The organism is Nocardia sp. NPDC055029, from assembly GCF_053608525.1.
Map to the genome: position 1 here is coordinate 1 of NZ_JBSGVQ010000030.1, position 94667 is coordinate 94667.

General features: G+C 69.5%; 80 protein-coding genes and 1 pseudogene. 49 read left to right on the forward strand and 32 right to left on the reverse strand.

Going from position 1 to position 94667, the window contains the following annotated elements:
* Positions 1-120 precede the first annotated feature (120 nt).
* Positions 121-924: a VOC family protein gene (locus tag ACWF9G_RS23595; RefSeq protein WP_452517936.1), complete on the reverse strand. Its 804-nt coding sequence runs from the start codon at positions 922-924 to the stop codon at positions 121-123.
* Between the two features lie 326 nt (positions 925-1250).
* Here ACWF9G_RS23595 and ctaD point away from each other — a divergent pair, with 326 nt between their 5' ends.
* The 11 genes from ctaD (at position 1251) to ACWF9G_RS23650 (ending at position 11580) form a co-directional block, all read left to right on the forward strand.
* The gene (gene ctaD / locus ACWF9G_RS23600) at positions 1251-2993 is read left to right on the forward strand and encodes an aa3-type cytochrome oxidase subunit I (RefSeq protein ID WP_189027200.1); all 1743 of its coding nucleotides are present in this window, start codon (positions 1251-1253) and stop codon (positions 2991-2993) included.
* Positions 2994-3102: 109 nt separating this feature from the next.
* Positions 3103-4341: a phosphoserine phosphatase SerB gene (gene serB / locus ACWF9G_RS23605; protein ID WP_379305294.1), complete on the forward strand. Its 1239-nt coding sequence runs from the start codon at positions 3103-3105 to the stop codon at positions 4339-4341.
* An 81-nt stretch (positions 4342-4422) separates the two neighbouring features.
* Positions 4423-4890 (forward strand): hypothetical protein, encoded by a 468-nt coding sequence (locus ACWF9G_RS23610; RefSeq protein ID WP_452517938.1) that lies wholly within the window; start codon positions 4423-4425, stop codon positions 4888-4890.
* Between the two features lie 75 nt (positions 4891-4965).
* A complete protein-coding gene (locus ACWF9G_RS23615) occupies positions 4966-5748 on the forward strand; it encodes a peptidyl-tRNA hydrolase (protein ID WP_452517940.1) in 783 nt (260 codons plus the stop codon).
* 137 nt (positions 5749-5885) lie between these two features.
* Positions 5886-6044, forward strand: coding sequence for a hypothetical protein (locus ACWF9G_RS23620; RefSeq protein WP_452517942.1), 159 nt, complete (start codon positions 5886-5888; stop codon positions 6042-6044).
* An 18-nt stretch (positions 6045-6062) separates the two neighbouring features.
* Positions 6063-6896: an ABC transporter ATP-binding protein gene (locus ACWF9G_RS23625; protein WP_189027208.1), complete on the forward strand. Its 834-nt coding sequence runs from the start codon at positions 6063-6065 to the stop codon at positions 6894-6896.
* A 204-nt stretch (positions 6897-7100) separates the two neighbouring features.
* Positions 7101-7907 carry an NUDIX hydrolase gene (locus ACWF9G_RS23630; protein ID WP_452517944.1) on the forward strand — a complete coding sequence of 269 codons (807 nt, stop codon included), beginning with the start codon at positions 7101-7103 and terminating at the stop codon, positions 7905-7907.
* 9 nt (positions 7908-7916) lie between these two features.
* Positions 7917-8693, forward strand: coding sequence for an enoyl-CoA hydratase-related protein (locus ACWF9G_RS23635; RefSeq protein WP_452517946.1), 777 nt, complete (start codon positions 7917-7919; stop codon positions 8691-8693).
* Positions 8694-8780: 87 nt separating this feature from the next.
* Entirely contained in the window at positions 8781-9758 is a 978-nt protein-coding gene (locus ACWF9G_RS23640; protein ID WP_452517947.1) for a class I SAM-dependent methyltransferase, read from the forward strand.
* Positions 9759-11117 (forward strand): THUMP-like domain-containing protein, encoded by a 1359-nt coding sequence (locus ACWF9G_RS23645; RefSeq protein ID WP_452517949.1) that lies wholly within the window; start codon positions 9759-9761, stop codon positions 11115-11117.
* A 61-nt stretch (positions 11118-11178) separates the two neighbouring features.
* The gene (locus ACWF9G_RS23650; protein WP_452517951.1) at positions 11179-11580 is read left to right on the forward strand and encodes a nuclear transport factor 2 family protein; all 402 of its coding nucleotides are present in this window, start codon (positions 11179-11181) and stop codon (positions 11578-11580) included.
* Positions 11581-11582: 2 nt separating this feature from the next.
* Here the strand turns inward: ACWF9G_RS23650 and ACWF9G_RS23655 are convergent, their stop codons facing one another.
* The 3 genes from ACWF9G_RS23655 to ACWF9G_RS23665 all read right to left on the reverse strand — a co-directional run bounded on the left by ACWF9G_RS23655 (position 11583) and on the right by ACWF9G_RS23665 (position 13937).
* Complete coding sequence (locus ACWF9G_RS23655; protein ID WP_452517952.1) at positions 11583-12122, reverse strand: DUF1697 domain-containing protein; 540 nt, start codon at positions 12120-12122, stop codon at positions 11583-11585.
* Between the two features lie 214 nt (positions 12123-12336).
* A complete protein-coding gene (locus ACWF9G_RS23660) occupies positions 12337-12540 on the reverse strand; it encodes a hypothetical protein (RefSeq protein ID WP_452517954.1) in 204 nt (67 codons plus the stop codon).
* Positions 12541-13199: 659 nt separating this feature from the next.
* Complete coding sequence (locus ACWF9G_RS23665; RefSeq protein ID WP_189027579.1) at positions 13200-13937, reverse strand: acyltransferase; 738 nt, start codon at positions 13935-13937, stop codon at positions 13200-13202.
* Positions 13938-14080: 143 nt separating this feature from the next.
* Between ACWF9G_RS23665 and ACWF9G_RS23670 the strand changes: the two genes are divergently transcribed.
* A complete protein-coding gene (locus tag ACWF9G_RS23670; RefSeq protein ID WP_452517956.1) occupies positions 14081-15373 on the forward strand; it encodes an outer membrane protein assembly factor BamB family protein in 1293 nt (430 codons plus the stop codon).
* 7 nt (positions 15374-15380) lie between these two features.
* Here ACWF9G_RS23670 and ACWF9G_RS23675 read toward each other — a convergent pair whose 3' ends face one another.
* Positions 15381-16391 (reverse strand): polysaccharide deacetylase family protein, encoded by a 1011-nt coding sequence (locus ACWF9G_RS23675; RefSeq protein ID WP_452517958.1) that lies wholly within the window; start codon positions 16389-16391, stop codon positions 15381-15383.
* 157 nt (positions 16392-16548) lie between these two features.
* On the opposite strand from ACWF9G_RS23675, the gene ACWF9G_RS23680 reads away from it, so the two are divergent.
* The gene (locus tag ACWF9G_RS23680) at positions 16549-17841 is read left to right on the forward strand and encodes a putative glycoside hydrolase (protein ID WP_452517960.1); all 1293 of its coding nucleotides are present in this window, start codon (positions 16549-16551) and stop codon (positions 17839-17841) included.
* A gap of 498 nt (positions 17842-18339) precedes the next feature.
* On the opposite strand, the gene ACWF9G_RS23685 is transcribed toward ACWF9G_RS23680, so the two are convergent.
* From ACWF9G_RS23685 to ACWF9G_RS23700, 4 genes are all read right to left on the reverse strand, one after another.
* Positions 18340-18702, reverse strand: coding sequence for a SpoIIAA family protein (locus ACWF9G_RS23685; RefSeq protein ID WP_379305270.1), 363 nt, complete (start codon positions 18700-18702; stop codon positions 18340-18342).
* 102 nt (positions 18703-18804) lie between these two features.
* Positions 18805-20058 carry a glycosyltransferase family 4 protein gene (locus ACWF9G_RS23690; RefSeq protein ID WP_379305268.1) on the reverse strand — a complete coding sequence of 418 codons (1254 nt, stop codon included), beginning with the start codon at positions 20056-20058 and terminating at the stop codon, positions 18805-18807.
* Positions 20055-21611 carry a 1,4-alpha-glucan branching protein domain-containing protein gene (locus tag ACWF9G_RS23695; RefSeq protein ID WP_379305264.1) on the reverse strand — a complete coding sequence of 519 codons (1557 nt, stop codon included), beginning with the start codon at positions 21609-21611 and terminating at the stop codon, positions 20055-20057. Before ACWF9G_RS23695 ends, ACWF9G_RS23690 begins: the two co-directional genes overlap by 4 nt.
* The gene (locus ACWF9G_RS23700; RefSeq protein ID WP_379305262.1) at positions 21608-22396 is read right to left on the reverse strand and encodes a class I SAM-dependent methyltransferase; all 789 of its coding nucleotides are present in this window, start codon (positions 22394-22396) and stop codon (positions 21608-21610) included. Before ACWF9G_RS23700 ends, ACWF9G_RS23695 begins: the two co-directional genes overlap by 4 nt.
* A 191-nt stretch (positions 22397-22587) precedes the next feature.
* On the opposite strand from ACWF9G_RS23700, the gene ACWF9G_RS23705 reads away from it, so the two are divergent.
* From ACWF9G_RS23705 to ACWF9G_RS23715, 3 genes are all read left to right on the forward strand, one after another.
* Positions 22588-23373 carry an electron transfer flavoprotein subunit beta/FixA family protein gene (locus ACWF9G_RS23705; protein ID WP_189027240.1) on the forward strand — a complete coding sequence of 262 codons (786 nt, stop codon included), beginning with the start codon at positions 22588-22590 and terminating at the stop codon, positions 23371-23373.
* 36 nt (positions 23374-23409) lie between these two features.
* Positions 23410-24366 (forward strand): electron transfer flavoprotein subunit alpha/FixB family protein, encoded by a 957-nt coding sequence (locus tag ACWF9G_RS23710; RefSeq protein ID WP_379305260.1) that lies wholly within the window; start codon positions 23410-23412, stop codon positions 24364-24366.
* Positions 24367-24464: 98 nt separating this feature from the next.
* Positions 24465-25118, forward strand: coding sequence for a Uma2 family endonuclease (locus ACWF9G_RS23715; protein WP_452517963.1), 654 nt, complete (start codon positions 24465-24467; stop codon positions 25116-25118).
* Between the two features lie 151 nt (positions 25119-25269).
* On the opposite strand, the gene ACWF9G_RS23720 is transcribed toward ACWF9G_RS23715, so the two are convergent.
* Positions 25270-25734: a GNAT family N-acetyltransferase gene (locus ACWF9G_RS23720; protein ID WP_452517965.1), complete on the reverse strand. Its 465-nt coding sequence runs from the start codon at positions 25732-25734 to the stop codon at positions 25270-25272.
* Positions 25735-25892: 158 nt separating this feature from the next.
* On the opposite strand from ACWF9G_RS23720, the gene ACWF9G_RS23725 reads away from it, so the two are divergent.
* Positions 25893-26858 (forward strand): aminoglycoside phosphotransferase family protein, encoded by a 966-nt coding sequence (locus ACWF9G_RS23725; protein ID WP_452517966.1) that lies wholly within the window; start codon positions 25893-25895, stop codon positions 26856-26858.
* Between the two features lie 204 nt (positions 26859-27062).
* On the opposite strand, the gene ACWF9G_RS23730 is transcribed toward ACWF9G_RS23725, so the two are convergent.
* Positions 27063-27917 (reverse strand): LysR family transcriptional regulator, encoded by an 855-nt coding sequence (locus ACWF9G_RS23730; protein WP_189027249.1) that lies wholly within the window; start codon positions 27915-27917, stop codon positions 27063-27065.
* Between the two features lie 133 nt (positions 27918-28050).
* Between ACWF9G_RS23730 and ACWF9G_RS23735 the strand changes: the two genes are divergently transcribed.
* From ACWF9G_RS23735 to ACWF9G_RS23755, 5 genes are all read left to right on the forward strand, one after another.
* Positions 28051-29319 carry an NAD(P)/FAD-dependent oxidoreductase gene (locus ACWF9G_RS23735; RefSeq protein WP_452517968.1) on the forward strand — a complete coding sequence of 423 codons (1269 nt, stop codon included), beginning with the start codon at positions 28051-28053 and terminating at the stop codon, positions 29317-29319.
* A 259-nt stretch (positions 29320-29578) separates the two neighbouring features.
* Positions 29579-30397, forward strand: a complete 819-nt coding sequence (locus ACWF9G_RS23740; protein WP_379305242.1) for a GNAT family N-acetyltransferase — start codon at positions 29579-29581, stop codon at positions 30395-30397.
* A 5-nt stretch (positions 30398-30402) separates the two neighbouring features.
* Positions 30403-31353, forward strand: a complete 951-nt coding sequence (locus ACWF9G_RS23745; RefSeq protein ID WP_452517970.1) for a lysophospholipid acyltransferase family protein — start codon at positions 30403-30405, stop codon at positions 31351-31353.
* 441 nt (positions 31354-31794) lie between these two features.
* Positions 31795-37905: an amino acid adenylation domain-containing protein gene (locus tag ACWF9G_RS23750; protein ID WP_452517972.1), complete on the forward strand. Its 6111-nt coding sequence runs from the start codon at positions 31795-31797 to the stop codon at positions 37903-37905.
* A 126-nt stretch (positions 37906-38031) separates the two neighbouring features.
* Complete coding sequence (locus ACWF9G_RS23755) at positions 38032-38715, forward strand: hypothetical protein (protein ID WP_452517974.1); 684 nt, start codon at positions 38032-38034, stop codon at positions 38713-38715.
* 45 nt (positions 38716-38760) lie between these two features.
* Here ACWF9G_RS23755 and ACWF9G_RS23760 read toward each other — a convergent pair whose 3' ends face one another.
* The 5 genes from ACWF9G_RS23760 to ACWF9G_RS23780 all read right to left on the reverse strand — a co-directional run bounded on the left by ACWF9G_RS23760 (position 38761) and on the right by ACWF9G_RS23780 (position 46707).
* Positions 38761-39612 carry a 3-hydroxybutyryl-CoA dehydrogenase gene (locus tag ACWF9G_RS23760; RefSeq protein WP_452517976.1) on the reverse strand — a complete coding sequence of 284 codons (852 nt, stop codon included), beginning with the start codon at positions 39610-39612 and terminating at the stop codon, positions 38761-38763.
* Between the two features lie 165 nt (positions 39613-39777).
* Positions 39778-41271, reverse strand: coding sequence for an APC family permease (locus ACWF9G_RS23765; RefSeq protein ID WP_452517978.1), 1494 nt, complete (start codon positions 41269-41271; stop codon positions 39778-39780).
* A gap of 30 nt (positions 41272-41301) precedes the next feature.
* On the reverse strand, positions 41302-42381 hold the full coding sequence (locus ACWF9G_RS23770) for a Glu/Leu/Phe/Val dehydrogenase dimerization domain-containing protein (RefSeq protein WP_452517980.1): 1080 nt from the start codon (positions 42379-42381) through the stop codon (positions 41302-41304).
* 162 nt (positions 42382-42543) lie between these two features.
* Positions 42544-46023 (reverse strand): indolepyruvate ferredoxin oxidoreductase family protein, encoded by a 3480-nt coding sequence (locus ACWF9G_RS23775; protein WP_452517982.1) that lies wholly within the window; start codon positions 46021-46023, stop codon positions 42544-42546.
* A gap of 198 nt (positions 46024-46221) precedes the next feature.
* Positions 46222-46707, reverse strand: coding sequence for an Lrp/AsnC family transcriptional regulator (locus ACWF9G_RS23780; protein WP_379305226.1), 486 nt, complete (start codon positions 46705-46707; stop codon positions 46222-46224).
* A 121-nt stretch (positions 46708-46828) separates the two neighbouring features.
* Here ACWF9G_RS23780 and ACWF9G_RS23785 point away from each other — a divergent pair, with 121 nt between their 5' ends.
* Positions 46829-47887 (forward strand): alpha/beta hydrolase, encoded by a 1059-nt coding sequence (locus tag ACWF9G_RS23785; RefSeq protein WP_452517984.1) that lies wholly within the window; start codon positions 46829-46831, stop codon positions 47885-47887.
* Between the two features lie 103 nt (positions 47888-47990).
* On the opposite strand, the gene ACWF9G_RS23790 is transcribed toward ACWF9G_RS23785, so the two are convergent.
* From ACWF9G_RS23790 to ACWF9G_RS23805, 4 genes are all read right to left on the reverse strand, one after another.
* Positions 47991-48326, reverse strand: coding sequence for a BP74-related protein (locus ACWF9G_RS23790; protein WP_379305222.1), 336 nt, complete (start codon positions 48324-48326; stop codon positions 47991-47993).
* A 164-nt stretch (positions 48327-48490) separates the two neighbouring features.
* Entirely contained in the window at positions 48491-49522 is a 1032-nt protein-coding gene (locus ACWF9G_RS23795; protein ID WP_452517987.1) for a TlpA family protein disulfide reductase, read from the reverse strand.
* Positions 49523-49660: 138 nt separating this feature from the next.
* Positions 49661-50428 carry an MspA family porin gene (locus tag ACWF9G_RS23800; RefSeq protein ID WP_452517989.1) on the reverse strand — a complete coding sequence of 256 codons (768 nt, stop codon included), beginning with the start codon at positions 50426-50428 and terminating at the stop codon, positions 49661-49663.
* A gap of 144 nt (positions 50429-50572) precedes the next feature.
* Positions 50573-50731, reverse strand: coding sequence for a hypothetical protein (locus ACWF9G_RS23805; protein ID WP_452517991.1), 159 nt, complete (start codon positions 50729-50731; stop codon positions 50573-50575).
* On the opposite strand from ACWF9G_RS23805, the gene ACWF9G_RS23810 reads away from it, so the two are divergent.
* From ACWF9G_RS23810 to ligA, 4 genes are all read left to right on the forward strand, one after another.
* Positions 50730-51956, forward strand: coding sequence for a cysteine desulfurase family protein (locus ACWF9G_RS23810; RefSeq protein ID WP_452517992.1), 1227 nt, complete (start codon positions 50730-50732; stop codon positions 51954-51956). The genes ACWF9G_RS23805 and ACWF9G_RS23810 overlap by 2 nt on opposite strands.
* Positions 51956-53059 carry a tRNA 2-thiouridine(34) synthase MnmA gene (mnmA, locus tag ACWF9G_RS23815; protein ID WP_452517994.1) on the forward strand — a complete coding sequence of 368 codons (1104 nt, stop codon included), beginning with the start codon at positions 51956-51958 and terminating at the stop codon, positions 53057-53059. The genes ACWF9G_RS23810 and mnmA overlap by 1 nt, the downstream gene beginning before the upstream one ends.
* Positions 53060-53175: 116 nt before the next feature.
* Positions 53176-54252, forward strand: a complete 1077-nt coding sequence (locus ACWF9G_RS23820; protein ID WP_452517996.1) for a methionine synthase — start codon at positions 53176-53178, stop codon at positions 54250-54252.
* An 84-nt stretch (positions 54253-54336) separates the two neighbouring features.
* Complete coding sequence (gene ligA / locus ACWF9G_RS23825; protein ID WP_452518028.1) at positions 54337-56439, forward strand: NAD-dependent DNA ligase LigA; 2103 nt, start codon at positions 54337-54339, stop codon at positions 56437-56439.
* 56 nt (positions 56440-56495) lie between these two features.
* Here the strand turns inward: ligA and ACWF9G_RS23830 are convergent, their stop codons facing one another.
* Both ACWF9G_RS23830 and ACWF9G_RS23835 read right to left on the reverse strand, forming a co-directional pair.
* Positions 56496-56846, reverse strand: a complete 351-nt coding sequence (locus ACWF9G_RS23830; RefSeq protein ID WP_379305204.1) for a hypothetical protein — start codon at positions 56844-56846, stop codon at positions 56496-56498.
* 154 nt (positions 56847-57000) lie between these two features.
* Entirely contained in the window at positions 57001-57639 is a 639-nt protein-coding gene (locus tag ACWF9G_RS23835) for a PadR family transcriptional regulator (protein ID WP_452517997.1), read from the reverse strand.
* A gap of 120 nt (positions 57640-57759) precedes the next feature.
* On the opposite strand from ACWF9G_RS23835, the gene ACWF9G_RS23840 reads away from it, so the two are divergent.
* From ACWF9G_RS23840 to ACWF9G_RS23860, 5 genes are all read left to right on the forward strand, one after another.
* Entirely contained in the window at positions 57760-58698 is a 939-nt protein-coding gene (locus ACWF9G_RS23840; RefSeq protein ID WP_452517999.1) for an ATP-binding cassette domain-containing protein, read from the forward strand.
* Positions 58695-59501: an ABC transporter permease gene (locus ACWF9G_RS23845; protein ID WP_452518001.1), complete on the forward strand. Its 807-nt coding sequence runs from the start codon at positions 58695-58697 to the stop codon at positions 59499-59501. The genes ACWF9G_RS23840 and ACWF9G_RS23845 overlap by 4 nt, the downstream gene beginning before the upstream one ends.
* 117 nt (positions 59502-59618) lie before the next feature.
* Positions 59619-60803 carry an AAA family ATPase gene (locus ACWF9G_RS23850; protein ID WP_379305196.1) on the forward strand — a complete coding sequence of 395 codons (1185 nt, stop codon included), beginning with the start codon at positions 59619-59621 and terminating at the stop codon, positions 60801-60803.
* A gap of 108 nt (positions 60804-60911) precedes the next feature.
* Positions 60912-61259 (forward strand): hypothetical protein, encoded by a 348-nt coding sequence (locus tag ACWF9G_RS23855; RefSeq protein ID WP_379305194.1) that lies wholly within the window; start codon positions 60912-60914, stop codon positions 61257-61259.
* 74 nt (positions 61260-61333) lie between these two features.
* A complete protein-coding gene (locus tag ACWF9G_RS23860) occupies positions 61334-61855 on the forward strand; it encodes a GNAT family N-acetyltransferase (protein ID WP_379305192.1) in 522 nt (173 codons plus the stop codon).
* A gap of 10 nt (positions 61856-61865) precedes the next feature.
* Here ACWF9G_RS23860 and ACWF9G_RS23865 read toward each other — a convergent pair whose 3' ends face one another.
* Complete coding sequence (locus ACWF9G_RS23865; RefSeq protein WP_379305190.1) at positions 61866-62516, reverse strand: ACT domain-containing protein; 651 nt, start codon at positions 62514-62516, stop codon at positions 61866-61868.
* Between the two features lie 222 nt (positions 62517-62738).
* Between ACWF9G_RS23865 and gatC the strand changes: the two genes are divergently transcribed.
* Positions 62739-63035: an Asp-tRNA(Asn)/Glu-tRNA(Gln) amidotransferase subunit GatC gene (gatC, locus tag ACWF9G_RS23870; RefSeq protein WP_067493225.1), complete on the forward strand. Its 297-nt coding sequence runs from the start codon at positions 62739-62741 to the stop codon at positions 63033-63035.
* Complete coding sequence (gene gatA / locus ACWF9G_RS23875) at positions 63032-64519, forward strand: Asp-tRNA(Asn)/Glu-tRNA(Gln) amidotransferase subunit GatA (protein ID WP_379305187.1); 1488 nt, start codon at positions 63032-63034, stop codon at positions 64517-64519. Before gatC ends, gatA begins: the two co-directional genes overlap by 4 nt.
* A 54-nt stretch (positions 64520-64573) precedes the next feature.
* Here gatA and ACWF9G_RS23880 read toward each other — a convergent pair whose 3' ends face one another.
* Both ACWF9G_RS23880 and ACWF9G_RS23885 read right to left on the reverse strand, forming a co-directional pair.
* On the reverse strand, positions 64574-65008 hold the full coding sequence (locus tag ACWF9G_RS23880) for an SRPBCC family protein (RefSeq protein ID WP_452518005.1): 435 nt from the start codon (positions 65006-65008) through the stop codon (positions 64574-64576).
* 39 nt (positions 65009-65047) lie between these two features.
* The gene (locus ACWF9G_RS23885) at positions 65048-65818 is read right to left on the reverse strand and encodes a hypothetical protein (protein WP_452518006.1); all 771 of its coding nucleotides are present in this window, start codon (positions 65816-65818) and stop codon (positions 65048-65050) included.
* A 165-nt stretch (positions 65819-65983) separates the two neighbouring features.
* On the opposite strand from ACWF9G_RS23885, the gene ACWF9G_RS23890 reads away from it, so the two are divergent.
* Both ACWF9G_RS23890 and ACWF9G_RS23895 read left to right on the forward strand, forming a co-directional pair.
* Positions 65984-67147 (forward strand): sensor histidine kinase, encoded by a 1164-nt coding sequence (locus ACWF9G_RS23890; protein WP_452518007.1) that lies wholly within the window; start codon positions 65984-65986, stop codon positions 67145-67147.
* Between the two features lie 63 nt (positions 67148-67210).
* Complete coding sequence (locus ACWF9G_RS23895) at positions 67211-67876, forward strand: response regulator (protein WP_379081180.1); 666 nt, start codon at positions 67211-67213, stop codon at positions 67874-67876.
* A gap of 10 nt (positions 67877-67886) precedes the next feature.
* Here the strand turns inward: ACWF9G_RS23895 and ACWF9G_RS23900 are convergent, their stop codons facing one another.
* Positions 67887-68789, reverse strand: coding sequence for a serine hydrolase (locus ACWF9G_RS23900; protein WP_379305179.1), 903 nt, complete (start codon positions 68787-68789; stop codon positions 67887-67889).
* Between the two features lie 196 nt (positions 68790-68985).
* On the opposite strand from ACWF9G_RS23900, the gene ACWF9G_RS23905 reads away from it, so the two are divergent.
* The gene (locus tag ACWF9G_RS23905; RefSeq protein ID WP_452518010.1) at positions 68986-71946 is read left to right on the forward strand and encodes a protein kinase domain-containing protein; all 2961 of its coding nucleotides are present in this window, start codon (positions 68986-68988) and stop codon (positions 71944-71946) included.
* Positions 71947-71997: 51 nt separating this feature from the next.
* On the opposite strand, the gene ACWF9G_RS23910 is transcribed toward ACWF9G_RS23905, so the two are convergent.
* Genes ACWF9G_RS23910 through ACWF9G_RS23920 form a run of 3 tightly spaced genes read right to left on the reverse strand, consistent with a single transcriptional unit; the run spans position 71998 to position 75560 of the window.
* Positions 71998-74490 carry an FtsX-like permease family protein gene (locus ACWF9G_RS23910; RefSeq protein ID WP_452518012.1) on the reverse strand — a complete coding sequence of 831 codons (2493 nt, stop codon included), beginning with the start codon at positions 74488-74490 and terminating at the stop codon, positions 71998-72000.
* Positions 74487-75200 (reverse strand): ABC transporter ATP-binding protein, encoded by a 714-nt coding sequence (locus ACWF9G_RS23915; protein WP_379310362.1) that lies wholly within the window; start codon positions 75198-75200, stop codon positions 74487-74489. Before ACWF9G_RS23915 ends, ACWF9G_RS23910 begins: the two co-directional genes overlap by 4 nt.
* A 36-nt stretch (positions 75201-75236) precedes the next feature.
* Positions 75237-75560, reverse strand: coding sequence for a hypothetical protein (locus ACWF9G_RS23920; protein WP_452496519.1), 324 nt, complete (start codon positions 75558-75560; stop codon positions 75237-75239).
* A gap of 156 nt (positions 75561-75716) precedes the next feature.
* Between ACWF9G_RS23920 and ACWF9G_RS23925 the strand changes: the two genes are divergently transcribed.
* The 3 genes from ACWF9G_RS23925 to ACWF9G_RS23935 all read left to right on the forward strand — a co-directional run bounded on the left by ACWF9G_RS23925 (position 75717) and on the right by ACWF9G_RS23935 (position 81005).
* Positions 75717-77042 carry a sensor histidine kinase gene (locus ACWF9G_RS23925; protein ID WP_452518014.1) on the forward strand — a complete coding sequence of 442 codons (1326 nt, stop codon included), beginning with the start codon at positions 75717-75719 and terminating at the stop codon, positions 77040-77042.
* A complete protein-coding gene (locus tag ACWF9G_RS23930) occupies positions 77039-77728 on the forward strand; it encodes a response regulator (RefSeq protein WP_189024594.1) in 690 nt (229 codons plus the stop codon). Before ACWF9G_RS23925 ends, ACWF9G_RS23930 begins: the two co-directional genes overlap by 4 nt.
* A gap of 100 nt (positions 77729-77828) precedes the next feature.
* Positions 77829-81005 carry a protein kinase domain-containing protein gene (locus ACWF9G_RS23935; RefSeq protein WP_452518016.1) on the forward strand — a complete coding sequence of 1059 codons (3177 nt, stop codon included), beginning with the start codon at positions 77829-77831 and terminating at the stop codon, positions 81003-81005.
* 48 nt (positions 81006-81053) lie between these two features.
* Here the strand turns inward: ACWF9G_RS23935 and ACWF9G_RS23940 are convergent, their stop codons facing one another.
* Both ACWF9G_RS23940 and ACWF9G_RS23945 read right to left on the reverse strand, forming a co-directional pair.
* On the reverse strand, positions 81054-81560 hold the full coding sequence (locus tag ACWF9G_RS23940; protein ID WP_379310366.1) for an NADPH-dependent FMN reductase: 507 nt from the start codon (positions 81558-81560) through the stop codon (positions 81054-81056).
* Between the two features lie 56 nt (positions 81561-81616).
* Complete coding sequence (locus ACWF9G_RS23945) at positions 81617-83938, reverse strand: FdhF/YdeP family oxidoreductase (protein ID WP_452518018.1); 2322 nt, start codon at positions 83936-83938, stop codon at positions 81617-81619.
* 338 nt (positions 83939-84276) lie between these two features.
* Here ACWF9G_RS23945 and ACWF9G_RS23950 point away from each other — a divergent pair, with 338 nt between their 5' ends.
* The 8 genes and pseudogenes from ACWF9G_RS23950 (at position 84277) to gatB (ending at position 92425) form a co-directional block, all read left to right on the forward strand.
* Positions 84277-85512, forward strand: a complete 1236-nt coding sequence (locus ACWF9G_RS23950) for an FUSC family protein (protein WP_452518019.1) — start codon at positions 84277-84279, stop codon at positions 85510-85512.
* Positions 85513-85524: 12 nt separating this feature from the next.
* Positions 85525-86436 carry a LysR family transcriptional regulator gene (locus ACWF9G_RS23955; RefSeq protein ID WP_452518021.1) on the forward strand — a complete coding sequence of 304 codons (912 nt, stop codon included), beginning with the start codon at positions 85525-85527 and terminating at the stop codon, positions 86434-86436.
* A 20-nt stretch (positions 86437-86456) separates the two neighbouring features.
* A pseudogene (locus ACWF9G_RS23960) lies at positions 86457-86558 on the forward strand (DUF1345 domain-containing protein); the annotation flags it as partial.
* 41 nt (positions 86559-86599) lie between these two features.
* Complete coding sequence (fdhD, locus tag ACWF9G_RS23965; protein WP_379310370.1) at positions 86600-87409, forward strand: formate dehydrogenase accessory sulfurtransferase FdhD; 810 nt, start codon at positions 86600-86602, stop codon at positions 87407-87409.
* Positions 87410-87516: 107 nt separating this feature from the next.
* A complete protein-coding gene (locus ACWF9G_RS23970) occupies positions 87517-88404 on the forward strand; it encodes a serine hydrolase (RefSeq protein WP_379310371.1) in 888 nt (295 codons plus the stop codon).
* Between the two features lie 28 nt (positions 88405-88432).
* Positions 88433-89467, forward strand: a complete 1035-nt coding sequence (locus ACWF9G_RS23975) for an ATP-dependent 6-phosphofructokinase (protein ID WP_379310372.1) — start codon at positions 88433-88435, stop codon at positions 89465-89467.
* A 45-nt stretch (positions 89468-89512) separates the two neighbouring features.
* Complete coding sequence (locus tag ACWF9G_RS23980; RefSeq protein ID WP_452518024.1) at positions 89513-90886, forward strand: alpha/beta hydrolase family protein; 1374 nt, start codon at positions 89513-89515, stop codon at positions 90884-90886.
* Positions 90887-90907: 21 nt separating this feature from the next.
* Positions 90908-92425: an Asp-tRNA(Asn)/Glu-tRNA(Gln) amidotransferase subunit GatB gene (gene gatB / locus ACWF9G_RS23985; protein WP_452518025.1), complete on the forward strand. Its 1518-nt coding sequence runs from the start codon at positions 90908-90910 to the stop codon at positions 92423-92425.
* A 105-nt stretch (positions 92426-92530) separates the two neighbouring features.
* Here gatB and ACWF9G_RS23990 read toward each other — a convergent pair whose 3' ends face one another.
* Complete coding sequence (locus ACWF9G_RS23990) at positions 92531-93655, reverse strand: PQQ-dependent sugar dehydrogenase (protein ID WP_452518026.1); 1125 nt, start codon at positions 93653-93655, stop codon at positions 92531-92533.
* Between the two features lie 91 nt (positions 93656-93746).
* Here ACWF9G_RS23990 and ACWF9G_RS23995 point away from each other — a divergent pair, with 91 nt between their 5' ends.
* Positions 93747-94598, forward strand: a complete 852-nt coding sequence (locus tag ACWF9G_RS23995; RefSeq protein WP_379310377.1) for a DoxX family protein — start codon at positions 93747-93749, stop codon at positions 94596-94598.
* Positions 94599-94667: the final 69 nt, after the last annotated feature.

A 94667-nucleotide genomic window follows, 5' to 3' on the forward strand; every position in this document is an offset into this window, starting at 1 on the left:
GCGGGGGGGGTACCCCTCCCGCGCCCCCTGGGTGGGGGTCAACCCCCCGGGGGGGTGGTTTCCCCCCCCTATGTTGTTTCCCCCGGTGGTGCCCAGGCGGACGACGCGTCGCCACCACGCTCAGCGCGCGTTGCCGCCGATGCTGAAGTGGGCGCCGGTCGGGTCGGTGAGACCGGCCAGGCGGCCGTAGGGGGTGTCCATGGGGTCGAACACCACGGCGCCGCCGAGGGCGACGGCCGTGGCGGCGGTCTTGTCGACGTCGTCGGCGCCGAAGTAGGTCGTCCACGCGCCGGGGATGCCCTCGGGGAGGTGGCCGGTGGCGTCCATGACGCCGCCGCGCATCGGGGAGGTCGCGTGGAGGGTGGTGTAGCGGAACTCGGGGGAGTCGGCCACGGTGAACGGGTCACGCCAGCCGAAGACCTCGCGGTAGAAGGTCAGCGACGGCTCGTAGGCGCGGGTCATCAGCTCGAACCAGGACGGCACACCGTCGTGGTTGCTCCAGACACCGTCGGCGACGTCGCCGATCGCCTCGAAGCCGGGGAACTCGCCCGCCTGCCACACGCCGACACCGACGCCGCCGACATCGGCAAGCACGGCCATGGTGCCCAGCTTGCCCACCGCCATCGGCTCGACGAACACGTTGGCGCCTGCGGCGCTCGCCTTCGCCGTGGTCGCCGCGGCGTCGTCGGCGGCCAGGTAGACGGTCCAGCGGTCGGGGAACGGATCGCCGTCGTCGGGGACGCGGTTCATCGCACCCGCGACGGCCTTGCCGTCCTTGCGCAGGGTGGTGTAGCCACCGAACTCCTCGCCGCCGCGTTCGGCGGTCCAGCCGAACAGTTCGCCGTAGAAGGCGATGGCGCGGTCGAGATCGGCGGTGTAGAGATCGACCCAGGTGGGATCGCCGGGCTGGATGCTGACGGACATGACGACTCCTCGGCTGCGGGGGAATAGCTCGACAGAGACGGTGGCGGAACGTGCCCACCGTCATAGATCATGACGTCGCGGCACCCGAAAAGTCATCGCAGGCAACCGTTGCACCCGCGCGACCTGCGGAGGAAGATCGAGAACGGTGTCGGTCGGATACGCCGTCGTTCGTCTACGGCGCGCTGAATACGACACAGAGTAGGACCCGCTCGTGATGCTGCGGCAGCACGGTTTACGATTCACTCCAACGCATGCTGACCGTCGTCTGCCTCTGACCGGAGGACGGAGGGCCTGCGAGTGACGTACAGGCATCTTCAGGAGGATCAGTGACTGCGGTAGAGCCCAGGCCAGTCCCTCAGTTGGAAGCGACTCGACCGTATCCCGCTCGGACCGGGCCCAAGGGCTCGTTCCTGTACAAGGCGGTCACCACCACCGACCCCAAGGTGCTCGGCACCATGTACCTGGTGACGGCGATCAGCTTCTTCCTGGTCGGCGGTCTCATGGCGCTGCTCATGCGCGCCGAGCTGGCCCGCCCGGGTCTGCAGTTCCTCTCGCCCGAGCAGTTCAACCAGCTGTTCACCATGCACGGCACGATCATGCTGCTGTTCTACGCGACGGCGATCGTGTTCGGCTTCGCCAACATCATCCTGCCGCTGCAGATCGGCGCCCCCGACGTCGCCTTCCCGCGACTGAACGCGTTCAGCTACTGGCTGTACCTGTTCGGTGGCTCCATGGCGACCGCGGGCTTCGTGACCCCCGGTGGCGCCGCGGACTTCGGCTGGACGGCGTACGTGCCGCTGACCGACATCCTGCACTCGCCCGGTGTCGGCACCGACCTGTGGATCCTGGGTCTGGCCGTGTCCGGTCTCGGCACCATCCTCGGTGGCGTCAACATGCTCACCACCGTGGTCTGCCTGCGCGCGCCCGGTATGACCATGTTCCGCATGCCGATCTTCACCTGGAACATCGCGGTGACCTCGGTCCTGGTGCTGCTCGCGTTCCCGCTGCTGACCGCGGCGCTGTTCGGCCTGGCCTACGACCGCCACCTGGGCGGCCACATCTACGACCCGGCCACCGGCGGCATCCTGCTCTACCAGCACCTGTTCTGGTTCTTCGGCCACCCCGAGGTCTACATCATCGCGCTGCCGTTCTTCGGCATCGTGTCCGAGATCTTCCCGGTCTTCAGCCGTAAGCCGATCTTCGGTTACACCACGCTGGTCTACGCGACGCTCGGTATCGCGGCGCTGTCGATCGCGGTGTGGGCGCACCACATGTACGCCACCGGCGCCGTGCTGCTGCCGTACTTCTCCTTCATGACCTTCCTCATCGCGGTCCCGACCGGTGTGAAGTTCTTCAACTGGATCGGCACGATGTGGCGCGGTCAGCTGACGTTCGAATCACCGATGCTGTGGTCGATCGGCTTCCTGGTGACCTTCCTCTTCGGTGGTCTGTCGGGCGTCATCCTGGCCTCGCCGCCGCTGGACTTCCACGTCACCGACTCGTACTTCGTCGTCGCGCACTTCCACTACGTGCTCTTCGGCACCATCGTGTTCGCCACCTTCGCGGGTATCTATTTCTGGTTCCCGAAGATCACCGGCCGCATGATGGACGAGCGCCTGGCGAAGTGGCACTTCTGGACCACCTTCGTCGGCTTCCACACCACCTTCCTGGTGCAGCACTGGCTGGGCGCCGAGGGCATGCCGCGTCGCTACGCCGACTACCTGCCCAGCGACGGCTTCACCACGCTGAACACGATCTCCACCATCGGTGCCTTCATCCTCGGCTCGTCGATGCTGCCGTTCGTGTGGAACACCTTCAAGAGCTACCGCTACGGCGAGGTCGTCACGGTGGACGACCCGTGGGGCTACGGCAACTCCCTGGAGTGGGCCACCACCTGCCCGCCGCCGCGGCACAACTTCTACGAGCTGCCGCGCATCCGCTCCGAGCGTCCGGCGTTCGAGCTGCACTACCCGCACATGGTCGAGCGCATGAAGGCCGAGGCGCACGTCGGCTGGGGCTCGGCCAAGCACGCCACGCACGTTGCCGAAGGCACGCTGGCGAAGAAGTAGAAAACACCGGAAGACCGAGGGTGTGCACCTGCTGGGTGACCAGCAGGTGCACGCGCTATTTCTAGACTAAGTTGCGCATTTACGGCTCACCCCAGGGAAGGGCCCGGATATGGAGCAGATCGACTTGGCAGACACCACAGTTCTCGTGACCGTCACCGGCCCCGACCGACCTGGCGTCACTTCTGTGCTGCTGACAGCGCTATCGCGGCATCAGGTGAGCCTGCTCGACGTGGAGCAGGTCGTCATCAGGGGCAGGCTCACCCTCGGTGTGCTGGTGTCGTGCCCCAACGACCCCGAGGCGCTGCAGGACGAGCTCGAAGAGGCGATGAACACCGTCGGCATGCAGGTCGACGTGTCCGTCGACGCGCAGATCGGCAAGCCGCCGATGTCGACGCATGCCGTGGTGGTGCTCGGCGCCCCCGTCACCGCGCACGCGTTCAGCGCGATCTCGCGGATGCTCGCCGCCCTCGGCGCCAATATCGACACCATTCGCGGCATCGCCGACTATCCGGTGACCGGCATGGAACTGATGGTCACCGCGACCGACACCGGCGCCGACACCGATTCCCGGCTGCGCACCGCGCTGGCCGACGTCGCCGTCGCCGAGCAGGTCGACATCGCCGTGGAACGGGCCGGGCTGGCCCGTCGCGCCAAGCGGCTCATCGTCTTCGACGTGGACTCCACCCTGATCCAGGGTGAGGTCATCGAGATGCTGGCCGCGCACGCCGGTGTCGAGGAGCAGGTCCGCGAGGTCACCGAGGCCGCGATGCGTGGCGAACTCGACTTCGCCGAATCGCTGCGCCAGCGGGTCGCGACCCTGGAAGGTCTCGACGAGTCGGTGATCGAGGAGGTCGCCGACCGGATCGAGCTCACCCCCGGCGCCCGCACCACCATCCGCACGCTGCGTCGGCTCGGGTTCCGCTGCGGCGTGGTCTCCGGTGGGTTCCGGCAGGTCATCGAGCCGCTCGCGCATGAGCTGGAACTCGACTTCGTGCAGGCCAACACCCTCGAGATCGTCGACGGGAAGCTCACCGGCCGGGTGATCGGCGAGATCGTCGACCGGGCCTTCAAGGCGACCGCGCTGCGCAAGTTCGCCGCCGACGCGGGCGTGCCGATGGAGCAGACCGTGGCGGTCGGCGACGGCGCCAACGACATCGACATGCTCAACGCGGCCGGGCTCGGCGTGGCGTTCAACGCCAAGCCCGCGCTGCGCGAGGTGGCCGACACGGCGCTGTCGCATCCGTATCTGGACGCGGTGCTGTTCATCCTCGGCGTCACCCGCGACGAGGTCGAGGCGGCCGACGCCCGCGACGGCGGGGTGCGCCGGGTTCCGCTGCTCGGGCGGTAGTCACTGGCGCGTCGTGGTCGGCTGGGTCCGGCACGGCGTTAGCCTCCAGCGCAGGGTGTCCTTCGGCGTTGGGAGAGTTCCGTGCGGAAAGTCCTGCTCGCGGCTCGAGTGGACGCTACGGGCGCTGGTCGCTCGGTTCCGCGAGGCTTGCTCGTCCTGGCCACCCTCGCGGGCCTGCTCGCCGGATGTGGCGACGACTCGTCCGGCACCTCGACGACAATCGAGCTGCCGACCACCGCACCGGCGGCCGCGGTGAGCCCGGTCGAGGTCGACCAGACCTTCAACGGCGGGACGGTCGGCGTGGAGCTCGGTCAGCTCCTGCTGGTCCGGCTACCGCAGAAGCCGGACGACACCGAGCAGTGGATACCGGTGAACATCGAGGAGGGTGTCCTGTCCGCGGAGCCACCCCAGTCGGAGGGCGACAGCACGGTGTGGCCGTTCCGTGGTATCGGGCCCGGCATGGCGACCATCCAATTCGTCTTCGGCCCGGCCAGCCAGCCACCGATCGAGCCGGGGCCGCAGTTCATCCTGTCCGTGCAGGTCGCGTAGTGGCGACGGAGACCGTCCGGTCGGCTCGCTAGGCTGGGCCGGACTGGTGGCGTCGATCGAATCGGGTGTTGTGGCATGGGCAGCGCGGAACTGAGCAGCGTGGAGACCGAGGCGGAGGTCAGGGACACCGCGGCCGAATTCGCTGTGCGGCACGCCGAATTGGCGCGGGGCTACGGCGGCAACGGCGACCCGGACGACCCGGCCATGGTCCAGGCGATGCAGATGGTGCTGCACATCCCGAAGACCCATCCGCCCGCCCGCAGCGCGCTCCTGGAAGCCGCGGCGGCCGCTGCCGTCGCCGTCTGTCTCGACCCGCGCTCCGGGCCGGGCGGAGAGTGGGAGCCGCGGTATCTGGCGTGGAAGCGGTCCAGGATCAGGAAGGTGGCCCGACGGGCTCGCGGCTCGCAGTGGGTGTCCGCGGGTGCGGTCGACGGTGTCACGATCGATGTCGACGGCGCGCAGGCGCGTGCGTTCGTTCCCGGCCCGGTGGGCGCCATCGACCAGCGGATCCGCAAGCTGCAGATCGGCGGCACCGATCTCGAGCACGACGAGCCGGGCCCGCCGGACCCGCGGCTGCCGGTGCTGTGGGTCAACGCGGCGCTCGAGATGTCGGTCGGCAAGGCGGCCGCCCAGGTCGGGCACGCGAGCATGCTGCTGGCGGGGGCCATGCCGGTGACGGCCGCGGCGGCCTGGGCCGAGCACGACTTCCGGTGCGCGGTCCGCGATGCCGACGACCAGCGGTGGGCTGGATTGGTGGCCGAGGTGGCCGCCGGTCGCGCTGTCGCCGTGCGCGACGCGGGCTTCACCGAGGTGGCGCCCGGCTCGATGACGGTGATCGCGGTGCCCGCCCAGGCCTGACCCACCGGCACGCGCGGCCGAATCCTGCCGGTTGGTGCCGGTTTTCGCGACTCGCCGTCACGGCGGGGTGTATCTGGGGGATCGTGGGGGTATATGAAACCGACGGTCCAGGCAGCCAGGCGTAGGGAGGTTCCGCGATGGTGACGACGATTGTGGTGATCCTGATCGTGTGGGTGGTGCTCTCGGTGCCGATCTCGTTTCTCGCCGCCAGGATGCTGCGCGGCGAGCAGGGCGGGCACCGCGATTCCGCGCCGACCAGCAACGACGAATCCCACCCGGGCCGGTCGTTCCGCTGAGGGCCCGCGTGGTCCAAGATGGAGCGCGTGTCGCAACCCGATCCCGATCTGCTCATCGACTTCTCCGACGTGACCATCCGCCGCTCGGGCCGAACGCTCGTCGGCCCGGTCAGCTGGCAGGTCGAGCTCGACGAACGCTGGGTGGTGTTAGGCCCCAACGGGGCAGGCAAGACCTCGCTGCTGAGAATGGCCGCCGCCGAGGTCCATCCGACCTCCGGTGACGCGAACCTGTTGGGGGAGACCCTCGGTCGCGTCGACGTCACCGAGCTGCGCCCGCGCATCGGGTTGTCCTCGGCGGCGGTGGCCAGCCGCATCCCCGTCGACGAGAAGGTCAGCGATCTGGTGGTGTCGGCAGGCTACGCGGTGCTCGGCCGGTGGCGCGAACGCTACGACGACATCGACACCGAACGCGCCGTCGACATGCTGGAAACCCTGGGCGCCGAACACCTTTCCGACCGCACCTACGGCACCCTGTCCGAGGGCGAACGCAAGCGGGTGCTGATCGCACGCGCCCTGATGACCGACCCGGAACTGCTGCTGCTCGACGAACCCGCCGCCGGCCTCGACCTGGGTGGGCGCGAGGAACTCGTGGAGCGGCTCGGCTATCTCGCCGCCGACCCCGACGCGCCCGCGATGGTCCTGGTGACCCACCACGTGGAGGAGATCCCGCCGGGCTTCACCCACGCCATGCTGCTCAGGGAGGGCGAGGTCGTCGGGCAGGGTCTGCTCGAGGACGTGCTCACCGCCGAGAACCTCAGCGCCGCGTTCAGCCAGTCCATCGCGCTGGACCGGGTCGACGGGCGCTGGTTCGCCCGCAGGGCGCGCCGGGCGGGGCAGCACCGTCGCGCCTGACGTCCACTCAGTGGGAACCGGGAGGGCGGGACAGCACCCGCCCGGCTGAACTGTTTCCACCGCTAACCAAGCAGGCGTTAGGGTGCAGTGGAGGCCGGAGTCGCGGCCGCGCGTCACACGCGCGGCCTGCCCGGTGCTCCGGCAGGCGATGGGGCCGGTCGGAGTCGGTCGCCGGGCCGCGCCCGGCGGTGGAGAGGAACGGGTATGAGTGAGTCCGGGGTAGCCGCGCGCGACGCGTCGACGGTGATGCTGGTGCGCGACGGTGGGTCGGGCATCGAGGTGTTCCTGCAGCGGCGCGTCAGCGGAATGGCGTTCGCGGGCGGGATGACCGTCTTCCCCGGCGGTGGCGTCGACGCCGCCGACGGCACCGCCGACATCGCCTGGGCAGGACCCGCACCGGCGTGGTGGGCCGAGCGTTTCGCGACGACCGAGCAGGCGGCCCAGGCGCTGGTCGCGGCCGCGGTCCGGGAGACCTTCGAGGAATGCGGCGTGCTGCTGGCCGGGCCTACCGCCGATACCGTCGTCGACGACTCCGCGGTCTACCGCGAGGCCCGCGGCAAGCTCGAGCGCCGTGAGCTGTCGCTCGCGGCCTTCCTCGCGGCCGAGGGTCTGGTGCTGCGTGCCGATCTGCTGCGTCCGTGGTCGAACTGGATCACTCCCGAAGCTGAACCGCGCCGCTACAACACCCGGTTCTTCGTCGCCGTGCTGCCGCAGGGCCAGATCGCCGACGGCGCGACCTCCGAGGCCGCCCAGGTCCTCTGGGCGACTCCGCAGGACGCCCTGGCGAGCTGGCGGGCGGGCGAGCACGTCCTGCTGCCGCCGACGTGGTCGCAGCTCGACGGCCTGTGCGGTTTCGCCGATACCGCGGCCGTGCTGGCCGCCGACCGGGCGATCACCCCGATCATGCCGCACTACACGCCCAACGCCGAGGGCCCGCCGCTGACCGACTTCCCGGACAACGGCCGGTATTTCGCGGAGCTGCCGCAGCTGGGTGCACTGGGCGGCCGGTAGGTTGGCCGCATGGCCGAATTCGTCACCCTCGAGCTGCCCGCCGAGCCGACCGCTCGCGGCGTCGCGCTGCTGCGCATCGATCGTCCGCCGCTGAACCTCGTCGACGCCCAGCTTGCCCGTGAGGTCGCCGCGGCGGCCGAGACCGTGGGCAGGCACCCCGGGGTGGCCGCGCTCATCGTCTACGGCGACGAGCGGGTGTTCAGCGCGGGCGACGAGATGACCGAGCTCGCCGAGCTCGACGCCGAGCAGGCGGCCGCCATGGCCGCCGACCTGCAAGCCGCCCTCGGCTGCCTCACCCGGGTGCCGCAGCCGACGGTCGCCGCGATCACCGGCTACTGCCTCGGCGCCGGTCTGGAGCTGGCACTCGGCGCCGACCACCGGATCATCGGCGACAACGTCAAACTCGGGCTGCCGCAGATCAAGGCGGGCCTGATCCCGCTGTCGGGGATCCGCAGGCTGTCGCTGCTGATCGGCGCGAGCCGCGCCAAGGACCTTGTCTACACCGGTCGATTCGTCGACGCCGAGGAAGCCGCGAAGCTCGGTCTGGTCGACGAGGTCGTCGCCCCCGACGACGTCCTCACCGCCGCCCGCCGCTGGGCCGAGCAGTTCGTGACGGCCGCGCCGCGCGCCCTGGCGGCCGCCAAGGCGGTCTTCGAAGCGGGCCCGCACGGTCACTCCACCGCCGTCACCGAATGGTCGGCGCTGTTCGACACCGACGACGCCCGCACCGGCACCCGCACCTTCGCCGCCGAGGGTCCGAACAGCGCGGTTTTCACCGGCCGGTGAGCTGCGACCGGTCGAACGACCAAGTGGAACCGCCGGAAACAAGACCGCCCATTGCGTGCCAAGGGTCTCCTATTACTCTTGGCGGTTATGACGGTCCACCCCGATGACCCGGCGCCGAACCCGCACGCCACCGAGGCCGAGGTCGAAGCAGCGCTGAAGGACACCAAGCTCGCCCAGGTCCTGTATCACGACTGGGAAGCGGAGACATACGACGACAAGTGGTCGATCTCCTATGACGAACGCTGTATCGCGTATGCCCGCGGCCGGTTCGACCTCGCGGTCGGCCCCGCCCCGCTCCCCTACGAACGGGCGCTCGAGCTCGGCTGCGGCACGGGGTTCTTCCTGCTGAACCTGATGCAGGGCGGCATCGCGAAGAAGGGCTCGGTCACCGACCTCTCGCCCGGCATGGTCAAGGTCGCGCTGCGCAACGCCGAGCACCTGGGCCTGGACGTCGACGGCCGCGTCGCCGACGCCGAGACCATCCCGTACGACGACGACACCTTCGACCTCGTGTGCGGCCACGCCGTGCTGCACCACATCCCGGACGTGGAGCTGGCGCTCAAGGAGTGCCTGCGGGTGCTCAAGCCGGGCGGACGTTTCGTCTTCGCCGGTGAGCCGACCACCATCGGCAACCTCTACGCCCGCAAGCTCGGTCAGGCCACCTGGAAGGTGACCACCGAGATCACCAAGCTGCCGTTCCTGTCCGGCTGGCGCCGCCCGCAGACCGAGCTGGACGAGTCCTCCCGCGCCGCCGCGCTCGAGGCCGTCGTCGACCTGCACACCTTCGACCCGAGCGATCTCGAGAAGATGGCCAAGTCGGCCGGTGCCGTCGACGTGAAGGCCACCACCGAGGAGTTCGCCGCCGCCCTGTGGGGCTGGCCGGTGCGCACGTTCGAGGCCGCCGTCCCCGAAGAGAAGCTGACCATCGGCTACCGCATGGCGCAGTACCGCGCCTGGCTGGGCCTGAGCTGGCTCGACGAGAACGTCCTGCGCAAGGTCGTCCCGCGCGAGTTCTTCTACAACGCGATGATCACCGGCGTGAAGCCGGGCGCGGCGCAGAAGTAGGTGGGGTACCGCTTCGGCCGCGACGACGTCGCCTATCTGGGCAGCGCGGCGGGATCCGCCGCGCTCGCCGAGGTCGACCGGCTGGAGCTCACCCCGGCGACGCACCTGCGCGATATCGAGCAGGTGCGTCGTTCGCACGACGCGCACGCCGCCGCGCTGATCGAGACGGTGCGGTTGCGGCGTAAGGCCGCGGTGAAGCTGCCCGCGGCGGCCGAATGGTTGTTCACCGACGACGCCCTGCAGCAGGCAACGCCCGCGCTCGTCGCCCGGCACCGGGCCGCGCGGCTGGCCGGCCGGGCGGTGCACGATGTCACCTGCTCGATCGGGGCGGAGCTGGCAGAGCTGGCCGAGGTGTGCCCGGCAGTCATCGGCAGCGATCTCGACGACGTGCGGCTGGCAATGGCCGCACACAACCTCGGCGTAGTGCCACTGTCGGCGAAGCCCGAGTCGGCAGGGGGTGCATCTGCCAGTTCGGATGAACACGCGGACCCTCGACGAAGTCGCCGGGACGACAGCGATGGTCGCGTCGGCCCCGCCGCCGCGGTCGACCACGCGCCCAGCTTGCTTCGCCGCGGTGTGAGTGAGCCGCGTCCGGGGCGTGTCGTGGGCGGACGAAACATAGTGCTGGCCAAGGCCGATGCCCTCACCCCGACCTCCCGGGACACCGTGATCATCGCCGATCCCGCGCGCCGAGCCGACGGTCGCCGCACCTATGACCCCGCCAAACTGCAACCCCCTCTGCCAGACCTGCTGGCCGCCTACGCGGGCCGCGACATCGCCGTGAAGTCCGCTCCCGGACTGGATTTCGACCGCCTCGGCTGGAACGGCGAGATCGAGGTGGTCTCCCTCGACGGCGCGGTCCGCGAAGCCTGCCTGTGGTCGCCCGGGCTGACCGAATCCGGCGTCACCCGCCGCGCCACCGTCCTCGATTCCCGCGGGGGCACAACCACTCTCACCGACGCCGATCCCGACGACATCCCCGAGCGCGCGCCCGGCGAGTGGATCGTCGACCCCGACGGCGCGATCGTGCGCGCGGGCCTGGTGCGCCACTACGCCGCGAAACACGGTCTCTGGCAACTGGACCCGCACATCGCCTATCTCACCGGCGACACCGTCCCCTCAGGCATGCGCGGCTTCCGCATCGAGGATCGCTTCGAACTGCGCGAGAAGACGCTGCGCCAGGAGCTGTCCCGCCGCGACTGCGGTGCGCTGGAGATCCTCGTCCGAGGCGTCGATATCGACCCGGACGCCCTGCGCAAGAAGCTCAAGCAGCGCGGCACCCGGCCCTATACCTTGGTGATCACCCGAATCGGCCGCAACGCAACGGTTTTCCTGTGCACGGCCCACGCGGCCCGGTAGGACGCGTCCGGGCAGGTACGACGAAGCGACTGTCGAACATATATTCGACTAAGCTGTGCCGGTGACCAACGAGAACCCCACCGAGGCCGCCATCCATCGCTACTTCGCCGCACTCCAGTCCGGGACCCCGGCGCTGTTGAAGGAGTGCTTCACCGATGACGCGCGATGGATCGCACCAGGCCGGCTGCCCAACTCCGGAACCTGGCACGGGCCGGACGCCATCGTCGACGAGTTCTTCCCGATCGCGATGTCCCGGATGCAGCCGGGCTCGTTCACCACGGACCTGCTCAGCCTGACCATCGGCGATTCGAACGTCGTCGTCGAATGGCGATCGAGGGCGACCACGACCTCGGGCCACGAGTACGACAACGCCTACATCGCGAACTTCGTCGTCACCGACGGCAAGATCTCCGAGGTGCGCGAATACTTCGACACCCAGCGCGGCGAGACGCTGTACGAGTAGGCCTAACTTTCCATCTTCTTCACCACCCGCTGGACCGTGAGCCAGGTGCGGGTGGTGATGTCCTTGCCGTAGGTCTTCTCCAGGCGGGCCATGAAGTCGGGGGTTCTGTTGGTGCTGTTGTCGACCACGGTGAGGAAGGCGCGGGCCTTGCGGTCGTAGCCGATGACACGGGTGAGGGGGTCGTCGTCGAAGGCTTTCGTATCGGCTTCGCGCATCGTGTTCTTGAAGAAGGTGACGGTGAGGTAGGAACCGCGTTCGTGGGGGAGGCCCTCGAAGGGGTCGCGGTCGAGGAGTTCACGCAGTTCGGAGTGACTGCGGATGATGGTCCCGCCGGGGATGCCCAGCTCGGTGGCCAGGGCCTGCTGGATGCGCTCTTCCAGGTCGGCCCGGTCGTCGGCGGTGCGGAAGACGACATTGCCGCTGGTCAGTACCGAGGCGACCTTGTCGAAGCCCAGCCCCTCGAACACCCCGCGCAACTTCTCGTTGCGCATATTCGGATTGGTCGGCATGATCCCCCGCAGCAGCGCCGCATAACTGTCCACCGTGCGACCGTACCCACCGCCCCCGACAGGTTGCCATGGTGGGCGCGGTCGTCAGCCCCCGGCATCGTGGATCCGAGCGCGCATACTGAGTGATGCGGATGGGGACAGGGCGGGCTCGGCTACCTCGTGGGAGGTCAACCAGGCGCTGGAGCCCCGTCCAAGGAGGTTGATCCGGAAATCTGCCGGGAATTGCGAGGGGGCGAACGGGAAATGACTACGCCAGGCATAGGCCAAAAATTATCCAACCGCCAACATCGATGACGAAGGCCGGGGGAACGCAACCACCGCCGCCGCCTACGTCGTGGAGTTGCTCCACAGAAGGTCCGGGCACAGCGTCTGCTGTGGCTACGCCCGAACCGAGAGCGATGAAGGGGGCAACCGCGAATGCCGTTGCCGCCGCGCGCAACTTGATGTTCATGATGGGTTCCTATCGGTGAGGGGAGTGCGGGAAGCCTCGCGAAGCGACGGCCCCCGCAAGATCGACACCAATAAGTGTTCTCGCGGCACCAGCGGAAAACCATCATCCCTGGGGCTGAAATCCATCAGACCCCGTCAGCAGAAAGCCGCGATCTACCCGCCGGTCCGGCATGGCGACCCTGCCGGGGCAGGGCATAACGCCGCTGGCCTTCGCCGGGCCGGCGCATTGCGTCGCGGTACTTGTTCAGCGGGTCATACAACGAAGACGCAGGGGGCTGTAAGCAAGGGCAGGACCGGCGGCACAAAGCAGATCGGCAACGCGAGCAGGCTGAGCCCGAGTGTAAATGGCACCAGTAGCACGGCAGGCTCGACTTGAACGGGGGCCAGCTCGGAGACCGCGACAGGGGTAGGGGATTCGGAGGGGGCCGCAGTAGCAATACCTGACCCGAGGGCGATCATCGGTGTGAGCGCCACAGCTGCTGCGGCTGCGCGAATTCTATTCTTGGTCATGATGGTTCCTTCGGTGAGGAATACGGGAAACCCACGCGAACGAAGGATCCCGCAAGATCGACACCAATAATTGTTCTCGTGGTACGAGTGGAAAACCATCATCCCCGGGGTTGAAATCCCTCAGCCCTCGACCGCGCAGCCGCCAGCTGGTTACGCCTGGGCCGCGGCGTTCTTCTTCCGCTCGATATCGGCCAGCGCGGCCATATAAGCGGCCCGCTCCTCGGCGGTGGCGTCCCAGGCGACCTTGCGGTTCTTGACGACCTTGGCCGGCGCGCCGACGGCGATGCTGTAGTCGGGGATGTCCCCACGCACCACCGCGTGCGCGCCCAGCACGCACCCACGGCCGACGCGGGTATCACGCAGCACGGTCACCTTGGCGGCGATCCAGGTGTCGGGGCCGATCCGGACGGGGCTCTTCACGATGCCCTGGTCCTTGATGGGCAGGGTGATGTCGTCCATCTTGTGGTCGAAGTCGCAGATGTAGCACCAGTCGGCGACCAGCGTGGATTCGCCGATCTCGATGTCGAGGTAGGTGTTGACGACGTTGTCCTTGCCGAAGACCACCTTGTCGCCGATGCGCAGCGAGCCCTCGTGGCAGCGGATGGCGTTGCCGTCACCGATGTGCACCCAGCGGCCGATCTCCATACGGGCGAATTCCGGGGTCGCGTGGATCTCCACATTGCGGCCGAGGAACACCATCCCGCGCAGCACGATGTGCGGGTTGGCCAGCCGGAACTTGGCCAGCCGGTAGTACCGCACCAGGTACCAGGGGGTGTAGGCGCGGTTGGCGAGCACCCAGCGCAGCGAGTCCCTGGTCAGAAACCGCGCCTGCTGCGGATCGCGGCGGCGTGAACCACGCCAGCGCGCGCTCAGCGGCGCGCCCCACATGCTCGTCACGAACTACTCTCCCGTCGTGATCGCACCGGGCCAGCCCCGGGGATTCGGTCATCGATAACACAGAGTACTTTCGGAGCGCACGTATACCGTGCGGTACCCCGATCATCGGCTCGATAAAACAGGGAGATCAGCAGGTGCGAACTCGGACTCGCGTCGCGGCCTCGCTCGCTGCTGCCGGTGTGGTGGCGTTGGCAGGCTGCGGCACCGACGTGGACGACATCACGGTCGGCAGCGGAAAGGGTTGGCCCGCAGCCCATCACGACGGCCGCAACGGCGGCGCGAGCCCGGTGACCGGCGCGGAGTCGATGTCGCTGAGCTGGTCGCGCCCGGTGGGCGGCCCGATCGCCCAGCCGTTGACGATCGGCTCCGAGGGCCAGATGTTCGTGACGACGAGCACGGGCAACTGCGCGATCTTCTCCTACCAGATGCGCACCGGACGCAAGCGCTTCTGCAACCCGCTCGGCCCGTCGACGATCGAGTCGCCGACCGTGGTCGACAGCGTCAGCAACGTCTACGTCGGTGACGACGGCGCGGTGAACTCCTTCAACTACCTCGGTCAGCCGCGCTGGCGCACGCCGGTGGCGGGCGTGCCGGTGGCGATCCAGTTCACCGCTGACGGCAAACTGCTCACGGTGACCCAGTCCGGCCAGGTCGACGTCCTGAGTCGGCAGACCGGCGGTCGCGAGGTGCCGACGCTGCAGCTGCTCGGCGAGCCCGACTTCCTGAAACTGCCCGGCCTGACCCGCCCGGCCTCCGGCGACGGTCTCGACGACTGCCGGATCGGCGGCCCGCGCTGCGCGGTCGCCAACACCGCCGCCGTCGACCCCGAATCGGGCCGGTTCTTCGTCACCGTGTGGGAGCCCGGCAAGTCCGTCGCCTCGTTGCGCGGGATGCGCTACGCCGACGGCAAGGTCGCCCAGGAGTGGAGCGCCGACATGCTGACCGGCGGCAGCGCCACCAGCCCGACCCTGTCCGGCGACGGCGCCACCGTGTACGTCGGCGACAACAGCGGCCGCCTGATCGCCGTGAACACCGAGGACGGCAGCACCCGCTGGACCCACGCCCTCGGCTGGACCCCCAGCCGCGGCATCTCCCTGGTCGACGACCTGATCATCCCCGCGGGCGACGACGGCTACCTGATGGCCCTGCACGACCGTGGCGACCGCGCCGAGCTCGCCTGGGAACGCAAAGACCTCGCCCTGCGCGGCACCCCAGCCCAGACCTCGGGCGGCATCGGCTACACCGTCGCCGCCATCGGCGCCGGCCTGAGCCTGATCACCTTCGACACCACCACGGGCAATACCGTCGACTCCGACGTCCTGCCCGCCGCCACCGGTACCACCACCGGCACCTCCGTCGGGCCTGAGGGCGAAGTCGTCGTCGCCACCCGCCTCGGCGAGATCTTCGCCTTCACCCCCGACGCCTGACCGGGCGTCAGTACGGGTTGGCCCGGTCCGCCCAGCGCGCGTCGACCTCCGCGGCGCGTTGCCGGGGGAAGGAGATGCGCGCCGGGTCGCCGTCGGCGGTGTAGCGCTGGTCCGGGTGGGCGGCCAGCCAGTCCAGCCAGTAGCCGGAGTCGAACGGGACCGCGCCCCGGCCGGACCTGATGCGCGGCACGCCGCCGGGGTCGATCGCGCCGTACGGTGCGGGGGCGGGATTCGAGCCAACCAGCATCACAGCGTCGAAGCGGTAGGTGGTGCCGTCCCAGCTGCCCGCCGTGGCCAGGCCGCGATCGCGGGGATAGACGCCCAGCGGCAATGCCATGGTGCGCACGGTGACTCCGGGCGCTGCCGTGGTCACCGCACGCACGTTCTGCACCAGTTCGCGTTGCACGCCGTCGGCGTCCAGGCTCGCGAGATTCGCGTGATCGGCGGTGTGCGCACCGACCTCGTGGCCGTTGGCCGCCAGCCAGGGCAGCGCGCGAGGGTCGTTCCCGAAGGGCTCGTTGTTGACGTAGAAGGTGGCCACCGGCCGGAAATCCGGGTAGCGGGCGCCGAACTCGGCGAGGATGCCCGCTGCGCTGTCCGGGGCCACGGCGCCGGCGTCGGTGAAGGCGAGCTGGCTCCCGGTGGAGTCGTCGAAGGTGAGTACCACCGGATGGGTGCCCGCCGGCAGATTGAGGTCGCCGGCGATGTACTGCGCGGCGGTCACCGGGCGGTAGCCCTCGCGGTACAGCCGTTCGAGTTCGTCGCGGAACTCCGCCGGGGTCTGGTCGTACTCACCGGCCGGGTTCGGTGTGATCTGGTGATACATCAGGACCGGGACGAATCCCAGTTCGTTGGCGGTGATCTCGGCCGGATTCGGCGGTGACGATTCCGCTGTCGTCGCGGGCCCGGCTGGTTCTCCGGCCGGAGCCGGTGCGCCCTCTGCCGTGCAGGCGGTGAGCGCCGCGGCCAGCAAGAGCGTGGACACGCGGTGGAATACCGGGTTCGATCTGCCTCCCATCGCGATAATGTAACGCGGCGGCAAAGCTTTTCCCGTGTTCTTTCGATACCCCGGCAGTTTGCATCGGACCTGCGAAATAGTGGGCCTGACACGGTAGCGGAAGGTGGTGTGGGCGTTGGGATTGTGGATCCAGTCGGTTGATCGGCGGCGTTTGGCGATGATCGCCGCAGTTGCTGTCCTCGCGTTGGTGGTAGTCGCGCTGCTGGCCGGATTCGCGTTGAGCAGATCCGCGGTCTCGGCCGCGGACACCGTCGCGCCGACCCTGCAGGTGACACCACCTGATCCGGTGCGCTCCTATCGCGCCCCGGTCGTGCTGCGCGGCAAGGCCATCGACGCCGTGCGCGTGTCCATCGGCGAGGAATCGGTGACTCCCGGTCCGGACGGGGCCTTCGAGATCTCCGTGCCGTGGGCTCCCGCCGTCGAGGTCGTGGCGGCGGACGCCGCGGGCAATCAGAGCAGCAGCACCGTCGTCACGGCGCGCACGCTGCCGCGGATGCGGGCGGTGCACGTCACCGCGCACGCCTGGTCGCACGAGGGCCTGCGCGAAGCCGTGCTCGATCTCGCTCGCGAAGGCCGCATCGATACCGTGCAGCTCGACATCAAGGACGAGGACGGCGTCGTCGGCTACGACTCCCAGGTTGCCCTCGCCCGCGAATCCGGTGCTGTCGCTTCGATTTACGATGCGCCCGCCGCCCTGCGGCAATTGCACGACCTCGGCCTGCAGGTGGTCGGCCGCATTGTCGCGTTCCGCGATCCGACCGTGGCCGCCTGGGCCTGGCACAACGGCCGACCCGATTGGGTTGTCCAGAATCCGTCCGGGCAGCCCTATTCCAGTCACTACGGCCCGATCGCCTTCACCAATGTCGCCCATCCCGACGTGCGCCGATACAACATCGACCTCGCGGTGGAGGCCGCACAGCTCGGCTTCGACGGCATCATGTACGACTACGTCCGCCGCCCCGACGGCAGCCTGACCAGCATGCATTTCGCCGGACTTACCGGCACCCCCACCGACGCGGTCGCCGGATTCCTCGCCGAGAGCCGCTACCCGGTCCACCTCGCCGGCGCCCACCTGAGCGCCGCCGTCTACGGCATCGCCTCCACTCGCCCGGACGAGATCGCCCAGGACATCCCCCGCATGGCCCGCAACGTCGACTTCGTCGCCCCCATGCTCTACCCCTCCCACTGGAACTCCGGCGAGTACGGCGTCGCCAACCCCAACGCCCAGCCCTACGACATCATCCTTCGCTCGCTGCAGGACTTCCAGAAGAGCACGACGGGCACCGGCGCCACAGTGATCCCGTGGCTCCAGGACTTCAGCCTCGGTGTGACCTACGGCGACGCCGAGTTGCGCGCCCAGATCGACGCCACCCGAGACGCGGGCATCGACAGCTTCTTCCTCTGGAACGCCGCGACCCGCTATCACGGCGGCGGCATCCACCCCGCCTGAAGAACCCCACCACCTGACGCGGGCTCAGCGTACCCACGCGATGGTGTCACCGGTGCTGCCACGACCTCACCCGTCGCTGCCGGGTCAGGAACCGATCACACGGCGCAAACGAACGCGGCGAACCCCCCGATGCCCGGGAGAGTGCCTAGAAATATGCACAGGGGGTCGCCCAGACGATTCAGGGCTGTGGGCTCGACTTGATCGGGCTCGGGTGCGACCGGGATGACCGAGTCGGCGGGAGTCGCGGCGGCGAAGCCGGTACCAAGGACGAAAATCGGTGTGAGCGCCGCAGCCGCTGCGGCTGCGCGAATTCTGTTCTTGTTCATGGCAGCAGTTCCTTCGGTGCACAGGGCCGGGAACCCGCTCGAGTCGATGGTTCCCGCAGGATCGACACCCAAAATTCTGCTCGCAGCATCCGTAGCTATCCATCGTCCCTAGGGTTGAAATCCCTCAGCCCCTCGACAAGTGCTCTACCCGCGGCGCCGGCGCCAGGTGCTATCACGCCACCCAGGCGATGGCGTCGCTCTCGTTCGCGACGGGGAAGACGCGCACCTCCGCGGGGATGAGGAAGCCGAACAGGTGGACCGCTTCGCCCAGTGCCTTGTGGTCGGTGACCAGGGCGAAGCGGCCCCAGGCGCTGCGGGGGACGCGGACGAGTTTCAGGTCCTGCCACATCGCGTCGAGGGAATAGCGGTCGAAGTCGGGGCCGAGGACGTAGACGAGGTTGACCGGCTGCTGGTGTTCGAGGGCCGCGTCGATCGCCGGGTCGAGGACCGTGGTGTAGTCCTCGGCGGTGACGGTTCCGGAGGCGCGCAGGCCGATGGTCGCGGCGGGCAGGTGGGGGATCTGCTGCAAAGGCATGGGGCGACAGTAGAGCCGGGTGGTCGCCTCGGCGTCATGCGTTGTGGGTGAAGTCGAGCTCGGCGCGCGACCTGTCGGAGGTCGCGCGTCGAGAGGCGTCCACTACTTCGGATCGCGCTCCGGCAGCGGCCGTTCCACGATGTCGGGGCGGCCGAGCGAGGTGCGCACGCGACGTTTGGCGGCCGAGTAGACCTGGGCGGTCTCCGCGGCGACCACGTCCCAGGCGAAGTCGGCGGTGAGGCGTTCGCGGGCGTTGTAGGCGCGGTCCTGGGCGGTCGCCGGGTCGTCGAGGACGGCACGGGCCGCGTCGACGATGCCGTCCACGTCGGCCGGCTCGAAGGAGGCGCCGGTGACACCGTCGATGACGGCCTCGCCGAGCCCGCCCGCGGTGGAGGCGATCAGCGGGACACCGGCGGCGGCGGCTTCCAGCGCCACGATGCCGAACGGCTCGTACCGGCTCGGCAGCACGATCGCGTCCGCGCCGTGCAGCCAGCCGAGCAGTTCCTCGTGTCCGAGGCTGCCGACGAAATGCACGGCCCGCGCGACGCGATGCACGCGGGCGCGTTCACGCAGCCAGTCGAACTGGGTGCCGACACCGGCGACGGTCAAGGTGGTGCCGGGGTGCGCGCGGCGGATGCGGGGGAGCGCCGCGATCGCGTCCTGCACGCCCTTCTCGTATTCGAGCCTGCCCACATACAGCAGCTTCGGCGGGCCGGAGCGCGGTGCGCGCGGACGGAAGGTCCACGCGCCGACGTCGATGCCGTTGCGGATCACCGAGATCGGCGAGAGCTCGGGCCCGTAGAGCCGCTCCACCTCGTCCTGCATGGACGTCGAGCAGGTGATGAGCTGATCGGCCTCGTTGGTCAGCCACCACTCGACCGAGTGCACCTGCTTGTTGACCCGCCCCGATACCCAGCCGCTGTGGCGGCCGGCCTCGGTGGCGTGGATGGTGGCGACGAGCGGCACGTCGTAGTACTCGGCCAGAGCGATCGACGGGTGCGCGACGAGCCAGTCGTGCGCGTGCACCACATCCGGTGTCCAGCCCTCGCCGACGCCGGGCTTGCCGAGCGCCACACCGGCGCGGACCATCGCGTGCCCCATCGCCAGGGTCCAGGCGAGCATGTCCTCGCCGAAGTCGAAACACGGCGGGTCCTCGGCCACCGCGACGACGAGCACGCCGTCGGCGATGTAGGAGTGCGTGGGGTGGGTGATCGAGTCGGTACCCGTCGGCCTGCGCGCCAGCACTACGACCTCGTGACCGGCCGCGGCCAGCTCGACGGCCAGGTGATGGACGTGCCGGCCGAGCCCACCGACCACGACCGGCGGGTACTCCCACGACACCATCAAAATCTTCATACGAATCCTTCAGCGGCGGCCGACGGGACAGCGGTCGGCAACCGCCGCGCGTCCAGACCTGGGAAGAATCCGTCGGCCGCGTTCCATCCTGCCGCGAGACGGGTCGCTTTGGCGAACTGGCCTGCCCCGATGGCCTCGGCGAGTTCGCGCACGGCGTGCGCGTGCTCGTGTGCCCGGTCGCGGGCGTACCCGGCGGCGGAGTCCTTGCTGACCATGAACGCCCAGTCGCTGGAGACGGTCAGAATGGCCTCGCGCAGCAACTGGTCGGCGACCGGATCGCGCAGCGAGCCGTCCCGGCGGACCTTGTCGAGGGTGTCCAGCGCCAGCCGGACGACGTCGGCATTGAGCGCGACGAGATCGGCGACCTGGTCGCCCGCCCACACCCGCCAGTCCTTGCCCGAACCCCACGACGAGTCGTTGAGCTGCACAGGTTCGCCGACATACCCGTTGTCGCGCGCGTCGGCGAGGGTGCCGACGTTCACGCCTGCTTCGGGCAGCGCGCGCAGCACCTGCTCGAGCCATTCGGGGCCCTCGTGCCACCAGTGACCGAACAGTTCGGTGTCGAACGCGGCCACCACGAGGGCCGGTCGGCCGATCCGCTCGGACTCCTCGATCAGCCTGCTGCGCACGGTCTCGACGAAGTCGGCGACGTCGCGGGTGATGGCGCCCGCGGCGAGTTCGGGATCGTAAGGGGCCTTGTCAGGTCCGGCGACGGTTTTGCCGGTCACCCGGGACGGTTTGAGACCCGTCGCGTGGTCGTAGTGATGGAAATCGCGGTACGCGCTCTGCCCCGGATAGCCCTGTTTCGGCGACCAGACCCGGTAGCTCACCTGAAGATCGCGCCCGAACGCGAGCACATCGGCGTCGCGGACGGGCCTGCCGAGGGTGGTATCGCCCCGCAACGAGGGCCCGTCGACCATGAAATGCGTCACACCGGCGGCGTCGTAGTTCCGCTCCATACCGGGGGTGTAGCCGCACTCGGGCGCCCAGATGCCGGTCGGGGTGGTGCCCCAGCGCAGTCGCGCGTCGGCCAGACCCTCGGTGAGCTGGAACTGGCGCAGTCGCTCGTCGAGCAGCGGCTGGAACGGATGGGCCAGCGGACCGCCGAGCAGCTCGATCGCGTCCGCGTCGATGAGCGAACGCCACACCGGCGCGCTGCCGTGCCGCCAATCCCGTTCGAATTCGGCCAAAGCCGTTGCGGCGAGCCGATGTTCGTGACGGCCCAGCGCCACATTGCCCGACATCGAGGCCTCGTCGGCGCGCAACTGCCAGTTGCCCAGCCAGTGGTGCATGCCAGCCAGGCAGTGCGGATCGTCGAGCTGGGCGGCGAGCACCGGGGTGATGCCCAGGCTCAGCAGACGCGTACGTCCTTCGGCCGCAAGGTTCTTCAGTACCCGCACCACGGGCAGGTAAGACGCGGCCCAGGACTGGTAGAGCCATTCCTCGCCGACCGGCCAGCGTCCGTGATGGGCCAGCCAGGGTAGGTGGGAATGCAGGACGAGCGTGAACTGGCCCGGCACGGAGCCGGACCGGGCGGAGCGAGAATCGGTCAACGCCTTGCCTTTTCGGCGATCGCCACCAGGTCCAGGCTCGCGTCGATATCGCCGGCGCGCAGGTCGAAATCGTCGATGGTGACGGCGGCGACGTCGGCGGTGAGATCGGCGGGCCACGGCTCACCGGCCAGCGCGCGCTCGATCTGGGCGTCGATGAACGACCCACCGTGCTTGGCGTCCAACGCTTTCAGGCTCGCGCCGTGGTGCACGCCGAGCATCTCGGTGACCGTGAAACCGGCCTCGACCAGCAGTTCGGTGAGCTCGGCGGCGTTGAGTTCGCGGGTGTGGAACGGGTTGAGCGGGGTGTCGCGGCCGGGGGAGAAGGTGATCCGGTTCGGCGTGCTGATCAGCAGCTGCCCGCCCGGACGCAGCACGCGCAGGCACTCGCGCAGGAACTGCGCCTGGTCCCACAGATGCTCGATGACCTGGAAATTCACGACGATATCGACGGATTCGTCCTCCAGCGGCAGCTCGGCGAGATTGCCCTGGATCATCTCGACGCGCGGGTAGCGCGCGCGCACGTGCGCGACGGCGCCCTCGTCGTAGTCGACGCCGACGACACGCGCGGCCACGCCGGCGATCATGTCGGCGCCGTAGCCCTCGCCCGAACCCGCCTCGAGCACGGTCTTACCGGTGCAACGGTCGAGCAGCCGGGCGTAGGCGATCTCGTGCCGACGGAACCAGTAGTTCTCCTCGGCGATGCCGGGCACGGTCCGCTCACCGGTCAACGGCAGTGGTTCATGTGTGGCGGCCACGGGTGCGGCAGGGATCACAGCCTCGCTCATTCGTCCGACGTTACTGGTACCGCCGGTCCTTGCCGGAGTCAGGGACCGGATGAGAACCCCTTGTGCATGTAGGTTACCCACGAGTAACTTAGCGTAGGGTAGTGTTCCGCTCTGAGCTACTCACGGACGTACGGCCCCCCGCTCGTGCGGCCACCACACACGTGTACCCAGAAGGAGGTCGACGAAGACCGATGCCGAACATCGTCGTACTCATCAAGCAGGTTCCTGACACCTGGTCCGAGCGCAAGCTGACCGATGGTGACTACACCCTCGACCGCGAGGCCGCCGACGCCGTCCTCGACGAGATCAACGAGCGCGCCGTCGAGGAAGCGCTGCTGATCAAGGAGGCCCAGGGCGGCGAGGTCACCGTGCTGGCCGCCGGTCCGGATCGCGCCACCGAGGCCATCCGCAAGGCGCTGTCCATGGGTGCCGACAAGGCCATCCACATCAACGACCCGGCGATCCACGGTTCCGACGCCGTGCAGACCGCGTGGGTGCTGGCCGGCGCGCTGGGCCAGGTCGAGGGCGTCGAGCTGGTCATCGCCGGCAACGAGGCCACCGACGGTCGCGCTGGCGCCGTTCCCGCGATCATCGCCGAGTACCTGGGCATCCCGCAGCTGACGCACCTGCGCAAGCTGACCGTCGACGGCGACAAGATCACCGGCGAGCGCGAGACCGACGAGGGCGTGTTCAAGCTCGAGGCGTCCCTGCCCGCCATCGTCTCGGTCACCGAGAAGATCAACGAGCCGCGCTTCCCGTCCTTCAAGGGCATCATGGCCGCGAAGAAGAAGGAAGTTCAGGTCTTCACCCTGGCCGATCTGGGCATCGACCCGTCGACCGTGGGCGTCGCCAACGCAGGCACCCAGGTCACCGGCTCCACCCCGAAGCCCGCCCGCACCGCGGGCGAGAAGATCGCGGACGAGGGCGAGGGCGGCAACCAGATCGCCACCTACCTCATCGGTCAGAAGATCATCTGATCCGGCCCCGTCCGAGACTTCGAAGGAGAAAGAACAATGGCTGAAGTACTTGTGCTCATCGAGCACGCCGACGGTGCCGTGAAGAAGATCAGCACCGAACTGCTCACCGCCGCCCGCACCCTGGGCGAGCCCGCCGCCGTCGTCACCGGCCCGGCCGGTACCGCCGACAAGCTGGCCGCCGCGCTGGCCGCCGCGGGCGCCGAGAAGATCTACGTCGCCGAGTCCGACGACATCGAGGGCTTCCTGGTCACCCCGAAGGTCGACGTGCTGGCCGGCCTGGTCGAGTCCGCCTCGCCCGCCGCCGTGCTGGTCGCCGCCACCGCCGAGGGCAAGGAGGTGTCGGGCCGCCTCGCCGCGCGCATCGGCTCCGGCCTGCTCGTCGACGTCATCGGCGTCAACGCCGACGGCTCGGCCGTGCACTCCATCTTCGGTGGCGCGTTCACCGTCGACGCCAAGGCCACCGGCGATGTGCCGGTGATCTCGATCCGTCCTGGCGCCATCGAGGCGGCCCCGCAGGCCGGCGCCGGCGAGCAGGTCGTCGTCGAGGTTCCGGCCCAGGAAGACGGCGTCGTCAAGATCGTCTCGCGTGAGCCGATCGTGGGCGGCGACCGTCCGGAGCTGACCGAGGCGAGCATCGTCGTCTCCGGCGGCCGTGGTGTCGGTTCCGCCGACAACTTCGCGGTCGTCGAGGCGCTGGCCGACTCGCTCGGTGCCGCCGTCGGCGCCTCGCGTGCCGCCGTCGACTCGGGCTACTACCCGGGCCAGTTCCAGGTGGGTCAGACCGGTAAGACGGTCTCCCCGCAGCTCTACATCGCCCTCGGCATCTCCGGCGCCATCCAGCACCGCGCCGGCATGCAGACCTCGAAGACCATCGTCGCGGTCAACAAGGACGAAGAGGCTCCCATCTTCGAGATCGCCGACTACGGCATCGTGGGCGACCTGTTCAACGTCACCCCGCAGCTGACCGAGGCCGTGAAGTCCCACAAGGGCTAAGGTCTCAGCGCTGAGCGCAGTGCGGCCCCGCCCGGGTTTCCGGTCGGGGCCGCTTGCGTCTCGTGAGAGACGGCATAGCCGCTGCGTAGGATGTGTGAATGGCCATGCCGAGCGTCGCCGACCGCCCTGACCTGCCCGAGTCGATGACTTGGGCAGAGCTGGAGAAGCTACCCGAGGAGATCGCCGCCCAGATCGAGTTGTGGGATGGGCGAGTCGTGTGGATGCGCCGGGGGCCGGGTGAACACCAGACAGCGATGCGCCGTCTGACCAATGAAATCGAACGTTGTGCACGACAGGTGATGTCCACGGATCCGCAGCGCTGCTGGCGGACAAACCTCGAGACGAATGTCTTCTTCGGCAATACCGGTAAGTCCGACTTCGTCACCCCGGACTTCCTCGTGCACCGCTGCCTGCCGCCGGGGGCCGACGTCCGCGCCGCCGACACCGTACTGGTGGGCGAAGTCCTGTCGCCGTCGAATACCCCGTCCGAGATGGAAGCGAAGAAGGCTCGGTACGCGGGGGCCAGCGTTCCGTCGTACTGGGAAGTCGAACTGACACAGGATCTCACCGGCATCGCAGCGCTCCGCGTCTACATCCTCGAGATCGGTCATGCCGAGCTCCCGCCGGGCGTGCGTCCTCTGCACCACGCCAACTACCTCCTGGCAGGCCAGTGGGCACCTGACTCCGCGACCGGCATCTCGTTCCCATACCCGTTCGCCATCGAGATCGACTGGGTCGCACTGGCATTCTGATCGGCAACCGACTTGAACTGGGAGCTTGGCGCACCCTGCGGACTGTCGACGGCGACTCGTCGAGAAGGGGTTCGTGTAGGCGAGCGCTGGTGCCCGGCGTGGCAGTGGCCCGGAGACAGCTGTGCCGATCGAGGTGCCGCCGCCGGATCGGCTAGAGGCTGTCGGGGGTGTTCACCGGACGGCCTAGGACCATCCACTTCTCGGGGTCGGCGAGGGGTTCGAAGCCGAACTTCTCGTACAGGGGGTGGGCATCGTGGGTGGCGAGCATGACGCGGCGCAGGCCGTACGGGGCCAGGTGGTCGCGGACCGCGGCGATCAAGGCGACGCCGACGCCTTTGCCGCGCACCGCGCGATCCACGTACACATCGCACAGCCAGGCGAAGGTGGCCCGGTCGGTAACCACCCGGGCGTAGGCGACCTGCTCGCCCGAAACGCTGTCGTAGACACCGAAATTGAGCGATTCCGCGATCGCGCGGTCCTGCAGCTCGCGGGTTCTGCCCATGGCCCAGTACGAGTCGGTGGACAACCAGGTGTGCACGCGGGCGGCATCGATGCGGGCGGTCGCGGCGGAGGTTTCGTAACCGGCGGGGAGTTCGGGCGGAGGCGTGTCGGTCATCTGGGCAGAATTGCAGGCCGACCATCGCCTGTCGAGCGGGTTTCGAGCCGGCCGGGAAGGGTTCGTCCCCCGAGGTGTCCGGGACTTCATCGCGCCGTGTCGCCGCCCCGGTCAGGTGGTAATGCGCTGACGCGGGTGGGCGTGGCAGGGTGAGGTGGGTGACGACATTGCCGATCGAGGTGCCGCCGGAGGTCGAGGAGACGGTGCGGGAGGTGTTCGGGGCCGACGGGGAGCGGTGGCTCGATGGCCTGCCCGGGCTGGTGGAAAAGCTGTGTGGGGCTTGGGAGTTGACGGTGATCGGCCCCGCGTTCGAGGGTGGCACGCACGCGTTCGTCGCGCCGGTGCGGCGGGGCGACGGGTCGGTGGCGGTGCTCAAGGTGCCCGTGGTCGACGAGGAGAACGTCGCGGAGGCGACCGGGTTGTACTGCTACGGCGGGGACGGCGCCGTCGCGTTGTACCGGTTCGATGCCGACAGTGGCGCGATGCTGATGGAGTGGGCGCGGCCGGGAGCGCCGTTGCTCGAGCAGCCGGGGTTTCCGAGTCTGGAGGGCAGGCCGGAGAACGCGGACCGGGTTCGCTTGGCGTGCACGGTGCTTCGTCGGCTGCGGCGCGAGCCGGTCGGCGTTCCCGAGGGCTATCCGATACTGCCGAGAGCGACCGACATGGTCGTGCGGTGGACGTCACGGCTCCAGCAGCCGGAACCCGAACTCGCCGAGGTCCTTCCGGAGGATCTGCGCGAGCAGGCACTGGCTTGGTGCGCGCGCCTCGCTGTCCCGGCGGGCGCACTGCTCGTCGTGAATCGCGACACGCATCTCGGCAATATCGTTGCCGCCGAACGGGAGCCGTGGCTGCTGATCGACCCGAAGCCCTACCTCGGTGAGGCCGCCTTCGACGCGGGCTTCCTGATCATGATCCAGGTGCAGTCGGCGCCGACCCCCGAGCATGCGCGTGCCGTAGTCGCCGCGACGGCACGGGACCTCGACATCCCGGCCGACCGTGCCCGCGGCTGGGCCTTCCTGCGCGCGATCGAGGAGATCATCTGGTCGGTCGAGGACGAAGACGAAGAGGCCGTGCCCCTGCACCTGGCCGTCGCCCGCGCATTGGCCGTCGCACCGATCGGCTAGCCGTGCCGCGCTGCCGCCTGTGTCGACGACTGGCCAGCCGTTGCGCAGCGGTCGCCGGTGTCGACAACTGACCAGCGTCGCGCAGGAACGGACTCATCGACTACCTGGTGCCTCGCCTCCGGGGTGTCTCGGCGGTGCTTCAGCATCTTGCCCACCTTCGCGGCGCCGCCCCGCCGACCGGCACCGGCGTGCGACACCCCGCGTTCACCGCCGATGCAACGCATCCAGCAGGGTGTTCACGATCGGATTCTGGCGTGCGTCCTCGCGCAGCACCGCCGACACCGGGATCCGGAGCCGGTGGTCGGTGAGATCCAGGGTGAGCAGGCCCTTGGTCGGACCCTCGTAGAGCACAGTCCAGGACTCGGGCCGGTTGAGCAGTTCCATCGTCGCGGTGTGGTCGGGCGGGATCGGCGGCCCGAAAGTGGGGCCGACGGGGAGGTCGGCGAAGGCCGAGCGAATCAGGGTGTGTAGCAGGACCTGTTCCTGCTCGGGCGGCAGGAGCAGGGGATACGGGCTGAGGTCGGCGAGGGTGACGACCCCCTTGCCCGCCAGCGGATGACTGCTCGAGATCGCGATCACCAGATCCTCGACCCACAGCTGTTCCACCGCCAGCCCCGGCTGATCCACACTGCCGCGGATCAGCGCCAGATCGCAGTCACCGTCGGCCACGGCCGTGATCCGCTGCCGGAACGGCTTGATGACGTACTCGATCTCGGCGTCGGGGTGGGCGGCGCGGGCGGCGGCGATCGCGGACAGGGAACGGGCCGCGAAGGACATGTTGGCCGCCAGCCGGATCCGCGGCCCGGTGGTGCGCACGGCGGCGCGGATCGCCGATTCCAGGCTCAGCATCTGCTTGGCCAGCGGCAGCAGGCGCAGGGTCGCGTCGGTGGGGACGACGGCGCGGGTCGTGCGCTCGAACAGCTGCGCGCCCAGGTCACGTTCGAGTCTCGCGATCTGGTGGCTGATCGCGGATTGGGAGATGAAGCAGCGGCTCGCGGCGCGGCTGAAACTGAGCTCCTCGCACACCGCCACGAAGTACGCCAACTGGCGAAGTTCCACCAGGTACCTCCTATTTATTAGTTATGCAGATAAGAGTCATCTTCAGTATGCGCCCAAACACCGGAAACATCTGCGTTCCGCATCGCGTTTACTCATATGAAAGGACTCATTACCGATCTTGGAGCGCGCGATCATGGAACACACGGATGTCGTCATCGTCGGTTCGGGCTTCGGCGGACTCGCCGCTGCCAAGCAACTGAGCAAGTCACGAATCAACTACGTCCTGATCTCGAGCACGCCCGAGCACCTGTTCCAGCCGCTGCTCTACCAGGTGGCGACCGGCGTGCTCGCGCCGGAGGAGATCGCCCCGCCGATCAAGAACGTACTGCGCCGCCACCCCGAAGCCGATGTCCGGCTCGGCAAGGTGACCGGTATCGATGCCGACGCCGCCGTCCTCACCTACGAGACCGCCGAGGGTACCCGTCAGATCAGCTACGGCTCGCTGATCGCCGCCACCGGCGCCAGCCAGAGCTACTTCGGCCGCGACGACTTCGCCGACAAGACCTTCTCGCTCAAGACCATCGACGACGCCCAGCGCCTGCGCGACCAGATCGCCTCGGTGTTCGCCGCGGCCGAGAACGCCGACGAGGCGACCCGGCGCAGGCTGCTCAGCTTCGTCGTCGTCGGCGCGGGCGCGACCGGCGTCGAGGTGGCGGGCCAGATCAAGGAGCTCGCCAAGCGGCACTTCCACCAGGAGGTCTCGGTGACCCTGGTGGAGGGCGCGAACGCGGTGCTGCCCCCGTTCGGCGGCGGACTCTCGGAGTACGCGAAGCGCTCGCTCACCGACAGCGGCGTCGAGGTGCTGCTCGGCACCTTCGTCACCGATATCGACGAGGGCAAGGTGACGGTCAAGGATGCCGAGGGCATCGAGCGCGGCATCGCCGCCGAGACCGTGGTGTGGTCGGCCGGTGTGCAGGCGGGCGGATTCGCGGCGCTGCTGGCCGAGGCCACCGGCGCCGAGACCGACCGCGCTGGCAGGCTGCTGATCAACCCCGACCTGACCGTCGGCGGCCACGCCGACATCTACGCCATCGGCGACATGACCTCGCTCAACGGCTACCCCGGCCAGTCGCCGGTCGCCATGCAGGAGGGCCGCCACGCCGCCGACATCATCCGGCGCAAGAAGGACGCCGGCACGCCGTTCGTCTACTGGGACAAGGGCAGCATGGCGGTGATCAGCCGCTTCAGCGCCGTCGTGAAGCTCAACGACCGGATCACCTTCCGGGGCACCATCGCCTGGGGGATGTGGCTGGCCGTGCACCTGATGTATCTGGTCGGCTTCCGCAACCGCTTCGCCGCGGTCGCGTCGTGGCTGGTCGCCTTCATCGGCACCGCGCGCCCCGGCTTCGACGAGGCCGAGCGGACCGGCGAGCGCACCGAACCCGCGCGATCGGCCGCCTGAGGAACACCGTGATCGGCCCGCCGTGCGACGGCGGGCCGATCGCCGTTCCGGGCCATCGGAATGCGGGCCGCCAGGTCGGATCTCGCAGCCCGATCCAGCCCCGGAACCGGACTCTTCGGCTAGAAACCCGCAGGTGGGCGAACGATAAGCAGCGCATCGGTGAACGCGCGGTGTGATGGGAGTCTCGTTCACCGAACGGGCATCGACACGACACCGATGCGTCGCCCCGATGCCAGCTCGGACTGGCTTCATCAGCGGTATGACAATTTCGTCCGTGTTGACCGCGCCGGCGCCGGACTCCGGGGTGGGGAAGTCTCGGTACTCTCTGGTCGTCGCGTCCGATGCCGAGCACAGGGAAGCCGCCCAGCGACTCCGATTCCAGGTCTTCGCCTCCGAACCCGGGTTCCAGATGCCCGACAACGGGACCGGCCTCGACGCCGACCGATTCGACGAGCACTGCGACCACCTGCTGGTCCGTGACGAGTTCACCGAGCAGTTCGTCGGCTGCTACCGGATGTTGCCGCCGGACAAGGTGACCGCCGCGGGCGGGTACTACACGGCGACCGAATTCGATCTCACCCAGCTCGACCCGACCGGCTACCGGATCGTCGAGATGGGCAGGGCCTGCGTGGTGCCCGATCACCGCAACGGCTCGGTGCTCACCCTGATGTGGGCGGGCATCCTGCATTACATCCAGCTCACCGGCTACGACTGGGTGATGGGCTGCGTCTCGGTGCCGATGCAGGACAGCCCCCAAGACCCGGCCGGTGTGAACGTGCGCGGCGTGCGCGACATGCTGCTCGGCCGCCACGCGTGCGACCCCGAGCGCCGCGTGCACCCGTACCGCCCGGTCGTCGTCGACGGCCTGTCCCTCGACGAGCTGACCCCGCCGAGCCGGCCCAAGCTGCCACCGCTGTTACGCGGGTACCTGCGCCTGGGCGCCGAGATCTGCGGCGAACCGGCGCACGACCCCGACTTCGCGGTCGCCGACTTCGTTGCCCTGCTCGGCATGGAAACCATCAACACCCGGTATCTGGAGCGGCTGCAGAGCGCGGCCGCCAATTTCGACGGGAAGTAACCGCCATGGTGTTCGACGCGCCGCCCGCCACCGCATCGCACTCGTGGATGCCGTCGAGCCCCTGTGGGTCTCGCTGCATCGAACCGATCGACGAGGTCGGTACCGCCAGAGTCCTCGCCCGGCTGGCCGGCGTGATCGGACTCGTGCTCACCTTCCCGGTGCTGACCGCCGCGACCCCGAAGTCGCGGCGCGAGAACCTGCAGCGCCGCTACGCCCGTGCCGCGCTCGGTTGCCTGGGGATGCGGCTGCGCATCGTCGACAACCGCGCGGACGGGCAGGGCGCGTCGAACGCCGGTTTCGCCGACCCCGGCACCGCGGTCATGGTCGTGACCGGCCACATCGGCTGGGTCGACGTGGTCTCGCTGGCCGCGGTGCAGCCGGTCAGCTTCGTCGCCAGGGCCGACATGGTCGACTGGCCGGTGCTGGGCAAGCTCGCGCAGCTCACCCGGGTGATCCCGATCGAGCGGGCGCGGCTGCGTGAACTGCCGGGTGTGGTCGGCCAGGTCGCGCAACGGCTCGCCGAGGGTAACCGGATCGCCGTCTTCCCGGAGGGCACCACCTGGTGCGGCCGGGCCTACGGTTCGATGCGGCCCGCCATGTTCCAGGCCGCGATCGATACGACGACCCCGGTCCAGCCGGTCCGGCTGCGCTATCTGGACCGGCACGGAGTGCCATGCACCGTCCCGGGTTTCGTCGGTGACGACACCTTCGCCGACTCGGCCAAGCGTGTGCTGCGCAGCAAGGGCATGACCGCCGAGATCGTGCTCGAGCCGCTCGAGTATCCCGGCGTGGATCGGCGCGATCTGGCTCGCCGGTGCGAGGCCGCGGTGCGCGGCGCCGACCGCTCGCGCCACGGCGTGCTCGACACCGAATGGATCGAAGCGGGGAACACGCGCGTGCAAGATCCGTCGGCCGATCGGCGGGTACCGGAAACAGCGTCCGCTACTGCCTGGTAACTCCGCTCGAATCTGCTCGTCCGCTACCGGGGATCGCGTTCGCGGTCTCCGGTAAAGGCGTTTCCCGATGGCGGGTAGCGGAAGATTCGCAGGTCCAGCCCGGCGCGGGATTCGACGCAAAATGTGAAAAGGTCACGTCCGCCGCGAGGTCGTTCGCGCTGCGTATTTCCTGCGTATGACCTGGGTTACATACCGGACGGTTGCCCTATACCCAGTCGGCCCGAACTGAAACCCCTAAATTGCCGCTGCCCCGAAATTGATGAGATATTTGCGGTACCGTCACGCAGGAATTTCCCGATACCCCGGTGTAGCCGAGAGTCCAGGCGACGTTCGAGTAGTGCGATCGCTGGGGTGATCGATGGTGAAGGGAAACACATACCGGTGACTGAGCAAGCTTCTGGCGTCCGCTCTTCCGCCGCACGGCGGGGCCGTCGAGCGCCCGTGTCCACGTTGCCGCGCCTGCTGATGGCCGCCGTGGAGCGCGCCCCCGAGGCGCCCGCGGTGAGCTTCGCCGGGCAGACCATCACCTACGCCGAACTCGACCAGCAGTCCTCCCAGCTGGCCAGGGTGCTGATCGGTCGCGGCGTCGGCCCCGATGACCGGGTCGTCCTGGCGCTGACCCGATCGATCGAGGCGATCGTGGCGCTGTGGGCCGTCGCCAAGACCGGTGCCGCGTTCGTGCCCGTCGACCCGCGCTACCCGGCCGAACGCGTCGCGCACATGCTCGCCGACTCCGGCGCCGGATTCGGCCTGGCCCTGGCCGCCGACGCGGCGCGGCTCGACGCGGGACTGCGGTGGCTGGCACTGGATTCCGCCGAGTGCCGCGAGGAACTGGCCTCGGCCTCGGACGCGCCGGTGTCGGCCGCCGACCGCACCCGCAGGATGTTCGGCGCCGACATCGCCTACATCATCTACACCTCCGGATCGACCGGCGTCCCCAAAGGCGTCGCCGTCACCCACGCCGGTCTGGCCGGGCTGTGCGCCGAGCAGATCCGCCGCTTCGGCATCACCGGCGCGGCCCGCACCCTGCACTTCGCCTCGCCCAGCTTCGACGCCAGCATCCTCGAACTGCTCCTCGCCATCGGCGCCAGCTCGACCATGGTGATCGCCCCGCCCGACATCTACGGCGGCGACGAGCTGACCGAACTGCTGCGTGCCGAGCGGGTGACCCATGCCTTCATCACCCCCGCCGCGCTCGCCGGTGTCGACGGGTCGGGCCTGCCGGAGCTGGCCGCCATCGTCGTCGGTGGCGAGGCCTGCCCGCCGGAACTGATCGCGCGCTGGTCGCCCGGCCGCAACTTCTACAACCTCTACGGCCCGACCGAGACCACCGTCGCGGCCTCGATCAGCGATCCGCTGACCCCCGGCGACCTGATCACCATCGGCGGGCCGATTCCCGGCATGTCGGCGCTGGTCCTCGATGCGCGCTTGAAGCCGGTGCCGGATCGGGTCCCCGGCGAGTTGTACCTGGCCGGGCCTGGCCTTGCCCGCGGCTACCACGAGCGCGCCGGGCTGACCGCGGCTCGTTTCGTCGCCGACCCGATCACCGGCGGCAGGCTCTACCGCACCGGTGACCTGGTGAAATGGGAGCTCACCGCCGACGGTGAACCCCAGCTGACCTTCCTCGGCCGCACCGACGCCCAGGTCAAGCTGCGCGGTTTCCGCATCGAACTGGGCGAGATCGACGCCGTTCTCACCTCCGACGACTCCGTCCGCTTCGCGACCACACTCGTGCGCACCCTGCCCAGCGGCGTCGACGCGCTCGTCGCGTATGTGGTGCCCGCGGCGGGTGCCACGGTCGACCGGGCCGCGCTGACCCGCCTGGCCGAGCAGCGGCTGCCGCAGCACGCCGTCCCGGCCGCCATCGTGCCGATCGAGCGCCTGCCACTGACTCCGGTCGGCAAGCTCGACTACAAGGCGCTGCCCGAACCGGAGCTCACCGCCCGCGCCTTCGAAGCGCCGCGCACCGGCACCGAGCACGCCGTGGCGGCGGTCTTCGCCGAGCTGCTCGGCGCCGACCCGATCGGCCGCGACGACGACTTCTTCGCCCTCGGCGGCAACTCCCTGCTCGCGACCCAGCTGGCCGGCCGCCTCGGCGCGGTCACCGGGGTGCGCGTGCCCGCCAGGACGGTCTTCGAACACGGCACGGTCGCCGACCTGGCCGCCGCGCTCGACGCGCTGGTCGGTGACGCGGCCGTGCGGGTGCCGCTGACCCGGCGCGAGCGCGGTGAGCGGGTGCCGCTCTCGCTCGCGCAGCAGCGCATGTGGTTCATGGCGCGCCTCGACCCAGGTTCCAGCGCGTACAACATCCCGGTCGCGCTGCGCCTGTCCGGCCCGCTCGACGGCGCCGCGCTCACCGCCGCCCTCGACGACGTGCTCGAACGGCACGAGGTCCTGCGCACGGTCTACCCCGAGCACGACGGCCAGGGCCACCAGTGCGTGCTGCCGGTGGCCGAGGCCGGACTCGACGTGGCCGTCGCCGCGATCGCCGAGGCCGACCTGCGGATGGAGCTGGCCCGGCTGACCTTCGGCGGCTTCGACGTCTGCGCGCGAGTTCCCGTGCGCGCCGCGCTGTTCCAGCTCTCCGAGTCCGAGCATGTGCTGGCCGTGGTGGTGCACCACATCGCCACCGACGGTTTCTCCCTCGGCCCGCTCACCCGCGACCTGATGACCGCCTACGTCGCCAGGACCGAGGGCGCGGCGCCGGACTGGACACCGCTGCCGGTGCAATACGCCGACTACACCCTGTGGCAGCAGGAAATGCTCGGCGCCGCAGAGGATTCCGGCTCGCTGCTGGCCAGGCAACTCGGCTACTGGCGCGGCGAGCTCGCCGGCACCCCGACCCTGCTGGAGTTGCCGACGGACCGCCCGCGTCCGCCGGTCGCGGGCAGTCGCGGCGCCGCGCACCACTTCGCGCTCGAACCCGCCGTGCATCAGGCGCTGGAAGTCCTCGCGCGCGAACACAATGCCTCGCTGTTCATGGTGGTGCGGGCGGCGCTGTCGGTGCTGCTGGCGCGCGTCGCCGGTACCGACGACGTCACCGTGGGCGCCCCCGTCGCCGGACGCGGTGAGCCCGAACTCGACGACCTGGTCGGCATGTTCGTCAACACCGTGGTGCTGCGCACCCGCGTCGACGCCGCCGAATCCTTTGCCGCCCTGCTGGATCGGGTCCGCGAGACCGACCTGGCCGCCTTCGCCAACGCCGACGTGCCGTTCGAACGTCTTGTCGCCGAACTGGATCCGCCGCGCACCCAGGCGCACCACCCGCTCTACCAGGTGGCGCTGTCGTTCCAGAACTTCGGCGGCGCCCGGCTGGAACTGCCCGACCTGGTGGTGTCGGCGGTCGATCTCGGTGACGAGGTCGCACCGGTCGACCTGCAGCTGACCGTCGTTCCGCACGAGGACGACAACGGTCCGGCAGGCTTGCGCTGCTCCTGGCGCTACGCCACCGACCTGTTCGACGAGTCGACGATGGCCACCCTTGGCCTGCGCCTGGCCGGGCTGCTGAGCGCGGCCGTCGCCGCACCGCACCGGCCCGTCGGCGACCTGCCGCTGCTGACCGAGGCCGAGCGCAGCGAGCCGTCCGGCGACGTGCGGTTGGTCCCCGACCCGACCCTGCTCGACGAATTCCGCGCGCAGGCACTGCGGCGTCCCAACGCGCCCGCGGTCACCTTCGCCGAGTCGACCCTCACCTATAGCGAGCTCGCGAGCCGGATCAACCGGCTGGCCCGGCTGCTCGTGGCCACCGGCGTCGGCCCCGGCGCCACCGTCGGCGTCGCGATCCGGCCGTCGATCGACCTGGTCGTCGCCATGTACGCGGTCTTCGCCGCGGGCGGCGCCTACGTGCCGATCGACCCGGACTCACCCGTCGAACGCCGCGCCGACATCCTGTCCGCCGCGCGCCCGGCTTGCGTGCTGACCACCGCGGCCGATGCCGTCGAGGTCGACGGCCTGCCGGTCGTCTCGGTGGATCTGGTCGCTAATTCCGGTGCGCTGTCGGCCTTCCCGGATGCCTGGCTGACCGACGCCGACCGGCTGCGGCCGTTGCGCACGCTGGATCTGGCGTATGTCATCTTCACCTCCGGCTCGACCGGCAAGCCCAAGGGCGTCGGTGTGCCGCACTCGGCCATCGTCAACCAGGCGGCGTTCATGGTCGGGGAATACGGGGTGGGGGACGACGACACTGTCCTGCAGTCGATTCCGTGGACCTTCGACGCCTCGATGATCGGCTTCGCCACCCCGCTGCGCGCGGGCGCGCACATGATCGTGGCCGCCGCGCACGGGCTCACCGATCCGGCGTACCTGGCCGATCTCATTGCCCGGCACCGGGTTACCGGCACCACCATCGTCCCGTCGGTGCTGCAGATGCTGCTCGAGGCCGCACCGGCGGGCGCCCTGCGGTCGGTGCGTGCGGTGTGGGTCGGCGGTGAGGCATTGCCCACCGCGACGATCGCCCGCTTCACCACCGCCACCGCGGGCAGGCTGCACAACCTGTACGGACCCACCGAGGCCACGGTGTCCATCACCGCCGCGGATGTGACCGAGATCGGCGACGGGATCGTCCCGATCGGCAAGCCGCACTGGAACTCTCGCGCGTATGTCCTCGACGCCAGGCTGCAACCGGTACCTGTCGGCACGCCCGGCGAGCTGTACCTGGCCGGCGCGCAGCTGGCCCGCGGCTACCTCGGCAGCCCGGACAAGACGACCGAACGCTTCGTCGCCGACCCGTACGGTCCCGTCGGCGAGCGTATGTACCGCACCGGCGACCTGGTCCGCAGGCTGCCCTCGGGTGACCTGACCTACCTGGGCCGCACCGACGTTCAGCTCAAACTGCACGGCCTGCGCATCGAACCCGGCGAGATCGAGGCCGCGCTGCGCACGCACCCGGCCGTCGCGGGCGCGGCGGTGGCGGTGCACCACGAACAGCTCGTCGGCTACGTCACCCCGGCGGCCGACCGGACGGTCGATGTCGCCGATGTGCAGGCGGCCATCCGAACCCTGTTGCCGCCGTACATGATTCCGCACCGGCTGCTGGTACTCGACGAGTTCCCGCTCGGTGCGACCGGCAAGCTCGACCGCAAGGCGCTGCCCGCGCCCGCCGTGGAGATCCGCGAATACCAGGCCCCCGTCACCGCGGACGAGGAGATCGTGGCCGAGGTGTTCGCGCAGGTCCTCGACCTCGACCGGGTCGGCCGCGACGACGACTTCTTCGTCCTCGGCGGTACCTCGCTGTCGGCGATCCGGGTCCGCGCGGCACTCGCCGAACGCCTCGGCATCGAGGTGCCGCTGCGCCTGCTGTTCAGCTATCCGCTGGTCAGCGACCTGGCGCTGGCCGTGCGCGACGAGTCCGCTGCCTCGGCCGCCGGTCCCGACCCGGCCGTCGACGCGATGCTGGATCCCGCGATCGACCTCTCCGGCTGCGCACCCCAGCGCGTCGGCGATCCCGCCACGATCCTGCTCACCGGCGCCACCGGCTTCCTCGGCAGCTTCCTGCTGCGTGAACTGCTCGAGCAGACCGGAGCCACCATCCACTGCCTGGTCCGGGCCAGCGACGACGCGAGCGCGGTGGACCGGGTCGTCGCGACCGCCGCGAAGTACAGCATCGACGTGACCCCGTACCTCGACCGGATCGTCGGCGTGCCAGGCGATCTCGCGCGCCCGAACCTCGGCATCGACCCGTTGCGCTTCGCCGAGCTGGCGGCCCGGATCGACGCGATCTATCACAACGGCGCGCTGGTCAACCATCTCGAGCCGTATGGCCGGATGCGGGACGCCAATGTCGGCGGCACCACCGAGGTGCTGCGCCTGGCCACCACCACCCGGGTCAAGCCGATCCACTACGTGTCGACGCTGTCCGTGCTGGCCGGTATCCCGCAGGACAGTGGTGTCCCTGGCGGTCTGCCCGGTTACGCGATGACCAAGTGGGTGGCCGAACAGCTGGTGCACACCGCGATCGAGCGCGGAATCCCCATCGCCGTCTACCGTCCCGGCCTGATCACCGGCGACTCCCGCACCGGCGTCGCACCGGCCGAGGACGCCTGGTGGACCATGCTGCGCGCGATGCTGGTGCTCGGCGTCGCCGTCGACGTGCGGGCGATCGGTGTCGAGATGGCGCCGGTCGATCATGTCGCGGCGGGCATCGTCCGCCGGTCCCGCGATGCCGCCGCGATCGGCAACATCTACCGGGCGGCGGGCGCGCAGGTGCCGTTGCAGGTGGTTTACGAGGAAATCCTGCGGCGCGAGTACCAGTTCGACTTCATCGACCCGATGGAATTCGGCCTGGTTCTGACCAGGGCCGCCGAACGCGTGGACGCCGACCCGATCCTGGCCCGCGCTTCCGCGTTGAGCGGCAACTACGCCGCAGCCATCGCCCAGGCGACCCCGGCGACGGTCCTGAGCGCGGTGGAGTCGGCCGCACCCGCGGAGCCCTACCGCGGTCTGCCGATCGAATTCCCGGCGGTCGACGCGGCTGTCATCAGCCGCTACTTCGATCACTACATCGAGGTCGGTTTCTTCCCTGCCCCTGGCGCCGGCCAGCTCGCCCCGGCCTGACGTGTACCGCGGGAGCCGTGCTCCCGCGAACATGCGGCGAACCATTTCACATCCATCCACCCGGTGGTTCCGAATCAGATGCGAAGGAGTCTCTCTTCCACAGCATTTGATAGGAAGGTTCGACATATGAGCACACAATGGTCACTGCGCACGACGTTCGTCGCGGGCATTCTGGGCGCCGCGGTGTTCGCCGCGAGCGCCCCAGCACTGGCTGAGACTCCGCCAGGCGCTGAGCCAGCGGGTTCGAATGCCGTCGCCACGACGCAGGGCCTGGTCCTGGACCTGAATCATGTCGGGCTCGATCCCATTCCCATGGCCAGCCTGCCGGTCCCGGTGGGCGAACCCGGCGGCACGGCGGATCCGATCGCGGTGCCCGTTCCCGCGCCGACCGACGTGCTGCGGATCGGCAATGTCCAGGTCGCCAGACCGGACTTCATCCCGCCGGAGCAGGTCGCCCAGTTCAACGACACACTCGGCGGCGCGGAGACCGCGCTGGCGCGGATGCTGGACGGGCAGGGGTTCGCACCCGCCCGGTCGGATCAGATAGCCGCCAACGTGTTCGGCAGGGCCGCGCAGGGTGCGGCGGTCGGTGCGATCGTGGCCAGTCCGATCGCCGCGGCCGCCGCGATCATCGGCGTGGCCGTCGGCCTCGTGGTCGCACTCCCCTTCGCGCCCGCCGGGCTCATCTTCATGCCCATCATCGCCGCCAGCCTCGCCGTAGGCATGGTGGTGGCGCCGTTCGCCGCGGTCGGCGCGGGCGTCGGGGCTGTCGTCGGCGGCGTCGAAGCGGCGCAGGCACCCGCACCCTGAGTCTCGGCAGACCCGCAGGAGCGGTGCTCCTGCGGGTCATGGCGATCAGCTCGCGTAGTCGTAGAACCCGCGACCGGACTTGCGGCCCAGGCGACCCGCGTCCACCATCCGGCGCAGCAGCGCGGGCGGGGCGAGGTGCGGCTCGGCGAACTCGGCGTACAGCGACTCCGAGGCGGCCAGCGCGATGTCGAGGCCGACGGTGTCGAGGAGGGTCAGCGGGCCCATCGGGTAGCCGCAGCCGCCCTTCATGGCCGCGTCGATGTCCTCGGCGGTGGCGTAGCCCGACTCGAGCATCCGGATCGCGGAGCACAGGTACGGGATGAGCAGCGCGTTGACGATGAAGCCGGAGCGGTCACCGGCCTGCACGGTCATCTTGCCCAGGGTGTTCTTGGCGTAGTCGGTGACGGCCGCGGCCGCCTCCGGCGCGGTCACCAGGGTCGAGATGATCTCGACCAGCGGCATCACCGGCACCGGGTTGAAGAAGTGCACGCCGACGACCCGCTCGGGACGCTCGGTGGCACCGGCCACCTTGATCACCGGGATCGAGGAGGTGTTGGTGGCGAGGATGCCCTCGGGCTTCACGATCTTGTCGAGCTTGCCGAAGATCTCGTACTTCAGCGATTCGATCTCCGGCGCGGCCTCGATGACCAGGTCGCGGTCGGCGAACTCGTCGATGTCCAGGGTGACCCGCACGCGCGCGATCGCCGCGTCGGCCTCCTCCTGGGTGATCTTGCCGCGGGCGACGCCCCGGCTGATCGAGGTCGCGATGCGCTGCTGCGCGGCGTCGGCGAACTCCTGCTTGGTCTCGAGCACCAGCACCGAGCTACCCGACTTGGCACAAACCTCCGCGATGCCGGCACCCATGGTGCCGCCACCGATCACTCCGATCAACTCCACTGCAGAACTCCCAACATCGCATTGCCCTGGCTGTCCCGGGGATTATTTCACCCGGGCTGGCACTCAGTGCCACAGGCTGTCGAAAGCGCTGGCCACCCGGGGTGCGAACGCCGACCGGGCCGCCACCGGCTCACGGGTGAAGCGGTGGCGGCCCAGCGGATTCGGCTATCGCACCGGCGTCAGCTCCGGCTCGTCGGGTTGCCGTCGGTCGCGACCGAGGGCCGAGTGCCTGCGGCCGTAGGCGAAGTAGACGATGACACCGAGAGCCATCCAGATCACGAAGCGCAGCCAGGTCTCGATCGAGAGGTTGACCATCAGCCACAGGCAGGCCAGCGCGCCGAGAATGGGGACCACCGGGACGAACGGGACGCGGAAGCCGCGCGGCAGATCGGGGCGGGTCCGGCGCAGCACCAGCACGCCGACCGACACCATCACGAACGCGACCAGGGTGCCGATATTGACCATTTCCTCGAGCGTGCCGAAGTCGACGAAACCGGCCAGCAGGGCGCAGACCACGCCGACGATCACGGTCAACCGGACCGGCGTGCCCTTCTTGCCGGTCTGGGCGAGGCCGCGGGGCAGCAGACCGTCACGGGCCATGGCGAACAGCACTCGCGTCTGGCCGAGGAACATCACCATGACCACCGTCGACAGACCGGCGAGGGCGCCGATGGCGATGATGTTCTTCACCCAGGTCGCGCCGTGGATGGCGAAGGCCGTGGCGAGGGTGGCGTTGCCGTCGGCGAGTTCGGTGTAGGACACCATGCCGGTGAGGATCAGCGACACCGCGATGTAGAGCACCGTCACGATGGCCAGCGATCCCAGGATGCCGCGCGGGATGTCGCGCTGCGGATTGCGCGTCTCCTCGGCGGTGGTGGCGACCACGTCGAAGCCGATGAAGGCGAAGAACACCAGGCTGGCCGCGGCGAGCAGGCCGTACCAGCCGTAGCTGGTGCCACCGGATCCGGTGAGGAAGGCGAACAGCGACTGCCGCAGCCCTTCGGCCTTCTCCGACGGCGCCGAGGTCGGAATGTAGGGCGTCAGGTTCGACGGCTTGAAGTAGGTCGCGCCGACCACCAGCACCAGCGCGATCACCCCCAGCTTGATCGCGACGGCGATGGCGGAGACCCGCGACGACAGCTTCGTCCCGGTCGCCAGCAGCACGCCGACCACCGCGATGATCACGACCGCGCCCCAGTCGAAGGTCACCGACCCGAAGTGGACCACCGGCGCCGACGACCCGAGCACATTGCCCAGATACTGCGACCAGCCCTTGGCGACCACGGACACCGCGAGCGCGAATTCCAGGATCAGATCCCAGCCGATGATCCAGGCGATCACCTCACCGAAGGTGGCGTAGGCGAAGGTGTACGCGCTGCCCGCCACCGGAACGGTGGAGGCGAACTCCGCGTAGCACAGGGCCGTCAGCCCGCACGCGATCGCCGCAAAGACGAAGGCGAGCGAGACCGCGGGTCCCGCCACCGTGCCCGCGGTGCGTGCGGTGAGGGTGAAGATGCCCGCGCCGATCACCACCGCGACACCGAAGATCGTCAGGTCTTTCGCCGTCAGATCCTTGCGTAGCTTGGAATCCGGGTCGTCGGTATCCCGGATGGACTGTTCGACTGATTTGGTGCGGAACAAGCCGCTCGCGATCGCCACTGTGGTCTCCTCTTCGAAACTCGGGCGCGCTCAGAGCGACCGGGGGATGGCGTCGAGACGCCGCTCGGCGAATCGGTTGGCGGCAGCACCGGTGCCGATGCCCTCGGCCTTGGCAGCGGCGATGATCTCGCGGCAGCGCGGATAGATGTCGGCGACCTCGGCTTCCACCTCGGCAGGGGCGGCGGCGCGCAGCTCGCCGGCCACCTGGATGAGTCCGCCGCCGTTGGCGACGAAATCGGGCACCCAGGTGATGTCGCGATCGGTCAGCGCCTGTTCGATCTCGGGCGTGGCGAGCTGGTTGTTGGCCGCGCCGCAGATGAGCTTGGCCTCGATCGTCGCGGCGCTCGACGCGGTGAGCGTGGCGCCCATCGCGCACGGGGCGTACACGTCGACCGGCGCGGTGGACACCGTGGACAGCAGCCGCACCGCGGGCTGTTCCGCGGCGATACGCCGCAGCGCCGCCTCGTTCACATCCGTCACGCAGACCTCGGCGCCGTCGGCGAGCAGCAGGGCGGTGAGCTCGCGGCCGACCTTGCCGACGCCCTCGACACCGACCGTGCGACCGGCCAGTGTTGGCGCGCCCCAGACGGATTCGGCGCCGGCCCGCATCGCGTGGAACACGCCGAGCGCGGTCAGCCGGGCGCTGTCACCGCTGCCGCCGGCGGCGACGCTGCGGCCGGTGACGTAGCGGGTGTGCCTGCCGATCACATCCAGGTCGTCGGTGTTGGTGCCCACATCGCCCGCGGTGATGTAGCGCCCGCCGAGCGTCTCGACGAAGCGCGCGTAGGCGGCGAGCAGTCCCTCGCTCTTCATGGTCGCCGGGTCACCGATGATCACCGCCTTGCCGCCACCGAGGTCGACGCCCGCGGCCGCCGCCTTGTAGGTCATGCCCCACGACAGCCGCAGCACGTCCTGCAACGCCGCGGATTCGTCGGCGTACGGGTAGAAGCGAGTCCCGCCAAGGGCCGGGCCGAGCGCCGTCGAGTGGATCGCGATGATCGCCTTCAGCCCGGACCTGTCGTCCTCACAGAACACCACCTGCTCATGGGCGCGGGCGCTCAACTCGTGCGATCGGCCGAAGACTCCCGCCTCGGTGTGCACAACGGTCACTGTGGATTCCTTTCCTGTTGCCGCCCACCACGGGTCGTGCCTGGGTGCGGCGGTGTGTGGTGCCGCGGGTCCGCGGCGGTTTTGAAGAGCCGCAGGTACGCGGCGGTGTTGTGGTGCCGCGGGTTCGCGGATGCTGTGGCGCCGCGGCGTGTTGCGTGCCGGTCAGTACTCGATGCCGAGCTCGCGCAGTCCGGCGCGGTACAGCTCGACATTGCCGAGCTTCACGTCCTCGTAGCCGCGCACGACATCGGGAAGTGCGGCGGCCGCGGTGGCCGTGTCGTAGTTCTCCGGGTCCAGGTCGCTCGCCAGGCGAGCCACCATGGCGGTGTAGTGGGCCAGCAGTTCCCGCTCGACCTTGCGCACGTGGGCGTAGCCGAAGGGATCGAGCCGGGTGCCGCGCAGGAACTTGCCCTTGGCGAGAACCTTCAGTGCCACATGAGATTTCGGTGCGAGCCCGATCTTCTTGCGACGGCCGAGCGCGCGCAGGGCCGGGGGATGCAGCTTGTAGGTGAGCTTCTCGCCGCCCGGCACCTGGGCCTGGACCTCGGCCAGGAACGCCGGATCGACCAGCAGCCGCGCCACTTCGTACTCGTCCTTGTAGGCGGTGAACTTGTACAGCCCCCGCGCCACCGCCTCGCTGAAGTCGGTCCGCTCGCCGAGCGCCCGCTCCGCCGTCCAAGCGAGTTCGACGGTCTCGACATACCGCCGAGCCACCGTGGCGTTCTGATAGCCGACAAGCTCGGCCGCCCGCAGTTCCACGAGCCGGCGCACCTCACCCTCGAAGCTGGTGTGCGCCAGCACTTCCGCGGGCACCGTCGGCGTGGTCCGCCGCGGCTGCCCCTCATCGACAGCCGCGGCGAACGCCGCCGGATCCGCGACGGCGACACGTCCCCAGCGGAAGGCCGCGATCGTCGCGTCCACCGCGACGCCGTTGATGCCGATGGCCTCCTCGATCGCCGCTACGGGCAGTCGCAGGCCGCCGGACTGGACGGCGGCGCCGACGATCAGGAAGTTGGCCGCCGCGGTGTTGCCGAACAAGGTCTGCGCTGCCGCGAGTGCGTCGAAGTGGCTGATCGAATTCGTCACCGTCGCAAGCCGATCCAGCAGCGTATCGGTGGCGGGGTAGGTCACCGACTTGTCGTAGACCATGTCGCCGGTCGGGGTCTGGCTCGTCGAGGCCACCGCCACGGTGCTCGCCGCGTCGCCGTACTGGAGAGAGCGGGGATCGGTCGCGGTGAGCAGATCGACGGCGAGCAGGCAGTCCGCGCTGCCCGGGGTGAGCCGGTTCGACGGCTCCAATTCCGTTGTGGAGAACCGCAGGTGAGAAACCACAGGCCCGGCCTTCTGGCTCAGGCCGATCTGATCCAGGCTCTCGACCTCGTATCCGGCGCGCAGGGCGGCCGTGGCCAGCACCTGATTCACCGTCACGATGCCGGTGCCGCCGATGCCCGCGATCAGCACGTTCTGGGTCCGCTGCGGTGCGCCGACGCCGGGGTCGGCGACCACGGGCGGCTCGACGATTTTGCGGCGCCCGTTCTTGGGCTTGTCCTTGTCCGGGACCACTTCCACCGTGACGAACGACGGGCAGTCGCCGTCCAGGCAGCTGTAGTCGGTATTGCACGAGGTCTGATCGATGCGGGTCTTGCGCCCGAATTCGGTGTCGACCGGCTGCACGGAAAGGCAATTCGACTTGGTGCCGCAGTCGCCGCAGCCTTCGCAGACGGCCTCGTTGATCACCACCCGGGTGGTGCGGACCGGCAGCGCGCCGCGCTTGCGCTGCCTGCGCGCGTCGGCGGCGCAGTGCTGGTCGTAGATCAGCACGGTGACGCCCTCGACCTCGCGCAGCAGCCGCTGCGCCTCGTCGAGCCGGTCACGATGCCACAGCAGCGTGCCCTTGGCCAGCGCCCGCTTGTTGTGGCGCTGGGGTTCGTCGGCGCAGATGATGATCTTGCGGACGCCCTCGACGGTGAGCTTGTGGGTCAGTTGCGCGACGGTGAGCCCGCCCTCCACGTCCTGGGCGCCGGTCATCGCGACGACCTCGTTCCACAGCAGCTTGTAGGTGATGTTCACCCCGGCCGCGACGCAGGCCTGCACGGCCAGCTGGCCGGAGTGGAAGAACGTGCCGTCGCCGATGTTCTGGAACAGGTGCGGCACGTCGGTGAACGGCGCCTGCCCGATCCACTGGCTGCCCTCGCCGCCCATCTGGGTCAGCCCGGTGACCGCGCTGTCGGCGCGGCCCGACATCGTCACCAGCGTGTGGCACCCGATTCCGCCGCCGCCGATCGAGCCGTCGGGCAGCGCGGTGGAGCGGTTGTGCGGGCAGCCGCTGCAGAAGTACGGCGTCCGCTTGGCGGACAGCACCTCGAGCGGAAGCGGCGGCGGGGCAGCCCTTTTCAGCTCGACCCGCTCGCGAAGTACCCGGCGCAGCGGCGCCAGCAGCCGTCCCGCGGTGAGCTCGCCGTCGACCGGCATGAGCCGTCCGCCGCGGGCGTCGTGCTTGCCGAGGACGCGTGGCGCGCCTGCGGTGCCGTAGAGGATCTCGCGGATCTGGGTCTCGATGAACGCGGTCTTGTCCTCCACCACGATCAACTCGTCGAGACCGCGGGCGAACTCGGTCACAGCGGCCGCGCCGACGGGATAGGGCATGCCGATGCGCAGCAGCCGGATTCCGGCCCGGTGCATGGCCGCCTCGTCGACGCCGAGGTCGAGCAGTGCCTGGCGGACCGCGTCGAAGGTGGTCCCGGTGGCCGCGATGCCCACCTTGGCTTCGGCCGGATCCACCTCGATGATGTCGAGGGCGTTGGCCGCCGAGAAGGCCTGCACGGTCGCCCAGCGCGGCCCGTAGAGGTCGGCCTCGGCGAGCACGCTGTCGGTCGGCGCCGCCATCGGCCGCTGCCGGTAGGTGAAAGGCTGTCCCTCCCACTGCACTTCGGGCACCGTGACGGCGAGATCGGCTACGTCCGCGTCGACCGTCCACGCCCCGTCGGCGACATCGGCGACGATCTTCAGCGCCACCACGCAGCCCGAGGCCCGCGACATCGCGATGCCCTGCATCCCGAGGGTGATGATCTCCTCGGCGTTGCGCGGGAACAGCACCGGAACGCCCATGGCGGCCAGCGAACGCTCGCTGACGGCGGGCACCGTCGACGACTTCGACGCCGGATCGTCGCCGACCAGCAGCAGGACGCCGCCGCGCGGGTTCACGCCGTACATGTTGGCGTGGCGAATGGCGTCGGTCGCGCGGTCGACACCCGGGCCTTTGCCGTACCAGACGCCGACCACGCCGTCGTGGGTCGCCCGCCCGGCGGGCAGGTCGGCCTGGCTGCCCCACACCGAGGTGGCGGCCAGTTCCTCGTTGAACCCGGGGACGAAGGTGATGTCGTGTTCGGCGAGCACGTCCGGCATGCCGAGCAGCATCTTGTCCACCCCGCCCAGCGGGCTGCCCTGATACCCGGAGACGAAGGTCGCGACCCGGCGCCCGGCGCGGATATCGCGCACATGCTGTTCCACCAGGAGCCTGGCGATGGCCTGGACGCCGGTGAGCAGGACCGGGCCTGCCCCGGAGCGATAGCGATCGGCGAGGTCGTAGGGCGCGGCAGGCTCGGCCTGCGGCCGGGCGGTCGGACAGACGACGGTGGTCATAGACGCCTCACCACACTTTCCACAACCCAGATCGTGAGCTGCGCAACGAAGGAACTTGCTATCGGTGCAGCGAAATGTGCCGTGGAGGGGTAATCGGTGTCAACAGTCAGTCGAAAAGTTGATCAGTCTGCTCAAAAGTGATCTGGACCACTGAGGCGGATGTGTCAATCTGCTCGAGGTAAGGAGACCTGCGTCACATCAGGGCTGGTTTGCGTGCTTGGTCAGATGGTCGACCAGCGGCAGGCTTCGATACTTGATCGGAGTGGCCAGCGCGAGCATCGTCTCGGTGTGATTCACGCCGTCGATGGCATGCACCCGCTGGATGATCTCCAGCAGATCCTGCTGTGATTGCGCGGCGACGCGGACCAGCAGATCGGCGCGACCGGTGGTGGCGTGCACTTCGAGGACGTGCGGGAAGCCGCGCAGCGTCTCGATGATCGGATCCATCTTGTTCTGATCCAGTTCGATGCCGAGGAACGCGTGCACGGCGAAGCCGATCGCCTGCACATCGATATCGGGCGGAAAGCCGCGCACCGCGCCCGAGGACTCCAGCCGCTTCATTCGCGCCTGCACCGTGTTGCGGGCGATGCCGAGCCGCTGCGCCAGCTCGAGAATCGGCGCCCGCGGGTCGCGCGCCAGTTCGGCCAGCAACGCGGCGTCGAGAGCATCGAACTTGATGGTCATGCCGCATTGTGGCACGGCGGAAACCGGCCCTGCTCGGCGGAAGCTCTTCGGGAACCGATAAGGTGATACAGGGGGTTACAGGTAGTTTTCCCTCGTCGTCGCGATTCATCCGGAGATTTACATGGGCCCCTTGTCGGTTGCGCTGCGCAACGCGGTCGCACTCTTCAGCGACGGCGTCGAGCCGTACACGCCGACGCCGTCGGACATCGTCTACGACGAACCGCACCGCCGGCTCCTGCGCTACCGCCGCGCCACCCCCGCCACGGGCGATCCGGTGCTGCTCGTCCCGCCGCTGGCGGTGACCATTTCCTGCTACGACATGCGGCCGAGCCAGAGCCTGGTGCGCTTCCTGCTCGACCTGGGTCGCGAGGTCTATGTGCTCGACTACGGCGAGATCACCTACGCGGACCGCGATCTCGGCTTCGAGGAATGGGTCGACGACATCGTGCCGACGGCGATCGCCACCGTCGGCGCCGACGCGGAGGGCGCTGTCGACCTGATCGGATGGTCGTTCGGCGGCACCATGAGCGTGCTCACCGCCGCGGCCCACCCGGACCTGCCGATCGGCTCGGTCACCGCGGTCGGGACCCCGTTCGATCAGCGCCGCAATGGCCAGATCTCGCTGGCCCGCAGGCTCGGGCAGCTCACCGGCGGTCGCGAAGTCACCTTCCCGGTACGGGTCGCCGGTGGCGTCCCGAAGTACGGGGTGCGGGCCGGATTCCGCATCCAGTCGATCGACCGTGAGCTCACCAAGCCCTGGTACATCGCCCGCAATATCGCCGACACCGAAGCACTGGCCCGCATGCAATCGGTGGATCGATTCATGGACACCATGCCCGGCTACCCGGGCAGGTTCTACCGTCAGGCCTATCGCCAGCTGATCATCCGCAACGAAATGCTGAAGGGCACAGTGCATTTGCGCCCCGACCGCGCGATCGACCTCACCGAACTCACGGCGCCGACCCAGCTGATCGGCGGCACCAAGGACGCCCTTGCCTCCTCGGCGTCCGTCGCCGCGGGCGTCCAGGTCCTCACCGGCGCGTCCGAGGTCCGCTTCGCCGAGGTCCCGGGAAGTCATCTCGGCATCATCGCGGGCCCCGCCGCCCGCGACACCACCTGGGCGACCATCGCGGACTTCCTCGGCAGCGTGCGGTCATCCACGCCGTCGCCGACCCGCTGACCGGGCGTCGGCCGCGGGAACGAGTTGCGGGCGCGCGAGCTCTGAACCCGGCAGACCCCGGCCGAAAGCACTCGGCCGGGGTCCGCCGCCGACGGCGTAGCCGCTAGCGGATCTCTCGGGTGAGCCGGGACGACCACGGACACCAGAAGCAGCCCGGCAGGAAAGCGCCGCAGGCCTCGTCCAGGTGGTCTTCGAGGTAGTTGATACCCGCGTCGCAGACCTCGATCGCCACGGTGAAGAAGGTGATCGTGTCCGGGTCGAGGTGGAAGCTCCAACCCGGGTTGTACTCGACGGCCTGTTTCCTGATGCGGCCCATGACATGGACCGACATCTGCTCATCGCCGGACAGAATCCGACGCGCTTCCGCGATGCGCTGCTCGTTGGTGAGCCGGATAACGAATTCCTTGCCGGAGTAATCGGTGAATGCGAAGTCCGCCATGACATCTCCCTGCCAAAAGTAGTGGATGGGGTTTGCGTGCGGTTCTGCATCAGAGCACTCAATATCGTATCGGCGTGCGAGCGCTGTTGTAAACGAAATTCTTTGTGCGCCAATCAAAATTCGACTGGACGCCCGTTTCCGGCGGCGGTAACCAGGCTGAGGGGTCAGTTCGGACGGGAGATAGCGGCGTGGTCGCCATTGCTTCGAGAGGAAAGCTGGGTTCGGATGGACTTCCCGGCAAAAGTCAATTCACGGATCGCGATAGCGCCGCGCGCAACGGGCGCGGCGACTCGGCCCTCGACGTCGATCAGCACAGCCGACGGTGTGCCGCGGACGCGGTAGCGCAGCGCCGCCTCGTTGCTCTGCTGGACCAGCGACGGGATCTCGCCCAGACCCTGTTCGATACCCCACACGGCCTGCTCATCGGCGTCGCCGTTCCCGACGACGACCATGGTCATGGCCGTGCGCGCCCGCCACCGCGGCAGCTCGCGGGCCAGCGCGGCGCACATCTCACAGCCCGGATGCACGAACACCAGCAGCACCGCCCGGCCCATCGACAGCAAATCCGCGAGGTTCGTGCGGGCGCCCGCGACGTCGAGCAACTCGAACTCCGGTGCGACCGAGCCGACCGGCAAGCCCTCGGCGCCCAGCGTCGAGAGTGCCTGCTCGTCCAGGCGCCGTCGCAGCGCGCCGACCTGGCCGGCCAGCCACGCCAGGACCCCGCACAGCAGCGCGCCGAGCGCGAGCCCGGTCGCGGCATCGGCGGCCAGTCCCGCGGGCACCGAGGGATAGGCCGACGCGCCCCACAGGACCAACACCGCGAGCGCCATCAGCAGGCCGTTGCGCACGATGCTGCGCGTGCCGATCGGCCTACTACTCGCCGCGCCGAAGCATGAGCACGAGGGGTGCTTGCCGCGCCGCAACAAGCCGGCCATGACCACCGTGAACACCGTCAGCAGGAGCAGCGCGCCGACGGCTGCCGCGGCGGCCGTCCACGGCAGCACGACGCCGACCGCCAGCACCGCCTCGGCGATCGGCAGCCCCCACGCCACGGCGGGCACCCACCGCACCGGCACCTCGAACTCGCCCACCGCCTGCCGCGTACCGGCGCGATCGGCCAATTTCCCCCAGGCCGACAACCCGAACACCACGGCGAGCGTCAACCGCGTAACCCACACCCCGTATTCGATCAGCATGAGTCGCACCCTCCCACATCAGCGGCTATTCGAATTCCAAATCGCGGGCAGAGTATTCGACGTGTTGCGACATCGGGCAATTACGCCGCGGAGGGCGAGCCGACTCGGTCCGTGACGGTGAACTGCGTGCGGGACTCTCTACAGTGTGGTGGGCTCGCCGAACACCGCTCCGCTGTCGTCGACTTCGGGTGTTCTGGTTTGCACGTAGGTGTATTGGCGGATGGTGGCCGGGCCGATGCAGTTGTCGACTTTGATGTGAAAGTCGCGGGTCACGATCCGCACGGTCTTGCCCGGGATGAGTGGCTTGCCTTCCCCGATATCGACGTTGGTGATGTCGCCGGGTTGCAGTTCCAATTCCAGGAACAGACCCGGGTCCACCGCGATGGCGGGGAGGATGCCGTTGAACTCCTGAAACTGTCGCTGTTCGGTCTCCTGTGCTTGCCCGGACTGGTCCGTATGGGACCGCACCGTCTCGCCGGAACTCGACTGCTCGACGGTGTCCGACTGCGACTGCTCGGTCGCCTGCCGCTGCACCTGCTCCGTCGCGGCGTTCTGCTGCGGCCCCTCGAGCCCGAATTCCGTGGTGGGATCGATGCCGGGGAGCGCGACATCGAGCCTGGCCGCGCAGCCGACGGTGTATCCGGTCCTGAGCACGCCCTCGGCCTGCCCGTCGAGCCGTCCGTACGCGACAGTGGAGACCAGCGCTTCACGGCTGGTGGGGGCGCCGTTCAACGGCGCGATTCGATAGACGGCTTCATTGTGTGTGCCGACGGTGAAACTGCCCATATCCGACTCGAAAGTCTTCTCGTGCGGTGGCAGATTGACGGTATCGGCATGCGCGGTCGGCTGCGACAGTAAGGCCAGCGCTGAGGCGACGTAACTGACTCTGCGGATGATTCGCAACATGACCTTGGACAATAGTGAATGCGACCGCAGATTCCGCTGCGTCACGCGGGCGCGTGTCCCGACCGATGCGGCTTGTTGTTCGCTCGTTCATCCGGCACCACACCGGTGGTGCGGTTCGCTGGCCGATCGACGTCGTGGTCGCCGTCAGAAGGCTGTCTCACCGGCCGTCTCGCCGCCGGTCCAGGAATACAGATGGGTGATACCCGTGTTGAGGATCCTGGGTAAATCGTAGAAGCAGCGTAGAGAGCAGGGGTGGACCCCGAAGATGCCCAGGTCAGCGGTGGTATAGGCTTTGTTGGTCATGAAGTCGGCTTATACGGGTCCGGTCAACGGTGCGCCCAAGACGGTCTACCTCGACCACGCGGCGACCACTCCGATGTTGCCCGCCGCCGTCGAGGCGATGACGGCTGCGCTGAGCACGGTGGGTAATGCCTCGTCGCTGCACGGATCCGGGCGTGCCGCACGGCGGTCGCTGGAGGAGGCGCGCGAGTCGATCGCGGCCGATCTGGGGGCGCGGCCGTCCGAGGTGATCTTCACCTCCGGTGGCACCGAGAGCGACAATCTGGCCGTCAAGGGCATCTTCTGGGGCCGCAGGGCGGGCGATCCGCGGCGCACCAGGATCGTCACCAGCGCGGTCGAGCATCACGCGGTGCTCGACGCGGTCGAGTGGCTGGAGAAGCACGAGGGCGCGCGAGTCACCTGGTTGCCCGTCGACGCCGAGGGTGTCGTCTCGCCGCACGCGCTGCGCGAGGTGCTCGCCGAGCAGGCCGACGAGGTCGCGCTGGTCAGTGTCATGTGGGCCAACAACGAGGTCGGCACCGTCCAGCCGATCACCGAATTGGCCGCCGTCGCACAGGAATTCGACGTTCCGATGCACAGCGACGCGATCCAGGCGGTGACCCAGCTCCCCATCGATTTCGGCGCGAGCGGGCTGGCCGCGCTCAGCGTCGCCGGGCACAAGGCCGGCGGTCCGCACGGCATCGGCGTGCTGCTGCTCGGCAGGCAGGTGCCGTGTGTGCCGCTGGTGCACGGCGGCGGACACGAACGCGACCTGCGCTCGGGCACCTCCGATGTGGCCGCGGCCGTCGGCATGGCCGCCGCGCTGCGCGAAGCGGTCGGTGACCTGCCCGCGCGCGCCGAGCAGCTGCGCGTCCTGCGCGAGCAGCTGATCGACGGTGTGCGGGCCGCGGTACCCGACGCGGTGCTCAACGGGCCCGTCGACGAGCGGCGCCTGCCCGGCAACGCCCACTTCACCTTCCCCGGCTGCGAGGGCGACTCGCTGCTCATGCTGCTCGACGCCGCCGGTGTCGAATGCTCCACCGGGTCGGCCTGCAATGCGGGCGTGGCCTCCCCGAGCCATGTGCTGATCGCGATGGGTGTCCAGCCGTGGCAGGCCCGCAGTTCGCTGCGGTTCTCGCTGGGGCACACCTCGACCGGGGCCGATATCGAGACATTGTTGACCGTTCTTCCGCAGGTCATCGAACGGGCCAGAGCCGCGGGCATGGCCGGCGCTAGAGGAGGTGCCTGATGCGAGTACTCGCCGCGATGAGTGGTGGCGTCGATTCGGCGGTGGCCGCGGCGCGGGCCGTAGACGCCGGCCACGAGGTGGTCGGGGTGCACCTGGCGCTGTCGGCGACGCCGGGCACGCTGCGCACCGGTTCCCGCGGGTGCTGCTCCAAGGAGGACGCCGGTGACGCGCGCCGCGCCGCCGACGTGCTCGGTATCCCGTTCTACGTCTGGGACTTCGCCGACCGCTTCAAGGAAGACGTGATCGACGATTTCGTCGCCGCCTACGCCGCGGGCGAGACGCCCAACCCGTGCCTGCGCTGCAACGAGAAGATCAAGTTCTCCGCCCTCGCCGATCGCGCACAGGCACTCGGCTTCGACGCCGTCGTGACCGGCCACTACGCCCGGCTCTCCGACGGCGTGCTGCGCCGCGCGGTCGACGCCGACAAGGACCAGTCCTATGTGCTCGCGGTGCTCACCGCCGAGCAGCTCGCGCGCGCGATGTTCCCGGTCGGTGACACCCCGAAGCCGCGGATCCGCGAGGAAGCCGCCGAGCGTGGTCTGGCCGTGGCGAACAAGCCCGACAGCCACGACATCTGCTTCATCCCCTCCGGGGATACCCGCGCGTTCCTCGGCGCCAAGATCGGCATCCGTCCCGGTGCGCTGGTCGATTCCGACGGCACCGTCCTCGGCGAGCACGAGGGTGTGCACGGATTCACCGTGGGCCAGCGCAAGGGTCTTGGCCTGACCCACACCGCCGCCGACGGCAAGCCGCGCTATGTGACCGGTATCGATCCCGATTCGGGGACGGTCAGCGTCGGTTCGGTGGAGGACCTCCAGGTCGATGTCGTCGCGGCCGATCGCGCGATCTGGACCTCCGGCGTGCGCCCGAGCGAGCCGGTGGAGTGCGTCGTGCAGGTGCGTGCGCACGGCGGCACCGCGCCCGCCGTCGTCGAGCCCGCGGGTGACGGGTTCGTCGCCCGGCTGCGCGAACCGCTCACCGGTGTCGCCAAGGGTCAGGCGATCGTGCTCTACCTGCCTGATGCCGAGGGCGGGGACACCGTGGTCGGCAGTGGCACCATCAACGGCACCGATCGCGCCGGCGTCTCGGCGGACGCGGTCTAGGGCTCACCCGCGCACCTCGTTCACTCTCGCGCCGATCGGTCGACAGCAGGACCATCGGAGCGTCCGCACCGTCCGGGTGGCGGCTCCGTTTCGACGACACGAAAGGTGTTGAGCGCGTGACACTCTGGCGAAGCGAGGCCTCGCACGAAGCCGCCGCACCCGAACCCGTCGACCCGCTCGTGGCCGGCATCGCCACCGGGATCGGCTCCTGGCCTGGCACCGATCCCCGCGAGGCCGCCGCGACGATCATCGGCGAGCTGCCCGACCTGCCGCACCTGGTCGAGCTGCCCGATCGGGGTGTCGGCGCCGACACGATCGGCCGGGTCTCGGCCCTGCTCGTCGACCTGCGTTTCGATTCAACGACGCGTGGTTACCGCTTGGCCGCCCGCCCCGGTGCGGTGTCGCGCCGGGCCAGGGATCTCCTGCGCGCCGACCTCGACGCCATCGAAGAAGCCTGGGAGACAGCGGGTCTGGCCGGCGCGGGTCGCGTGGTGAAAGTCCAGTCGGCGGGCCCGCTGACCCTCGCCGCCGAGGTCGAGCTGCCCGGCGGTCACCGCATCCTCACCGATTCCGGTGCGGTGCGCGATCTTTCGGAGTCGCTCGCCGAGGGGCTGGCCCGGCACGCCGCGGAGGTTCGCCGCCGCCTCGGCGCGGAGGTCGTCATCCAGCTGGACGAACCCCGGCTCACCACGGTGCTCGACGGCTCCCTGACCGGGCCGAGCATCCTGAACACCATTCGCGCACTGCCCGAACCCGAGGCGCTGCACATCCTCGACACGGTGATCGACGCCCAGTCCGCGCCGGTCCTGCTGCACACCTGCGCGTCCCGTCCCGCCCTCACCACGCTGGGCCGCACGGCCGCCACCGGGATCTCCTTCGACGCCTCGACCATCACCACCGCCGACCTCGACGCGCTCGGCGAGATCCTCGACTCCGGCAAGAAGGTCGCGCTCGGCCTGACCCCGACCGCGGCCCCGGCGACGCCGATCACCTGGCGCGAGGTCGCCGAACCCGGTGTCCGCCTGATCGACCGCCTCGGCTTCCCGCGCAGCGTCCTCGCGGACCGGATCCTGGTGACCCCGTCCTGCGGGCTGGCGGGCGCGCCGCTGTCGTGGTCGCGCAAGGCGCTCTCGCTCACCGGCGATGTCGCCCGCGCGTTCGCCGAGGAACCGGAGTCGATCACCGTCGAGTGAGCCGCCGACAGGCCCCGCGACGTGCGGGAACGGTCGCCGGAAGTGTCGGTGGGCTCGACTACTGTTCGACAGGTGAGTGACAGCGTGGTTTCCGTGAGTGCCGAGCCGGGCGCGACCCCCGAGCAGCGGGTGCAGTGGCAGCAGCTGGCGGACGAGGTGCGCGAGCACCAGTTCCGCTACTACGTGCGCGACGCGCCGACCATCACCGACGGTGAGTTCGACACCTTGCTGCGGCAGTTGCAGGCTCTCGAGGAGGCGCACCCCGATCTGCGGACGCCGGATTCGCCGACCCAGCTCGTCGGTGGCGGGTTCGCCACCGAGTTCACCGCCGTCGACCATCTCGAACGGATGTTGTCGCTGGACAACGTCTTCGACTACGACGAGCTGCGCACCTGGGCGAGCCGGGTCGAAGCCGAGGCCGGGCCCGACCTGCACTACCTCTGCGAGGTCAAGATCGACGGCGTCGCGCTGAACCTGGTGTACGAGAACGGCAAGCTGGTGCGCGGCGCCACCCGCGGTGACGGCCGCACCGGCGAGGACGTCACCCTCAACGCCCGCACCATCGAAGACATCCCCACCGAGCTCACCCCGACCGAGGATTTCCCCATCCCGGAACTCCTGGAAGTGCGTGGCGAGGTGTACTTCCGGCTCGAGGACTTCGAGACCCTCAACGCCCAGATCGTCGCCGAAGGCAAACCGCCGTACGCGAATCCGCGCAATACCGCGGCCGGTTCGCTGCGCCAGAAGAACCCGGCGATCACCGCTGCGCGCAGGCTGCGGATGATCTGTCACGGCTTCGGCCGCATCGAGGGTTACCGCCCGCAGTCCCAGCACGAGGCCTACCAGGCCCTGGCCGCCTGGGGCCTGCCGGTCTCCGAACACACCCGCCTGGTCAGGGGCATCGAGGCGGTCATCGAGCGGGTCGCCTACTGGGGCGAGCACCGCCACGATATCGAGCACGAGATCGACGGTCAGGTGATCAAGATCGACGAGATGGCGTTGCAGCGCCGCCTCGGCTCCACCTCCCGTGCGCCGCGCTGGGCCATCGCCTACAAGTACCCGCCCGAAGAGGCCACCACGACACTGCTCACTATCGAGGTGAATGTCGGGCGCACCGGCCGGGTCACCCCGTTCGCGGTGATGTCGCCGGTCTCCATCGCCGGCTCGACCGTCGCCATGGCCACCCTGCACAACGGCTCCGAGGTCAAGCGCAAGGGCGTGCTGATCGGTGACACCGTCACCATCCGCAAGGCGGGCGACGTCATCCCCGAGGTCCTCGGTCCCGTCGTCGACGCCCGCACCGGCGACGAACGCGAGTTCGTGATGCCGACGCACTGCCCCGAATGCGGCACCGAACTGGCCCCGGCCAAGGAGGGCGACGCCGACATCCGCTGCCCCAACCAGCAGCACTGCCCAGCCCAGCTGCGTGAACGCGTCTTCCACCTGGCGGGCCGCGGCGCCTTCGACATCGAAGCCCTCGGCTACGAAGCCGCCAACGCCCTGCTCACCTCGGGCGCCATCACCGACGAGGGCGATCTCTTCGCACTCGACGAGCAAGCCCTGCTCGGCGTCCCGCTGTTCACCAAACAGGACGGCACGCTCTCCGCCAACGGCGCCCGCCTGCTGGAAAACCTCGACGCCGCCAAGGACACTCCGCTGTGGCGGGTGCTCGTCGCCCTGTCGATCCGGCACGTCGGCCCGACCGCCGCCCGCGCCCTCGCCGCCGAATTCGCCGGCCTCGACCGGATCGAAGCGGCCACCGGCGAAGAACTCGCCGCCACCGACGGCGTCGGGCCCACCATCGCCGCCGCGGTCGTGGAGTGGTTCACCGTCGACTGGCATCGCGCCATCGTCGACAAATGGCGCGCGGCAGGCGTCCGGATGGAAGACGAACGCGACGACTCCATCGAACGCAACCTCGACGGCCTGTCCATCGTCGTCACCGGCTCCCTGCAGACCTTCACCCGCGACGGCGCCAAGGAAGCGATCCTGATCCGCGGCGGCAAGGCGGCGGGCTCGGTCTCGAAGAAGACGGCGTTCGTGGTGATCGGCGAAGCGCCCGGCTCGAAGGCGGCCAAGGCCGAGGAGCTCGGCGTGCCGATCCTCGACGAGGACGGGTTCCGGTTGCTGCTCGAGGGGGGACCCGCCGCAGTGTCACCCGCGCCGGAGTCGGCCGAGGGCGAGTAGTCGTCGGCGGGATCCGCTGTAGCACAGCGGATCCCGCACCCGACTCGGCGCAATTCTCAGTTCGGCGTGACGGTCACCGTCGCCCCGGTCTGCCCCCGCAGCTGGAACGACGCACACTGCCCGTTGCGAATCTCGACATGCCGCCGCAGCTTCTTGCTCTCGCTGTCGATATCGATCGTCACATCGGTACTGGTCATCGAGCACACCTTCGACACACCGGCCAGCACATAGGTCTTCGACCCGGCCCCCTGACACGAGTTCGTCTCGTCCCCGAGAAACACCCGAGCGGTCCCGTTCGGGCACGGGTCGGCCACCGCGTTCGGCGCGCCGAGCAGCACCACCGGCACGGCGGCGCCGACCGTCACCGCCGCGACGACAACCCCGCGAACCATCATCCGAACAGCCATCCTGCGCACCCATCCTCGTCGTCGACGCCGGCCCGTCGACCGGCCGGTCGCGGTGTGCCCCGCATGCTAGTGCGTCGCAGGCGGACACGCCCGGCTACCGCCGGCGACCGAGGGTGTGAATCCGCAGGGTGCGGGTAGCGATTCGCGGCGATCGTCAGCGGGAGTCCGCGGGATGGGGTCCCGTCGCGAACGGGTTGGGTTCATCGTCGGCGAGCACACCGACGAACGGGTCACCCTCACCGGCGAAGGTGTAGGCGCCGCCTTCGATGCGGTCGATCAGGCCGTGGGTCCATGCCGCTTCGCTGTCGGCCGAGTGCACCCACATGTTCATGATCTCGCCGATGTGGCCGAGCTGTCCGGGGCCCTGTTCCGGTGTGTAGTACTCGGTGACCGAGGCGCGCCACTGTTCGAGCCCGGCGATCCGCCGGCGGAGGAGGGTGACGGCCTCGTCGCGGGGCAGGTCGACGATGAAGCCGATGCCCGCCGAGAGCATGTCCATTTTCTGGTCGTAGGAGGTCAGGGCCTGGCGCAGCAGGGTGAAGTACTCCTCGGTGCCCTTGTCGTTGATCTCGTATTCGACGCGGGGCGGACCGCCGACGGTGCTCGGGGCGACCTCGTGTTCGACGAGGAGTCCTTGCTTGGCCATCTGCTTGAGTGCGTGGTAGATCGAGCCGGGCTTGGCGTTGGACCACTCGTGGGCGCCCCAGAACTCCAGGTCGTTGCGGACCTGATAGCCGTGTGCTCGTCCGTGCTGCCGGACCGCGCCGAGGACAAGCAGGCGGATCGCTGACATGGACGCTCCCTTCTGATCAACTTTGACCAAACTAGCAGTATTCAAGTTTGACTAATCCCTGCGGGCGCCGTACCTTGGCCGTCTAGTCAAATTTGATCAATGAGTGATGGAGGGGCTGAAGTGACTGACCACGATCCGGCGATCGTCGTCGAAGGCCTGCGGAAGAACTACGGGGCCAAACGGGCGCTAGACGGCCTAGACCTCGCTGTGCGGGCCGGTACCGTCCACGCCGTGCTCGGCCCGAACGGCGCGGGCAAGACCACGGCCGTGCGCATCATGTCGACACTGCTGCGTCCCGAAGCGGGGCGGGTCGAGGTGGCGGGCCTCGACGTGCGCACGGACGCCGACCGGGTGCGCTCCCGGATCGGGCTGCTCGGCCAGAGCGCGGCCGTCGACGAGGAGCTCAGCGGACGGCAGAACCTGGAGATGTTCGGGCGCCTCTACCACCTGGGCGCGCGCCGCGCTGGCGTCAGGGCCGACGAGCTCCTGGCCCGGTTCGGGCTCGCGGACACCGGACCGAAGGCCGTCAAGCAGTACAGCGGCGGCATGCGCAGGCGGCTCGACCTCGCCGCGTCGCTCATCTCCGAGCCGCAGGTGCTCTTTCTGGACGAGCCGACGACCGGGCTCGATCCCCGCGGCCGCACGGAGGTGTGGAATTCGGTGCGGTCGCTGGTCGACGGCGGCACCACCGTCCTGCTGACCACGCAGTACCTGGAGGAGGCCGATCAGCTGGCCGACCGGATCTCGGTGATCGACCACGGCAAGGTCATCGCGGAGGGCACCGCCGACGAGCTGAAGACGAAGACGGGTGGTGACCGCATCGACGTGGTCCTGCACGACACCTCCCAGCTGGCGCTCGCGGCCTCGCTGCTGCCCGGCGATGCGGTGGTGGACGAGGACCGGCGGATGGTCAGCGCCTCGGTCAGCGACCGGATGGCGGCCTTGACCGAGACAGTCCGGGCGCTGGCGGCCAACGGGATCGAGCCCGAGGACATCGCGGTCCGGCGCCCGACGCTCGACGAAGTCTTTCTGCACCTGACGAAGGAGAACGCGGCATGAGCACGACGCAACAGCGGGATTCGGCGCTGAGCTGGGTGGCGGCCGACTCCTGGACGATGACCAGGCGCGAGCTGGCGCACTGGGTGCGCCAGCCCGTTCAGGTGGTCATCGGGCTGGTCTTCCCGGTGATGCTGCTGCTGATGTTCGGCTACCTGATCGGTGGCGGACAGGGTATCGAGGGAGATTTCACCGACTACCTGGTCCCCGGCATGCTCACCATGACCATGGCGTTCGGTCTGGAGGCGACGATGCTCTCGGTCACCCAGGACCTGAACAAGGGCGTCATCGACCGGTTCCGCTCGATGCCGATGAACTCGGCCGCGGTGCTGGTCGGGCGCAGCATCGCCGACATGCTGCAATCGGCGGTCGGGCTGACCGTGATGATCGCGGTCGGGTACCTGATCGGCTGGCGCTGGCACGGCGGATTCGCCGCGTTCCTGGCCGCGGTGGGGCTGCTGTTGCTGCTTCGGTTCGCGATGCTCTGGATCGGCATCTACCTGGCGATGGTCGCGGGCAAGCCGGAACTGGTGCAGGCGGTACAGATCCTGGTCTTTCCGGTCGCCTTCCTCTCCAATGCCATCGCCTCGCCGGAATCGATGCCGTCCTGGCTGGGCGCGGTCGTCGAATGGAACCCCATGTCGGCCACGGCCACGGCGGTGCGTGGCCTGTTCGGTAACCCGGTCGCGACCGGCGACTCCTGGGCCGCGGCCAACGCGGAACTGCTCGCGGTGGCCTGGCCGGTGGCCTTGATCGTGGTGTTCTTCCCGTTGGCGGTCTCGCGGTTCAGGGATCTGAGCCGCTAGCGAATCGGACCCGCTCCGGCCGAGTTCGGCTCGCCGACTCGGCCGGGCGGGACGCGTCCCTTAGTCTGGCCAAAAGATTCGGAGAGGCGGACGAGCCACGTGCTGCGTAGTTTTCAGGTGACCAATCACCGATCGCTGGCCGAGGCGCAGCAATTGCGGCTCAGCAAGGGCGTCGGTGGGCCGGTGGCGGTGCCGGTGACCGCGGTGCACGGCGTGGCCGCCGCGGGGAAGACCAGCCTGATCGACGCGCTCGCGCAGATGCGCGACGCGGTGCTGCATTCGGTGAGCGGCTGGGATCCCTATGCGGGGCCGGTGCGCAGGCCGCATCTCGGGTTCGCCGACCGGCCCACCGAATTCGTGGCGGGGTTCGTGGCCGAGGGGGTGCCCTACACCTACGGGTTCCGGCTCGACAACGCCGATGTGATCGCGGAGTGGCTCTACACGCATCCGCGCTCGCGCAAACGGATCGTGTTCGAGCGCACCGGTGATCAGATCAAGATCGGGCCGATGTTCGAGCCCGCGCGCTACGGGGTGGCGGCGCTGGTGCCGTTGGTGCGGCCGAACGCCCTGCTGCTGAGTCTGGCCGGGCAGATGTACGCCGAGGCGCTGGTGCCCGCCTATCGCTGGTTCGCGGCGAACCTGCAGGTGCAGCAGGGCGACGCGGGCGGCGACGAACTCGCCAACGACCTCGGCAGCCACATCTCGCGCTCGCCCGACAATGCCGCGCGGCTGCTGATGCTGTTGCGGACAGCGGATCTGGGCATCGAGGATCTGCTCGTCGCCGAGCACGATCCGATGTACGCCGACTACCTGCGTGACCTGGATGCCGAAATCGGCGCGCTGGCAGCACAACTCGACCACGGGGGCGCCGACCCGATCCTGCTGGAACGCGAACTCAGTACGCTGCGCGCCGCGCGGGACGCGCTGTACCGGCGGATGGTGGATCGCCGCGGCCCCGGGCTGAGCCTGGTGCACGAGGGGATCGACGTGCCCTTCGAGCTCGCCGACGCGTCCACCGCTACCCGCTCGCTGCTGCGGGTGCTGCCCGCCATGCTCGAAGCGCTCGACACCGGGCAGGTGCTGGCCGTCGACGATCTGGGCGCGGGCCTGCCGGTGGAGGAGACCGACCGCCTCGTCCAGCTGTTCCAGAACCCGGAGACGAATGCCCGTGGCGCGCAACTGATCTACACCACGGCCAATCGCGCGCTGATCGATCGCGGCAACGGCCGGTCGCAGCGCACCCGCAGCGCGGTCTGGCAGCTGCGCCGCGAACAGGGCGTCAGCGAGCTCACGCCACTGTGAGGCGGGCGCGCGGGCGCGCGGGTCGGGCATAACGGGCGCTGCCGGCGAAGCCGTCGACAGACCAGCGCACGGCCGGAGCGAAGGCGGAGGTACGCCTAGCATGGAGGCATGCTCGAAGTGGTGATGGCGGCGGCCATGGTGACGATGCTGGTCGTGACGATCGGCGCGGTGTTGGCCGCCCGCACCGGGAAGGGCGGGGGAGCGCGTCTCGAACACGGGTCGCTCTACATCACCGGGGTCAGCGCGCTGCCCGCCATGACCGGCGAGCACTACGTCACCATCACCGGCACGCTGACCGGCCCGTCGGTCACCGGGGTCGTGGTCTACCGCCGTTTCGCCTGGGACGCGGCCCACTGGCCCGCGATCGGTGACCAGCTCGCCGTCGCCTACCCGCCGCGCAACCCCGACAACTGGGTCGCCGATCACCCCGGCCTGCGGCCCTACCTCGGGTCGTGAGCCGCGAGCTCACCGGCGACCAGATTCGCGGGTGAGGGCGAGCTCACAGCGGTGCGGGTGGGATCATTCTTCAGATGCACGGCATATCAGCCCTCACCCCTGGCACCGGCCTCGAGATCCGTACCGCACACCCCAGCGAATACGACGCGATCTCCGCCATGACCATCGACGTGTACGTCGGCGACGGTTACGTCTCACCCGAGGACGACTACGTCACCGAACTAGGTGACGTCGCCCATCGCGCCACCGAAGCGCAAGTCCTCGTCGCCGTCAACGACGACGAGGTCGCGGGCTCGCTGACCGTCGCGAAGCCGGGCACCCGCTATGCCGAGATCGCCCGTCCCGGCGAACTCGAGTTCCGCATGCTCGCCGTCGCGAAGCGGGCCCGCGGTCTCGGCGCCGGCACCGCGCTGGTACGCGCGGTCATCGCCGAGGCGGAGGCGGGCGGGTACGACGCGGTCGCGCTCACCACGATGGCGACCATGGTCGACGCGCACCGCATCTACGAACGTCTGGGCTTCGTCGCTGTGCCGGAACGCAATTGGTCACCGCACGAGGGTTTGCAGCTCTACGTCATGCGCCTGGCGCTCGCCTAGGCGAGGTCCCTCACTGCAGGACGGTGGCGACGATGCCGGCGAGGTAGCCGAGGCGGGCGACCTCCGACGGGCGGAAGTCCGGTCCGCCCGGCCTGCCGAGCAACAGCGACCTACCCGAGTTGCCGAGCGGCGCTGCCGCCAGTTTGGTGTCCATGTCGCGCCAGATCTGCGGCACCCACTCGGCCTCGCCGTCGAGCCACGACGGCTTCTCCAGCGGCATCCACGGCGCCGAACCCGCTTGTGTCTCAGGGGCACTCGGGCTGCCGACGACGCGGTAGGCGCCGGCCGGGCCCATCCCGATGATCGTCGACCAGCCGACGCGCAGCACGCGCGGCACACCGTCGACGAGGACCTGCAGCCGGTCGTCGCGGGCGCTGGCGACCTGGTCGATCAGCTCGAGCTCGCGATGGGTGTCCAGCACGCCGGAGTACGGGCGGATGGAGTCGACGCTCACATCGTGCACCGATTCCGCGGCGGTGATCAGGGTGTCGGGCAGCGCGCCGGTAGGAACCTCGACCACCAGATCGTCGATCGCGAAACCGGCGCCGCGTTCGACGACATCGAGCGACAGGATGTCCGCGCCGACCCCGCCGAGGGCGAGTGCGAGAGAGCCGAGGCTTCCCGGTCGATCCGGAAGTTGCACGCGGAGCAGGAATGACACGTGCGTTCCTTTCCTAGGGCCGGGGTTGTTCGAGACGAATACCCGGTGACGCCATACTTACACCCCTGAACGCGGGCTGCACGACTCGAAGTATGACCCCAACGGCCCGACATGCGCGAACTTTCGCGCGAGCCGAGTGCGTCCTACCCCGTCGGACCCCTTCGGGCCCGCTGACTAGGCTGTAGCCACTACTTCCCAACCGAAGCCGAAAGGGGTCCCGCGGTGCCCGCAATCTCCCGTGACGAGGTCGCTCACCTCGCCCGGCTGTCCCGGCTGGCGTTGACCGACGCCGAACTCGACCAGTTCGCCGGTCAGCTGGATTCGATCCTCAGCCATGTGCGGACCATCTCCGAGGTCGCCGCCGACGTCCCCGCCACCGCGTCGCCGAACCCGACGACCAATGTGACCAGGCCCGATGTGGTCGTGCCCGGTCTGACTCCCGAGCAGGCGCTGGACCAGGCGCCCGCTGTGGAAGAACAGCGTTTCCTGGTCCCGCAGATCCTGGGAGAGGGCGAATGAGCGAGTTGACCCAGCTGTCGGCTTCCGAGCTGGCGGCCAAGATCCACGGCGGCGAGGTGTCCTCCACCGAGGTCACCCAGGCGCACCTGGATCGCATCGCCGCGGTCGACGGTGCGCTCAACGCCTTCCTGCACGTCGCCGGGAACGAGGCGCTGGCCGCGGCAGGCGCCGTCGACTCCGCGCTGGCCGCGGGCGAGACCCCGGTCTCGCCGCTGGCGGGAGTTCCGTTGGCGCTCAAGGACGTTTTCACCACCACCGACATGCCGACCACGTGCGCCTCGAAGGTGCTCGAGGGCTGGATGTCGCCGTACGACGCGACGGTCACCTCGCGGCTGCGCGCCGCGGGCATCCCGATCCTCGGCAAGACCAACATGGACGAGTTCGCGATGGGCTCCTCCACCGAGAACTCCGCCTACGGCCCGACCCGCAACCCGTGGGACACCACCCGCATCCCGGGCGGTTCCGGCGGCGGTTCGGCGGCGGCGCTTGCCTCGTTCCAGGCGCCGCTGGCCATCGGCACCGACACCGGTGGCTCCATCCGTCAGCCCGCCGCGGTCACCGCGACGGTCGGCGTGAAGCCCACCTACGGCACCGTGTCCCGGTACGGCCTCGTCGCGTGCGCGTCGTCGCTGGATCAGGGTGGCCCGTGTGGTCGCACGGTGCTCGACACCGCGCTGCTGCACGAGGTGATCGCCGGCTACGACCCGCGTGACTCCACCTCCCGCGACGTGCCGGTGGCGCCCGTGGTCGAGGCGGCGCGCCAGGGCGCCAACGGCGACCTGACCGGTGTGCGCGTCGGTGTGGTGCGCGAATTGCATTCCGACAGCTACCAGCCCGGCGTGCTCGGTTCCTTCGACGCCGCGGTCGCGGTGCTCAAGGAATTGGGCGCCGAGGTGATCGAGGTGTCGTGCCCGAACTTCGAGTACGCGCTGTCCTCGTACTACCTGGTGATGCCGTCGGAGGTGTCGTCGAACCTGGCGCGCTTCGACGCGATGCGCTACGGCCTGCGTGTCGGTGACGACGGCAGCCACAGCGCCGACCAGGTGATGTCGCTGACCCGCGAGGCCGGTTTCGGCCCCGAGGTGAAGCGCCGCATCATCATCGGCACCTACGCGCTGTCGGCCGGCTACTACGACGCCTACTACGGTCAGGCGCTCAAGGTCCGCACGATGATCGCGCGCGACTTCGACGCCGCCTACGAGAAGGTCGACGTGCTCGTCTCGCCGACCAGCCCGTTCACCCCGTGGAAGCTGGGCGAGAAGGTCGACGATCCGCTGGCCATGTACCTGTCGGACCTGTGCACGCTGCCGACCAACCTGGCCGGGCACTGCGGCATGTCGGTGCCGTCGGGGCTGTCGGCAGACGACAACCTGCCGGTGGGCCTGCAGATCATGGCGCCCGCCCTGGCCGACGACCGCCTGTACCGGGTTGGCGCGGCCTACGAGGTGGCGCGCGGCGCGCTGCCGGTGCCCGCGGGCGTCTAGGGACACCACGCAGCGGGGTGCGCTGGGCCGAATCGGCCTGGCGCACCCCGTTTTTCAGATCTCGGTCGCCCGCTTGCCGACGCCGGCGGTCATCGCGGTGAAGCCCGCGCGCAGGTGCTTGCCGAGCGCGAGGGTCACGACGGGACTGAGCCAGCCCGCGAGGGTGAACCGCGACTCGTAGCGGCAGCGGTCCGCGCCCATCGGCACCACGGTGTGCGAGCGCAGGCTGTGCAGCGTGCCCAGCGGCACCGGCTTCATCGTGTAGCTGAACTCCACGCCGGGGGTGTGCGTGCGGATCCACTCCCGCTGCGGACGGCGATTCCCGCCCAGCTGCACCTTCATGTCGATGGGCGAGCCCGGCTCCAGCGTGCTCACCGCCTCGTAGCAGAAGGTGTTCCATTCGCCGTAGCGACCGAAATCGGTGAGAACCTCCCACACCTTCTCGGCGGGGGCGTCGATCTCGATCGTTTCGTCGATAGTGAGGGCCATGCGTGAAAACTAGGACATGTTCTAGTTTTCGGCAAGCAGTCAGGCCAGGCGGCGGCGCCGTTTGCGCAGCGCGTCGATGATGACCGCCGAGGCCGCCGTCACCGCGAACAAACCCAGTACGGTCCGCGCCAGCGGCCACAAATTCGGCCGGTCGGCCGGGTCGGTCGTGGCGAAGACGTTCTCGACGACCGGGGCGCCGTACTCCTGCCTGCGCGAGTTCACGTCGACCGCGGTGAACGCGATATCGGCCATGACACCGCAGCGGGCCCGGGAGAACTCGTCGTCGCGCAGCTCACAGGCCGCGTGGATGCGCCGGTTCAGCGCCGCGTCCACCGAGCGCCGGGCCCAGGCGCCCAGCGGTTCGTCGACCCGCTCGGCGTAGCGCAGCATGTCGTAGCCGAGGTCGTGCGCCATGCAGGCAGGGCCGAACTCGGCGGGCAATGTCACCGGGGAGGAGCAGCTGCCGTTCGGGTTCACCAGCAGCCCGTCCTGCTGGGCAGGGTCGTAGCCGAACTTGTAGCCGAAGTCGCGGGGGATCAGCGCGGGAGCGTCGGGGTCGTCGTCGATCAGCGCGCGGACCACGGCCGCGGCGGCCTCGTTCTCGGTGCCACCACCGGGCGTGGTGCCCATGGCGCCGGGCGCCGACATCACGACGGCGGCGGCCATGGCCAGGCCCGCGGTACACAGGGCGACACCGCTGCGGCGGCGGTGCGCGGCTTCGGCCGGGCTGCCGGTGTTCGACGAGGCGGAGGCGGAGACGGCGGTACGGGCACGGCGAGCGGCGGGTACCGGGCGAAGCGGGGTGTTCATGGCCTCCGACGGTAAGGAGCGGGTCCTGCTGCGGGCATCCCGCTGTGGACCGGTTCTCGGGGCGCGCGGGCGGGTGACCCGGCGCCGGGGTCACACCAGGGTAGGGGGTGCGAAATCGCTCGGCGGTATGAGGTCCGCTGACCGGACGGTTCGTAGGCTCGAGCCATGTCCGGACAACCGCGCCCCGCCGCACGCCGCATCAGCGCGCGCACCTGGTTCGACCTCGCGACGGTGGCCGTCGCGCTGATCCTCTACAGCATCGCCTGGCCGACCCTGTTCGTCACCCACGAGGTGTCGCCGGCCCTGGCGCCGCTGCTGTCGGCGTTCGCGGTGTTCCCGATCCTGCTGGTGCGGATCAACCCGTCGCTCGGCTGGGCTGTCTCGGCAGGCGCCGCGCTGCTGTTCTCGGTCGGCCTCCAGCCCGCGCCGGATAACGATCTGCCGTTCCAGGTGGTGCACGTCATCGTCCTGTTCGTGCTGCTGTTCGCGGTGGCGCTGCGGGCCGCGGTGCCGATCGTGGTGGTGGCCTGGGCGGCGCAGTCGATGCTGTTCGCGACCACCATGCCGGGTTCGGCGGAGGGCCCGCTGTGGGGCTGGGTGGTCGGTTTCGGCGCGCTGGCGCTGTTCGGCTATCTGCTGCGCATCGTGGTCGCCTCGCGCCGCAAGCTGGAACGGCAGGAGGAGGTCACCGAGCTCGAACGCGCGCGCAGGGCCATCCTCGAGGAGAAGGCCCGGATCGCCCGTGACCTGCACGATGTCGTGGCCCACCACATGTCGATGGTCGTGGTGCAGGCCCAGACCGCGCCCTACCGGATCACCGATCTCGACCCGGCGGCGCGCACGGAGTTCGAGTCGATCGGCGCCACCGCGCGCACCGCGCTCAACGAGATCCGCGGGTTGCTCGGGGTGCTGCGCAGCGACGGGCAGCTGCCCGAGCACGCGCCGCAGCCGCGGGCGGTGGATGTGCCGGAACTGTGCGCGTCCGCCCAGCGTGCGGGTCTGCCGGTCGAATGGACCGTGACCGGTGAGCTCGAGACTGTCCCCGAGACGACCGGGCTGACGGTCTACCGGGTGGTGCAGGAGTCGATGGCCAACTCGGCCAGGCACGCGCCCGGTGCGCCGGTGCTCGTCGCCGTGGCCGTCGCTCCCGACGCGGTGACGGTGACCGTGCGCAACGCGCCGTCGGTGACCCCGTCGCGCCCCGGTGCGGGTGGCGGGCACGGCATCGACGGCATGCGCAGCAGGGTCGAGGCGGTCGGCGGTTCGCTCGTCGCGGGCCCCACCGAGGACGGTGGCTTCGAGGTCTCGGCGAAACTGCCCACCCCCTAGGCACTCCGGCCCTGCGCGAAAGACTGTGGACCGCTTCGCGTCGGCGCGCATTAGGGTGGTCGAGTGGCAATTACCGTTTTGATCGCCGACGACCAGGCGATGGTGCGGCAGGGTTTCGGCGCGTTGCTGGCAGCCCAGCCCGACATCAGCGTCATCGGGGACGCGCCCGATGGCAAGGTCGCGGTGGCCGAGGCCAAGCGGTTGCGGCCCGATGTGGTCCTGATGGATGTGCGGATGCCGGAGATGAACGGGCTCGAGGCCGCCCGCGCGATCCTGGCCGCCGGTTTCGATCCGCCGGTGCGGGTGCTGATGCTCACCACCTTCGACATCGACGACTACGTCTACGAGGCGCTGAGCCTGGGCGCGAGCGGGTTCCTGCTCAAGGACGCGCCCGCCGAGGAACTGGTGCGGGCGGTGCGCGTCGTCGCCGACGGCCAGGCACTGCTGGCGCCGACCATCACCCGCCGGTTGATCGCCGACGTCACGCGCAGGCGCAACACGGTGCGCACGCCCGCCGCGCCCGCGTTGACCTCGCTCACCCCGCGCGAGCGGGAAGTGCTCGAGCTCGTCGCCAAGGGACTGTCGAACACCGAGATCGCCGAGGCGCTGTTCGTCGCCGAGCAGACCGTGAAAACCCATGTCTCCAAGGTCTTCTCGAAGCTCGGCCTGCGCGACCGGGCCCAGGCGGTGGTGCTGGCCTATGAATCCGGCCTGGTCGTCCCCGGCTGAGCGGGGTCGCTCAGCGCGGGCACACGCCGCCGCGCAGCTCCGGCAGGTGCCGGGACAGCAGCAGCGCCATCCGGTCCAGCAGGGCCGTGGTGTCGTCGAAGGTGCCCGAATCCGCCTGTGCGGCAAGGGCGACCGCCAGCTGACCGCTGCCGATCGGCACCAGCCCGAACTGGCGCACCGTGTACACCCCGGTGTCGTCGTCGGGACCCCAGCCACCCTTGAACTCGGTGTCGTCGAGCAGGCCGAGACCCCAGCCCTGATCGGGCGTGATCTCGCCCATCAGCTGGGTGACGACCTCGGTCTGCGGCAGGCACGGCAGGCGCGAGGCGAACCGGACCTGGTTGGCCAGCGACCATTCGGTGCCGCCGAAGGAGGTGTAGTCGAGCTGGGTGCGCAGGCTCTCCTTGCCGGGGGTGGAGATGTCACCGGCCTCGTCGAGCACCTGCTGCACGGCCTCGGCCGCTTCCTCCCCGTCGCCCAGCGATTCCCACAGCCCGTAGGCGGCGTCGTTGTCCGACACCGTGATCGCGGCCTGCACCATCTCGAAGATCGACTGGTCCTGATCGTGGCGCAACGCGGCGACGGCCAGCGGCACCTTGATCGTCGACCAGGCGATGCCGGTGGTCCAGTCGCCGTAGATCGTCATCCGGCCGCCGCCGACCGGCATCAGCGCCATGCCGACCTGTCCCGGCAGCTGCGACTGCAACTGGGTGAACTCCGCGGCCAGCGAATCGGGCAGCATGATGGACAGGCCAGGGTGCCAGGCGGCATCGCTGTTCACGGTCACCGTGGGTGCGCTCACGGCCGCCTGGGTGCCAGGCATGGCACACGAGACGGCGGACAGTGCGGCCGATGCCAGCACCGCACTATGCAGCAGCCCGCGCAAGGCAGCCGCCTTTCCGGTCGACTTCACCACCGAATCCTCCCCACCACCCACTGCGCGTCGGCGCCCTGCTTCGGCGGTGCAAACTTCTCGTCGAGCGCGCCCGGACGATACCGGACGACAGTTAGCAAGTTTCACCGATTTTCGGCGAGAATTCGAATGAAGGTGGTCACGCCGCTGTGCGGGTGCCATGCTGATCCGCCACAGGCGCCGGAAGGGGGTCGCAGTGCTCGATATCGGTGAGGTGTTCGCCGGGTTCACTGTCGAGCGGATGCTCGGGCAGGGCGGCATGGGAACCGTGTATCTGGCGCGGCATCCGCGGCTGGATCGGCTGACCGCGCTCAAGCTGCTCAACCGGGATCTGTTCGCCGACGAACGCATTCGCGCGCGGTTCGAACGGGAGGCCGATCTCGCGGCCGGACTCGACCATCCCGGCATCGTCACCGTCTTCGATCGGGGGGCCGAGGGCGAGCAGCTGTGGATCAGCATGCAGTACGTCGACGGGGTCGACGCCGCGACCGTCGACCCGATGACGCTGCCGCCCGAGCGGGCCGTGCAGATCATCGAAGGGGTCGCCGACGCACTGGACTACGCGCACGGCAGGGGAGTGCTGCACCGGGATGTGAAACCGGCCAACATCCTGCTTGCCCGATCCAGCGGCGGCCAGGGCGAGCGGGTCTTCCTCACCGACTTCGGCATCGCCCGCCTGCGCGCCGATTCCACCCACCTCACCCAGCAGGGCATGTTCACCGCGACGCTGGCCTACGCGTCCCCCGAACAGATGACCGGCGCCGAACTCGACCACCGCTCCGACCAGTACTCCCTGGCCTGCGCCCTGTACTGGCTGTTCACCGGCATCGCTCCCTTCGACTCACCCGACCCCAACGAGATCATCCGCGGCACCCTCTACCTCAACCCCCCGCCCCTTGCCCTGCGCCGCCAGGGACTCCCGCCTGCGCTGGACGCTGTCCTGGCCGCCGCCATGGCGAAACACCCCGCGTCGCGGTTCGATTCGTGCGCCGCCTTCGCCAAGGCAGCCCGCAAGGCCCTCACCTCCAACACCCCACCCGCCCTGCCTCATCCCCCGTCGGCCTACTACCCGCCCGTCCAACAACCGGTCCAGGTTTCCCCGGGCGCCTTTCCTCACCCCGCACAGCCGCCGGCAATGCCTGCCCCCGGCTACGCGGGAAACCCGGCCCCACCGATCCAGCCTGTGCCACAGGGCAATTGGCACCCATCCCAACCTCCACCCGCCCCTGCAGGACCCGTTGCCGCCCAGCAGGCGCCTGCCGCACCACCTTTCGTCCCCCAGCCGCCAGTCCAATCAGCGCAACCTGCTCAGCCGGTGCCGCCCGCCCTGCCAGGCGCCCAGCCTCCGCTCGGCAGGCCATCGCCGATGGGTCAGCAGCCTCAGCCACAGCTGTCCCCGCAACCGGGTGCGCCGGTGCCAGCCGCGGGGCAGCCTCATGTGCAGGCTGCGCCTCAGCAACCACCGGGTGCGCAGGCGCCGCCCCACGCGGAGGCCGCGTCTCAGCAACCTCCTGGTGCGCAGCAGGCGATGGGTCAGCAGCCTCCAGCGCAGTCGGCGGTGGTAGCGCCGGGCGACGATCAGCGGTCCGCCGTGGATGTCGACCCTCGCTCGGGGTCCGGTGTCGGCGGTGATGTCGTGCCAGGCGCGGACGCGAGCGCGCCTCGAGCACGGCCTGAGTCCGGCAGCGTCGCAAGGAATCCCGCGGGTGACATCGATGCAGCGAATCGGCCGGGCGATGGACCCGAGGTAACCGATTCGGCAGCGACCGATGTCGTGCCGATCGCGGAATCCGGACGGTTGGATGCGGCGAACGCGAGTGCCCCAACGGACGTGACGCCGATCGCGGCACCCACCGGAACGGATGGCTCGGGCCAATCCTCCAGCGCTGCTGCCGATTCCGAGCGCGCCAGCGGCTCTGGGGGATTCGCGGAGGCTGTAGGTGGTCCAGAGGGAGATTCAGGCAGCAGTACCAGCGGGGTGGGGGCCAGGGGTGGGGCGGTCGGTGCGCCCGATTCGGTGGACAAGCCGTTCGAGATGGGCGGTGTCGATGCGACGGCTGCCGCCTCGGTGAGCGACGCCGGCGACGGCGCGCAGGCGGATGGCGGAAGTCGCCCCGGTGACCTGCTGGACATGGGAGGCCAACGTCCGGGGGTCGCCCAGGCGTCGAGCGCAGGAAGTGAGCGCACACCTGGTGATCCGGGGCGAATGCCCGGAGACCCAGGAACGGTGCAGCCGGGGGCAGTTCAGCCGGGAGCGGCGCAGCCGGGGACGGCTTTTGGGGCCGCGCAGGGGACGGTGCCTGCCGGTGCGCCGGCGCACGGTGGGCACGCGCCGGAATCGGTGCGATCGGCGGTGCCGGGAGCGGTCGCTGGACCGGGTGTCCCGCTGAACCCGGGTGGTGCTCCTGCCGGTCCGCCGATGGGGCCGCGGGGGATGGGCCGTGGGCCGTGGGCCGGTCCGCGGCGGCCTGCGCCGCGACGGATGTCCAGGCTGCATCGGGTGGGGTGGTTGTTGCTGGTGGCGCTCATCGGAGCGCTGGTGGCTCTGCTGGTGGCCTTGGTGGTTGTGGTGTTGCCCGATGGGGACGAGGACGACGAAGCCGCCGGAGTGGCGCCCAAGGCGCCGTCGAGTTCGGTGACGGCGGCGGGGGATTCGTTCGCGGCGAGTCGGCGCGTGTTTCCCACGCTGGTTCCGCAGGGAGAGGTGGCGGAGGGGCAGGGGTATCGGGGTGCGCGGTGCGCCGCCGTGCGTGCGGTGAGTGAGCTGGAGTGGAAAGAGCCCGCACTGCAATGGAATCCGATCAGTGCGGGCTGGCAGTGCGAGCGGACCGACAACAATGCCGGGTCCGTGAGCTACCTCGTGCTGGAGTATGCGACTGCGGCGCAGGCGCGTTCGGTGGTGGAGGCGATGCCCGCGGCGGTGAAGTACCCGGGGGACAAGGACGGGGTGCCGTTCTCGTTGCGCCGCTGGGTTGTTCCCGACCCGGCCAGTAGCCGCATGCACACCGCGCACCAGGTCATCAGCTTTCCCGGCGACTCGGCCCGCGCGAAATACGTGATCGCCGTGAGCCGCAGGGGGAGCAGTGGCACCGGTGGAGCGCCACGGCCTTCCGCCCAGGACGAAGTGATCGCTTGGTGGGAAGAAGTGCCACTGTGAAGTCGCCGTCGCAGCGCCCGCGCACCCGCGCTGACGCTGCGACGGCACATCTCAGTCCACCGCCAGCGCCGCCACGATCGGCATCCTGGCGGCCCGCAGCGCGGGCGGGATCGACCCGAGCAGCGCCAGGCCGAGGGCGACCGCACCGTAGACGACCAGCAGCGGACTCGGCTGGTAGACGATGTCGATGGTCATCGCGTGCCCGATTGCCACGGTGCCCAGGTATTGCACTGCCGCGCCGATCACGAGTCCGATTGCCGCACCGATGAATCCGATGCCTGCAGCCTCGGCGAGCACCGAGCGCAGCAGGAACTTGCGGTTGGTCCCCATGGCTCGCAGCACGCCCAGTTCCCTGCGCCGCTCGAGCACCGACAGCATCAGCGTGTTGAGCAGCGCCACCGTCGCCACGAGGACCACGATCCACAGGATCATGTTGCTCATCGCCGCACCCTGCTGCACGCTCGACGAGATCGCCTCGACCATGCTGGCGCCGGTGTCGACATGGATCTCCTGCGGTACCGCCGCGCGCACGGCGGCGCGCACCGCCTCCTGGTCGGCGCCGGGCTCGAACCGCACCGACAGGATCGTCTCGCCGGGGCGTTGATACCACTCGCGCATCTGATCCAGATTCATCATCACCACGCCGGACACCGCGGTGAAGTACGGAATCACCTGCAACACAGGCACAGTGCGCTCACCGGACGGGGTGGGCATGGTGAGCTCGTCGCCCACCGCCAGGTGCATCGACCGCGCCACGTCCCTGGTTACGACGACGCCTTCGCCGCGCTCCATCCGTTCGATCACGGCCTTGTCGACCGCGCCGAGCCGGGCATCGTCGTTGCTAGCCGGATAGCCCTGCAGCATCACCCGTCCGCTGCCGACGGTCGCGAACGCCATCTGCGCGGGACCCACCTGCGCGACACCGGGCACCGCGGCGACCCGCTCGGCCACATCCGGCGGCAGTACCGGCCCGGTCGGGAACTGTTCCATCGGACTGGGACTCACATACAGGTCCGCGTCGCCGAGGCTCTCGAACGACTCGGTCGCCGAGTCGACCATATTGCCCGACGCCCCACCGAGCGCGACGACAGCCGCCACGCCGATCATCACCGTCATCGCCGTCGCCCAGACGCGGCGTGGCGCCCGCTCCAAGGTCGTCGCCCCCAGTGCGCCCGGCGCGCCGAACCACCGGGCGATCCCGGCGGCGCCGCGCACGATCGGCCCGGTCGCGGCGAAGCACAGCAGCACGGCCGCCGCGAACGACGTCGAGATCGCGGCGAGCGAGAGCCGCCCGAGATCGAGGAACGCCAGCGTGATGGCCGCCCCGACGAGGCCGATGCCGCCGGCCAGCGCCGCCCAGCGCAGGACCGCACTGTCGGCGGCCGAGTGACCGGCCTCCACCGGCGCGAGCGCCTCGACCGGTGCGACCTTGTACACCTGCCGCGCCGCGATCGCCGCCGCCAGCACCGTAGCCACCACGCACGCCGCGATCGCCACGGGCACAGCGTAATCCGGCACCATGAACTCGGTCCGAGCCTCCACCGACTGCACGATCGCCGCGGGCAGGCGCCCGATCGCGACCCGGCCCATCATCGCACCGATCGCCGACCCGATGACACCGCCGATCAGCCCGAGCAACGCCGCTTCGACGAGCAGATCGCGCACCATCGGACCACGCTGTCCGCCGATCGCGCGCAGCAGCGACAGCGTCGGCCTGCGCTGCGTCACCGCCATGCTCATCGCGTTGTAGATCAGGAACGCCGACACCATCAGCGCCGCCGCCGAGGACATCAACGTGGAATAGCGCATGATCTGGATGGCACCGCCCGCCTGCGCGGTCCGCAGACTGGGTTCGGCGACCACCGCGCGCCCGTCGACCACGGTGGTCAGCGCGGCCCGCAGGGCGGTCACGTCGGTGCCCGGGGTGGGCAGGATCTGCACCGAGTCCAGCTTGTCGACCCGGTCGGTGAGCAGCTGGGCCAGCGGCAGCGGCGCCGCGACCAGGTGACCGCCGTTGAGCCGGTTGGTCGCCTCGTCGTCGAGGATGCCCGCGACGGTCGCGGTACCCCACCCGATGGGGATGCTGTCGCCGACCTGGTAGCCCATCGCCGCGCCGACCAGCACGCCCCTCGGCGTGGTGAGCAGCTTGGTGGTGTGCTGCGACATCGGTTCGGCCAGGTCGCTGCCGAGCGCGGCGATATTCTGGTCGGCGCCGACCAGCATGGCCCGGTCGGGGCCTGCGCCGAGCGTGCTGCGCAGCATCGGAACCGCCTTGGCGACACCGGGTGTCGCGGCGACCTGGGTCAGCAACGACTGTTCGAAACCGGCGTCGGTGATGCCGGTGATCTCGAGGACGGCGTCGCCCGCCAGGCCCTGGGTGAGCCGGTCGACCGACCCCGTGACCGATCCGGAGATACTCAGCACGGCGACCAGCAGCGCGGCCGAAACCGCCATCACCGCCGTCGACATGATCGTGCGGCCGGGATGGCGGATCAGTTCACCGATATTGAACAGCCGCAACCGATCCCACATGGCCGCGATCATGCGTCCACCCGCTCCGCCACCAGGTCGTCGGCGTCGATGCGCCCGTCGTGCAGCGTGATCACCCGGTCGCAGTAGGCGATCGCGCCCATGTCGTGGGTCACCATCACGACCGAATTCCCCTGTGCGGTGATGTCTCCCAGCAGGGACAGGATCGACGCACCGGTCTTGGAGTCGAGGTTGCCGGTGGGTTCGTCGGCCAGGATCAGCGGCGGGTCCATGATCAGCGCGCGCGCCACCGCGACGCGCTGCATCTGCCCGCCGGACAGTTCCGCGGGCCGGTGCTGTGCCCGGTCACCGAGGCCGACCAGATCGAGCAGTTCCAGCGCTCGCGGCTTGGCTTTGCGTAATCCGGTGCCGTCCAGCAGTTTCGGCACCGCCACGTTCTCCCACGCCGACAGCGTGGGCAGCAGGTTGAAGAACTGGAAGACGAAACCGACCTGCTGCAAACGGAACGCGGCCTGGGCGTCTTCGTCGAGATCGCCGATCTCGGTGCCGCGGAAGCGAATCGAACCCTCGTCGGGCCGGTCCAGTGCGCCGAGCAGGTGCAGCAGGGTGCTCTTGCCCGAGCCGGAAGGCCCGATGATCGAGGTGAACTGGCCTGCCTCGATCCGCATGCTCACCTCGTCGAGCGCGCGGACCTGCTGTTCGCCGACGCGGTACTGCTTGACCACCCGCGTCAGCTCGAGCATCGGCGAATCGTTGTCCGGCATGTCATGTCCCCCATGGGTTTTTGGTTGGACGGGAATTCAGCGCGCGAAGGCGCGGGTACGCGTAGTCTGCACGGTCGCCGCTCGCGCGTCGAGAAGTGCACGCAGCGCGGGCTGTTCGGCCGCAAGTTCCAGATAAGCCTCGACGGCCGTATGTCCTTCGAGCTCGGCCTGTTCGAGTTTGGCGCGAAAATGATTGTTCCAGCGGTAGGACAGGGCGTGCAGCAAGCCGTCGATCCCGCCGAAGAGCCGGTCGATCCCGGGGAGGCCGGCGAACAGGCCTGGGTCGTTCGGGTCGATCGCTGCCCTGGCGAGCACGGTCTGCACGATAGCAGTGCGCTGATGCTGATCGGTCCAGGTCATGGGCTTCACCTTCCGTGAGCGATGACCCAAACGCTACGGACGCGCGTCACCCGAATCGTCGTGCCGGGGACCCGACTTCTTCTCCTACCCGGGTAGGAGAGGGGCACCGTTCGCGGGACGATGACGGGCCGAGGGCACGGCGGCTAGCCTTACCCCATGGAGGTGAGTCACGCCATCCCCGCGAGTATGGCGGGCCGGACGAGCCGCTGGCGGCGGCTCGCGGACCGGCCGCGGGCGGGGGTGCGTCGGCTGCTCCATACCGTGCGCGAGCGCATCGAGTCGTTGCCTTACGACTACCCCCCGGCGGTGATCATCGGCGCCGACCTGGCCCTGCTGGTGATCACCGGTGCGGCCGTGATCCAGCGGCATTCCTACTTCCCGAGTCCGCTGCCGCTGATCGCGATGGCCACCGCCTTCCTGCCGATCCCGCTGTTCGCGATCTTCGGGGTGAAGCCGCACCCGCTGCTGTTGAAGGGGTCGGCGCTGCTGTCGTGCGCACTGTTCCTGCTGCAGCCGGTCAACGCCGATTTCGCGCCGTTCGTGCTGGTGATCGTCGCCGGTGAGGTGGCCGCGGTCGCGTCACGCGGGCTCACCATCGGGTTCGCGCTGCTCGCGATCCTCGAGCTGGTCGCCTTCGACCTCGCGGGCCACGTGCAGTGGGGCAATGAGGGACAGCGGTTGCAGGGGCTGCCGATGTATGTCATGGGCATCATGCTCGGCGTCTTCTGCGGGGTGATGCTGCAGTACCAGCGCCGTTTCCTGTATCAGGAGCGCGAGAACCAGGCCATTCGTGCCGGTCAGGCCGCCGACGAGGAACGGCGCCGAATCGCGCGCGAGGTGCACGACGTGATCGCGCACTCGCTGTCGATCACCCTGCTGCACCTGACCGCGGCCCGGCGCGCGCTGCAGACCGACGACGACGTCACCGAGGCGGTGGAGGCGCTGGTCGACGCCGAGCGCCTCGGCAGGCAGGCGATGGCCGACATCCGCCGCACCGTCGGCATGCTCGACACCAGTCCCGCGCTGCTGGCGCCCGAGCCCAGCGCCGCCGATATCGACGAACTCGTCGGCGACTTTCGGCGCGCGGGGCTCATCGTCGACTACGCCCGCACCGGCGACCTGGCCGTCGTGGCTGGCACCGTCGGGCACGCGCTGTACCGGATCGGGCAGGAATCGCTGGCCAATGTCGCCAAGCACTCGCCGGGCAACGCCGCGACGGTGCGGCTCGATGTCAGCACCGAGGCGGCCACGCTGGTGGTGACCAATCCGCTGCCGCTCGGCCCGCCCCCGCGGCACGACGTCGGCATGGGTCTGCGCGGCATGCGCAAGCGCACCGAACTGCTCGGCGGGTCGATCACCGCGGGCGCCGCCGACAACGGATGGACGGTGCGCGCGAGGTTCCCGCTCAAGTCCGGCGCGTGCTCGACGATCACGGCCATGCTGCCCGGCATGCTCAGAACCAAACCCCAGGAGGACATGTGACGGCCGCCGCGCCGATCGAGAACCCGGTGTCGGTGCTCGTCGTGGACGATCAGGAACTCGTCCGCGGCGGGCTGCGCCGGATCCTGCGCCGCCGCGACGGCTTCACCGTCAGCGAATGCGCCGACGGTGACGAGGTGGTGGCCGCCGTCGCCGCCGACCGTCCCGACGTGGTGCTGATGGACCTGCGGATGAAGCGGGTGGGCGGTATCGATGCGACACGGTTGCTGCGCGCTCGCCCCGACGCTCCGCCGGTCCTCGTCCTCACCACCTTCGACGACGACCAGCTTCTCTCGGGTGCTCTGCGCGCTGGCGCGGCGGGGTTCCTGCTCAAGGACTCACCCGCCGAGGACCTGATCCGCGCGGTGCGCACGGTGGCCGCGGGCGGCGCCTGGCTCGACCCGTCGGTGACCGGGCGGGTGCTCACCGCCTACCGGACCGTCAAACCGGCCGGGACCCGCACCGACAGCCGGCTCGGCGAACTCACCGCACGCGAGTACGAAGTGCTCGAATTGATCGGGCGAGGCCGGGTCAACAGCGAGATCGCCGCCGAACTCGGTATCTCGGAAGTCACCGTGAAAAGCCACGTAGGGCATATATTCGGCAAGCTGGACCTGCGTGATCGAGCCGCCGCGATCGTGTTCGCGTTTGACCACGGCGTGGTGGCACCGGGAGAATCCTCCTTCTGACGAGCAGGTCTTCGGGCATGCGAGAAGTGGGAGGCGGACGCTGGTGCAGGCACCTGGGTCACGGACGGGGAGCAGGTTCGGTCCGTACGAGTTGCGGTCGATGCTGGGCAAAGGCGGGATGGGCGAGGTCTACGAGGCCTACGACACCGGCAAGGACCGAGTGGTCGCCCTGAAGTTGCTGGCGGAAGAACTCGCGCAGGACCCGGCCTATCAGGTCCGGTTCCGCCGGGAGTCCCAGGCGGCGGCCAAGCTCGCCGAACCGCATGTCATCCCGATTCACGACTGGGGCGTGATCGACGGGGTGCTGTTCATCGACATGCGCCTGGTCCCCGGCACCGACCTGCGGAACGTGCTGCGTACCGGTGGGCCGATGAGCCCCGATCGCGCGGTCGCGGTGGTCGAGCAGATCGCCGCCGCACTCGATGCCGCACACGCGGGCGGTCTGGTGCATCGCGACGTGAAGCCGGCCAACATCCTGGTGACACCCGCCGACTTCGCCTACCTCGCCGACTTCGGCATCGCCCACACCGAGGGCGACAGCGCGGTGACCCAGGCCGGGATGGCCATGGGCTCCTACATCTACATGGCGCCGGAACGCTTCGACGTCGGCCCGATCTCGCACCACGCCGATGTCTACTCGCTGGCCTGCGTCCTGCACGAATGCCTCACCGGCGCCTCGCCGTTCCCCGCGGCCAGCATGAGCGTGCTGATCCGCGCGCACCTCTCGGAGACCCCGCCGCGCCCCAGCGAGATCCTGCCCGGCCTGCCGGCGACCCTCGACGAGGTCATCGCGCGCGGCATGGCCAAGGATCCGGCCGATCGGTACCCGAGCACGGGTGCGCTCGCGGTGGCGGCGCGGGAGGCGCTGGCCGCGGCGATACAGGGTGGTGCGCCGATGTGGGCGCCCGGGTATCCGCAGCCCGGTGGGCACGGGCAGGTCGGCGGTGGGCAGGCTCCCTCCGGTGCCTTCGGTCCCGCCGGTGCAGGGTCGGCTGGTGCCGCATTCGGTGCCGCAGGCGCGGCGGCCGGAGATGGTGCGTCCGGTACTCCGGGCGCGGCGTTCGGTGCAGCGACCGGCGCTCGTCAGATGCCATCCGGTCCAGTGCCGGGACGTGACATGCCCGGCGGCTTCGCTGCAGGTGCCGCAGCCCCGAATGTGCCGCCGGGTGCGACGACTGGCGGGCGCAGCGTTCCTGGTGGAACGCCTTCGGGCGCGCCTGCGGGTGCGACGACCGGCGGCCGGAATGTGCCCGGTGGCGCGCCTGCCGGTGCTACGACGGGTGGACGCAGTGTGCCTGGTGGCGCGCCCGCTGGGGCGACGACCGGTGGACGCGCTGTTCCCGGCGCGCCGGGGGAGGACGCGGCGGAGCCCGCGCCGACGCCGACCGGTGAGTTCCGTGTAGTCGGCGCGGTGACCGCGACCGGCGGCATCGAGACCTCGCGCAGCCAGACGAGCGCGACCGGTGCCCAGCCGACGCTGATCATCCGTCCGCCCGCCGCCGCACCCGGCCCGGCCGAGACCACCGGTTTCCACCGCGTCCCGGTCGAGGGCACCGGCGAGATCTCCATCCCCGCGGTGATCCAGCCGACCGGCCCCGCCGAGATCCGCGCCGCCGACACCCATTTCACCCCCCTTCCACCCGCGGACGCCACGGCCGCCCCCGCCGCCCCCGAGCCTCCGCCGGCCTACACCCCGGACCAGGGCCTCCCGAAGATGCGCCCGTTCCCCGACGCACACCTCTACGACGGCACCCACCCCGGCGAATCCTCCGCCCCGATCCCGACCTCGGCCCCGCCGTTCCCCGCGCCCACCGGCTTCATTCCGCCCTCCGACACCGGCAGACCGGCCCCACCTCGCCTCGACGCACCGTCGGGCCCGGTCCCGCAACGCGCCGCCCCCACCGAGCAGTACGGCGCCCCGACCTCGAATCAGGACGCCCGATTCGGTTCTCCGGCAGACCGATTCGACGACGGTCCCGTCGATCTGTTCACCCCGCCGACCGAGCAGTACAGCGGACGTCCGGCCCAGTCCGGCGACCCGCAGCGGTTCGACGACGCGCACCAGGATGCCCGATTCGGTTCTCCGGCGGGGAAGTTGGATGACGAGTCCGCGAGCCTGGCTCCGCGGTTCGCTCCCACGCAGAAGTTCGACGGGGACCCCGCCGGACCGGACAGCCGATTCGGTTCTCCGGCAGACCGATTCGACGACGGTCCCGCCGACCTGTTCACCCCGCCGACCGAGCAGTACGGCGCACGCCCGGCGCCGGCCGACGACCCGCAGCGATTCGCGGCGACGCGGCACTTCGGTGCGCCGGAGGGTGACTTCGCGCCGCCCACCGAGCAGTACGACCCGGCGGCCGTCGATGCGATGCGGTCGGCCGCGACGCGGCACTTCGGTGGTGGGGACGAATTCGCGCCTGCGACCGAGCAATACGACCCGGCGGGTATCGATGCGCAGCGGTCGGCGCCGACCCAGCACTATCAGGGCACGCCGCCCGGCGCCGACCGATTCGCAGCCTCGACCGAGCAATACGACGACGTGGATCCGCAGCGGGCACAGGCGACTCGGCAGTATCGGGGTGGCGCCGCGCCGTTCCCCGCGCACCAGGCACCGCTGGACGATCCGACCAGGCAGTACACCGGCCCCGCGCAGGATGCCTATGCGCAGCAGTACGACGATCCGAACCAGGCCTACGGCGACCACGCCTACCGTGATCCGGCCTACGGGGCCGACCCCTACGATCCCGGCTACGCTCCGGAACCGTCCTGGCAGCACCAGGATTCGCGCCGCGAGCGCTCCGTGCTGCTGCCGGTACTCGTCGGTGTCCTCGCCGTCGTGGTGCTGGCCATCGGTGGCGCGATCGGCTGGCGGCTGATGTCGGCCGCGGACTCGGCGCAGACCACGAGCGCCGCGCCGAGCTCGGCCGCCCCTGTCGGTGGTGCCGGTGGCGCGGTAGCCACCACGGCGCCCCGCGCGACCACCGCGGCCCCGACCACCTCGGCGGGCCCGGTCACTCTGCCCGCCGGTGCGCAGCCCTGTGAATCCGGCAGCGCCAGTGGGGCTTTCGGCAAAGCAGCGGTGGGCAGCACGGTGACCAGCTGTGGCTTCGCCGAAGCGGTCAGAGCCGCCTACGCGAGCGGTGGCTCGGGCACCGGCCCCCGGTCGGTGGTGGCGGCGAGCCCGGTGACCGGTCGCACCTACACGATGAACTGCGTGCCGGAGGGCAAGCTCGTCACCTGCACCGGTGGCGAGAACGCGGTGGTGTACGTCTACTGACACGACCCGGCCGCGGCCTCGAACGAGACCGCGGCCGGGACTTCGGGCTCAGCCCGCGGACGCCACGGCGACCACAGTGTCACCCAGCCGGGTGATCGTGGCCGGATCGCTCCACGAGCCGGTGATCGAGACGCCGTCGGCCACCACCTCGGCGCCCGCCTTGCGCAACCGATCCGCCATGTTCTGGTTGACGACCTCACCGGGCCCGGCCGTGATCACCGCGACCGGCTTGCCTTCGACCGTCGGCGCCGGTCCCGACCCGGAATGCGCCAGCCAGGCGAGCACGCTCTCGGCCAGCGTCGACACCTCCGTGCCCTCGTCGGCGAACAGCAGCACACCGTCGGCTTCCAGCGTCGAGCGGCGCAGCTGGTTGGCGATCAACGGCCGCCCGTCCTCGGTGTCGAGGTCGGCGCTGTAGGCGGGCAGCGTGTCGAGTTCGGCCAGCGTCACCACGTCGACGTTGTTGCGGACCGCGACCCGTTGCGTCTCGGCCGCCAGCTGCGCCGCCGGGGAACCCTCGTCGGCTTCGGCGACCAGTGCGAGGAGATACGACATCGGCGCTACCTAGTGGTCTTTCGCGTGTGCACGTTCACAATGCTCTCCTCGGCGGTTCAACTCGACGGTGTGACAGTGACTTTCACGCTCTTCATCAGCGGCTGATCGCTCTCGGTACTGAAATCGCCGATCGCGCACAGCACATTCATCTCCGGCATGTACCCGGCCGCGCAGCCCGGCGGAATGTCGTAGGGGACGACCTTGTACCGGTGCAGCGAGCGGGTCGACCCGTCGCGGGCGGTGCTGGTGATGTCGACCTCGTCGAACTCCTTCAGCCCGCGCTCGCGCATATCGTGTTCGTTCATGAAGATCAGCGTGCGCAGGTGCTGCACGCCCCGGTAGCGGTCGCTGTCGGAGTAGATGCTGGTGTTCCACTGGTCGTGCGAGCGCTGGGTGGCCAGCGTGAGCACACCGGGCGGATTGACGGTGTCCGGCAGCGTCACCGTCGAGAACTCCGCTTTGCCCGACGGGGTCAGGAAGATCAGCTCGCGGGCGGGCTGGCGGATGCGGAAACCCAGCGGCAGCCGGACCCGGCGGTTGTAGTCCTCGAAGCCGGGCAGCACCTTCGACATGGTGTCGCGGATGCGGTCGTAGTCCTCGATGTAGTACTCCCACGGCGTCTTCGTCTCGGGCAGTGCGGCTTTCGCGATGCCTGCCAGGATCGCCGGCTCCGAGAGCAGATGCGGCGACGCGGGCTTCTTCATGCCACGTGACATGTGCACCACGGCCATGCCGTTCTCCATCGACGTGATCTGCGGGCCGCTGCGCTGGATATCGCGCTCGGTGCGGCCGATGCACGGCAGGATCAGCGCGCGTTTGCCGTGGATGACGTGGCTGCGGTTCAGCTTGGTGCTGACATTGACCGTGAAGCCGCACTTCCGGAACGCCGCGAAGGTGTAGGCGCTGTCGGGGGCGGCGGCGACGAAATTGCCGCCCATGCCGAGGAAGAACTCGAGTTTGCCCGCGTGCATCGCCTGGATCGTTGACACCACGTCGTAGCCGTTCGCGCGCGGCACGTCGATCTTGCACACCTGCGCCAGCCGGTCGAGGAACTCCGTGGTCGGGTTGTTGGCGATGCCGCAGGTGCGATTGCCCTGCACATTGCTGTGGCCGCGCACCGGTGACGGGCCCGCGCCCTCGCGGCCCAGATTGCCGCGCAGGAGAAGAACATTCACGATCTCGCGGATCGTGTCGACGCCGTGCTCGTGCTGGGTGATGCCGAGGCACCAGCTGACGACGGTGCGGTCGGAGTCGCAGTAGATACCCGCCGCTTTGCGGATCTCGTTCTCGCTCAAGCCCGATTGCCGCTGGATCTCGGCCCAGGTGGTGTCCTTGACCTCGCGCACGTAGTCGTCGAAGCCGTCGGTGTAGCGCTCGATGAATTCGTGATCGAGCGCCTTCGGGTCCGTTTCCGCTTCTTCCAGAACATGTTTGGCGATGCCCCGCATCAGCGCGAAGTCACCGCCGATGCGCACCTGCATGGTCATGGTGCTGGTCTTGGTGGGGTGAAAGGTGGCCATCGCGGCGAAGTCGTGCGGGATGATCGTGTTGCGCGAGCCCGCCTCGATCAGCGGGTTGACGTGCACGATCTGGGCGCCGCGCTTGTGCGCTTCGGCCAGCGCAGTGAGCATGCGCGGCGCGTTGGACGCGGCGTTGATGCCCATCACGAACAGCGCGTCGGCCTTGTCCCAGTCCTCGATGTCGCAGGTGCCCTTGCCCGTACCGAGCGAGGCCTGCAGGGCGCGGCCGCTCGCCTCATGGCACATGTTGGAACAGTCGGGCAGGTTGTTGGTGCCGAGTTCGCGCACCATCAGCTGGTAGAGGAACGTGGCCTCGTTGCCCAGCCTGCCGGAGGTGTAGAAGGAGGCCAGGTTCGGATCGGGCAGCTCACGCAACGCCTTGCCCACCATCTCGAACGCATCGGGCCAGCTGATCGGCACGTAGTGGTCGGTCTCGGCGTCGTAGACCATCGGGTGGGTGAGCCTGCCCTGGTCTTCCAGGTCGTAGTCGCTCCAGGTGGCCAGCTCGCTGACGGTGTGCTCGGCGAAGAACTCCGGGGTGCAGCGCTTGTGCGTCATCTCCCAGGTGACGTGCTTGATGCCGTTCTCGCAGACATCGAGCAGCAGACCGTCGGTCGCGTCGGGCCAGGCACACCCGGGGCAATCGAAGCCGTGCGAGGCGTGGTTCATCTTGAGGATGGCCTTGGTCCCGATGAGCGGCTCGTGCTCCTTCAAGACCATGAACTTGCCGACGGCGATCGCGGCGCCCCAGCCGGCGGCGGGATGGTGGTACGGCTTGACCTTCGGCACCGCCTCGCGATGCCCGTTGCCGCTCGGGCCGCTGTCGGGGTCATACGCGGTGAACGGACCGTCAGCCATGACATGTTCCCTTCGACGAGAGTGCGAAGCCTGTCGGTGCCCGCTTGGGATTCTCTACCGCCGAGGTCACGGATGGGCGTAGGCCTGGTTCCGGCGCACCGACATCGAGCGTGTCGCGGGGGACCGTTCGAGTCTGCGCCCGCTCGCCCCGACCCGTCCAAGACCAACTTCCGAGCACTCGATAGGCGGCGCTTATCACCGCCGGTACGGTGCCGAGAACCGCCTTTCACCTGCGTAGGCACGGTTTGACGTGTGCCGCGGCGGTCGTAGACGATGCCTCCATCGGCTCAGGGGACATCGCCCCGTGACCGACCTTCGGAGGAACCACTTTGCGCACCATGGCGACCCGGGCGCGCCCGCCCATGCGACGGTTCGTCACCGACATCGATCACCTCCCCGCCGCCAGGGTGTTCGTCGGTCTGGCGATCCCCGGCCTCGTGCTGATCGCCGCGGGCCGCACCGACCTGCTCATCTATGCCGTGTTCGGCTCCTTCACCGGCATGTACGGCTTCGCCGAGTCGCCACGGCAGCGGCTGATCCACCAGAGCGAGGCCGCGGTGATGCTGGTCGGCGCCGTCGGCGCCGGCATCCTGCTCGCCCGCCTGCACGCCTCGCCCGCCGTACTGGTCGCGGCGGTGGCCGCCTTCGCCGCGGTCGCCTCGCCGATCACCGACCGGCTCGGGTTGCGGCCGGAGGGCCCGTTCTTCGGGATCTTCGCGCTCGGGGCGATCGCGATGGTGGCGGGCGCCCAGCTCGATCCGCTCCTGGCCCTGGTGATCTGCGCGTGCACCGCGGTGCTGTGCGTCGCGGTCGGCTGGTTCGAGTCCATCAGCCGGGAGCGCCGGTCGGGCTCCTGCGTACTCCGGAAAGCGATCCCGCCGCACCGGACCGGCCGGATCTCGTTCGTCCAGGCGGGCCGCTACGCGCTGGCGATCTCGATCTCCGGCGGCATCGGGCTGTTGCTCGGCGTCGGCCACGCCAACTGGGCGATGGCGGGCGCCGCGGTGCCGCTGGCCGCCGCGACCTCCCGCGACCGGATCACCCGCGGCCTGCACCGGGTCGTCGGCACCTTCATCGGTCTCGCGGTCACCGCGCCGCTGCTGATCCCCGGCCCGAGCCCGGGGATGCTCGCGGCGGCGATCATCGCGCTGCTCTATCCGACCGAGTTGTTCATGGCCCGCCACTACGCGGTCGCGCTCGGGTTCTTCACCCCGCTGATCATGGCCATGACCGAACTGGCCGAGCCGGCCGATCCGCTCACCATGCTCACCGATCGCGCGGTCGACACGGTGATCGGTGTCGCGGTGGGCATCGCTGTCGCGCTACTGATCCGCGAACCGGCCGCGGACTCGGTGCCGACCTTCGAGACGCCGGTATGTGAACCGTTGCATACTGGCGGCATGGCTGATGACGACCAGTGGTACTACTGCATCAAGCACCATAAGGCCGAGCAGGGCAAGACCTGCTGGTACGGCGACCGGATGGGCCCGTACCCCGACCAGGCCACCGCCGAGCGGGCACTCGAGATCGCGCGGGCACGCAACAAGGCAGCCGACGACGCCGAGGACGACTGACCGCGGGGGCACATGCTGTTCCGTCAACTCGAGTACTTCGTCGCCCTCGCCCGCGAACGGCACTTCGCCCGCGCGGCCGCGGCCTGCTATGTCTCCCAGCCCGCCCTGTCCGAGGCGATCCGCAAACTCGAACACGAGCTGGGTGTTCCGCTGGTCCGGCGCGGGCGCACGTTCGAGGGACTCACCCCGGAAGGGGAGCGACTCGTGCTGTGGGCCAGGCGGATTCTCGCCGACCGCGACGCGCTCGAACACGAGGTGCACGCGCTGCGGACCGGTCTCACCGGTGAGCTGCGGATCGGGGTGATCCCGGCCGCGTCGGCCACCGTCACCCAGCTGACCGACCCGTTCTGCACCGAGCATCCGCTGGTGCGCATCCGGGTCGAGACCAGTCTGCGCTCGCGCGACATCGTCGACCGGATCCGCCGATTCGAGCTCGACGCCGGGATCATCTACGCCGACGGCGTCGACACCGACGGACTCACCAGCACCCCGCTCTACCAGGAACGTCACGTCCTCGTCGCGGGAAGCGAACTGCTCGCGGGCAGCACCGCGGCGATCTCCTGGGCCGAGGCGCTGGACCTGCGGATGTGCCTGCTCCCCAAGGGCATGCGCGGCCGCCAGCTCATCGACGACGCACTGGCCACCCGCGGGCTCGTCGCGGCACCGCAACTGGAGAGCGACTCGGTGGCGACCCTGCTCGAACACGCCCGCACCGGACGGTGGGCCTGTATCGTGCCGCGACCCTGGGTGTCGACCCTGGGACCCACCGCCGAGGTCCGCGTGTTCGACCTCGTCGACCCGGTCGTCACCGCGCACATCGCGCTGGTCACCACGGCCGCCGAACCCGCCTCGGTGCTCACCACCGCGCTCACCGGCACCGCCCGCGAGACCGACTTCGCCACCGTCGATCGAAGACAGCTATGACCCGGCAACCGTTCGGTACTGTGCAAGCCGTCGTGCTGCGGCACCGCCGGTTGTCGTACGCTTTCGGCACGGTCATTCTCGCGACGACGATCAACCTCGTCGCCGGCTTCGCGACCGGTTGAGCCGAGGACCCGTGGAGCCAACGAACCGATCGGCAACCTAGATGAGCAGAGTCACCGCACGGCGCAAGACGACCCGGCTGTCCCCGGCCGGGCGGATCCAGCGGCCCGACACCCTCGCGGTGGAGGAACCGCTCGAGATCCGCGTCGACGGGCAGTCGCTCACCGTCACCATGCGCACCCCGGGCAACGACATCGACCTGGTCCACGGATTCCTCTTCGGCGAGGACGTCATCGGCTCGGCCGACGACGTCGTCACCGCGCGCTACTGCGCGGGCACCGACAGCGAAGGGCGCAACACCTACAACGTCCTCGACATCCGCCTGCGCACGCCGGTCCCGCTGCACACCCGCAACTTCCTCACCACCGGCGCGTGCGGGCTCTGCGGCAAGTCCGCGCTCGACGAGGTGCGCACCCGCACCCGCTATCCGATCCCGCACGACACCGCGATCGTCGCCACCGACACCCTGGGCGGGCTGCCGAAACAGCTGCGCGCCGGGCAGAAGCTCTTCGAGGCCACCGGCGGCCTGCACGCGGCGGGCCTGTTCACCGCCGACGGCACCCTGCTCGCGCTGCGCGAGGACATCGGCAGGCACAACGCCGTCGACAAGGTGATCGGCTGGGCGGTGCGCGAGAACCGGATTCCGGCGCACGAGCTGATCCTCGTCGTCAGCAGTCGCGCGTCCTTCGAACTCGTCCAGAAGGCGGTGATGGCGGGCATCCCGATCCTGGCCGCGGTGTCGGCGCCGAGTTCGCTCGCCGTCGATCTGGCCGCCGAGTCGGATCTGACGCTGGTGGGGTTCCTGCGGGGCGACACGATGAATATCTACACCGGTGAACACCGTCTGACCTGAGCGTTTCGCGGTCGAAGTGTGCGTTCGGCCATACTGCCCAGTACGGTGTCGGAACTGCTACCCCGGCACCGAAGCCCGGGGGGAGTTTAGAAACGAAGATGTTTTACATGATGACGAAAGACCGACGTCCTGTCCCAGCGGCGCTCGCCGCGCTGCTCGGGGCCGTCGTCCTGTTCGTGGCCGGCTGCGGTGACGAGCCGAAGTCCTCGACCGCGCAGCGCACGACCACGACCGCCGCCGCGGTGGATCCCGGCGCGGGCGCGGGCAACTTCTCGATCGCGGTACCCGGTAGCCTGGCCGGCGACTTCGCCGCGCTCCAGCAGGGCTTCCGCGGGACCCTCGGACTGGCGATCATGCCGGTCGGCGGCGAGAAGATGGTCACCTTCGGCACCTGGACCTCGGGTCCGGCCTGGTCGACCATCAAGGTGCCGTTGGCGATCGCCGCGCTACGCAACAACGCGTCGTACAGCACGACCGCGACCGCCGCCATCACCGCCTCCGACAACGGGGCCGCCGACACGCTGTGGCAGTCGCTCGGCGGGGGCGACGCGGCGGCCGAGTCCGTGCGGAACGTGTTGCGCGAAGGCGGCGACACCACTACCACCGTGCCCTCGGTGCGCACCCGCTCCGATGCCTCGATCTACGGCCAGGCCGAGTGGGCGCTGGCCGATCAGGTGCGCTTCGCCGCGAACCTGCCGTGCCTGCCGCAGAGCCAGCGCGTGGTCGGCCTCATGCAGCAGATCGTGCCGAGCCACCGCTGGGGTCTCGGCGCGTTCGGCAGCGCCGAATTCAAGGGCGGCTGGGGTCCGGACACCTCGGGCAAATACCTGGTCCGCCAGTTCGGTCTCATCGATTCGCCCTCGGGCCGGATCGCGATCGCCTTGGCCGCGCAACCGGATTCGGGCGCCTTCGCCGACGGAATGACCATGCTGGACAAGATGGCGACCCTGCTCTCGGGTCACCTCGGCGAGATGGCCGGAGGCAACTGCCCCTGATCGCCCCCGGTGCGGCAAGATGAACGCCATGCGCATCGGAGTCTTGACCGGAGGCGGAGACTGTCCAGGCCTGAACGCGGTGATCCGGGCTGTCGTCCGCACCGCGAACGGCCGCTACGGCGACGCGATCGTCGGGTTCGAGGACGGCTGGCGCGGCCTGCTAGAAGACCGCAAGATCCGCATCCTCAACGACGATCGCACCGACCGGCTGCTCACCAAGGGCGGCACCATGCTCGGCACCGCGCGCACCAATCCCGACATGCTGCTCGCCGGGCTCGGCCGGATCAAGCAGACCCTCGACGACAACGGCATCGAAGCATTGATCCCGATCGGCGGCGAGGGCACGCTGACCGCGGCGAGCTGGCTCGCCGACGAGGGCGTTCCGGTGGTCGGCGTGCCCAAGACCATCGACAACGACATCGACTGCACCGACGTCACGTTCGGCCACGACACCGCCCTCTCGATCGCCACCGAGGCCATCGACCGTCTGCACACCACCGCCGAATCCCATCAGCGGGTGATGCTGGTCGAGGTGATGGGCCGCCACGCGGGCTGGATCGCGCTGAACTCCGGCATCGCCGCGGGTGCGCACCTGACCCTGGTGCCCGAGGAGCCGTTCGACGTGGCGCAGGTGTGCGCGCTGATCAAGAGCCGCTTCCAGCGCGGCGACAAGCACTTCATCTGCGTGGTCGCCGAAGGCGCGCATCCCGCACCCGATTCCGGCTTCGCGCTGCGGGAGGGCGGGATCGACGAGTTCGGCCACGAGCGGTTCACCGGTGTCGCCCAGCAGCTGGGTTCGGAGATCGAACGCCGGATCGGCAAGGAAGTCCGCACCACCGTGCTCGGCCACGTGCAGCGCGGCGGCAGCCCGACACCGTACGACCGCATCCTGGCGACCCGGTTCGGCGTGCACGCGGCGGAGGCGGTGCACGCGGGTCACTTCGGGCAGATGGTCGCCCTGCACGGCACGAACATCGGGCTCGTGCCGCTGTCGGAAGCCACCAAGCAGCTCAAGCGGGTTCCCGCCGAGCGGCTCAGCGAGGCACAAGCCTTCTTCGGCTGAGCGCTGCGTCCTCGACTTTTCGGTGCGCGTCGGTACCGTTTCCGTATGCGCACCGGTCGAGTGATCGTTTCGGTTCTGTTCGTCGTCGCCGCGCTGGTGACGGGCTGTTCCTCGGACGAGGAAGCGGGGCCCGCGATCCAGGGGCCATGGCACGGTGACATCGAGGTGCCCGGTCAGCCGATTTCGATCGGGGTGACCTTCGCCGAGAACGATTCGGCCACCATCGACATCCCGGTGCAGGGTGTGCGGGCCGCGCCGTTGAAAGATGTGCGCACCGAACCCGATCGGGTCGAGTTCACGATTCCCGACGTGCCGGGCGACCCCGGGTTCCGCGGCAAACTCGACGGCGAGCAGATCACCGGTGACTGGGTGCAGTCCGGCCAGACGACGCCGCTGGTGCTGCGCCGCGGCCAGGTCGAGAATCTCACCAGGCCGCAGGACCCGAAACCGCCGTACCCGTATCGCAGTGAGGACGTCACCTACCGCAACGGTGACATCACCATCGCGGGCACCCTCACCGAACCCGAAGGCACCGGCCCGTTCCCGGCGATGCTGCTGATCACCGGCAGCGGCCCGCAGGACCGCAACGAAGACCTGATGGGCCACCGCCCGTTCCTGCTGCTGGCCGACACCTTCACCCGCGCCGGCTACGCCGTGCTGCGCACCGACGACCGCGGCGTCGGCGGCACCAGCGGAAAACTCGACGATGCCACCTATGCCGACCTCGCCGGCGACGCGGCCGCCGGTGTCGCGTTCCTGCGCGAACGCCCCGAGATCGACCCGGCGAAGGTCGGGCTGTTCGGGCACAGCGAGGGTGGCTACCTCGCCCCGCTGGTCGCCGCCCGGCCCGACAGCAACGTCGCGTTCGCGGTGCTCATGGCCGGTCCCTCGGTGGTCGGCGCCGATGTGCTGATCGAGCAGAACAAGGTCATCCTGGCCGCGGCGGGCGAACCGCAGGACAAGATCGACGAGCAGGTCGACTACCTCACCCAGTGGTCGGCGCTGCTGCGCTCCGGCGACATCGACGGCGCCAAGGCCTTCGCCCAGCAACACAACGATTCGCTGCCCGCCGAGGAACGCGCGTCGCAGGAGGCCATCGATTCCTTCAACACCCCGTACATGACCTCGTTCCTCACCTACGACCCGAAACCGGCACTGGAAGCGCTGCGGATCCCCGTGCTCGCCTTCTTCGGCGACAAGGACCAGCAGGTCCTGGTGTCCCAGAACGAAGCGCCGATGCGGGCCAACCTGGCGGGCGACCCGGACGCGACCGTGTACACCTTTCCCGGCCTCAACCACCTGATGCAGCCCACCGAGACCGGCAAACCCAGCGAATACGCCACCATCGAGACCACCATCGACCCGGCCGTGCTGACCTACGTCACCGACTGGCTCACCCAGCACATCCCGCCCCGTTAGGGCTTACATAGACTGGTCGCCATGAGCGCACCCACGGTCGAGTTGATGGATTACGCCGATGTCATCTCCCGGTACGAGCCGGTGCTCGGCATGGAGGTCCACGTCGAGTTGTCCACGGCGACCAAGATGTTCTGCGGTTGCCCCACCGAGTTCGGCGCCGAACCCAATACCCAGGTGTGCCCGGTGTGCCTCGGCCTCCCCGGCTCGCTGCCCGTGGTCAACGAGAAGGCCGTCGAGTCGGCCATCCGGATCGGTCTCGCGCTGAACTGTTCGATCACCCCGTGGGGCCGGTTCGCGCGCAAGAACTACTTCTACCCCGATCAGCCGAAGAACTACCAGATCAGCCAGTACGACGAGCCGATCGCGACCGAGGGCTACCTCGACGTCGTCCTCGACGACGGCTCCACCTTCCGGGTGGCGATCGAGCGCGCGCACATGGAGGAGGACACCGGCAAGTCGCTGCACGTCGGCGGCGCGACCGGTCGTATCCACGGCGCCAGCCACTCGCTGCTCGACTTCAACCGGGCGGGCGTGCCGCTGATCGAGATCGTCACCAAGCCGATCACCGGCGCCGGTGAGCGCGCGCCCGAGGTGGCCCGCGCCTATGTCACCGCGCTGCGCGAGGTGCTGCGCTCGCTGCACGTCTCCGACGTGAAGATGGAGCAGGGCTCGCTGCGCTGCGACGCCAACGTCTCGCTGATGCCGGTGGGCGCCAAGGAATTCGGTACCCGCACCGAGACCAAGAACGTGAACTCGCTCAAGAGCGTCGAGGTCGCGGTGCGCTACGAGATGCGCCGCCAGGCCGCCGTGCTCACCGACGGCGGCGAGATCGTCCAGGAGACCCGCCACTTCAACGAGGCCGACGGGTCGACCTCCGCGGGCCGCCGCAAGGAGACCGCCGAGGACTACCGCTACTTCCCCGAGCCGGACCTCGAGCCGGTCGCCCCGGACGCCGACTGGGTCGACGAGCTGCGCGCCACCATCCCCGAGTACCCGTGGCTGGTCCGCGCGCGCATCCAGGCAGAGTGGGGTCTGTCCGACGAGGTCATGCGCGACCTGGTGAACGCGGGCGCGCTCGATCTGATCATCGCCACCGTCGAGGCGGGCGCCCCCGCCAACGAGGCGCGCTCCTGGTGGGTCGCCTACCTGACCGAGAAGGCCAAGGAGCGCGAGGTCGCCCTCGCCGACCTGCCGATCACCCCCGCTCAGGTGGCCGAGGTCATCAAGCTGGTCGAGGCCAAGACCGTCAACAACAAGGTCGCCAAGCAGGTCGTCGACTTCGTCCTCGCGGGCGAGGGCGAGCCCGCCGCGATCGTCGAGGCCAAGGGCCTTGGCATGGTCAGCGACGACACCGCCCTGCAGGCCGAGGTCGAGAAGGCCCTCGCCGCCAACCCCGACATCGCCGAGAAGATCCGCTCCGGCAAGGTCCAGGCCGCGGGCAAGATCGTCGGCGACGTCATGAAGGCCACCCGTGGCCAGGCCGACGCGGCCAAGGTCCGCGAACTCGTCCTCGCAGCGACCGCCTCTCCGAGTACTTAGGCCAGACTCAGGCGGCACTTCGCCCCGTCGGCGGCCGACGGAGGCGAAGTGGCTGGTTTCGCCCGTACCCGGTGAGTTACCCATGTACGTGCGAGACCAGTACTCCTAGTCCGGGCCTCCTGCGCCGCCCTGCGGGGGTGGGATGCGCACGACGCGGTCGTCGAATTCGCCCGGTTCGCCGTCGGTCTTGTTCGTCGTGGTCACCCACACGCTGCCGTCGGCGCTGGCCGAGGCGCCCAGGAGCCTGCCGTACTTGTCCTGGGCGATCAGGGTCGGCGCGGTGGTGACGGCGAAGGTGTTGGGGTCGGCGCCGACCGCGGCCAGTGCCTTGCCCTCGCCGAGGGCGACGGCGACGCCGTCACCGGTGGCGGTGCAGCCGCCGACGCCGGGACGATCGGGCCAGGTCCAGGAGACGGTCAGCGTGCCGTCGGTGCCGAGGTGCTGGAGCCGGTCCTCGGCGGCGGTGCGGTCGGTGACCCACATGCCGTCCTTGCCGTCGCGGCACAGGTCACCGGCCGAACCGATGCCGGCGGCGACGACCTGCGGAATGTTGGCGCCCGAGGACGGTGACTCCAGGCGCAGCACCTTGCCGCCGAGCGAACCGGGATCTGCTGCCGCGCCGGGGTTTCCGGCATCGCCGGTGAGCACCAGCAGCTGGGTCGGCGTCGCCCATTCGATGGCGCCGCGATTCCCGGTGGCGCCTTTGGGGATTCCGGTGAGGATCTCCTTGGGCGCGCCGCCGTTCCTGGACAGCCGGACCACCCGGTTGTCGCTGCCGGTGGTGATGTAGGCGTACATCAGCCCGTCCTCGCCGAACGTGGGGGACAGCGCGATGTCGGAGATGCCGCCGTCACCGGAACCGTCGACCGCCACGCTCGCGACCTCCACCGGCGCCGGCTGCGGCGTGCTCGCGTCGACCGGGGTCACCTGCAGGATGCGCCCGGTGCGCCGCTCGGCCACCAGCGCGCCGTCGCCGACCGGGATCAGCCCGGCCGCCGAGTCCAGGCAGGTGGCGATGACGTTCGGATCGGGGTCGATACACGGGCCGGTCGGCCGCGGCACCTGCGACGGCGAATCCTGTGGCTTCTTCGGCTCCACGTTGGACCCGCCCAGCGACGGCTCGGTGGTGAACGGGCTCGACGCCGACTCGTCGAACCGGGCGCACCCGGCGACCAAGACGGTGCCCAGTGCCAACCCGACTGCCACGCGGCCCGCGAATACCGAACTCATGCCAGAGACGTTACCGGCAGTCGAGCGGGCCTGACACGCCTGATCCAGGGAAGACCGGCACACCGCGACGGCACGTCATAAGGTGACACCCGTGAGCGAGAAGTCGAATGACACACCGCAGGCCGACGGGTCGTCGCAGACCGGACCGGCCGCGTCGTCGGCGGGTCGCCCGGTGACCAGCCCCTACGATTCGCCGACGACACAGATGCCGAAACCGGATCTGCACAAGGATATTCCGCGCACCGACGAGGACCTCGGTCTCGACCCCGGCGAGGACGAGGTGCCCACCGCGAGCGCGGCCCACACGGCGGGCGGGAGCGATGACGGCTACGGCTACGCCTCGATCCCACCCGCGGCCGCGGCCTCGGCGGGCACGGTGCGCCTGCAGCGCCGCAACCGGGAACCCCGCCGCGGCACCCTCGACCTCGGCCTGTTCGTGCTGCGCCTGGTGGTCGGCTACACCTTCATCTACCACGGCCTGCAGAAGCTGACCGGCTGGTTCCACGGCCCCGGCCTCGACGGCACCAAGACCATGATGGAAAGCGGCGGCTGGGACTACCCGTCGCTGTCGACGGCCCTGGTGATCGCCGGCGAATTGGGCGGCGGCATCCTGCTCGTCCTCGGCCTGGCCACCCCGCTCGCCGCGGGCGCCGTGCTCGCCACGATCCTGAACGCGTGGATGTTCAAGCAGGGCTTGGTCCCCGGCTTCCAGTACAACGCCTCGACCCCCACCGGCGTCGAGCTCGACTCCATCCTGGTCGGCGCGTCCCTCGCGATCATCCTCACCGGCCCCGGCCGCTGGTCCTTCGACCGCGCCCGCGGCTGGGCCACCCGCCCCGCCTGGGGCTCGGGCGCCGTGGTCCTGCTCGCCGTCGCCACCGCGATCGCCACCTACTGGTTCCTCCACGGCGGCAACCCACTGACGGGCGTCGGCCCGTTCTGATCTGCTTCTCCGCGTCTTCAGGCCAGACTGATCCAGAAAGGCGGCGTCTCCCCGAAGCTTCGGGGAGAC

Excerpts from the sequence above, each read along its gene's own strand:
- ACWF9G_RS23595 (WP_452517936.1), bottom strand. The coding sequence starts at position 924 with ATGTCCGTCAGCATCCAGCCCGGCGATCCCACCTGGGTCGATCTCTAC.
- serB (WP_379305294.1), top strand. The coding sequence starts at position 3,103 with ATGGAGCAGATCGACTTGGCAGACACCACAGTTCTCGTGACCGTCACC.
- ACWF9G_RS23615 (WP_452517940.1), top strand. The coding sequence starts at position 4,966 with ATGGGCAGCGCGGAACTGAGCAGCGTGGAGACCGAGGCGGAGGTCAGG.
- ACWF9G_RS23620 (WP_452517942.1), top strand. The coding sequence starts at position 5,886 with ATGGTGACGACGATTGTGGTGATCCTGATCGTGTGGGTGGTGCTCTCG.
- ACWF9G_RS23625 (WP_189027208.1), top strand. The coding sequence starts at position 6,063 with ATGGAGCGCGTGTCGCAACCCGATCCCGATCTGCTCATCGACTTCTCC.
- ACWF9G_RS23630 (WP_452517944.1), top strand. The coding sequence starts at position 7,101 with ATGAGTGAGTCCGGGGTAGCCGCGCGCGACGCGTCGACGGTGATGCTG.
- ACWF9G_RS23635 (WP_452517946.1), top strand. The coding sequence starts at position 7,917 with ATGGCCGAATTCGTCACCCTCGAGCTGCCCGCCGAGCCGACCGCTCGC.
- ACWF9G_RS23640 (WP_452517947.1), top strand. The coding sequence starts at position 8,781 with ATGACGGTCCACCCCGATGACCCGGCGCCGAACCCGCACGCCACCGAG.
- ACWF9G_RS23660 (WP_452517954.1), bottom strand. The coding sequence starts at position 12,540 with ATGAACATCAAGTTGCGCGCGGCGGCAACGGCATTCGCGGTTGCCCCC.
- ACWF9G_RS23665 (WP_189027579.1), bottom strand. The coding sequence starts at position 13,937 with ATGTGGGGCGCGCCGCTGAGCGCGCGCTGGCGTGGTTCACGCCGCCGC.
- ACWF9G_RS23675 (WP_452517958.1), bottom strand. The coding sequence starts at position 16,391 with ATGGGAGGCAGATCGAACCCGGTATTCCACCGCGTGTCCACGCTCTTG.
- ACWF9G_RS23680 (WP_452517960.1), top strand. The coding sequence starts at position 16,549 with ATGATCGCCGCAGTTGCTGTCCTCGCGTTGGTGGTAGTCGCGCTGCTG.
- ACWF9G_RS23685 (WP_379305270.1), bottom strand. The coding sequence starts at position 18,702 with ATGCCTTTGCAGCAGATCCCCCACCTGCCCGCCGCGACCATCGGCCTG.
- ACWF9G_RS23690 (WP_379305268.1), bottom strand. The coding sequence starts at position 20,058 with ATGAAGATTTTGATGGTGTCGTGGGAGTACCCGCCGGTCGTGGTCGGT.
- ACWF9G_RS23700 (WP_379305262.1), bottom strand. The coding sequence starts at position 22,396 with ATGAGCGAGGCTGTGATCCCTGCCGCACCCGTGGCCGCCACACATGAA.
- ACWF9G_RS23705 (WP_189027240.1), top strand. The coding sequence starts at position 22,588 with ATGCCGAACATCGTCGTACTCATCAAGCAGGTTCCTGACACCTGGTCC.
- ACWF9G_RS23710 (WP_379305260.1), top strand. The coding sequence starts at position 23,410 with ATGGCTGAAGTACTTGTGCTCATCGAGCACGCCGACGGTGCCGTGAAG.
- ACWF9G_RS23715 (WP_452517963.1), top strand. The coding sequence starts at position 24,465 with ATGGCCATGCCGAGCGTCGCCGACCGCCCTGACCTGCCCGAGTCGATG.
- ACWF9G_RS23720 (WP_452517965.1), bottom strand. The coding sequence starts at position 25,734 with ATGACCGACACGCCTCCGCCCGAACTCCCCGCCGGTTACGAAACCTCC.
- ACWF9G_RS23735 (WP_452517968.1), top strand. The coding sequence starts at position 28,051 with ATGGAACACACGGATGTCGTCATCGTCGGTTCGGGCTTCGGCGGACTC.
- ACWF9G_RS23740 (WP_379305242.1), top strand. The coding sequence starts at position 29,579 with ATGACAATTTCGTCCGTGTTGACCGCGCCGGCGCCGGACTCCGGGGTG.
- ACWF9G_RS23745 (WP_452517970.1), top strand. The coding sequence starts at position 30,403 with ATGGTGTTCGACGCGCCGCCCGCCACCGCATCGCACTCGTGGATGCCG.
- ACWF9G_RS23755 (WP_452517974.1), top strand. The coding sequence starts at position 38,032 with ATGAGCACACAATGGTCACTGCGCACGACGTTCGTCGCGGGCATTCTG.
- ACWF9G_RS23775 (WP_452517982.1), bottom strand. The coding sequence starts at position 46,023 with ATGACCACCGTCGTCTGTCCGACCGCCCGGCCGCAGGCCGAGCCTGCC.
- ACWF9G_RS23780 (WP_379305226.1), bottom strand. The coding sequence starts at position 46,707 with ATGACCATCAAGTTCGATGCTCTCGACGCCGCGTTGCTGGCCGAACTG.
- ACWF9G_RS23785 (WP_452517984.1), top strand. The coding sequence starts at position 46,829 with ATGGGCCCCTTGTCGGTTGCGCTGCGCAACGCGGTCGCACTCTTCAGC.
- ACWF9G_RS23790 (WP_379305222.1), bottom strand. The coding sequence starts at position 48,326 with ATGGCGGACTTCGCATTCACCGATTACTCCGGCAAGGAATTCGTTATC.
- ACWF9G_RS23795 (WP_452517987.1), bottom strand. The coding sequence starts at position 49,522 with ATGCTGATCGAATACGGGGTGTGGGTTACGCGGTTGACGCTCGCCGTG.
- ACWF9G_RS23800 (WP_452517989.1), bottom strand. The coding sequence starts at position 50,428 with ATGTTGCGAATCATCCGCAGAGTCAGTTACGTCGCCTCAGCGCTGGCC.
- ACWF9G_RS23810 (WP_452517992.1), top strand. The coding sequence starts at position 50,730 with ATGAAGTCGGCTTATACGGGTCCGGTCAACGGTGCGCCCAAGACGGTC.
- ACWF9G_RS23805 (WP_452517991.1), bottom strand. The coding sequence starts at position 50,731 with ATGACCAACAAAGCCTATACCACCGCTGACCTGGGCATCTTCGGGGTC.
- mnmA (WP_452517994.1), top strand. The coding sequence starts at position 51,956 with ATGCGAGTACTCGCCGCGATGAGTGGTGGCGTCGATTCGGCGGTGGCC.
- ACWF9G_RS23830 (WP_379305204.1), bottom strand. The coding sequence starts at position 56,846 with ATGGCTGTTCGGATGATGGTTCGCGGGGTTGTCGTCGCGGCGGTGACG.
- ACWF9G_RS23835 (WP_452517997.1), bottom strand. The coding sequence starts at position 57,639 with ATGTCAGCGATCCGCCTGCTTGTCCTCGGCGCGGTCCGGCAGCACGGA.
- ACWF9G_RS23845 (WP_452518001.1), top strand. The coding sequence starts at position 58,695 with ATGAGCACGACGCAACAGCGGGATTCGGCGCTGAGCTGGGTGGCGGCC.
- ACWF9G_RS23855 (WP_379305194.1), top strand. The coding sequence starts at position 60,912 with ATGCTCGAAGTGGTGATGGCGGCGGCCATGGTGACGATGCTGGTCGTG.
- ACWF9G_RS23860 (WP_379305192.1), top strand. The coding sequence starts at position 61,334 with ATGCACGGCATATCAGCCCTCACCCCTGGCACCGGCCTCGAGATCCGT.
- gatA (WP_379305187.1), top strand. The coding sequence starts at position 63,032 with ATGAGCGAGTTGACCCAGCTGTCGGCTTCCGAGCTGGCGGCCAAGATC.
- ACWF9G_RS23880 (WP_452518005.1), bottom strand. The coding sequence starts at position 65,008 with ATGGCCCTCACTATCGACGAAACGATCGAGATCGACGCCCCCGCCGAG.
- ACWF9G_RS23885 (WP_452518006.1), bottom strand. The coding sequence starts at position 65,818 with ATGAACACCCCGCTTCGCCCGGTACCCGCCGCTCGCCGTGCCCGTACC.
- ACWF9G_RS23890 (WP_452518007.1), top strand. The coding sequence starts at position 65,984 with ATGTCCGGACAACCGCGCCCCGCCGCACGCCGCATCAGCGCGCGCACC.
- ACWF9G_RS23910 (WP_452518012.1), bottom strand. The coding sequence starts at position 74,490 with ATGATCGCGGCCATGTGGGATCGGTTGCGGCTGTTCAATATCGGTGAA.
- ACWF9G_RS23915 (WP_379310362.1), bottom strand. The coding sequence starts at position 75,200 with ATGCCGGACAACGATTCGCCGATGCTCGAGCTGACGCGGGTGGTCAAG.
- ACWF9G_RS23920 (WP_452496519.1), bottom strand. The coding sequence starts at position 75,560 with ATGACCTGGACCGATCAGCATCAGCGCACTGCTATCGTGCAGACCGTG.
- ACWF9G_RS23925 (WP_452518014.1), top strand. The coding sequence starts at position 75,717 with ATGGAGGTGAGTCACGCCATCCCCGCGAGTATGGCGGGCCGGACGAGC.
- ACWF9G_RS23935 (WP_452518016.1), top strand. The coding sequence starts at position 77,829 with ATGCTGGGCAAAGGCGGGATGGGCGAGGTCTACGAGGCCTACGACACC.
- ACWF9G_RS23940 (WP_379310366.1), bottom strand. The coding sequence starts at position 81,560 with ATGTCGTATCTCCTCGCACTGGTCGCCGAAGCCGACGAGGGTTCCCCG.
- ACWF9G_RS23945 (WP_452518018.1), bottom strand. The coding sequence starts at position 83,938 with ATGGCTGACGGTCCGTTCACCGCGTATGACCCCGACAGCGGCCCGAGC.
- ACWF9G_RS23950 (WP_452518019.1), top strand. The coding sequence starts at position 84,277 with ATGGCGACCCGGGCGCGCCCGCCCATGCGACGGTTCGTCACCGACATC.
- ACWF9G_RS23955 (WP_452518021.1), top strand. The coding sequence starts at position 85,525 with ATGCTGTTCCGTCAACTCGAGTACTTCGTCGCCCTCGCCCGCGAACGG.
- fdhD (WP_379310370.1), top strand. The coding sequence starts at position 86,600 with ATGAGCAGAGTCACCGCACGGCGCAAGACGACCCGGCTGTCCCCGGCC.
- ACWF9G_RS23970 (WP_379310371.1), top strand. The coding sequence starts at position 87,517 with ATGATGACGAAAGACCGACGTCCTGTCCCAGCGGCGCTCGCCGCGCTG.
- ACWF9G_RS23975 (WP_379310372.1), top strand. The coding sequence starts at position 88,433 with ATGCGCATCGGAGTCTTGACCGGAGGCGGAGACTGTCCAGGCCTGAAC.
- ACWF9G_RS23980 (WP_452518024.1), top strand. The coding sequence starts at position 89,513 with ATGCGCACCGGTCGAGTGATCGTTTCGGTTCTGTTCGTCGTCGCCGCG.
- gatB (WP_452518025.1), top strand. The coding sequence starts at position 90,908 with ATGAGCGCACCCACGGTCGAGTTGATGGATTACGCCGATGTCATCTCC.
- ACWF9G_RS23990 (WP_452518026.1), bottom strand. The coding sequence starts at position 93,655 with ATGAGTTCGGTATTCGCGGGCCGCGTGGCAGTCGGGTTGGCACTGGGC.